This is a genomic window from Thiorhodococcus drewsii AZ1 (assembly GCF_000224065.1).
Taxonomy (GTDB): Bacteria; Pseudomonadota; Gammaproteobacteria; order Chromatiales; family Chromatiaceae; genus Imhoffiella; species Imhoffiella drewsii.
In genome coordinates this window covers 57087-163035 of the sequence record NZ_AFWT01000010.1, presented here as the reverse complement: position 1 = coordinate 163035, position 105949 = coordinate 57087, and the positions used below count along the sequence as shown (strand labels likewise).

The 105949-nt window shown below is 62.3% G+C and carries 103 protein-coding genes and 6 tRNA genes; 40 read left to right on the top strand and 69 right to left on the bottom strand.

Going from position 1 to position 105949, the window contains the following annotated elements; translation table 11 throughout:
* The first annotated feature begins 72 nt into the window (after positions 1 to 72).
* The 3 genes from THIDRDRAFT_RS09030 to THIDRDRAFT_RS09020 all read left to right on the top strand — a co-directional run bounded on the left by THIDRDRAFT_RS09030 (position 73) and on the right by THIDRDRAFT_RS09020 (position 2568).
* Positions 73 to 807, top strand: coding sequence for an ISAs1 family transposase (locus THIDRDRAFT_RS09030; protein WP_007040527.1), 735 nt, complete (start codon positions 73 to 75; stop codon positions 805 to 807).
* A gap of 159 nt (positions 808 to 966) precedes the next feature.
* Positions 967 to 1164 carry a Trm112 family protein gene (locus THIDRDRAFT_RS09025; RefSeq protein WP_040844408.1) on the top strand — a complete coding sequence of 66 codons (198 nt, stop codon included), beginning with the start codon at positions 967 to 969 and terminating at the stop codon, positions 1162 to 1164.
* A 249-nt stretch (positions 1165 to 1413) separates the two neighbouring features.
* Entirely contained in the window at positions 1414 to 2568 is a 1155-nt protein-coding gene (locus THIDRDRAFT_RS09020) for a GGDEF domain-containing protein (RefSeq protein ID WP_007040525.1), read from the top strand.
* Positions 2569 to 2890: 322 nt separating this feature from the next.
* Here the strand turns inward: THIDRDRAFT_RS09020 and THIDRDRAFT_RS09015 are convergent, their stop codons facing one another.
* From THIDRDRAFT_RS09015 to rapA, 4 genes are all read right to left on the bottom strand, one after another.
* Positions 2891 to 7747, bottom strand: coding sequence for a PKD domain-containing protein (locus tag THIDRDRAFT_RS09015; protein WP_007040524.1), 4857 nt, complete (start codon positions 7745 to 7747; stop codon positions 2891 to 2893).
* Entirely contained in the window at positions 7740 to 10064 is a 2325-nt protein-coding gene (locus tag THIDRDRAFT_RS09010; RefSeq protein WP_007040523.1) for a FecR domain-containing protein, read from the bottom strand. The genes THIDRDRAFT_RS09015 and THIDRDRAFT_RS09010 overlap by 8 nt, the downstream gene beginning before the upstream one ends.
* A gap of 32 nt (positions 10065 to 10096) precedes the next feature.
* On the bottom strand, positions 10097 to 12577 hold the full coding sequence (locus THIDRDRAFT_RS23715; protein ID WP_159105399.1) for a putative bifunctional diguanylate cyclase/phosphodiesterase: 2481 nt from the start codon (positions 12575 to 12577) through the stop codon (positions 10097 to 10099).
* 141 nt (positions 12578 to 12718) lie between these two features.
* Positions 12719 to 15499, bottom strand: a complete 2781-nt coding sequence (rapA, locus tag THIDRDRAFT_RS09000) for an RNA polymerase-associated protein RapA (RefSeq protein ID WP_007040521.1) — start codon at positions 15497 to 15499, stop codon at positions 12719 to 12721.
* Between the two features lie 120 nt (positions 15500 to 15619).
* Between rapA and polA the strand changes: the two genes are divergently transcribed.
* The 22 genes from polA (at position 15620) to THIDRDRAFT_RS08890 (ending at position 35977) form a co-directional block, all read left to right on the top strand.
* Complete coding sequence (polA, locus tag THIDRDRAFT_RS08995; RefSeq protein WP_007040520.1) at positions 15620 to 18322, top strand: DNA polymerase I; 2703 nt, start codon at positions 15620 to 15622, stop codon at positions 18320 to 18322.
* 361 nt (positions 18323 to 18683) lie between these two features.
* Complete coding sequence (locus THIDRDRAFT_RS08990) at positions 18684 to 19025, top strand: TfoX/Sxy family protein (protein ID WP_007040519.1); 342 nt, start codon at positions 18684 to 18686, stop codon at positions 19023 to 19025.
* A 25-nt stretch (positions 19026 to 19050) separates the two neighbouring features.
* On the top strand, positions 19051 to 19662 hold the full coding sequence (locus THIDRDRAFT_RS08985; protein ID WP_007040518.1) for a hypothetical protein: 612 nt from the start codon (positions 19051 to 19053) through the stop codon (positions 19660 to 19662).
* A 59-nt stretch (positions 19663 to 19721) separates the two neighbouring features.
* Positions 19722 to 20108: a hypothetical protein gene (locus THIDRDRAFT_RS08980; RefSeq protein WP_007040517.1), complete on the top strand. Its 387-nt coding sequence runs from the start codon at positions 19722 to 19724 to the stop codon at positions 20106 to 20108.
* Positions 20109 to 20420: 312 nt separating this feature from the next.
* Entirely contained in the window at positions 20421 to 22337 is a 1917-nt protein-coding gene (locus tag THIDRDRAFT_RS08975; RefSeq protein WP_007040516.1) for a methyl-accepting chemotaxis protein, read from the top strand.
* Positions 22338 to 22366: 29 nt separating this feature from the next.
* Positions 22367 to 23944, top strand: coding sequence for a chemotaxis protein CheW (locus THIDRDRAFT_RS08970; RefSeq protein ID WP_007040515.1), 1578 nt, complete (start codon positions 22367 to 22369; stop codon positions 23942 to 23944).
* A gap of 27 nt (positions 23945 to 23971) precedes the next feature.
* Positions 23972 to 25054 carry a chemotaxis-specific protein-glutamate methyltransferase CheB gene (gene cheB, locus THIDRDRAFT_RS08965; protein ID WP_007040514.1) on the top strand — a complete coding sequence of 361 codons (1083 nt, stop codon included), beginning with the start codon at positions 23972 to 23974 and terminating at the stop codon, positions 25052 to 25054.
* Between the two features lie 78 nt (positions 25055 to 25132).
* Positions 25133 to 25327: a hypothetical protein gene (locus THIDRDRAFT_RS08960; protein WP_007040513.1), complete on the top strand. Its 195-nt coding sequence runs from the start codon at positions 25133 to 25135 to the stop codon at positions 25325 to 25327.
* A 58-nt stretch (positions 25328 to 25385) separates the two neighbouring features.
* The gene (locus THIDRDRAFT_RS08955; RefSeq protein WP_007040512.1) at positions 25386 to 26009 is read left to right on the top strand and encodes a HEAT repeat domain-containing protein; all 624 of its coding nucleotides are present in this window, start codon (positions 25386 to 25388) and stop codon (positions 26007 to 26009) included.
* A gap of 7 nt (positions 26010 to 26016) precedes the next feature.
* The gene (locus THIDRDRAFT_RS08950) at positions 26017 to 26865 is read left to right on the top strand and encodes a CheR family methyltransferase (RefSeq protein WP_007040511.1); all 849 of its coding nucleotides are present in this window, start codon (positions 26017 to 26019) and stop codon (positions 26863 to 26865) included.
* Positions 26862 to 27254 (top strand): response regulator, encoded by a 393-nt coding sequence (locus THIDRDRAFT_RS08945; protein WP_007040510.1) that lies wholly within the window; start codon positions 26862 to 26864, stop codon positions 27252 to 27254. Before THIDRDRAFT_RS08950 ends, THIDRDRAFT_RS08945 begins: the two co-directional genes overlap by 4 nt.
* Entirely contained in the window at positions 27251 to 29626 is a 2376-nt protein-coding gene (locus THIDRDRAFT_RS08940) for a chemotaxis protein CheA (protein ID WP_007040509.1), read from the top strand. The genes THIDRDRAFT_RS08945 and THIDRDRAFT_RS08940 overlap by 4 nt, the downstream gene beginning before the upstream one ends.
* On the top strand, positions 29626 to 29862 hold the full coding sequence (locus THIDRDRAFT_RS08935) for a hypothetical protein (RefSeq protein ID WP_007040508.1): 237 nt from the start codon (positions 29626 to 29628) through the stop codon (positions 29860 to 29862). The genes THIDRDRAFT_RS08940 and THIDRDRAFT_RS08935 overlap by 1 nt, the downstream gene beginning before the upstream one ends.
* Before the next feature lie 10 nt (positions 29863 to 29872).
* Positions 29873 to 30247, top strand: coding sequence for a response regulator (locus tag THIDRDRAFT_RS08930; protein ID WP_007040507.1), 375 nt, complete (start codon positions 29873 to 29875; stop codon positions 30245 to 30247).
* Positions 30248 to 30258: 11 nt separating this feature from the next.
* Positions 30259 to 31515 (top strand): methyl-accepting chemotaxis protein, encoded by a 1257-nt coding sequence (locus THIDRDRAFT_RS08925; protein WP_007040506.1) that lies wholly within the window; start codon positions 30259 to 30261, stop codon positions 31513 to 31515.
* A 208-nt stretch (positions 31516 to 31723) separates the two neighbouring features.
* Entirely contained in the window at positions 31724 to 32578 is an 855-nt protein-coding gene (locus tag THIDRDRAFT_RS08920; RefSeq protein WP_040844355.1) for an STAS domain-containing protein, read from the top strand.
* A complete protein-coding gene (locus THIDRDRAFT_RS08915; RefSeq protein ID WP_007040504.1) occupies positions 32575 to 32967 on the top strand; it encodes an STAS domain-containing protein in 393 nt (130 codons plus the stop codon). Before THIDRDRAFT_RS08920 ends, THIDRDRAFT_RS08915 begins: the two co-directional genes overlap by 4 nt.
* A complete protein-coding gene (locus tag THIDRDRAFT_RS08910; RefSeq protein ID WP_007040503.1) occupies positions 32960 to 33370 on the top strand; it encodes an anti-sigma regulatory factor in 411 nt (136 codons plus the stop codon). Before THIDRDRAFT_RS08915 ends, THIDRDRAFT_RS08910 begins: the two co-directional genes overlap by 8 nt.
* Positions 33371 to 33404: 34 nt before the next feature.
* Entirely contained in the window at positions 33405 to 33881 is a 477-nt protein-coding gene (locus tag THIDRDRAFT_RS08905; protein ID WP_245535805.1) for an anti-sigma regulatory factor, read from the top strand.
* Positions 33872 to 34486 (top strand): SpoIIE family protein phosphatase, encoded by a 615-nt coding sequence (locus THIDRDRAFT_RS08900; RefSeq protein WP_007040501.1) that lies wholly within the window; start codon positions 33872 to 33874, stop codon positions 34484 to 34486. Before THIDRDRAFT_RS08905 ends, THIDRDRAFT_RS08900 begins: the two co-directional genes overlap by 10 nt.
* Positions 34479 to 35585 carry a sensor histidine kinase gene (locus tag THIDRDRAFT_RS08895; protein ID WP_007040500.1) on the top strand — a complete coding sequence of 369 codons (1107 nt, stop codon included), beginning with the start codon at positions 34479 to 34481 and terminating at the stop codon, positions 35583 to 35585. Before THIDRDRAFT_RS08900 ends, THIDRDRAFT_RS08895 begins: the two co-directional genes overlap by 8 nt.
* Positions 35582 to 35977, top strand: a complete 396-nt coding sequence (locus tag THIDRDRAFT_RS08890; RefSeq protein WP_007040499.1) for a response regulator — start codon at positions 35582 to 35584, stop codon at positions 35975 to 35977. Before THIDRDRAFT_RS08895 ends, THIDRDRAFT_RS08890 begins: the two co-directional genes overlap by 4 nt.
* Here THIDRDRAFT_RS08890 and THIDRDRAFT_RS08885 read toward each other — a convergent pair.
* The 3 genes from THIDRDRAFT_RS08885 to THIDRDRAFT_RS08875 are packed head-to-tail and all read right to left on the bottom strand — an operon-like array spanning position 35960 to position 41234.
* Positions 35960 to 37192, bottom strand: a complete 1233-nt coding sequence (locus THIDRDRAFT_RS08885; protein ID WP_007040498.1) for a multidrug effflux MFS transporter — start codon at positions 37190 to 37192, stop codon at positions 35960 to 35962. The two genes, THIDRDRAFT_RS08890 and THIDRDRAFT_RS08885, sit on opposite strands and share 18 nt — an antisense overlap.
* On the bottom strand, positions 37192 to 39756 hold the full coding sequence (locus tag THIDRDRAFT_RS08880) for a RimK family alpha-L-glutamate ligase (protein ID WP_040844399.1): 2565 nt from the start codon (positions 39754 to 39756) through the stop codon (positions 37192 to 37194). Before THIDRDRAFT_RS08880 ends, THIDRDRAFT_RS08885 begins: the two co-directional genes overlap by 1 nt.
* A 14-nt stretch (positions 39757 to 39770) precedes the next feature.
* Positions 39771 to 41234, bottom strand: coding sequence for an ATP-binding protein (locus THIDRDRAFT_RS08875; protein WP_007040496.1), 1464 nt, complete (start codon positions 41232 to 41234; stop codon positions 39771 to 39773).
* Positions 41235 to 41587: 353 nt separating this feature from the next.
* Between THIDRDRAFT_RS08875 and THIDRDRAFT_RS26145 the strand changes: the two genes are divergently transcribed.
* Positions 41588 to 41941 (top strand): PilZ domain-containing protein, encoded by a 354-nt coding sequence (locus THIDRDRAFT_RS26145; RefSeq protein ID WP_007040495.1) that lies wholly within the window; start codon positions 41588 to 41590, stop codon positions 41939 to 41941.
* 190 nt (positions 41942 to 42131) lie between these two features.
* Here THIDRDRAFT_RS26145 and THIDRDRAFT_RS08865 read toward each other — a convergent pair whose 3' ends face one another.
* Positions 42132 to 42482 carry a DUF2782 domain-containing protein gene (locus THIDRDRAFT_RS08865; protein ID WP_245535804.1) on the bottom strand — a complete coding sequence of 117 codons (351 nt, stop codon included), beginning with the start codon at positions 42480 to 42482 and terminating at the stop codon, positions 42132 to 42134.
* A gap of 145 nt (positions 42483 to 42627) precedes the next feature.
* On the opposite strand from THIDRDRAFT_RS08865, the gene THIDRDRAFT_RS08860 reads away from it, so the two are divergent.
* Together THIDRDRAFT_RS08860 and THIDRDRAFT_RS08855 are read left to right on the top strand one after the other, a co-directional pair.
* Positions 42628 to 44637 carry a UvrD-helicase domain-containing protein gene (locus THIDRDRAFT_RS08860; RefSeq protein ID WP_007040493.1) on the top strand — a complete coding sequence of 670 codons (2010 nt, stop codon included), beginning with the start codon at positions 42628 to 42630 and terminating at the stop codon, positions 44635 to 44637.
* A gap of 93 nt (positions 44638 to 44730) precedes the next feature.
* Positions 44731 to 44807: transfer RNA gene (locus THIDRDRAFT_RS08855), tRNA-Arg, on the top strand.
* A gap of 109 nt (positions 44808 to 44916) precedes the next feature.
* Here the strand turns inward: THIDRDRAFT_RS08855 and THIDRDRAFT_RS08850 are convergent.
* Genes THIDRDRAFT_RS08850 through THIDRDRAFT_RS08840 form a run of 3 tightly spaced genes read right to left on the bottom strand, consistent with a single transcriptional unit; the run spans position 44917 to position 48096 of the window.
* The gene (locus THIDRDRAFT_RS08850) at positions 44917 to 45840 is read right to left on the bottom strand and encodes a trypsin-like serine protease (RefSeq protein WP_007040492.1); all 924 of its coding nucleotides are present in this window, start codon (positions 45838 to 45840) and stop codon (positions 44917 to 44919) included.
* A 42-nt stretch (positions 45841 to 45882) separates the two neighbouring features.
* Complete coding sequence (locus THIDRDRAFT_RS08845; RefSeq protein WP_007040491.1) at positions 45883 to 46392, bottom strand: hypothetical protein; 510 nt, start codon at positions 46390 to 46392, stop codon at positions 45883 to 45885.
* Positions 46393 to 46407: 15 nt separating this feature from the next.
* Complete coding sequence (locus THIDRDRAFT_RS08840) at positions 46408 to 48096, bottom strand: ATP-binding protein (RefSeq protein ID WP_007040490.1); 1689 nt, start codon at positions 48094 to 48096, stop codon at positions 46408 to 46410.
* Between the two features lie 214 nt (positions 48097 to 48310).
* Between THIDRDRAFT_RS08840 and THIDRDRAFT_RS26370 the strand changes: the two genes are divergently transcribed.
* Positions 48311 to 48469 carry a hypothetical protein gene (locus THIDRDRAFT_RS26370; RefSeq protein WP_007040489.1) on the top strand — a complete coding sequence of 53 codons (159 nt, stop codon included), beginning with the start codon at positions 48311 to 48313 and terminating at the stop codon, positions 48467 to 48469.
* Positions 48470 to 48568: 99 nt separating this feature from the next.
* Positions 48569 to 48991 carry a nickel-responsive transcriptional regulator NikR gene (gene nikR / locus THIDRDRAFT_RS08835; protein WP_007040488.1) on the top strand — a complete coding sequence of 141 codons (423 nt, stop codon included), beginning with the start codon at positions 48569 to 48571 and terminating at the stop codon, positions 48989 to 48991.
* 23 nt (positions 48992 to 49014) lie between these two features.
* On the opposite strand, the gene THIDRDRAFT_RS08830 is transcribed toward nikR, so the two are convergent.
* From THIDRDRAFT_RS08830 to THIDRDRAFT_RS08820, 3 genes are read right to left on the bottom strand one after another with little or no spacing between them, the layout of a single operon-like run.
* Positions 49015 to 49890: a transglutaminase family protein gene (locus THIDRDRAFT_RS08830; protein WP_007040487.1), complete on the bottom strand. Its 876-nt coding sequence runs from the start codon at positions 49888 to 49890 to the stop codon at positions 49015 to 49017.
* Positions 49887 to 50852, bottom strand: a complete 966-nt coding sequence (locus tag THIDRDRAFT_RS08825; RefSeq protein ID WP_007040486.1) for an alpha-E domain-containing protein — start codon at positions 50850 to 50852, stop codon at positions 49887 to 49889. Before THIDRDRAFT_RS08825 ends, THIDRDRAFT_RS08830 begins: the two co-directional genes overlap by 4 nt.
* Entirely contained in the window at positions 50849 to 52321 is a 1473-nt protein-coding gene (locus THIDRDRAFT_RS08820; protein ID WP_007040485.1) for a circularly permuted type 2 ATP-grasp protein, read from the bottom strand. Before THIDRDRAFT_RS08820 ends, THIDRDRAFT_RS08825 begins: the two co-directional genes overlap by 4 nt.
* Positions 52322 to 52750: 429 nt before the next feature.
* Here THIDRDRAFT_RS08820 and THIDRDRAFT_RS08815 point away from each other — a divergent pair, with 429 nt between their 5' ends.
* The 4 genes from THIDRDRAFT_RS08815 to THIDRDRAFT_RS08800 all read left to right on the top strand — a co-directional run bounded on the left by THIDRDRAFT_RS08815 (position 52751) and on the right by THIDRDRAFT_RS08800 (position 54713).
* Positions 52751 to 53137 (top strand): cupin domain-containing protein, encoded by a 387-nt coding sequence (locus THIDRDRAFT_RS08815; protein WP_050984677.1) that lies wholly within the window; start codon positions 52751 to 52753, stop codon positions 53135 to 53137.
* A 157-nt stretch (positions 53138 to 53294) separates the two neighbouring features.
* Positions 53295 to 53483, top strand: coding sequence for a hemin uptake protein HemP (gene hemP / locus THIDRDRAFT_RS08810; protein WP_007040483.1), 189 nt, complete (start codon positions 53295 to 53297; stop codon positions 53481 to 53483).
* A 10-nt stretch (positions 53484 to 53493) separates the two neighbouring features.
* Positions 53494 to 54474 carry a hypothetical protein gene (locus THIDRDRAFT_RS08805; protein WP_007040482.1) on the top strand — a complete coding sequence of 327 codons (981 nt, stop codon included), beginning with the start codon at positions 53494 to 53496 and terminating at the stop codon, positions 54472 to 54474.
* Positions 54475 to 54518: 44 nt separating this feature from the next.
* Positions 54519 to 54713: a hypothetical protein gene (locus THIDRDRAFT_RS08800; RefSeq protein ID WP_007040481.1), complete on the top strand. Its 195-nt coding sequence runs from the start codon at positions 54519 to 54521 to the stop codon at positions 54711 to 54713.
* Between the two features lie 71 nt (positions 54714 to 54784).
* On the opposite strand, the gene THIDRDRAFT_RS08795 is transcribed toward THIDRDRAFT_RS08800, so the two are convergent.
* Positions 54785 to 55708 (bottom strand): LysR substrate-binding domain-containing protein, encoded by a 924-nt coding sequence (locus tag THIDRDRAFT_RS08795; RefSeq protein WP_007040480.1) that lies wholly within the window; start codon positions 55706 to 55708, stop codon positions 54785 to 54787.
* 101 nt (positions 55709 to 55809) lie between these two features.
* On the opposite strand from THIDRDRAFT_RS08795, the gene THIDRDRAFT_RS08790 reads away from it, so the two are divergent.
* Entirely contained in the window at positions 55810 to 56796 is a 987-nt protein-coding gene (locus tag THIDRDRAFT_RS08790; protein WP_007040479.1) for a DMT family transporter, read from the top strand.
* 565 nt (positions 56797 to 57361) lie between these two features.
* Positions 57362 to 58717 carry a DEAD/DEAH box helicase gene (locus THIDRDRAFT_RS08785; protein ID WP_007040478.1) on the top strand — a complete coding sequence of 452 codons (1356 nt, stop codon included), beginning with the start codon at positions 57362 to 57364 and terminating at the stop codon, positions 58715 to 58717.
* Positions 58718 to 59055: 338 nt separating this feature from the next.
* On the opposite strand, the gene THIDRDRAFT_RS08775 is transcribed toward THIDRDRAFT_RS08785, so the two are convergent.
* From THIDRDRAFT_RS08775 to THIDRDRAFT_RS08555, 46 genes are all read right to left on the bottom strand, one after another.
* Positions 59056 to 59808: an SAM hydrolase/SAM-dependent halogenase family protein gene (locus THIDRDRAFT_RS08775; RefSeq protein WP_007040477.1), complete on the bottom strand. Its 753-nt coding sequence runs from the start codon at positions 59806 to 59808 to the stop codon at positions 59056 to 59058.
* Positions 59809 to 59926: 118 nt separating this feature from the next.
* Positions 59927 to 60319, bottom strand: coding sequence for a 50S ribosomal protein L17 (gene rplQ / locus THIDRDRAFT_RS08770; RefSeq protein ID WP_007040476.1), 393 nt, complete (start codon positions 60317 to 60319; stop codon positions 59927 to 59929).
* 78 nt (positions 60320 to 60397) lie between these two features.
* Positions 60398 to 61408 carry a DNA-directed RNA polymerase subunit alpha gene (locus THIDRDRAFT_RS08765; protein WP_007040475.1) on the bottom strand — a complete coding sequence of 337 codons (1011 nt, stop codon included), beginning with the start codon at positions 61406 to 61408 and terminating at the stop codon, positions 60398 to 60400.
* A gap of 23 nt (positions 61409 to 61431) precedes the next feature.
* On the bottom strand, positions 61432 to 62052 hold the full coding sequence (gene rpsD, locus THIDRDRAFT_RS08760) for a 30S ribosomal protein S4 (RefSeq protein WP_007040474.1): 621 nt from the start codon (positions 62050 to 62052) through the stop codon (positions 61432 to 61434).
* Positions 62053 to 62078: 26 nt separating this feature from the next.
* Positions 62079 to 62468: a 30S ribosomal protein S11 gene (gene rpsK / locus THIDRDRAFT_RS08755; RefSeq protein ID WP_007040473.1), complete on the bottom strand. Its 390-nt coding sequence runs from the start codon at positions 62466 to 62468 to the stop codon at positions 62079 to 62081.
* Positions 62469 to 62504: 36 nt separating this feature from the next.
* Entirely contained in the window at positions 62505 to 62861 is a 357-nt protein-coding gene (rpsM, locus tag THIDRDRAFT_RS08750; RefSeq protein ID WP_007040472.1) for a 30S ribosomal protein S13, read from the bottom strand.
* An 85-nt stretch (positions 62862 to 62946) separates the two neighbouring features.
* On the bottom strand, positions 62947 to 63060 hold the full coding sequence (gene rpmJ / locus THIDRDRAFT_RS24495; protein ID WP_081763579.1) for a 50S ribosomal protein L36: 114 nt from the start codon (positions 63058 to 63060) through the stop codon (positions 62947 to 62949).
* 45 nt (positions 63061 to 63105) lie between these two features.
* Positions 63106 to 64458, bottom strand: coding sequence for a preprotein translocase subunit SecY (secY, locus tag THIDRDRAFT_RS08745; protein WP_007040471.1), 1353 nt, complete (start codon positions 64456 to 64458; stop codon positions 63106 to 63108).
* Positions 64459 to 64477: 19 nt separating this feature from the next.
* Positions 64478 to 64912, bottom strand: coding sequence for a 50S ribosomal protein L15 (rplO, locus tag THIDRDRAFT_RS08740; protein WP_007040470.1), 435 nt, complete (start codon positions 64910 to 64912; stop codon positions 64478 to 64480).
* Positions 64913 to 64917: 5 nt separating this feature from the next.
* A complete protein-coding gene (rpmD, locus tag THIDRDRAFT_RS08735) occupies positions 64918 to 65106 on the bottom strand; it encodes a 50S ribosomal protein L30 (RefSeq protein WP_007040469.1) in 189 nt (62 codons plus the stop codon).
* Between the two features lie 3 nt (positions 65107 to 65109).
* Entirely contained in the window at positions 65110 to 65616 is a 507-nt protein-coding gene (gene rpsE, locus THIDRDRAFT_RS08730; protein WP_007040468.1) for a 30S ribosomal protein S5, read from the bottom strand.
* A gap of 10 nt (positions 65617 to 65626) precedes the next feature.
* Positions 65627 to 65983: a 50S ribosomal protein L18 gene (gene rplR, locus THIDRDRAFT_RS08725; RefSeq protein ID WP_007040467.1), complete on the bottom strand. Its 357-nt coding sequence runs from the start codon at positions 65981 to 65983 to the stop codon at positions 65627 to 65629.
* Between the two features lie 12 nt (positions 65984 to 65995).
* Positions 65996 to 66529 carry a 50S ribosomal protein L6 gene (gene rplF, locus THIDRDRAFT_RS08720; RefSeq protein WP_007040466.1) on the bottom strand — a complete coding sequence of 178 codons (534 nt, stop codon included), beginning with the start codon at positions 66527 to 66529 and terminating at the stop codon, positions 65996 to 65998.
* Positions 66530 to 66539: 10 nt separating this feature from the next.
* Positions 66540 to 66935 carry a 30S ribosomal protein S8 gene (gene rpsH, locus THIDRDRAFT_RS08715; RefSeq protein ID WP_007040465.1) on the bottom strand — a complete coding sequence of 132 codons (396 nt, stop codon included), beginning with the start codon at positions 66933 to 66935 and terminating at the stop codon, positions 66540 to 66542.
* Between the two features lie 88 nt (positions 66936 to 67023).
* Entirely contained in the window at positions 67024 to 67329 is a 306-nt protein-coding gene (rpsN, locus tag THIDRDRAFT_RS08710; RefSeq protein WP_007040464.1) for a 30S ribosomal protein S14, read from the bottom strand.
* Positions 67330 to 67352: 23 nt separating this feature from the next.
* The gene (gene rplE, locus THIDRDRAFT_RS08705) at positions 67353 to 67892 is read right to left on the bottom strand and encodes a 50S ribosomal protein L5 (protein WP_007040463.1); all 540 of its coding nucleotides are present in this window, start codon (positions 67890 to 67892) and stop codon (positions 67353 to 67355) included.
* Positions 67893 to 67906: 14 nt separating this feature from the next.
* Entirely contained in the window at positions 67907 to 68224 is a 318-nt protein-coding gene (gene rplX / locus THIDRDRAFT_RS08700; protein ID WP_007040462.1) for a 50S ribosomal protein L24, read from the bottom strand.
* Positions 68225 to 68237: 13 nt separating this feature from the next.
* Positions 68238 to 68606 carry a 50S ribosomal protein L14 gene (rplN, locus tag THIDRDRAFT_RS08695; RefSeq protein WP_007040461.1) on the bottom strand — a complete coding sequence of 123 codons (369 nt, stop codon included), beginning with the start codon at positions 68604 to 68606 and terminating at the stop codon, positions 68238 to 68240.
* 104 nt (positions 68607 to 68710) lie between these two features.
* Complete coding sequence (gene rpsQ, locus THIDRDRAFT_RS08690) at positions 68711 to 68971, bottom strand: 30S ribosomal protein S17 (RefSeq protein WP_007040460.1); 261 nt, start codon at positions 68969 to 68971, stop codon at positions 68711 to 68713.
* Positions 68968 to 69168 (bottom strand): 50S ribosomal protein L29, encoded by a 201-nt coding sequence (gene rpmC, locus THIDRDRAFT_RS08685; RefSeq protein WP_007040459.1) that lies wholly within the window; start codon positions 69166 to 69168, stop codon positions 68968 to 68970. Before rpmC ends, rpsQ begins: the two co-directional genes overlap by 4 nt.
* Complete coding sequence (rplP, locus tag THIDRDRAFT_RS08680) at positions 69168 to 69581, bottom strand: 50S ribosomal protein L16 (RefSeq protein ID WP_007040458.1); 414 nt, start codon at positions 69579 to 69581, stop codon at positions 69168 to 69170. The genes rpmC and rplP overlap by 1 nt, the downstream gene beginning before the upstream one ends.
* Before the next feature lie 3 nt (positions 69582 to 69584).
* Positions 69585 to 70262, bottom strand: a complete 678-nt coding sequence (gene rpsC, locus THIDRDRAFT_RS08675; RefSeq protein WP_007040457.1) for a 30S ribosomal protein S3 — start codon at positions 70260 to 70262, stop codon at positions 69585 to 69587.
* A 19-nt stretch (positions 70263 to 70281) separates the two neighbouring features.
* Entirely contained in the window at positions 70282 to 70614 is a 333-nt protein-coding gene (gene rplV / locus THIDRDRAFT_RS08670; protein WP_007040456.1) for a 50S ribosomal protein L22, read from the bottom strand.
* A gap of 13 nt (positions 70615 to 70627) precedes the next feature.
* Complete coding sequence (rpsS, locus tag THIDRDRAFT_RS08665; RefSeq protein WP_007040455.1) at positions 70628 to 70906, bottom strand: 30S ribosomal protein S19; 279 nt, start codon at positions 70904 to 70906, stop codon at positions 70628 to 70630.
* Between the two features lie 19 nt (positions 70907 to 70925).
* Complete coding sequence (rplB, locus tag THIDRDRAFT_RS08660) at positions 70926 to 71753, bottom strand: 50S ribosomal protein L2 (protein WP_007040454.1); 828 nt, start codon at positions 71751 to 71753, stop codon at positions 70926 to 70928.
* A 32-nt stretch (positions 71754 to 71785) separates the two neighbouring features.
* Positions 71786 to 72085 (bottom strand): 50S ribosomal protein L23, encoded by a 300-nt coding sequence (gene rplW / locus THIDRDRAFT_RS08655; RefSeq protein WP_007040453.1) that lies wholly within the window; start codon positions 72083 to 72085, stop codon positions 71786 to 71788.
* On the bottom strand, positions 72082 to 72693 hold the full coding sequence (gene rplD / locus THIDRDRAFT_RS08650) for a 50S ribosomal protein L4 (RefSeq protein WP_007040452.1): 612 nt from the start codon (positions 72691 to 72693) through the stop codon (positions 72082 to 72084). The genes rplW and rplD overlap by 4 nt, the downstream gene beginning before the upstream one ends.
* Before the next feature lie 6 nt (positions 72694 to 72699).
* Complete coding sequence (gene rplC / locus THIDRDRAFT_RS08645; RefSeq protein ID WP_007040451.1) at positions 72700 to 73350, bottom strand: 50S ribosomal protein L3; 651 nt, start codon at positions 73348 to 73350, stop codon at positions 72700 to 72702.
* A 10-nt stretch (positions 73351 to 73360) separates the two neighbouring features.
* On the bottom strand, positions 73361 to 73672 hold the full coding sequence (gene rpsJ, locus THIDRDRAFT_RS08640; RefSeq protein WP_007040450.1) for a 30S ribosomal protein S10: 312 nt from the start codon (positions 73670 to 73672) through the stop codon (positions 73361 to 73363).
* 4 nt (positions 73673 to 73676) lie between these two features.
* On the bottom strand, positions 73677 to 74867 hold the full coding sequence (gene tuf / locus THIDRDRAFT_RS08635; protein WP_007040449.1) for an elongation factor Tu: 1191 nt from the start codon (positions 74865 to 74867) through the stop codon (positions 73677 to 73679).
* Between the two features lie 21 nt (positions 74868 to 74888).
* On the bottom strand, positions 74889 to 76985 hold the full coding sequence (fusA, locus tag THIDRDRAFT_RS08630) for an elongation factor G (protein WP_007040448.1): 2097 nt from the start codon (positions 76983 to 76985) through the stop codon (positions 74889 to 74891).
* Positions 76986 to 77039: 54 nt separating this feature from the next.
* On the bottom strand, positions 77040 to 77510 hold the full coding sequence (rpsG, locus tag THIDRDRAFT_RS08625; protein ID WP_007040447.1) for a 30S ribosomal protein S7: 471 nt from the start codon (positions 77508 to 77510) through the stop codon (positions 77040 to 77042).
* 61 nt (positions 77511 to 77571) lie between these two features.
* Complete coding sequence (gene rpsL, locus THIDRDRAFT_RS08620) at positions 77572 to 77946, bottom strand: 30S ribosomal protein S12 (protein WP_007040446.1); 375 nt, start codon at positions 77944 to 77946, stop codon at positions 77572 to 77574.
* A gap of 273 nt (positions 77947 to 78219) precedes the next feature.
* Positions 78220 to 82752, bottom strand: coding sequence for a DNA-directed RNA polymerase subunit beta' (gene rpoC, locus THIDRDRAFT_RS08615; RefSeq protein ID WP_007040445.1), 4533 nt, complete (start codon positions 82750 to 82752; stop codon positions 78220 to 78222).
* Positions 82753 to 82976: 224 nt separating this feature from the next.
* Positions 82977 to 87152 carry a DNA-directed RNA polymerase subunit beta gene (gene rpoB / locus THIDRDRAFT_RS08610; RefSeq protein ID WP_007040444.1) on the bottom strand — a complete coding sequence of 1392 codons (4176 nt, stop codon included), beginning with the start codon at positions 87150 to 87152 and terminating at the stop codon, positions 82977 to 82979.
* A 231-nt stretch (positions 87153 to 87383) separates the two neighbouring features.
* A complete protein-coding gene (rplL, locus tag THIDRDRAFT_RS08605) occupies positions 87384 to 87761 on the bottom strand; it encodes a 50S ribosomal protein L7/L12 (protein WP_007040443.1) in 378 nt (125 codons plus the stop codon).
* 59 nt (positions 87762 to 87820) lie between these two features.
* Positions 87821 to 88348 (bottom strand): 50S ribosomal protein L10, encoded by a 528-nt coding sequence (gene rplJ, locus THIDRDRAFT_RS08600; protein ID WP_007040442.1) that lies wholly within the window; start codon positions 88346 to 88348, stop codon positions 87821 to 87823.
* Between the two features lie 276 nt (positions 88349 to 88624).
* Positions 88625 to 89320 carry a 50S ribosomal protein L1 gene (rplA, locus tag THIDRDRAFT_RS08595; RefSeq protein ID WP_007040441.1) on the bottom strand — a complete coding sequence of 232 codons (696 nt, stop codon included), beginning with the start codon at positions 89318 to 89320 and terminating at the stop codon, positions 88625 to 88627.
* Complete coding sequence (gene rplK / locus THIDRDRAFT_RS08590) at positions 89320 to 89754, bottom strand: 50S ribosomal protein L11 (protein WP_007040440.1); 435 nt, start codon at positions 89752 to 89754, stop codon at positions 89320 to 89322. Before rplK ends, rplA begins: the two co-directional genes overlap by 1 nt.
* 163 nt (positions 89755 to 89917) lie before the next feature.
* A complete protein-coding gene (gene nusG, locus THIDRDRAFT_RS08585) occupies positions 89918 to 90451 on the bottom strand; it encodes a transcription termination/antitermination protein NusG (RefSeq protein WP_007040439.1) in 534 nt (177 codons plus the stop codon).
* Between the two features lie 2 nt (positions 90452 to 90453).
* Positions 90454 to 90831: a preprotein translocase subunit SecE gene (secE, locus tag THIDRDRAFT_RS08580; protein ID WP_007040438.1), complete on the bottom strand. Its 378-nt coding sequence runs from the start codon at positions 90829 to 90831 to the stop codon at positions 90454 to 90456.
* Between the two features lie 34 nt (positions 90832 to 90865).
* Positions 90866 to 90941 (bottom strand) — tRNA-Trp (locus tag THIDRDRAFT_RS08575).
* Positions 90942 to 91009: 68 nt separating this feature from the next.
* Positions 91010 to 92200, bottom strand: a complete 1191-nt coding sequence (gene tuf / locus THIDRDRAFT_RS08570; RefSeq protein ID WP_007040437.1) for an elongation factor Tu — start codon at positions 92198 to 92200, stop codon at positions 91010 to 91012.
* Positions 92201 to 92266: 66 nt separating this feature from the next.
* A tRNA-Thr gene (locus tag THIDRDRAFT_RS08565) sits at positions 92267 to 92342 on the bottom strand.
* A gap of 37 nt (positions 92343 to 92379) precedes the next feature.
* Positions 92380 to 92453 (bottom strand) — tRNA-Gly (locus THIDRDRAFT_RS08560).
* Between the two features lie 99 nt (positions 92454 to 92552).
* Positions 92553 to 92637 (bottom strand) — tRNA-Tyr (locus tag THIDRDRAFT_RS08555).
* Between the two features lie 274 nt (positions 92638 to 92911).
* Between THIDRDRAFT_RS08555 and THIDRDRAFT_RS08550 the strand changes: the two genes are divergently transcribed.
* On the top strand, positions 92912 to 94249 hold the full coding sequence (locus THIDRDRAFT_RS08550; RefSeq protein ID WP_007040436.1) for a UDP-glucose dehydrogenase family protein: 1338 nt from the start codon (positions 92912 to 92914) through the stop codon (positions 94247 to 94249).
* Positions 94250 to 94320: 71 nt separating this feature from the next.
* Here the strand turns inward: THIDRDRAFT_RS08550 and THIDRDRAFT_RS08545 are convergent, their stop codons facing one another.
* The 7 genes from THIDRDRAFT_RS08545 to THIDRDRAFT_RS08515 all read right to left on the bottom strand — a co-directional run bounded on the left by THIDRDRAFT_RS08545 (position 94321) and on the right by THIDRDRAFT_RS08515 (position 101524).
* Positions 94321 to 95802, bottom strand: coding sequence for an OmpP1/FadL family transporter (locus THIDRDRAFT_RS08545; protein ID WP_007040435.1), 1482 nt, complete (start codon positions 95800 to 95802; stop codon positions 94321 to 94323).
* A gap of 459 nt (positions 95803 to 96261) precedes the next feature.
* Positions 96262 to 96846 carry an aminoacyl-tRNA hydrolase gene (gene pth, locus THIDRDRAFT_RS08540; protein WP_007040434.1) on the bottom strand — a complete coding sequence of 195 codons (585 nt, stop codon included), beginning with the start codon at positions 96844 to 96846 and terminating at the stop codon, positions 96262 to 96264.
* Between the two features lie 105 nt (positions 96847 to 96951).
* Positions 96952 to 97572 carry a 50S ribosomal protein L25/general stress protein Ctc gene (locus tag THIDRDRAFT_RS08535; RefSeq protein WP_007040433.1) on the bottom strand — a complete coding sequence of 207 codons (621 nt, stop codon included), beginning with the start codon at positions 97570 to 97572 and terminating at the stop codon, positions 96952 to 96954.
* Positions 97573 to 97708: 136 nt separating this feature from the next.
* Positions 97709 to 98662 carry a ribose-phosphate diphosphokinase gene (locus THIDRDRAFT_RS08530; protein WP_007040432.1) on the bottom strand — a complete coding sequence of 318 codons (954 nt, stop codon included), beginning with the start codon at positions 98660 to 98662 and terminating at the stop codon, positions 97709 to 97711.
* A gap of 46 nt (positions 98663 to 98708) precedes the next feature.
* A tRNA-Gln gene (locus THIDRDRAFT_RS08525) sits at positions 98709 to 98783 on the bottom strand.
* Positions 98784 to 98838: 55 nt separating this feature from the next.
* A complete protein-coding gene (gene ispE, locus THIDRDRAFT_RS08520; RefSeq protein WP_007040431.1) occupies positions 98839 to 99732 on the bottom strand; it encodes a 4-(cytidine 5'-diphospho)-2-C-methyl-D-erythritol kinase in 894 nt (297 codons plus the stop codon).
* Positions 99733 to 99745: 13 nt separating this feature from the next.
* A complete protein-coding gene (locus THIDRDRAFT_RS08515; RefSeq protein ID WP_050984673.1) occupies positions 99746 to 101524 on the bottom strand; it encodes a tetratricopeptide repeat protein in 1779 nt (592 codons plus the stop codon).
* A 408-nt stretch (positions 101525 to 101932) separates the two neighbouring features.
* Here THIDRDRAFT_RS08515 and hemA point away from each other — a divergent pair, with 408 nt between their 5' ends.
* The 3 genes from hemA to prmC are packed head-to-tail and all read left to right on the top strand — an operon-like array spanning position 101933 to position 105146.
* On the top strand, positions 101933 to 103207 hold the full coding sequence (gene hemA, locus THIDRDRAFT_RS08510; RefSeq protein WP_007040429.1) for a glutamyl-tRNA reductase: 1275 nt from the start codon (positions 101933 to 101935) through the stop codon (positions 103205 to 103207).
* Positions 103204 to 104283: a peptide chain release factor 1 gene (gene prfA, locus THIDRDRAFT_RS08505; RefSeq protein ID WP_007040428.1), complete on the top strand. Its 1080-nt coding sequence runs from the start codon at positions 103204 to 103206 to the stop codon at positions 104281 to 104283. Before hemA ends, prfA begins: the two co-directional genes overlap by 4 nt.
* Entirely contained in the window at positions 104283 to 105146 is an 864-nt protein-coding gene (gene prmC / locus THIDRDRAFT_RS08500) for a peptide chain release factor N(5)-glutamine methyltransferase (protein ID WP_007040427.1), read from the top strand. Before prfA ends, prmC begins: the two co-directional genes overlap by 1 nt.
* On the opposite strand, the gene THIDRDRAFT_RS08495 is transcribed toward prmC, so the two are convergent.
* Entirely contained in the window at positions 105127 to 105885 is a 759-nt protein-coding gene (locus THIDRDRAFT_RS08495; RefSeq protein ID WP_007040426.1) for a lysophospholipid acyltransferase family protein, read from the bottom strand. The genes prmC and THIDRDRAFT_RS08495 overlap by 20 nt on opposite strands.
* Positions 105886 to 105949 lie beyond the last annotated feature (64 nt).

The window sequence follows — 105949 nt, the reverse complement described above, 5'->3', positions numbered from 1 at the left end:
TGAGGTGATTGCGGTGGACGGCAAGACGGCCGAGGCTCGCGCGACCGACGCCGGGAACGTGCGGCGCTGCACATGGTCAGTGCTTGGGCCGTATCGAACCGTTTGGTGCTGGGGCAAGAAGCTACGGCGGAGAAATCCAATGAGATCACGGCAATTCCCGAGTTGCTTGAACTCTTGGTGCTCAAGGGCTGTATCGTTACGATCGATGCAATGGGCTGTCAGCGCGCCATCGCCGAGCAGATCCGTTCCCAGGGCGGGGATTATGTGCTTGGGCTCAAAGGCAACCAGAGCACGCTGCAAGAGCCTGTCGAGGATGTCTTCACCACCGCCGTTGCGGGCCAATTCTCCGGTGTCGCCCATGCCTATACCGAGAAAACCGACAAAGATCACGGACGCCTGGAGATCCGCCGTTACTGGATCACGGAGGATCTGAGGACCTTGCCCAATGCTGCGCGCTGGGCGGGCTTGCGCAGCATTGGAATGGTCGAACGCACCTGCTGGCAGGACGGTGTTCAGAGCGTCGAGCAACGCGACTTCATCGCCTCCATTGGCGCCGATGCCCAGCGCTTCGCTACAGCCGTGCGGGGGCACTGGGGCGTAGAAAATCGTCTCCATTGGCGCTTGGATGTGATCTTCAACGAGGATGCTAGCCGGATTCGCAAAGCCCAGGCTCCGGCCATCATGACCGCGATTCGTCATTGCTGCGTCAACCTGCTCGAGAAGGAGGACTCCTCGCTCAGCATGGCGCACAAACGTCGCAAGGCCGCCTGGGACGACGACTATCGCGCTAAGGTCCTGGCTGCTTGATGATTAATACGCGCTCGCCCTGCACGAACGCTCGCCCTGCTCGCCACCAAGCGACGCAGGCGGTTAAACTGCGGAGCTAAAATCCGCGAGGCGCCGACGCTTGCCTCGACCATGCCACGCGCCCCATTTACCGACTCTCATCGGAGCACGCAAACCATGTTGGACAAAAAACTCCTCGACATCCTGGTCTGTCCCGTCACCAAGGGACCGCTCATCCTCGACAAGAACCGCAGCGAACTCATCTCGCTCTCGGCACAACTCGCCTACCCGATCCGCGACGATATCCCGGTGATGCTCGAGGACGAGGCCCGGCATCTCTCCCTGGAGGAGATGGACGCCTACCGCGACGCCCGCTGAACCCACGATCGCCGACGCTTCCCGTCACACCGCACCAAGCAGAGGACGGGAATGCGCAACCCACTCGACAGGCGTCGCCAAGACCGAGCGGAGCGCTCTAGAATAGGAGACATGCTCGGCGATGGCTCAATAGGCATGGACCGCTGCCGATACAGCCATATCCAGGGATAAACGTCCTCGTTCCACCGAACGATCGACGACAGGGCCGAGACAGGACTCGCACGGATGCCTCACGGTAGGCGACGCTCAATGGACATCACGTCATCAGCCGAATCTCATCGTTATGACGAGCAGGTCGCCGCCCTGCAGATCGCGCAATCCTACCGCCAACTGCCGATCGGTCTTCTCGTTACAGTTGCCAACGGACTCATCCTGACCACGGTGCTCTGGAACGCCATCGACGGCATGCGCCTGGCGATCTGGCTGACGGCACTTCTCGCGGTCACCCTCGGTCGTTTCGCCCTCGTTCTGGCCTACCACAACCGGCGCCAGCGACAGACGCATCACACCCAGAGCTGGGAGCGCTATTTCATACTCGGCTCACTGGCCTCGGGACTGACTTGGGGCTTCGCGGGCATCATCCTATTTTCCCCAAATTCCTTCCCGCACCAGGTCTTTCTCGCCTTCACGCTCGGCGGCATGATCGCTGGAGCCGTGCCCGTGCTATCCTCCTTGCCCCCAAGCTTTCACGCATTCCTCATTCCGACCCTCTCGCCGATCACGCTGCAGATGCTGATACAGGGCGATAGCATCCACACGACCATGGGGGTGATGCTCATCATCTTCGCGCTCGCCATGACCGCATCGTCCGCACGCGTCTATCGACTCTCCCGGGAAACGGCCGAGCTGCGTCTCAAGCTCTCGCAAGCGATCGAAGATCAGCTCACGCTCAATAGCATGGCCCGCCTCGATCCGCTGACCGGACTCGGAAACCGCCGGCTCTTCGACGAAACCCTGAATGACGAGTGGAAACGCGCCCTGCGCACCGGAAACAGGTTTTCGCTGATCATGGCCGACATCGACTATTTCAAACGCTACAACGACTGCCTAGGGCATCTGGCGGGGGACGCCTGCCTGACCCGTGTCGCAAAGGCAATGGCCGCGGTCGCGAAACGTCCCGGAGACAAAGTCGCCCGCATCGGCGACGAGGAATTCGCCTTCCTACTACCGAATACCCCCTCAGAGGACGCCCTGGGAATCGCCGAGCAGGTACGCCAGAGGATCGAGGCGTTGCGGATCAAGCATCCAAACTCACCCATTGCCGATCATGTGACCATCAGCCTCGGTGCGGCCGATCTGATCCCGAACCCGGGACGTGTTCCCTCCGACCTGATCGAGGCCGCCGACACAGCCCTCTACGCGGCGAAGCGCCAGGGACGCAACTGCGTAGTCCGGGCGCTCTGAGCCAGACGGAAAACGCAACGAACCCACCGTTCCCCAATTCCCACGAAGGTCATTCCAAGCCAAACCGCCCGAAGGAAGAAGCCCCGACTCAGGTAGGGCGTAATAAGCCGCCTTCAACGAGTGGCTGCTCCCCATGTCGCTGGAGATACAGTCCATGAACCGCCAGCGTTCGACCTTGGAGCGGCCGTATTGCGCCGTATGCGAGCACCGGGGTGCGACCGAAGCCTTGTCGTTGCATGCCATGCGGCGCAATACGCGTTCGCTATTGCGCCCTACGCGGGATCACAACCAGTCCACGACCGCGTAAGGCAAGAAGCAGCGTCTAGTTCGTGGACCGCGACTTCACCTCAATCTCAATCTCCGCGCTGGCAGTGGCGCACTCGCTTGCGGAATCGTCCGCGACCTCGACCCGGACCCGATAGAGTCCCGGCGCGCCGAAGGCATGCCGAACCTTGCTTCCACGCCCTTGGTGACCGTCGCCGAAGTCCCAGCGGAAACGGAGCGGATCGCCATCCGCATCGCTGGACCCGGAGGCATCGAACAGCACATCATCGTGTGCCCCGCCCAGATAGGCGACCCTGGAGTCGGCTCGCATGTCGACCCGAGGCGCGGCATTCACCCGCACCTCGGCCCGCTCCTCGGCGCTCGCGCAGTCGCTGCCCGAGTCGTCCTCGACACGCAGTACCAATGCATAACGGCCGGGGTCCGAGTAGACGTGCTCGACCTCGGCACCCTCGGCCTCGGCGCCATCGCCGAACGACCAGCGATAGGCGGCAATCCGGCCGTCGGCATCGGACGAGCCCAAGCCGGAAAAGCGAATCGACTCGCCGGGACAGCCCCGAAGCGGTCGATCCAGACGCGCGACCGGGGCCTGGTTCACCCGCACCTCACGACCGAGCGTCGCGAGCGCATTGCCGGCGCCGGAATCGTCGCTCACCTGCAAGACGACCCAATAACGCCCTGGCTCGGCATAGGCATGATGGATCTCGGCACCCTCGGCGCCTGCCCCGTCGCCCAGGTCCCACCGCCACGCTGTCAGCGCACCATCTGGATCGCTCGAACCGCTGGCATCCAGAACCAGTTCGCGGGTCGGACAGGCGATCTCGGGACGGACCTCGAATGCCGGCAACGGCGCCGCGTTGCAGCGCACGGCAAGGGTATCGCTACGAGTCGCGTTCGGCAGATCCGTATCGTCGGTGACGGTCAGCCTCACCGCATAGTCGCCCGGCTGGCGATAGACATGCGTCGTCTGGATGCCCTCGGCGCCCGCCCCGTCGCCGAAATCCCACACATAGCGACGGATGGCTCCGTCCGGATCGCGGCTCGCCGAGGCGTCGAAGAGCAGGATTTCGCCTGGAGCGGCCACCCGGTCATCGCCGGCCTGCGCAACGGGCGGTGCATTGACCTGAATCGCATGCTCGAGCGTCAGACGGCTACAGTCGCCGCCGCTTCCGTCGTCGGCGGTCATGCTTAACAGATAGCGCCCCGGCTCGCGATACGCATGCTCGACGCTGGCCCCCTCGGCCTGGGTTCCATCGCCCAGATCCCAGCTGTAGACCAGATCCGACCGCGATGCATCAAGGGTATCGTCAAGCGGATGTGCGCTCAGGACCACCGACTCGCCGAGCGCAACCTGCGCGGGGGCAGTCAGTTCCACCTGCGGGGTGTCGAGCACGACGACGCTCAACCGGTCGCTGTTGCTGTTGTCGCAGCTGCCGACCTGGTCGCCGGTGATGGTCAGGGTCACGGAATAATCGCCGGCCTGGCTGAAGAGATGGGTCGGGTTGGATCCCCCACCCTCGGTGCCATCGCCGAAGTCCCAGTGATAGCTGTTGACGACCCCATCGAAATCGCGCGAGGCCGTCCCATCGAAGGTCACAGGCGTATTGGCGCAGACCTGAAGATCCTCACCGGCCTCGGCCACCGGCGCATCGACGACACGCACCATGCGGCGATCGGTGGAGCTATCGCACTCAAGCCCCGAACCGTCCTCGACCCGCAAGGTGACCGGATAGAGTCCACCACGCGCGAACGACTTGGCCGGAGTCGCCGAATGCGAGTCGCTACCGTCGCCGAAGTCCCACGCATAGAGCAGGCGCCCCTCGTCCGGGTCCCTGGATTGAAGCCCGTTGAACAGGACCAGATCGCCCGCGCACACCAGCGCCGGCGCCTCAATGACGGCGAGCGGACGGCGATGGATCCAGACCTGGGTCGATGCGGCATGGATCGCGTTGTCGAGCCCGGTACCGTCGTCCACCGTCAGAACGACCGGATAGCGCCCGCCCTCGGCGAACCGATGCGCGACCCGAGGCCCCTGCGCATCCGCTCCATCATCGCCGAAGGACCAGCGATAGTTCAGTGAATCGCCGTCGGCATCGCTTGAGCCGCTGCCGTCGAAGGCGACCAGGGTCTCGCAGGTCTGGACCGGCTCGCCTGCGGAGGCGACCGGGCGATGGTTGACCCGAATGGAGCGCCGATCCTCGGCATGGCCGTTGGACGCACCGCTGTCGTCCGTGACCGCGAGCCTCGCCGAGTAGCTTCCTGGCTCGGCGAAGCTCAGTGCGGTCTTGTCCGTCTCGACCGCCGCCCGGCCATCGTCGAAGGTCCAGCGATAGGAGACGATGCGTCCGTCCGGATCATAGGAGCCGGAGCCATCCAGGAGAATCTCCTGGCCGGGCGCCACCAGCAGATCTGCCCCAGCCAAGGCCACCGGAGCGGCATTCACCCGAACCGACGCCTCGGCGAAGGCAATCGCCTCCGCATGTCCCGAATCATCCGCGACCCGCAACCGCACCTGATAGAGACCGGGCTCGGCATAGGCATGACTGGGGGCGACACCGGTCGCCGAGGTCCCATCACCGAAATCCCAGGCATAGTCCTGGATACGCCCGTCCGGATCAAACGACCCAGCCCCATCGAAATTCAGGGTCTCTCCCGGAGCCACCAAATGGTTTGGACCGGCATCGGCGACCGGACCGGCGTTGATCCGCACCTGCATGCTGTCCTGGCTGCTGGCCGAGGGCGTCCCCGAATCGTCGGTCACGGTCAACCGCACCGCGTAGGTCCCCGCAACCGCATAGACATGGACTGGGGTCGGCCCGACGCCCTGGGTGCCATCGCCGAAGTCCCAGTCATACGCGATGATATGGCCGTCAGCATCGCTGGATCCGCTCGCATCGAAGCGGACCTCGCTGGCCGTCACCCAGACATCCTCGCCGGCATCCGCAAGCGGCGGAGCATTGACGACGACCTCGAACGCGGTGCTGGCCGTCGCCGACCCGGTACCCGAGTCATCGCGAATGTCGAGCCTCACCGAATAGCGACCCGGCGCGGCATAGGCATGCTCGACATTCACGCCGCTCGCCGTCCCGCCGTCGCCGAAATCCCAGCGATACTCGACCAGCGCGCCGTCGGGATCGCTGGACGCGGAGGCGTCGAAGACCAGGGTCTGGCCCACCGCACCGCGATCGGGTCCCGATGCGGCGGCAAGCGGTGGATCGTTGATCCAGACCAGCAGATCGTCCTCGGCCCGGCTGTTGCCGACCCCGGCATCGTCCTCGACCGAGAGCAGGACCCGATAGCGTCCGGGCGCGGCATAGGCATGCTCGACCCGCACCCCATCCGCCGTCTGGCCGTCACCCAGGTCCCAGTTGAACGCGCGTAGCGCGCCGTCTGGATCCCCACTGGCTCCGGCATCCAGGACCAGGACCTCGCCGACCGTGGCACGGCGATCGTCACCCGCACGCGCAATGGGTTGGGCATTGACCCAGACCAGGGTCTCGGCACGGGTGTCGGTGCAGGGTCCCGGACCATCGTCCTGGACGAGGAGCCGCACCGGATAGCGTCCGGGCTGATCATAGGTGTGCGAGACGCGAACGCCACTAACCTGAGCTCCATCCCCGAAATCCCAGCGATAGTCGATGATACGGCCGTCGGTATCGCTGGATGCGGCGGCATCGAAAGAGACCGCGTCGCCAGGCGCCACCGTGCGCTTGGGACCGGGCACCGCGAGCGGCGGCCGATTCACCTTCAGTTGAGTGGTGAGACGCGCCCGGTCCATGACTCGGCCCGAATCGTCGATGACAGTAAGAGTCACCTGATAGAGACCGGGCTCGGCATATCGGTGCTCCAGACGCTCGCCCCGACCCTGCCGGCCATCGCCGAAATCCCAGATGAAAGCGGTCAACGCATCGTCACGACCATCCGAACGCCCGGCATCGAAGGAGACGCCCAGACAGTCGTCCAGAATGGCGATGTCCGCCTGCGGCTCGGGTGGGATGCTCGGCGGACGCAGACGAATCGGCAACTCAAACGCCAGCGGAGCGCCGGACTGATCGGCCGCTTCGAGCACCAGATCGTTCAACAGGGTGCGCCCGCCGCGTATCTGGATGGCGGCGCGCTCGGCACCCAGGCCGGGATCGAGCGCGATCCGCGCCTCTTCCCACCGCGCCTCGCCCGAGGCCCGTAGCGGGACGGGCGCCATGAAGGGCAGTTCCAGCTGGATCCGGACGCGATCCAGGTCGAACTGACGGATCCGTAGCGCGCTGGTCTCGGAGGGAAGCGCGAAAACCGCCTCGGCCAGCCGATCGGGACCGGGCGGAACCGAAAAGGTCGGACGATAGTCGAGCAGACGCGGCCCCTCGACCGAACGATTGGAGTCGGCATCCGAGCTGACGGCCAGGTCGTAGAGATTGCCGTCATCGCCGGCGACACCCTCGACCACGAGCCGGAAGACACGAAGCTCGCCGACCCGCTCGCCCTGATCGGGAGAGAACCGGACCAGGGTCTCCCAGCGTCCGTCGGTCGACGCATCCTCGCCGAATTCGGCCTGGCCCAGCAGATGACCGGCCGACCGCCAGACAGCGGGATCGGCCGTGGGTCCAGCCTGCCCGAAGGCCCCCTCGCCGCCGAACAGACTGAAGCGGGTACGGCCGTTCCAGAGACCGTTGGGCTCGTCCTCGGCGCCGCCCAGATCCGGGTCCCAGACCCGCAGGAAGAGCGGCGCGGGTGCCGTGTCGGGCACCTGGATATAGACCACCTCGGTGAAATCGTCGTCGCCCTTTCCAGGATGGGCCTCGGGCCCGAAGGTGACGAGCCTGACCCGATCCTCCGCCACCACGACACCGACTCCCAACAGGACGACGCAGAACAGCAGGCCACGCATGAGCGGGTTATTCAATGACCACCTCCCGTCGGTTCCCGAGATAGTCCTGCAACTGGACCGAGCGCAGACGCGGTTTGGCCTTGAGATCGGGCGGGAGCGCCACCCAATCCTCATAGCCATCCCGATCGGATCCGCGCCGAGCGATCCCCTGATGCAGGGTCTCTCCAATCTGAAGGCTGTAGGGAATGCCCGCCGTCAGACCGCTCGCGTCCTCGGCCTCAATCTCGACCCGCAGTCGACGCGGCGGCCCGTCACCCTCCTCGCGCAACCGATACGCGGTCAGCCGAGGGGGTTCGCGATCGAGCAGAAGGGACCGCTCCAGAATCGCTCGATTGCCCGCCCGATCGCGTGCGACCAGCCGAATCCGGTTCTCGCCGGGGCGAAGCGGGACACCGAACGCGAACGTGCCCTCCTCGGACAGTGCAACCGATTGTCCGTCGAGTTCGAGCGATTCACCCGCCTCGACCCGACCGCTCAGCGACAGATGCGGATCGGAGGTACGCAGAGGCGGGTCCTGGTCGAGCCGAATCCGAGGCGGGGTGCGATCCAGCACGACCTCCAGACCCGACTCGACGCACTCGCCGAGCGGACCGCTCGCGATTGCATGAAAGCGCGTCCCCTCGGTGCGCGCCGGCAGGATCAGATCGAAATGCCCATCGGCATCGGCCAGGGTCGTGACCGAGACACCCGGATCATCCTCGGAGTCGACCCGAACGCTGGCACCGGGAAGCGTCACGCCGGACAGGGCGAACCGCCGACTCGCCACCAGCAACCGACCCTGCGCGTCACGCGGCACGCCTTCCGCCATTCGTAGCGGCATCGGCGATCCGGGCGTGCGATAGAGGGTCCGTTCGAGACGACTGAGGTTGTCCGCCGGGTCCCGCGCCTCGAACACCAGGTGGTTGGATCCCTCGCTCAACGGACGATCCAGACTGAAGCGTCCATCAACATCCAGCGCGATCGACTCGCCATCGAGCCAGAGACGCGCATCCGGCTCGGTTCGACCCCGCACCGTGATCGACGCATCCGCCACCCGTTGACCGGGAACGGGATTCTCGACCACCAGATAAGGCGGCGTGTTGTCCCACGCGATCTGAAAGACCCGCCCCAGGCTCGCGGGTCCGGGCAACCCGGCAGCGTCGACGGAGGACAGCCGCCAGTAATAGATGCCCTCACCCTCGATCGGCACGTCTGTTTCGGTCCCACGGACATCCGTGTCGGTGAAAACCAGACGGCTGAACAGCGGATCGCGGGCAACCTCGATCCAATAGGCACGGGCATCCGGCACGGGGTTCCAGATCAGCTCGACGCCCTTGCCATAGCGAACCGCGCCCTGCTCGGGCGAGATCGGTCCTGGGGGCGGAAGCAGATCGATCGGCGGCACCGGCGGCCGACCGGCCTCGACCAGGGTGCCCTGATTCAGCCCGACCACCACACTCCCACCTCCGGCGGACACCCGGAACTCGCCCGCGTAGTTCGCCAGACGCGTATCCTCCGGGCTCTTCCGCAACCAATAGTGGGTCGAGTCCCCAGAGGTCTCGATGCCAGGCACCTCGACCCGGAGCGTCTGGCGACCTCCAGGAGCGATGAGCGCCCGCAGATCGCCGCCATAGAGCACCACGTCCAGGGTCTCGGAGCGGGTCAGCCGATCGCGGCGCAGACGACGAATCGCCAGCTGGGCGTTCTCGCTCATGCGTAGCGAGCTGGCATCGCGGAAACGCACCAGGGCGAAGGACCGCTCGAGCGTGCGCAGACGCGTGTGCTCGACCAGGAGCGTGCGGATCGGGATAGGGGTCCAATCGTACTCGCTCGGCAAACGCCGCTGCACCACGCCGCCCGCCGCATCCAGAACCGCCTCGGCGGCAACGTCGCGCCGGCTCAGACTCCGATCGAGCGCGCGACTGGCCTCGGCGATCCCTGAGCGCGCCAAGCGGAGCGCCGCGTTCAGATCACCCCGACGCCGGGCCTCCGTTGCGGAGGCCTGATCCGAAAGGGCGCTGGCGATGGACTGGGTTGCGAACACCTCAGCTCCAGCGGCGGTGGCGCGATAGATGAGACCCCGCAGATGGCTCAACACCAGGCCCAGATCGCGCATCGCCGCCACCGGCAGGCTCAGCGACATGCCGGGCTGGACCTGATGAGGCGAGTCGAGCCGATTGGCACGCAGAATCTCGGGCCAGGCGTTCGGATCGCCCAGATAGTCGGCTGCCAGATCGCGCAGACTCTGATCCGGCCCCAGAATCACAGCGAAGGTTTCCTCAGCCAGAACGCTCGGTCCCCAGAGCACGCCCAGGAGCAAAAGGTAGCGAAGAAACGAGACGCGAGATGTCATCCTGAATATCTCCGGGCGTCCAACGCCTCGACTCAGGCACCCAAACGCACGGGAAAAGCGGGCGTCTGAATCGGGCCGCGCTCCAAGAGCGCAACAAAATCGTCCGCCCGAAGCGGACGGGCAAAATAGTACCCCTGAATCAGATCGCAGCGCCGCTCGGAGAGATAGGCGAGCTGCCCCGCCGTCTCGACACCCTCCGCGATGATATTGAGCCCCAGGCTTTTGGATAGCGCGATGACGGCACCGACGATCATGGCATCGTGCCGATTCGTCTCGATGCCCGCGACGAACTCCTGCGCAACCTTGAGATAATCGAGCGGAAAGCGCCGCAGATAGGCGAGCGACGAATAGCCGGTTCCGAAGTCGTCGATCATCAACTGAACCCCCATTTCCTTGAGCTGTTCCATGCGACCGATCGCCAGGTCCACGTCATCCAGCAAGAGCGACTCGGTCAGCTCCAGCCCCAAGTGGCGGGCATTCAGAGCGCTGCGGTCGAGCGCCGAGCATACGCGACCGACGTAATCGCTACGCCTGAACTGGAGCGATGACACATTCACCGACACCGTGACCGGAGGTGCCCCTCGCAGCAGCCAGGCGCTGATCTGAGCGCAAACGGCCTCCATCACCCAATCGCCGAGCGGAAGGATCAGACCGGTCTCCTCGGCCAGCGGGATGAACTCGCCGGGCGAGGCGACGAAGCGGCCCTCGCCATCGGGCCAACGCAGCAACGCCTCGGCGGCCAGGATCCGGTGGCTGTCGATGTCGACCTGCGGTTGATAGTAGACCTCCAGCTCGCCCCGCTCAAAGGCACGACGCAATCGCACGTCGAGCCTGAGCTTGCGCACCGCGCACGTCTTGAGCTCGGCATCGAAGAAATGGTATTGCCCCCGCCCCAGCTCCTTGGCGCGATACATGGCCATATCCGCATTGGTGATGAGCTCGGTGACCTCAATGCCATTACAAGGCGCGACGGCAATGCCGATGCTGCTTCCCAGCTGCAGCTCGACATCGGCCAGATAGAAGGGCGCGCTGAAGGCCCCGATCAGACGCATCGCGACTCTGGAGATCGCCTCCCGGTCGGCGGCACCACGCCGAATCACCAGAAACTCATCGCCAGCCAACCGGGCCGCCCATTCATCCTCGCCCAGTTTCTCGCTCAGACGCCTCGCCGCGAGCCGCAACAGCTCGTCGCCCACACCATGCCCGAGGCTGTCATTCACCCGCTTGAAACGATCGAGATCGAGGAAAAAGACCGCAACCGAATCGGTCTCCCCGTCGAGTTCGGGGAGCACCCGTTGCAGATACTGCAGCACCGAGCGTCGATTCGGCAGTCCGGTGAGCGGATCCTGGTGGGCGAGCATATCGAGCTGCCGATGTCCCTGCTCCAGTTCCCCGATCATCCAATCGAGACGCTCGCCCAACAGTCCGATCTCGTCGTCCCGGGACACATGACCCACCCGCGCCCCGAGATCGCCGCCGCCGACCCGCTCCGCGACGACCGCCATCTCGCGGATCGGACGCCCAACACGACGCGACAGAATCAGCGCACCGACCAGCCCGACGCAGGCGGACAACACCAACCACCACAGCAGATGCTCACGCACCCGCTGAGCCAACCCATAGGCCTGGCGTTCGGGCGCACCGACCAACAGCACCCAAGGCGGAAAGTCGAGGACTGCGAAGGCGCCCAGCATGGACGTCCCGTCCGCGCCCTCGAAGGGTGTCGCGAGCAAGGTGCCAGGTCCGCTGGACTGGAGATCCGGCATGTCTCCGACGAGGAGCGGCGGACCTGTACCTGGTTCAGACCGCGACGGAAAGACGGGCGCACCCGTCTCGTCCAAGACCCAAACGCCACCGGGATGATCGAAGCCCTCGCGCCCCAACTGGCGTATCAGGTCGGTCACGTCCAGATAGGCCAGAAGGCTCGCCCGTCGCTCGTTCAAGGGCGCGCGAAATTGGATATGCAAGGGCAGCAGCCAACGATCGAGCGCCTCGATACGCAGCGGAGCCGATGTCCGGACCTGCCAGGGGGACGCTCCCGAGGCTGGGGGCTCGACCGACGCGAGCAGCGTCTCCAGGTCTGGCCGGAGGTGATCGAGACTGGCCTTGAAGGAGCGTTCGAACAAGAAAATCGGCGACTGCCCGGCGACCGAAACCCGCAGGGCGCGCACAGCGGGCAGGCCACGCAGACTTCCCTCCAGCATGGCGAGCTTGCCGTCGGGCGGAACGCGCGGGTCGTCCACCGCATCGCGCAGTAGAACGAGTGCGGTCCGGGTCGGCTCCACGACGAGCCGGATCCGGTCCATGAGACCGCGAGCGGTTGCCAGCACCCGTTCGTTGACCGCGCTCTTCAGCTCGGCCTCGGTCTCGGTCAGCGTCGAGAGCCCGAACAACAGCAGTGGAGCGATCGCCAGCGCGAGTGCAAAGAGGACGATCCGGGCGCTCAGACCCAGCCGATGCCGAAGCAAAAACGCCCGTCCCCACCCCATACCGAAGGGCCGGGGCTGGGGCACGGACGCGGATCCGTTTCGCAGCTCGCCGTTCATCCCATCCTGGCACCACTGAATCTATATCGTTATCGGTTACCTATCACTGAAGGTATCACTGTCGGTCGTGTGGCGGGTAACCCGAGCGGCCGCTTGAACCCTTGGAACTCAGGTCGTCACGATCACACGCACGGCATCGAGGCGTAGATGGGTTTTGGTGAGATAGCCTTCCAGTCGCTCGCGCCGGGCATGCAACCGTTCGATCTCATCGGAACGCACGTTGGGATTGACCTCGGCGAGCGCCGTCAGTCGATCCAGTTCCTCGCCGAGCAGGGCACGCATGCGTACCATGGCCTCGGACTCCAGACGGGCGACCTCGGCCTTCGCCAGCGACTCTCCGCGTTCCAGCATGGCCGCGAGACGCGGGACCTGCGATTTGATCACCGAGCGCGCCAGCTTGTAATTGCGGGTCAGACAGTCGCCGCGCAGATCGGCATGCTCGATCTCGCCGGCCAGATCGCGACCCTCGACATCGAGCAGCAGATGCAACAGGGTCGGCGGCAGGAAACGCCCCACCAGCAGCTCGGGCGGCGCCGGACACTCGGCGACATAGAGCATCTCCAGCAGCAGGGTCGCCCGCTTGAACTGGCTGCTGCGCAAGAGGGTCACGGACGAGGTCCCCAGATCGGAGGCCGTCAGCAACTCCATCGCATCGCGCACCATGGGATGCTCCCAGGTCAGAAATTCGCGGTCCTCGTGGGCCAATGCACCGGCACGGTCGAAGGTCGCAGTCAGCCCATCCTCGGGCAGCCTGGGAAAGGTCTCGTGCAGCATCTGCGGACCCGGACGCAGCACCACCGAACCACCGGTGCCGGGCTCGTACTCGACGCCGAAGTTATCCCAGAAACGCATCATGTAGTCGGATGCCTCGCGGCTGGCGTCCAGCTCCTCGATGCGGTCCACCAGCGGCGCCGAGAGCTCGGGCCGATGCGAATGCAGCTCCAGCAACCGGTCGCGTCCGGCCGCGAGGTCGGCGTTGATGCGCATACTGAGGTCGCGCGTATCGGCGATGAGCGGTTCCACTCGGGCCGGATCCTCCAGGGCCTCCATCAGATCGTCGCGCACCTGTTCATAGACCGCCGTCGCCGCCGGACAGGTGGCATCGAACGCGCCCAGCCCCTCGGCATACCAGCGGAACAGCACCTCACCCGGAGTACCGGTGAGATAGGGCACGTGGATACGGATGGTCTCGGTCTGACCGATGCGGTCGAGCCGACCGATGCGCTGCTCCAGCAGATCCGGTACCAGGGGCAGATCGAAAAGAATCAGATGATGCGCAAACTGGAAGTTGCGTCCCTCGCTACCGATCTCGGAGCACAGCAGCAGCTGAGTGCCATCCTCGGCGGCGGCGAAATAGGCCGCCGCACGGTCGCGCTCCACGATCTCCATGTCCTCATGGAAGATCGCGGCGAACAGCCCTGCGCGTCGCAACAACGCCTCGCGCAGCTCCAGCACGGTGCGGGCATGGGCGCAGATCAACAGCACCTTGGCCGGACGCAACTCGCGCAGTGTCTCGATCAACCAGTCGATGCGCGGATCCTCGTCCAGCCAGGACTTGTCGGCCAAACGCTCTGGCGTCAGGAGCGCCCGGGCGTCGCCATCGAGCGCGCTGTAACAGGCGGGCAGCGGCAAGGGATAGGCATGCAGCTCGCGCCCCGGAAAACCGGGAATCGCGGCGCGGGTATTGCGGAACAGCACCCGTCCGGTCCCGTGGCGATCGAGCAGTCGGGCGAGGATCTCCTCGGTCCCGAGCCGGTCCGCATCCTCGATCAGCGAACCGAGCAGCGTCCGATCCGCATCCGACAGCGGCTCGCCGTCGAGCAGACGCGCTGCCAGATCTGCCAGCGGGGCATAGCCCTCCTCCTCGGCGAGGAAGGCGGCATAGTCGTGGAAACGCGCCGGGTCGAGCAGACGCAGACGTCCGAAGTGTCCGGCGCGCCCCAGCTGCTCCGGCGTTGCGGTCAACAGCAGCACGCCTGGCGTGCGCTCGGCCAACTCGGCGATGACCTGATAGCCGGGACTCGATTCGGTCTCCGACCAGGTCAGATGATGGGCTTCGTCCACCACCAGCAGATCCCAGTCGCCCTCGATCACCGTCTCGCGAGCCCGTCCGTGGGAGGCGATCAGATCCAGACTGCAGAGCACCTGCTGGTCGTCGAGGAAGGGATTGGCGTCCGGCATCGACTCGACCCGCTCCTGGTCGAACAGGGCGAAGCGCAGATTGAAACGCCGGCGCATCTCGACCAGCCACTGATGCAGCAGCGGCTCAGGGGTGACGATCAGCACCCGGCGCGCGGCGCCGGTCAACAGCATGCGATGCAGGATCAGGCCCGCCTCGATGGTCTTGCCGAGCCCCACCTCATCGGCCAGCAGCACCCGAGGCGCGTCGCGCCCCGCTACCTCGGCGGCGATTTGAAGCTGATGCGGGATGAGAGCGACGCGCGGTCCGAGCAGACCCTGAGTCGGCGAACCAGACTCGGCCATACGTTGCATCCAGGTGCGCAGCCGCAGGGTGAACCAGGTATCGCTATCGATGCGACCGGCCAGCAGACGCTGCTGCGGACGGTTGACGCGCATGCGATCGTCGAGCTGGGCCTCGGGAAGCTCGCGGTATCGCCCGCTTTGGTCCTCGCAGAGATAGGTAATGAGCCCCTCGTCGACACGGGTTCCGGTCACCCGCAGTTCATGTCCCTTATGATCGCGGATCCGCTCGCCCGCCCCAAGCTCCACCCGCGCCAACGGCGCCTCGCGCATCGCGTAAAGACGGGTCTCTCCGGTGGCGGGAAAGGCGATGCGCACACAGCGCCCATCGGTGGAAATGACGATACCAAGGCCCAGTTCGCCCTGGGTCTCACTCAGCCAGCGTTGGCCAGGAACGAAGTCAAGCATGCTACTCACAGATTCGAGCCGTTCAGAAAAGCGGCCTATCCTACACCGGCGGCCAATGAGACCCAACGGCTGTGCTACCGTTCTGCGATCGCATTCGAATCGCTGACGACGAGATCCACCATGGCGACCCAGTACCCACTGATCCTGGTCGATGCCTCCGGGTATCTGTTCCGGGCCTACCACGCGCTGCCCAAGCTCACCAACTCCAAAGGCGAGGCCACAGGCGCTCTGATCGGCGTGCTCAACATGCTGCGCAAGCTGATCGACGCACATCGTCCGGACTACATCGGCGTAATCTTCGACGCCGCCGGCAAGAACTTCCGCAACGACCTCTATCCAGACTACAAGGCGCACCGCCCGCCGATGCCGGAGGATCTGCGCGAGCAGATCCAGCCGCTTCAGGACATCATCCGCGCCATGGGCCTGCCGCTGCTGGTGATCCCCGAGGTCGAGGCCGACGACGTCATCGGCACCCTCGCCACCCAGGCCGCCGAACAGGGCATCCAGACCCTCATCTCGACCGGCGACAAGGACATGGCCCAGCTGGTCGGCGAGCGGGTCACCCTGGTCAATACCATGACCGACACCTGGCTCGACCCCGAGGGGGTACGCGAGAAGTTCGGCGTGCCGCCCGAGCGCATCGTCGACTATCTCAGTCTCATGGGCGACAGCGCCGACAACGTGCCAGGCGTGCCCAAATGCGGCCCCAAGACCGCCGCCAAATGGATCGGGGAGTACGGCGACCTGGACGGCGTGATCACCAACGCCGAGCGGATCAAAGGAAAGGTCGGCGAGAACCTGCGCTCGGTGCTGGATCAGCTCCAGCTCGCGCGCCAGCTCACCACCATCAAGCGCGACGTCCAGCTCGACCTGGGGCCGGCCGATCTCGCCCCGACCCCGCCCGATCGCGAGACCTTGCGCACCTGGTACGCGCGCATCGAATCGCGCCGTCTGCTCGCCAGCCTGGACGACGCGTCCGAAACGCCGGAGGCATCCGACACGCCCAGTCCGCAGGACACCGACTACGATCTAGTTCTAACCCAGGCGTCGTTCGACACCTGGATGAGCCGGCTGGAGGGGGCCGAACTCTTCGCCTTCGACACCGAGACCACCGCGCTCGACTACATGGTCGCCGAGCTGGTCGGGGTCTCCTTTGCGGTCGAGCCGGGACAGGCCGCCTACGTCCCGCTCGCCCACCGCTATCTCGGCGTCCCGGATCAACTCGATCGCGATGCCGTCCTGGCCCGCCTCAAGCCGCTACTCGAAGACCCTAACCGGCTCAAGGTCGGGCAGAACCTCAAATACGACATGAGCGTCCTGGCGCGCTACGACATCCGGATGCGCGGCGTCGCCCACGACACCATGCTGGAGAGCTACGTGCTCGACAGCATCGGTCGCCACGACATGGACACCCTGGCCAAAAAATACCTGAATCGAAACACCGTCCATTTCGAGGACATCGCCGGCAAGGGTGCCAAGCAGATCACCTTCGACCAGATCCCGCTCGAACCGGCCGGACACTATGCCGCCGAGGACGCCGACGTCACGCTGCGGCTGCATCAGACCCTCTGGCCCCAGCTGGAGGCCACACCATCGCTCGCCGAACTCTACCGCGACACCGAAATGCCGCTGGTCGAGATCCTCTCGCGGATCGAGCGCACCGGGGTGCGGATCGACCGCGACCTGCTCGCCCAACAGAGCCAGGAGCTCAGCCAGCGCATCGCGGCACTGGAGGCCGAGGCGCACGAGGTCGCCGGACGCCCATTCAATATGGGCTCGCCCAAACAGATCGGCGCCATCCTGTTCGACGAACAGGGCATCAAGCCCATCGCCAAGACGCCCAAGGGCGCGCCATCCACCTCCGAGGACGTGCTGGAGCAGCTCGCCGACCAGGGGCACGCCCTGCCCCGCCTCATCCTCCAGCATCGAGGGCTGTCCAAGCTCAAGTCGACCTACACCGACAAGCTGCCCCAGATGGTCAACGCCGAGACCGGACGGGTGCACACCTCCTACCATCAGGCGGTCGCCGCCACCGGGCGGCTCTCCTCCAGCGACCCCAACCTGCAGAACATTCCCATCCGCACCGAGGAGGGCCGGCGCATCCGCCACGCCTTCGTCGCCGAGCCGGGACACCGGCTGCTCGCCGCAGACTATTCGCAGATCGAGCTGCGCATCATGGCCCACCTCTCGGGCGACGAACGCCTGCTGGCCGCCTTTTCCCGCGGACAGGACATCCATCGCGCCACCGCCGCCGAGATCCTCGACCTCGACCCCGAGCAGGTCACCGGCGAACAGCGCCGCTCGGCCAAGGCGGTCAACTTCGGGCTCATCTACGGCATGTCGGCCTTCGGACTCGCCAAACAGCTCGGAATCACGCGCGGGGCCGCGCAGGAGTATGTGGACCGCTACTTCCAACGCTATCCGGGCGTCAAGGACTTCATGGAACGCACCCGCGCCAAGGCGCACGAGGACAAATACGTCGAAACCCTGTTCGGTCGCCGGCTCTATCTCCCCGAGATCAACCACAGCAACCAGAGCCGACGCGCCGCCGCCGAGCGTACCGCCATCAACGCCCCCATGCAGGGCACCGCCGCCGACATCATCAAGCGCGCCATGATCGCCGTGGACGACTGGATCCAGCGCGAGCGCCCGCCAGCGCGCATCATCATGCAGGTGCACGACGAACTGGTGCTCGAAATCGCCGAGGATGCCATCGAGGACAGCCGCCAGCCCATCCGCGCCGCCATGGAATCGGCCGCCCAACTCGCCGTCCCGCTGATCGTGGATATCGGCATCGGGGATAATTGGGAAGAAGCACACTAACGTAGTCGGGAACTTCCGCTATACTCTTGAATCATATAGTACGAGCGAGCTGGGATCTCCCATTCCCCCCCTGGTTGGAGATCCCGGAACCCGGCATCCCCAAGCCGGGCAATGTTCCCCCGAAGCCCCTACCCCCGGACTTCGGGGGTTTCTTTATTGTGCCGCGCGAACCGGGCCGTCATCCGAGCGAAGCAACGACGGCAGATCAAGAAGCCACCCGCCCCAATCTCCGCAACGCGGTCCCTGCCCAGGCGCTTCGCCTTGCCTCTCAGAGTGCCACCAAGGCACGCCCTCGAACGACGCTTGGACACCAAGCGCACCTGGATTTAAAAGCAGACATTTCCACCGAGAGGATTGGCGTATGGCCACAGAACACAGCTTCGTCGAATACGTCTGCGATCAACTGCAATCGGCCGGAGACGTCTCATTCCGCAAGATGTTCGGCGAATACGCCCTCTATCAGGCCGGCAAGGTCGTCGCCCTGATCTGCGACAACCAGCTGTTCATCAAGCCCACGACCGCCGGACGGGCGCTCCTGGAGGCACCCCAGGAAGCCCCGCCCTACCCCGGCGCCAAGCCGCACTTCCTGGCCACCGACCTGATCGACGACGCCGACGCACTGACCGAGCTGGTGCTTGCGACCAGCCGGGAACTGCCGGAGCCCAAGCCGAGGAAGCCGCGCAAAAAACGCACGACACGCTGATTCCACGCAGATCGATTCGTCCGCAATGCCGCACCCTACCGTTGAACTCTATCGCGAGATCCTCAGCGCGACGGCGATCGCGCTCACCTGTCTGGCCTTTCTGCCCTATCTGATGGGGATTCTGCGGGGCAGTGTGCGACCGCACGTCTTCTCCTGGATCGTCTGGGGATTGACGACGTCGGTGGTCTTTCTGGCGCAGATGGCGGCGGAGGGCGGGGTCGGCGCCTGGCCGATCGGGGTCTCGGGGCTCTTCACCCTGTCGATCGCGGTCCTGGCCTGGATAAGGCGAGCGGATGTCTCGATCAGTAGCGTAGACTGGGTCCTGTTCCTGGCTGCTCTGTCCTCGCTTCCGTTCTGGTATGCGACCTCGGATCCGCTGTGGGCGGTGGTGGTTCTGACCGGAGTCGACCTGCTCGGTTTCGGGCCGACGATCAGGAAGGCGTATCAAGCGCCTCGGAGCGAATCTATCCTATTCTTTATGTTGATGGCTGTGCGCAATGGGCTCGTCGTGCTGGCGTTGGAGCATCATTCAGTCACGACAGTTCTCTTTCCGGCGACCATCGGTCTGGCCTGTTTGGCGATCATCGGAATCCTATCGGTTCAGCGCCGAGCACTTGCTCAAACCGGGCATGGGTGACCCCTTCCAATGGACACTCGGGCCTTCCAAGCCGACGTGAAACACAGGCGGCTCGCGACATGACGCACGCGCAATTCTCCATTCGCTTCGATGGCTGGTACGAGTTTCTCTCGACGCTCCTGCTGCTGCCTCCATCGACATCCTATGTGTCCATAAGCCGCGATCTGGTCGAGGTGCGCATGGGTTGGGCCTTCAGCGCCCGCTTTCCAAGAACGGCGATCGCCTCGGTCGCGTCTCTGAACCGACCTCCCGTGAGCCGAGGGGTGCATGGCTTCGCCGGTCGCTGGCTGGTGAACGGTTCGGGCCGTGGCATCCTGACGCTCGATCTGAAACCCGCACAACGCGGCTATGTCATGGGATTTCCGGTGCGTCTACGCGAGTTGCAGGTGAGCCTGGAACGCCCCGAGGACGTATCGGCCATGCTGCTCAGCCGAGCCGACACCTGATCGAGACCCTCTTTCACCTCTCACCCGAACCGAGCCGCCGCCCATCCTCGGTCGACACTCGACGATGCCTTTCGAGAGACGGTATGGCTCTCAAGGTTGTCCGATTTTCAAAAGGACCAGCAACACGAGCGGCCATCGGATTCGTGAAAGGGATCACTTTCGTCAAGCGCGCGACGCCTTAATGCCGACGAAAGTGAAGGCGATCACACACACATCGTCACTGGAGGTCGATCATGGTGTTGATGGCCCCAACGCAGCAACGCTCTGCCTGATGACAGAGCCATCCTCCATCACTTCGCGCAGGACACTGTCATGGCACTCGTCAAGAAACCCTCCTCATCCACCTCTGGCACGACCAGCGAGGCCCGCTCGAATGCCGCAACCGCTCGTGAGGCCGAGGCGCAGCGCAAGCGGGCACGCACGCTTGCGAAGCAGCAGCAGGCCGCCGAGCGGGTAGCCGCAGCAACCGCCCAGCTGTCATCGGGGATCAACGAGGCCGCCTCGGCGGCAGAGGAACTCAAGCGTGCCGCCGACCAGATCGCAACCGGTGCGGAGGAAGCATCCGGCGCGGCTCAGGAGTCGCTGTCCGCCTTCAAGATGGTCGGCACCGCGCTCGAGCGTCAGCTCGACAGCTCCAAGAGCGCCCAGGTCAAGATCGAGGCATCACAGGGCCTGATCACCAAGGTCAGCAGTGACGTGGAGGGGATGATCATCAACGTGGGCGTGGCCGCGCAGCGCCAGACGGACTCGGTCAAAACGGTGGCGGAGCTGGAGCAGCAGGCGGCGAACATCGGGGACATCGTCAAGGCGGTCGCACGCATTGCCGATCAGACCAACCTGCTCGCCTTGAACGCAGCGATCGAGGCGGCGCGCGCCGGCAAGCATGGCAAGGGGTTTGCCGTGGTGGCGGACGAGGTTCGCACCCTGGCGGAAACCTCGGAGAAAAGCGCCAAGCAGATCCAGGATCTGGTCGGCCAGATCCAGACCGAGGTCAAGACCATCTCGCATGGAATCAACACCTCGGCGACCAAGGTCCAGAGCGATGTCGAAAACGGCAAGACCATCAATGTTCAGCTCGAACAGATCCGGAACGATGCAACCGAGGTGACCGTCGGTATCCAGGAGATCGCGAGCGGCGCCCAGCAGTCCAGCTCGGCCTCGCTCCAGGCGCTCAAGGGGACCGAGGAGATCGCGGCGGCGGCCGAGGAGCAATCGGCGGCGGCCGAGGAATCGGCCAAGACGGTGGCCGAGCAGACCCAGGCGCTGGCCGAGTGCGAACAGGCCGCGCAGAACCTTTCCGAACTGGCCGAGGAACTCAAGAACTCCACGGACATCAGCAAGAGCGCAGAGGAAGTCGCCTCGGCGGCCGAGGAGTTGTCCTCCGCCGTGCAGGAGATCAATCGCTCGTCCGAGCAGGTGATGGCGGCCATCGACCAGATCCGTAAAAGCGCCCAGATCCAGGCATCCTCCACCGAGGAGTCGGCCGCAGCGATCACGCAAATCGAAAAGGGCTTGGAGATCGCCTTGCAGCGGGCGCAGATTGCGAAGGAGAAGGTCAGCGCGATCAGCGGCCTGCTGACGACCAACAAGACCAGCGTCGAGGCGCTCATTGAGGGTGTTTCCGACTCGGTCGTTTCCTCGCGCTCCAGTCTCAAACAGATCAAGGATTTGGAACTGGTCTCGCGGCGGATCGACAAGATCGTCGACGCCATCACGACCGTCTCCATCCAGACCAACATGCTGGCCGTCAACGGTTCGATCGAGGCGGCGCGCGCCGGCGAGTTCGGCAAGGGCTTCGTGGTGGTGGCGACCGACATCCGCAATCTGGCCCACGACTCGGCCGAGAACGCCGATCGCATCAAGGATCTGGTGAAGGCGGTACAAGACCAGATCGGCGTCGTCGGACGCGATCTCGAAGAGATCATCTCGGCGGCCATCACCGAGGCCGAGAAGGCCAAATCGATCAACAGCGGTCTGGAAACCATCGAGAGCGACGTCGGCGAAGTCGCCAAGGGCACCGCTGAAATCGAGGCTGCGGCCAACGAGATCGCCTCCGCGATCGCCCAGATCAAAACCGGGGTCGACCAGATCTCCGCCGCCGCGCAGGAGGCGGAACAGGCATCGACCGAGGCCGCGACGGCAGCGAAGCAGCAATCTCAAGGTGCCGAGGAGCTGGCCGCAGCGATCGAGGAAATCGCCTCGCTCGCCGACGAACTGCAGAGCGCCTGAGATCCATCGCCCTTGCGCGGGAGACAGTCATGACCAATACAGAGGCCGAAACCTCGCGACCAGCGGCTGCGGTCGGCGTAGAGGATGCCATGACGGAGCAGGAAAGCGACGTCCGTCAGTTTGTGATCTTCGTCTGCGGCAGCGAGGTGTTCGCGGTCGACATGGCGCCGGTGCAGGAGATCATCCGGGTGCCGGAGGTCGTGCGGGTGCCGCTGGCGCCGCCGACCCTGGAGGGGCTGGCCAATCTGCGCGGCAAGGTGCTGCCCATCATCAGCCTGCGCCGTCTGTTCGGGTTCGAGGAGCGCGAGAATGACGACGCCACGCGCGCCTTGGTGATCGATCTTGGCCAGCCGTTGGGCTTCGTCGTCGACCGTGTCAGCAGCGTGATCGGGGTCGAGCCCTCGCGGATCGACGATGTGGACGCCTTGAAGGCAACGGTGAAGAGCGAGCTACTCTCGGGCATGCTCAAGAACGTGAGTGGTTTCCCGATGGTGATGGTGCTCGACTTCCAGCGCCTGATCGACACCGAGTTCGCGGCCATCGCCACGCTGGCCCGCACCAGCGCGGCGGCGCTGTCCGAAATCGCGTCCAATGACGGCGAGGAAGACGAAGACAACGTGGACGAGTTGCAGCTGGTCAGTTTCGAGGTCGCCGAGCAGGAATACGCCATCCCGATCGAGCACGTGCAGGAGATCGTGCAATTCCCCGATCAGGTAGTTCAGGTGCCACGCGCCGAGCCACACGTACTGGGGCTCATGACGCTGCGCAACCGCCTGTTGCCGCTGGTATCGTTGCGCTGTCTGTTCGGCTTACCGGTGCGCGCCGCAGACGAGCGCAGTCGTATTCTGGTGGTTCAGCTCAAGGATGTCGGGGTCGGACTGGTCATGGACTGCGTCAACGAGGTACTGCGGGTGCCCAAGTCGGCGGTCGATGCCATGCCAAAGCTGCTGGCGCGACACGATGATTTGTCGGACATTGGCGAGATCTGCCAGCTCGACGAGGGCAAGCGACTGGTGTCCATCATCTCGACCGAGAACCTGTTCCGCAATTCATCCATCCAGGAGGCGCTGACCAGCGTAGAGACGATGCGGGAGAAAACGGACCTGGACGCGGGCTTCGCGGGCGACGACGAGGACGACGACGAAGAGCAACTGGTGGTGTTCCGGCTCGACAAGGAGGAGTTCGGGGTGCCGATCGAGAGCGTACAGGAAATCGTGCGCGTCCCCGAGGAACTGACCCGTGTGCCCAAGGCGCCGAGCTTCGTCGAGGGCGTCATCAATCTGCGCGGATCGGTGCTTCCGGTCATCGACCAGCGTCGCCGGCTCGGCCTGCCCACGGTCGAGCACAACGACCGCCAGCGCATCATGGTGTTTCTGCTCGACGGGGTGCGCACCGGATTCATCGTCGATTCGGTGGCCGAGGTGCTCAAGATCCCGCGCGGCGCGATCGAGCCGGCACCGCAATTGTCGCCCGAGCAGGCGGAACTGATCGCGCGGGTCGCCAATCTTGAGCGCCAGAAGCGCATGATCCAGCTCATTGATCCATCGCGCCTGATCGCCAAGGAGCAGCGCGAGGATCTGGAAGCGCTAGGTAGCCCTCAGCCCTAGCCGTCAACGATCGAAACGGGACTGACCTTGATCAAGCTGCTGATCGTCGACGACTCGGCATTGATGCGCCGTCAGCTCAATGCCATCTTTCAGGCCGAGGGCGATTTCGAGATCCGGCTCGCGCGCAATGGCCACGAGGCGGTGGAGGGAAACGCCTCCTTCGCCCCGGATGTCATCACGCTCGACATCAACATGCCGGAAATGGACGGGCTCACCGCGCTGTCGCTGCTGATGGCGGAGCGTCCGGTTCCGGTCGTGATGGTGTCCTCGCTCACCGAAAAGGGCGCCATGGCGACCCTGGAGGCGCTCAATCTGGGCGCCGTGGACTTCATTACGAAGCCGGATGGCACCATCTCATTGTCGATGGTGCAGATCGAGTCCGAGGTCATCGCCAAGGTGCGCGCGGCAGCGCGCGCCCGGATTCGTACCTCGCGCGGGCTGGCGGCGCGCATCCGAGGCAATGTCCCGAGCCGCGCCGCCCAAGCCCCGCGGCCGGAACCCGAGCGCACCATCATCCGTCGCTCGGGCGTGCGTGGCGACGGGTTGGTGTTGATCGGGGTCTCGACCGGCGGACCACGGACCCTGGAGGATATCCTGCCCAAGCTGTCGGCGGATTTTCCCTGGCCGGTGCTGGTGGCCCAGCACATGCCGTCGAGCTTCACCCGGCCCTTCGCCGAGCGCATGGACACACTCTGTCAGCTCGCCGTCTCGGAGGTCAACCGTCCGACCCCGATCGAGCCGGGCAACATCTACATCGGCCGGGGCGGCGCGGACATGATGATCGCGCGACGCGGCGGAAGATTGACGACCCTGGTACGCCCTGAGGATCCCACCCATCTCTGGCATCCATCGGTCGAGCTGCTGGGACGCTCGGCCATCGAGCATTGCGATCCGACCAACGTCATCGCGGTGATGCTGACCGGAATGGGCCACGACGGCGCCGAGGCGTTCGCCGAGCTGAAACGTCTCGGCGCGCGTACCATCGCCGAGTCCGAGGAAAGCGCGGTGGTGTTCGGCATGCCTGCGGAACTCATCCAGCGCGGCGGGGCGAATCTGGTCATGCCCGCCGAACGGATCGCGGATCAGCTTCAGATCTGGGTCGAGCGATGAAACCGGCAACGTGCGCCGGACGCTCGACACAGGGATCACTCGGCGGAATGTCCGCCCATCCATGTGGAGGCACTGACCATGTCCAAGAAAGACCTCGACACCCACCTCGAACCCGACAACTGGTGGCTGATCGCACGCGCGCGCATCCGCAAGGCCGAGCGCGCGGCACCCGTTCGGACGCGCGCCGAGCCGCGCGGTGCGGCACGGCTCTGGCGCTCAGGTCAACCGACGGACCCCGGATTGGGATCGCCACAAGGCGTCCGTCGACGCTAGCCTCCGACGGAACCACACGGCGGCGGAACAGGCAGTCACGGATTTGGAGATCGACGGCATGGCACTGAAGAAATCCCAGCAGACACCGGCCGACGCCAAAGACGAACGTCATCTGCCCCGCGACCTATCGGGTCTGCTGACCGCGCTGAACGCTGCCGAACCGATGGCACGACGCTGGGCGGCCCGCGATCTGGCTGAACACCCGGAGGCCTCGGCGGCATTGGTCGAGCGGATGCGAATCGAGACCGAACCGAGCGTGACCCAGGTCATCCTCACCAGTCTGACGCGTCTCGGCGACGAGATCGCGGTCGCCGGACTGACCGACTGTCTGCGCAGCGAGGACGCCATGCTGCGCAACGCGGCCATCGAGGCGATGAAACAATTGCCAGACGAAGTGGCCCCGATCATGGGGCAATTGCTGGAGGATCCGGATCCGGACGTGCGCATCTTCGCGGTCGACGTGCTGGAGTCGCTGCGCCATCCGCGCGTCGAGGACTGGCTGATCCGGGTCATCGCCGAAGACCCCCATGTCAATGTCTGCGCCACGGCAGTCGACCTGCTCGGCGAGATCGGCTCGGAACGCGCGGCGGCGACCTTGCGGGCACTCAAGTCGCGCTTCGCCGACGAACCCTATATCCAATTCGCCGCCGATCTGGCGCTCAAACGCATCGGCGCAGACTGAGCCCCAAATGGCCGTGCAAAAATCGATTAGCGAAGAGGATTTCCGAACCTTCAGGGAGTTCTTCTATCGCAAGACCGGCATCCTCTTCGAGGACAGCAAACGCTATTTCGTAGATAAGCGTCTGCTGGACCGCATGAACGCCACGGGCAGCGAGACGTTTCGAGGCTACTTCACCATGATGCGCTTTCAGACATCGGGGGAAGAGTTGCAGACCCTCATCAATTCCATGACGGTCAACGAGACCTACTTCTTCCGCGAGGAGTATCAGTTCCGCTGCCTGGTCGACTCCGTGCTGGAGGAATTGGTCGAGCGGCGCGCCGACGACTCGTCGCCGATCCGGATCTGGTCCGTGCCTTCCGCGTCCGGCGAAGAGGCCTATGGGATCGCCATCTATCTGCTCGAATACTGGCCACGCATCGCGGATCTGGACGTCGAGATCATCTCCTCCGATATCGATACCGACATCCTCGCCCAGGCGCGACGCGGACGTTATGGCGAACGCTCGCTACAGCAGCTCCCGCTCAGTCTGCGCAACAAGTATTTCCATCGCGATGGCGACCACTATCGGGTCGACGACGTGCTGCGCGAGGCGGTGGACTTTACCCGGGCCAACGTCACCGATGCCGCCGAGATGCGCGGCTACCGAAACTTCGATGTCATCTTCTGCCGCAACTTGCTGATCTATTTCGACGATCTGTCGCGCAAGCAGACCGCAGAGTCCTTCTATGACGCACTCAATCCAGGCGGTTTCGTCTGTCTCGGTCATTCGGAGTCCATGAGCCGCATCTCCTCGCTGTTCCGGGTGCGCAAGTTCCCCGAAGCCATCGTGTATCAGAAACCTTGGGAGGCGCGATGAAACGGATCCTCGTGATCGACGATGCCGCGACGGTCCGGCTCTATCACCGTAGCATTCTGGAATCGGCCGGGTTCGAGGTGACCGAGGCGGTCAACGGACTGGAGGCGCTGGAGCGCGTGGCCGAGGCCCCATTCGATCTCTATCTGGTCGATGTCAACATGCCCAAGCTCGACGGCTACGGCTTCCTGCGCGAGTTGCGCGGCAAGAACCAGCTGCCTCAGGCACCGGCGATCATGGTCTCGACCGAGGCCGCAGCCAACGATCAGGCCCAGGCCTTTCTGAGCGGAGCCAACCTCTATCAGGTCAAGCCGGTCCGACCCGAGCGGCTGCTCTCGCACGTACAGACCCTGCTGGGAATGACGCCGACCGATGTGGGACGGCCATCATGAATCCATTGCTCGACCAATTTCTCACCGAGGGGCGCGACGTCCTTCAATCCATCGGCGAACGCCTGCTGCAGTTGGAAGACAGCCCGAACGACGCCGCACTCATGGATGAGCTGTTCCGTCTGGTCCATACCCTCAAGGGCAACAGCGGTCTCTTCGATCTGCCGGAAATGACCCGCGTTCTGCACGCCGCCGAGGACCTGATGGACGCCGCGCGCGATGGGCGCGTGCCCTTCGATCGCGCGCTGGCCGACCGGCTGCTGGAGGCGATGGACTTCGTTGCGACCCTGATCGACGAGATCGCCGAAGCACCCGACGACACACCACCCAGCACCGCCCGGCACGCTGGCGACGCGGTCAGGCTCGGCGAGGCACTGAGATCTCTGCTACAGGATGACTCGCCACCCTTGGACGCGGACGGCACTCAAGAGATCCCACAGGACGCACCGCCCGCCCTCTATCGAACGGACGCGGGACCGGATCTGAGCGCGCTGCCCGAGCAGACGCGCCAGGATCTGAGACAACGACTCGACGCAGGCGAATCGCTCTGCTGGCTAGGCTACGAACCCGAGGAGGAATGTTTCTTCAAGGGCGAGGACCCCTTCCATCAGATGCTCCAACTCGGCGCACCCCTGTGGCACCGCCTGGAGGCGCGCGAGGATTGGCCGGCGCTGGCCGAGTTGGACGCCTATCGCTGCGTGCTGCGCTTCGAGGCCATTGTCAGCGCCTCGCCCGAGAGACTCGCCGAGCATTTCCGCTACGTCCCGGATCAGGTCGATATTCTGCCGCTGTCGGCGCTCATGCAGACCGACACGCCCCAGGCCAGCGCGACGGCGATCGGCCCCGAGGCCGCCTGGTCGTTCGATCGAGTGCTGGCGGCGCAACGCGAGATCCTGGCGCTGTCCGATACGCCTCCCTGGCTCGATGGCCGGCTGCGTGCGGTGGCGGCGAGCCTGAGCGCGGCCTTCATCAGCGTGGACCGCGCGATCGAGGTCGAAACCCTGGAGCCGGCGCTAGCGTCGGCACTCGCCGCTCGCTCGCCAGCACCCTTGCTCGCCTGGCTCGATGCGCGGCAACCGCCGACCGAGATCGGCGAGGCGGCGGATATCGATGCCGGAGCACCAACCGACAGCAGCGGCGCCAAGGCTCCCGAAGCCGAGGCGGTCCGATTCGGCCGGCGCGCCGAGGACCATCTCACCAACCCGCGCACGCTCAAGGTCGACCAGGCCAAGATCGATCGATTGATGAATCTGATCGGTGAAATGGTCGTCGCCAAGAACGCCCTGCCCTACCTGGCCGGACGCGCCGAGGATGTCTTCGGGGTGCGCGAGCTGGCGCGCGAGATCAAGACGCAATACGCGGTCATCAACCGTATTGCCGAGGAGATGCAGGACGCTATCATGCAGGTGCGCATGATGCCGGTGTCGTTCGTGTTCCAGCGTTTCCCGCGTCTGGTACGCGACATCGCACACAAGCTCGGCAAGGAGGTGCGGCTGGTGATGGAGGGCGAGTCGACCGAGGCCGACAAGAACATCATCGAGGCGCTGGCGGACCCACTGGTCCACATCGTGCGCAATAGCCTCGACCACGGCCTGGAGATGCCCGAGGAGCGCCGCGCGGCCGGCAAGCCGAGCGAAGGACGCCTGAACATCAGCGCGCGCCAGGAATCCGACCGGGTGCTGATCGAGATCGCCGATGACGGACGCGGCATCGACCCGAACCGAATACGCCGCAAGGCCTATGAGCGCGGCCTGATCGACGAGACCGCGTTGGAACGTCTGAGCGACCAGGAGGCGATCAACCTGGTGTTCGCCGCCGGCTTCTCGACCGCCGAGCAGGTCACCGACCTGTCCGGACGCGGGGTCGGCATGGACGTGGTGCGCAATGCCATCGCGCGCGTGAACGGCGCTATCGACCTACGCAGCCAACTTGGCCAAGGCACCAGCCTGAGGCTCTCGCTGCCGCTCTCGATGGCGGTCACCAATGTCATGATCATCGAATCCGCCAAACAACGCTTTGGTGTGCCAATGGACTCGGTGGCCGAGACGGTGCGGGTCGCGCGCCATGACATCCGCACCATCAAGCACCGTCGAACCACAGTGCTGCGCGGGCGCCTGGTGCCGCTGCTGTCGCTCAACGAGCTGCTGGCACTGAACGCGGAGCAGATCCCCAACGACGACGACGAGTTCGCCGTGCTGGTGGTTCGGGTCGACCAGGAATATCTCGGGATCATCGTCGATGACTGTCGCGAGACGATCGACATCATCCTAAAACCGCTGGCCGGCTTCCTCGGCGGACTCAACGGCTACGCGGGCTCGGCACTGTTGGGGGACGGTTCCGTGCTCCTGGTGTTCAACCCGAGGGAGCTGCTCTGATGGCGCTCGAATTCAAAAAGACCACGGTGATTGCCAGCGATCTGCTCGGTGTCGAGGATGCCGAAATCCTGCTCGAATGGCTGATCAAGCATCCACGCGGGCGGATCAATCTCTCCGCCTGCACCCATCTACACGCCGCAAACCTCCAAGTGCTGATGGCGGCCAAGCCAAAGGTCTCGGCTTGGCCCAGGGACGGTGTGCTCGCCGACTGGCTGCGAGCGGCATTGACTCCATGAGGATGTATTCATGTCAAAGGTGATACTGGTCGTCGACGACTCAGCGACAATGGTGATGAGTCTCAAGGCCAGCCTGGAAATGGCGGGCTTCAAGGTAGAGACGGCTGGGGACGGCGTTCAGGCTATGACCAAGTTGAAAGGCGGGGTCAAGCCGGATCTCATCCTGACCGACATCAATATGCCGAACATGAACGGCATCGACTTCATCCGCAATGCTCGCACCCTTCCGGGCATGCGCTTCACACCCATCCTGGCGCTCACCACCGAGAGCCAGCAGGCCAAGCGCGACGAAGCCAAAAAGCTCGGCGCAACCGGATGGCTGGTCAAGCCGGTGGGCGGCGCGGACCTGATCAAGGTCATCAAGCAAGTGCTGCCCGGCGCCTGAGACCGCGATCCATGCCCATTCGCAAACAACGGCAGGCGATGATCGACGCGAGCCTAGAACAGGCCAGGGGCCTGCGCCGCACCATGGCCTTGCTGACCCTGATCGGCACCCTGGTGCTCACGACCCTGCTATACGTGAGTCACAACTGGCTCGACGCCAATGCGCACGCGTTCGGGCTGAACGCCGCCCAGGCCAATGCGATACTGGTGGGCGGCGCGCTGCTCGTGACGAATTTCGTCGCTGGGCTTGTCTTCTACCGCCTCAACATCCGCACCACGGGCGCCATGGATCAAACATGGGATGCCTGCAACGATAACCTGGACCAGGTCGAAGCCCTGCACCAAGCCAATAGCCAGGCACTGAAGCTGATGAGCGTACAGGACCAGGCCTTCGGCGAACGGCTCGACGAAGCAGTCGCCGAAACCGAAACCTCCACCCTCACCGTTATCGAGCGCACGACCCAGCTCAACAGCGCCGCGACGCGTCTGCTCGACTATCTACACAGCTCGACGCTCAATGCCGCAAGCATGGAAAACGATATCGAGAACCGGGTGGACGACATCGCTCAGATCGCGCTGTTCGTTCAGGATCTGCCGACAAAGATCAAGGCCGACATGTCGGCCATCCAAGCGGTACTCGACGACATCCGTCAACTCGAAGGACTGGCGACTTCCATCAAGCAGATCAGCAAGCAAACCAATCTGCTCGCACTGAACGCAGCGATCGAGGCCGCGCGCGCAGGCGAGGCCGGGCGCGGCTTCTCGGTGGTCGCGGGCGAGGTACGGAAACTCGCCACCCATGCAGCCGAGGCGGCGGACACCATCGAGGCCGGACTCGACCGGGCGCTCGGCGCGGTGGAGCGCAATCTGAAACTCTCACTGCTCGACGGCAGTGGCGGTCAACTCGAACAGGCCAGCAGCGCGGTCGAGTCGATCAAACGACTCAAGGACAACTACGAGGATATGCGTCAGTTCTATAAGACGCTCTTCTCGGTGGTCACGCATCACAACAGCGACCTCGCCTCCGAAATCTCCGAGATTCTGGGGCTGCTGCAATACCAGGATGTCGTCGGTCAGAGACTGGGGCGCCTGCACGCGGCACTGGACCAGCGCGCCGAACTGCTCTCTTCCGAAGACGTGAACCGCCCCACACTACCCGAGCACCTGCAAGGGATATTCGACGACTATCTGCGGAACGAATCCAGCCACGCCAGCCTCAGCCAGGATGTCGAGAGCACGGAGAGCGGACCACGCATCGAGCTGTTCTGATCCGACGGAGATCCATGTCGCTATCGGTTCGAAGACCCAGGACCCACAAACGAAACGACGCTATGCGGAGCGAATAGGGTCTAGAATGGCAGTGCGCCACCCGAGGAGATGCCGATGCATGGCGTTCCCTGCACGACGCGGACCCAGCATCCTCAAGTCGCGGGGGCACACTTCGAAACAGGGGTATCACAAGGAGCCACTTCGAACGATGACGACTCCACTGAAACAGCTATTGCGCGAGCACCGTACTGAACTGCTCGACGAGTGGCTGCAACGCGCCCAGACCATTTGGAGCGACGACGGCCATTCTGAGAACCTGCCTCACGAATGGACCTTGAAGCTGCGCGCGATCTTCGACGACATCGTCGCGGCGATCGACCAGACACCAACCGACACTTTCGAACTGAATCCCGAGAGTCCACTCGCGAACCACCTGACCCAGTTCGTCACCGCCCAGGCGCGCACCGGCAACAGCGCGAACCGGATCACCAGTCTGATACTGGCACTCAAAAACCTGCTGTCGAACCGGTTGGTCACCCAGTCGCATACGGACGCACTGATCGATCTGATCTGGCTGGAGCGGGTCTTCGACAGACTGACACTGCTGACCTTCAGCGCCTTCGTCGAGGTCCGCGAGCGTTTCATCGCCCAGCAGAGTCTGTCTCTGATGGAACTCTCGACACCGGTGCTGCGGTTGTGGAACCGCATCCTGATGATGCCGCTGATCGGCGTCATCGACACGGTCCGGGCGCGCGAGATCACCGAGCAATTGCTGGAGGCCATCGCCCGTCACGAAGCGCGCGTGACCATCCTCGACCTCACCGGCGTGCCCGTGATCGACACCGGTGTCGCCCAGCATCTGATGAAAACGATCGACGCCGCCCGACTGCTCGGCACCCGCGTCATCATGACCGGCATCAGCCCCGAGGGCGCCCAAACGCTCACCAAGCTGGGAGTCCATTTCAACGACGTCATCAGCCGCGCGACCTTGCGCGCCGGTATCGCCGAGGCGCTGTTGCTGATCGGCCAGCGGATCTCTCCCATTGAGGATCGGCGGCCATGAGGATCCCGATCCTGAATCTGGGACGCATCCTGCTGGTGTCGATCCAGGTCGATCTCACCGACAGCGACGCCATGGAGTTCCAGTCGGACCTGGTCAATCGCGTGGCAGAAATCGAGGCGCTTGGGGTCGCGATCGACATCACCGCACTGGACGTAGTCGACTCCTACATGGCGCGCGTCATCAACGACACGGCCTACATGGTGCGGCTGCTGGGCGCCGAGGCCGTCATCTGCGGCGTGCAACCGTTCGTCGCCATGACCCTGATCGAGATGGGCCGCGATCTGCTCGGCGCAAATTGTGCCTTCAACCTCGAACAGGGCATGGAGATCCTCCAGGAGCGCATCGCCAAACGAGGCGATGCGTATTTAGATGAGGACGAGAATGAGTGACGCCTTCTCTAGCACTCAAATCCCCGTCCTCTCCCCGGCCGACATCGTGACCGCACGCCGCGCCACCCGCGATCTGTGCGAGCGACTCGGCTTCGGCAAGGCAGACCAGACGCGCCTCGCCACCGCCGTCTCCGAACTCGCCCGCAATGTCATTCAGTACGCCTGCGAGGGGGTCTGCATCGTCGAGGACGCCTCCGACAACCGGACTCGGCGCATCCGGGTCCAGGTCGAGGACCGCGGCCCCGGAATCACGGACATCGCCCTCGCAATGACCGACGGCTACAGCACCAGCGGCGGGCTGGGCGCGGGCCTACCGGGAACGCGCCGTCTGGTCGACGATTTCCAGATCGAATCGGCACCGGGACGCACCCGGATCAGCATCACCCTACACAAGCCACTGTGAGCTGATGCGCCCGATACGTTCAAGCGACGACGCCATGATGTGCCATCGGCATGTCACCTCGGACAGGCTCTGCGAGCATCCGACGGATGCGATCGCGCTCTCGTTCCCCGCCGCAATGCACGTATGGCTCGAAACCGAATCGGACATCATGTTCGCCTGCCGCGAGGTGCGCTCACTGGCCGAACGCCTGAACTTCAACCGCAGCTCGACCTACCAACTGGCCACGGCGGCCAGCGAGCTGGCGAGCAATCTAGTGATCCACGCCGGAGGCGGATGGCTGAGCGCCACCCCAATGACCAAGCAATGCCTGACCCCACCACAGGGAATCGAGCTGCTGTCGAAAGACGATGGCCCCGGAATCGTCGACCTCATCCTCGCCCTCACCGAGGGTTACAGCACGACGGGTAGCCTCGGCTGCGGTCTTCCGGGCGTCAAGCGCCTGATGGATACGTTCGCCATCGACTCGGAACCAGGGCGTGGAACCTGGGTCAGGGCCGTCAAATGGCATTGAACTCAGCGCCCCCCAACCTGGAACCCAGGGAACTCGGACTGGGGCAGGCGCTCAAATCCTTCCCTGGAGAATCGCTGTGCGGCGATCAATGCGGTTGGTGGCTTCAACCGAATCGTCTGCGACTGGCCTTGGCCGACGGATTGGGACATGGACCGGAGGCCCACAAGGCCGCCGAGGCGGTCATCCATCAGATCGCCACGACACCTGGACAGGGTTTGCCCGAGACCTTCGCCGATTGCGATCGAGCGCTGATCGGAACGCGAGGAGTCGCGTTGTCCGTAGTCGATGTGCCGTTCGGCACGGAGGCCATTCTGCACGCCGCCGTCGGCAATATCCGCACGCTGCTGCTCCAGGACGGGCATATCAGGCGCCTGGGTGGCGCACGCGGAATCGTCGGCGCAGGATACTCGGGGCTACACCCCGAGCGCTTCTCACTAAGGCCGGGAGACTGGCTGGTGATCTTCTCCGACGGTATCCCCGAGGACGCCGATATCGCCGCCAGCCTGATAGAGAACCGACCCTCGAACGCTCTAGCCGAACAGCTGTTGGTGCAGTGGGCCAGCGACCGGGACGATGCGGGAATACTGATCTACCAACATGAATGACTCCACCGACTCGAATGCGCCACAGGACCTTTCCGATCGCTACGCCGAATTGCTCCAGTGCGCGGTCCTCGCCAAGGACCCGCTCGCCTCGGAGGCGGCACTGGCCGAGGCGGCCGATCTAGGACGCCGCCTGGTCGCACACGAGGTGCCGCTCGAAGAGGTCGGAGAGCTGCATCACGAGGCGCTGATCCGCCTCGCCAGCGCCCATCCCGACCTGCCGTTGAGTCAGATCGCGGGACTCATCACGGCGCCGCTGATGGAGGCCTATATGGCCTACAGTCTCGCCCTGCGCGAGCAACTGGAACGGCGCGCCGAGGCCATCGTGAACGCACGCCTGGAACAGTCGCGCCGATTGGAGGCGATCGGCACCCTCGCCGCCGGTATCGCGCACGACTTCAACAACATCCTGGGCGCCATTCTGGGATTCAGCGAGCTGCTGAGCGATGAGCTACCGCCCGCCTCGGCGGGTCAACAACACCTGGAGTTCATCCAGCAGGCGAGCTTCCGGGCACGCGACCTGATCGCCCGCATGCTCACCTTCGCCCGAGAGATGGCGGACGATCCGACCGAAATCGAACTGGTCGCTCTCATCCGAGAGACGTTGGATCTGGTGCGGGTCTCGCTCCCACACGACGTCCAGCTCGACTTCGAGCCCTTGGTCTCCGAGGCCTGGGTGCTAGCCGAGCCGAGCCAGATCCAGCAGATCGTCATGAACCTCTGTATCAATGCGGGCGCCGCCATCAGCAGCACTCCTGGCCGGATCCAGGTCGGTGTCCGGCTACACACGCCAGCGGGCTTGGCCCCCTTGGTCAGACTGACGGTCGAAGACGACGGCGAAGGCATGAACCAAGAGGTCCAGGAACGAGTCTTCGACCCCTTCTTCACGACCAAGGAGCCTGGAAAGGGCAGCGGTCTCGGACTCTCCGTGGTCCACGGACTGGTCGGCAAGCTACGGGGATCGATCAGCGTGTCCAGCGAGCCCGGTTCCGGTACGCGTTTCACGATCGACCTGCCCCGCCTTCAACAGGAAGGCAAAGCGAGCGAGGATGCTCCACCGATTCGGCACACTCCACCCAGCCAGCAGGAGACACCCGAATGAGCAAGATTCTGATCGTTGACGATGACGAAATCTTCCGGACGATGATGGCCGAAATGGTCCGTCGCGAGGGCTATGAGATCGAGGCCGTCAGCAACGGACAGGAGGCGCTGGAATACATCCAGCGCGAACGTCCGCTGCTCATCATCACGGATATCCTCATGCCCGAGATGGACGGCATCGAGTTCATCATGAAGCTGAACCAAGACGGCAACAATATCCCAATCATCGCCGTCTCGGGCGGTCGGCGCTCCATCAGTCTGGAGTTCAACCTCGAATCGGCCGCCCTCATGGGCGTGCAGACGACCCTGCCCAAACCCTTCACCCGCGAGGCGCTACGCGCCGCGATCGACCAGGCGCTCGAACACTCACCTCCATCAAGCGGCCTTCGATAAGACCCGGCGACAGGCCAGACTGGATACCAGGATCAGGCAACTGGCGATGAAGGTCGCGAGACACAGCAGATCGATATCGCGCGCGCTGCGCTCCAGCATGCCGCCGACCAGACCGCTGCCGAGGGCGGTCGCCCCCAGGGTGAGACAGCCGTAGAGTGCCGACGAAGTTCCAACCCGGTCCGCAAAGACCGAGAGCCCGGCCTTCATGCCGATCGGAACCAGCGCACCGAATCCCACGCAAAACACCGCTGACGCGCCGAGTATCGCGACGACGGACATGGAATCCGTGAGCACGACCGCGAGCGAGCAGAACCCGCCGATCAGGGCCACGCCGGCCCCGGTCAGAAAGGCGCCATACTCGCCCCAGCGTTTGAGCGCCGCCATGCAGATGATCCGCCCCAGCAGCAGCCCGCCGACCAAGGCGAGACTGGTGAACCCAAACGCCAGCGGACTCATGTTCAAGACATGGATGAAGATGAAGGGCGCCGCGACCAGATAGGCTCCCTGAACGGCGAAGCAGAGCATGATGGGAATGGTCGGCAGCATGAAGCCGGGCGAGACGAGCATGTCGCCATAGGCTCGCAACGTCTCGACCAGCCTGAAGGGCGTGCGCTTGTCTGCCGGCAGAGATTCACCGACCAACCCGCGTGTCGAGAGCATCACCAGCACGGCGCCGACCGCAAGCAGATAGAAGTTGGAGTGCCACCCCAGCCACTGGGTCAGCAGGCCACCGAGCATAGGCGCCAGCACCGGGACCAGTCCGGTGATGACCCCAATCCAGCCGAGAACGCTGATCATCTGCGCGTCGCTGAAGGCGTCGCGCGACATGGCCCGCGATCCCACCTGCACGGCGGCTCCGCCCACGGACTGCAGGATGCGTCCACTGATGAGCAGCCCATAAGAGGGCGCCAGAGCGCACAGCAACGATCCCACGCCAAAGGCGATCACGCCCCCCTGGAGCAACAGTTTCCGTCCCCAATGGTCCGAGACCGGTCCGAGAAAGATCGAGGCGACCGCGAACCCGACCAGATACACGGTCATGGTCGCGGCCATGTGTTGAGCCGAGAGCCCCAAGTCGTCGGCCATCGCCGGAAGGGCCGGCAGATAGAGACTGGTGCCGAGTCGAACCAGGGCGGTGACCAGGATCAGATAGGCGCTCAGCATGAGCAGCGCGCGACCGCCCAGGTCGCGCGGCTTGAGGATGGCATCGGTCATCAGCGGGCACGCAACTCGACGTGGCGCTCGATCAGGTCGGGCAGCGGGACCTGGTCGCACACCAGCGGCAGCTTGATCTGAGCGCTGGTGACGCCTGGACGCAGATGGCCCTCGTAGAGCCGGTCGAGCCAACCCGTGCCCATCAGGATCAGTCGCGGCGCCTCGATGAGCCCCTGCTCGCGCAGCAGCTTGAAGCCATCGGCCGCCTCGGCGAGCGCGGCGTCCATGGCGGCGAGCCAGTCGGCATCAGGCACGGCATCCCCTTCCGGCTCGATGCAGAAGTCGTAGCGGTGCGCGCCGCTGTCGGCGACCACGCAAAAATGCCGCCAGCGCAGATCGCGCTCGGCCAGGGTGCGGCGCACCACGTCCGAGATCACCGCCCCGGCGAGTTTCTCGCCCGCCAGGTTGGCGATATCGCGGCTCTTGCTCAGGAACTGGATGTTGGGGTTCCCGCCGGTGAAGCCCTTGACCTTGACGATATCGTGCAGATCGTAGCGGTAGAGTCCGGAATAGCTGGTGACGATCAGACCGTATTCGGCCCCGTCCTCAAGCTCATGAGCGAGCAGCGGCTCACCACCCGCCAGCGGCTGAAACTCGAAGAAATAGCCGAAGATGGCGAGCGGCGCCTCGGGCGCGCCCGGACGCATAGGGACGTTGAACTTGCCCTCGCTGGCACCGTACCCGCAGTCGGTGAAGATCACGTTCTCGGGCAGCCACGGGATCAGTCCCTCCAGATAGCGACCGATGGTGCCACCGAGCCAGCAGGAGATCATCTTGAGCCCCGGCCAGTAGTCGCGCGGTTCCAAGCGCCCGCGTCCGGCCAGCATGCTGCGCAGCGCGGCGGCGCGCTCTGGGTCCGGGCTCAGATACCCCTCCAACTGCCGGCGCAACTCCGCGTCCAGCTCCAGATCCTGGGACAGGGTGCCGCGCTCGATGTCGGTGATGATCTCGTCGCGCCGCCGATCGGCGGCCTCCAGCAGCGCGGTCATGCGTCCCGGATTGTTGCCGACCAGCAGCCGAACCAGCGGTTGAGCCATGGCGAAACGCATGGTCAGATAATCGAGCGTGGCAGCATCGGTCGCGCCCAACACCTCGGGAGGAAAGGCCAAGCGCCGCCGGATCTCCGGCGGTGCGCCGGCGAGCGTGAGGCCGGAGGCATAGCCAAAAGGGATGCCCCCGGCGGTCTCGCCCATGACGGCGACGTTGGACAGCGGGATGAAATAGCCGTCGAGCAGATCCGGCATCATCTTCATCAGCAGCGCGGTACGGGCGCGGCTGACCAGCGATTTAGCGAGCTCGCCAGCGGCGCTTTCCGGGATGTTTTTGAAGTGTCCGGTGGTGCCGCTGGTGCTGATGAAATGGGTCGGCTGCCCAGAGAACAGCAGATCGCCCTCGCCCAGCTCCATGCGCTGGGCATAGGGCTCGAAATCGGCCCATTGGGAGACGGGGACAGCCTGTCGAAACGCATCGATCGAGTCGATCGCCTCGAAACCGTTCGCGCGACCGTACTCGGTCTGAGCCCCCTGCCGAAGGATGTCCAGCAGCACCCGCTGCTGGGTCTCCTCGACCAGCGAGCAGGCCCCGATGAAGGTCTGGACCAGCTCCAGATCCTGCTTCAGCCGCCACTCATCCAGCCCCCAGGTCTCCGAGGCCAGGGTCTGATAACGCGCAGCGATCCGCGCCTTGAATCGACGCCGGATGCTTTGGAGAATCTCGGCGGGCACATTGATGTCGCTACAGGATTCGATGCCCTGGAAACCGGGAATGGAGTTGGCCTCTCCGACGACGAAGCCGCCTCCCTTGAACAGCAGATCGATCCCGCCGATGTCGAGCCCCATGACCTCGATCACCCGCTTGGAGAGTGCGATGATCGTCTCGTTCAACGGATAGGCGTCCGCGCCGCCACCGGCCGAGACGTTCGATTTGAAGCCGTCGGCCGAACGGTTGCTGCGCAGCATGCAGGTACGCGGCTGACCGTCGATCACCAGCACGCGCAAATCGCGCCCCCGACTGTCAGCGATAAACTCCTGCGCCAGGAGCCCCGTCGGACACTGGGCCGCATCGAGCATCTCCAACAGGCTGGCGAGCTCCTGTTGGGTCTGGACCAGAGTCACGCCATGCCCCTTGGATCCATCCAGGACCTTGAGCACGACCGGCAAACCCAAACGTTCGCAGATGAACTCGGGAGAGGTGTCCGGACGCACGAGAATGGTCTTGGGAACCGGGATGCCGTGTGCCGTGAGCAATTGCAGCGTGAGCAGCTTGTCGCTGGTTCGCTTCAGGGTCTCGGCGCGGTTCACGCAGAAGACGCCCTGAGTCTCCAGTTGTTGCAAGAGGGCCAGGTTATAGTCATCCGCCTCCTCGACGAAGGCGGCGATGGCAAACATCGGGGCCGGAACGAAGTCACCCCGGAGATAGAAGCGCGCCGAGTCGTCCGGATCCAGGATCAGCTGCACCTCTTTGGGCGCCACCACCTGCAGCTCGACTCCCGCCGTCGCCGCCTCCTCGCAGGCGCGTGTCAGCTCGCGCACCTCCTTCCCGGTATAGAGAATCCATCCGTGCATCGTGACCGAACTCTTCATGAAAAAATCGCCTCTTGGTAACAGCGTTCGACATAGGTTTGGAGTTCGATCGCAACCGGATCGCACAATTGAATACGGCTGAAATCGAACCGCTGTGCATAGAGTCGCGTGTAGAGCAACCACCAGCGGTCCGGTGACTCCACCACCCAACCGCAGAAGAAGAGACGCATACGACGCACTTCATCCTCCAGCGTCTCGGGCAGCGCGAGCCAGGCGGGAAAGCGGACAAAAACGGTCTTGATACCGTCGGACTCCTGATCGAAGAGCTGTCGGCGCAGAACGCTGGCAAAATCCTCGCCCGTCACCCTGAGCGAGAGCACGGCCAGCTCCGATTCGGCATGGGTTTCGACCGCCAGATCGGTGTGCTCCGCGAGCGAAGGAGATTCGACCGGGATCTCTAGGGACAGCCCGGAATTCTCGAACAAGCGGCGGCTGATTTCGACATGGGAGGAAGGGACGAAGAGCCGAACGGGAGGCACGTCACGAGTGACGGTGACGGCATGCAACAGGGTCTCACGCTGGGCATCGTCCTCCTCGGCCAGCTTGACGAACCGCGCCCGGCCGTGCACCGAAAGTTTCAGCGCCATCGGGCTGAAGTTGAAGAGACTGCAGACCTTTTGTGATTGGGTGTGGGTGGTCACTAGATTGGCTTCACCGACCGCAACCCGATCATCGCCCCCCTTGGTCGTGCGTGCGACCGCCTTGATGAGCTGTAGGAGCCCCATGCTGCGACGGTACTCGGGCTGCACCATGAGCGCGCCGTATTCGGCCACCTCGGCATCTCCAGTGGCGCGCAGGATGGCCATCTGCCCGACCACCTTCCCTTCGGCATTGAGCGCGACGTAGGACGTAACGCGCCCATCCTCCATGGCTTCCTGCAAGCGGTCGGCGTAATAGAAGACCTCCTTGCTGTAGGAGTATCCGTAGTTGCGATAGGCCAGCTCGACGATACCGGGGACGTGCTCGACGCCCGCCAGACGGACCTGCAGCTTCTCGCGGCTGGACGCGGGGGCTTGATCCGGGCCCGCAGGTGGTGCCACCAGGACCTTGGGGTTCGAGAGCCGCTTGAGCAGCACCGTGCGCCAGCCGGCCCGCCCCTGATTGACGAACTCGAAGTGGTCGACCAGTTTCTCGATGAGAAAGAGTCCGAGACCATCGATCGTCTCCTCGGGCTGAGTCACCTCGTATTTGGGCAGGCCACCCGGGTCGACAGGCAATCCCATGTTGCTGAAGACGACGCGCAGCCCGTCCTCCAGCACCTCGCAAACCACCTCGAACTGTTCCTCGGAACCCTGATTCGGATAACGCTCGATGATGTAGGCGCCGGCCTCCTCCGAGGCCATCGACAATTCTGAGATTTCCTTTGTCGTCGCCCCCAGACAGCGAGCAATCTCGCCGACGAAGGACACGACGGCGGGAAGGAATTCCAACCGATAATAGGTCTTCAACGCGAACCGCATGCTCTTTCCGTTCCCCTGTATGCGGGCTGAGGATCGCGACGACACGACGATAACAACCCGTTCGATTCGAGCCCATGCGTCGGCGCCCAAACATTCGACGACCGAGGCGGACACGCGAAATGGTGAACCTAAATATTAGGGGATACCACCAAAGACGCGATGTGAGCCGCTGCTCCTTTCTCACTGACCTGGAGCAGCAGGAAGCCGTGCGTAACAGCGAAGCATCAACAGGATCGACACTGAAGGTTCACATTTCTGTCATATGGACTGCATCGGGCGGTCAAGATCGATGCCTACCATTAGCCGGACACCGAAAGACATCAAATGAGAGAGACCTGCAGGAGAATGCCATCATGACCGTCGAACACCGTTACAGCTCCCGCCATCCCACCGGCATTGAGGTTCACATCGAATACCGCAAGCGGCGCTTCTTCAGCGCTCAGGGACGCAATATCTCAGATCAGGGAATGTATCTGGCGGTTCGCAACCTAACCCTACCGAAAGGAACCATGGTCACGCTCGACTTTCAGGCGGGGGGCCGTGACTGGGCGGTCGATGCCATCGTGGCGCATCACGACGCCGCTGGAATCAGTGTCACCTTTCTCGACCCGCAGCCAGATCTTTTCCAACTCGTGCAACTCACCGAGCTGCCCGGCCAGCTGATGGGTCACAGCGAGGCCTATGCCGGACGGATGGCCGGAGCCTGATCAGAAGCGTCCGGCAACACGCGAGGAACCGCCGCTCCTATCAATCCAGCGGAAGATGAACCCGCCGTACCACGATCGGCAACCGGGTCGCGAGACCAGAGGCGATCAGCTCTCGACCGCAGCGGACCGATCCGGCACGGCTGTTCGGCCGAGAGGCTCCGGCGCTGGCGCGTCACGCGCCATACGCCCCTCAATCCCATTGAAAGAGAATCCATTGAGGCACGGACGTATTGCGTGGCGAGCGATCCTCGGCATCGATCTTACCGTCCCCATTGAGGTCGTAGAAATAGTAAGGCGGCCCGATCTGGGGCTGCACCTTCACCATGTAGAGCACGCCTCGCACCCGATACTCGTAGATCACCTCGTCTCCCGACTCCTTGATGGTGATATCCGGCTCGACCGGATCCCCGGTCACAGGCGAAGGCACGACGGTCGGTGCCTGCAGAAACTCGCTTTCTGCTGACTGCCTCTCCTCGTCTTGGGCATAGAGGGTCCCGAACGCGACGGACAGGACCAGGGTGATGAAAACTCGGCTGAACACAAGGGTCACCATTGCGTGGCGAAGGACAGATCCGCATGGTAGTACGAACGTCGCCGGATTGCTCGCCGAGCATCGCCATACGATCTCGGGCATAATCCAGCACCTGCGGTCACACCGCCCTTCCCACCGAAGCTCACCCCACTGGATGTCCGGACTCAATCCCCGACAGCTCGAAGCCGTTCGCTACACCGACGGTCCGCTACTGGTTCTCGCCGGCGCCGGCTCGGGCAAGACGCGCGTCATCACCCAGAAGATCGCTCACCTGATCGGACAGAAGGGGATCGCGCCGCGTCACATCTGCGCCGTCACCTTCACCAATAAGGCGGCCCGCGAGATGCGCGAGCGCGTGGGCCAACAGCTCACCGATGTCAAAACGCGCGGCCTGACCATCTCCACCTTCCACACCCTGGGACTGAACATCCTGCGCCGCGAACCCGAGCGCGTCGGCCTGCGTCAAGGCTTTTCACTACTTGATGCACAGGACTCGGAGGCATTGATCAAGGAGCACCTCCGTCACGCACAGGATGCCGATGCCATCAGCCCACCAGCGCTCCAGCACCGCATCTCGCGCTGGAAGAACGACTTTATCGATCCAACGCAGGCGCTGAGTCAGGCGGAGGACGATTTCGAGGCACGGCTCGCCGCGCTCTACGCCGATTACGAGCGGAGCCTGAAGGCCTACAACGCAGTCGATTTCGACGATCTCATCCTGACGCCTGCTCAAGTGTTCCGCACCCAACCGGATCTGCTGCAACACTGGCGCGATCGCATCCGCTACCTTTTGGTCGACGAATATCAGGATACGAACAGCGCCCAATATGAATTGGTACGTCATCTCGCGGGTCCAGAGGGCGCCTTCACCGTGGTGGGCGACGACGATCAGTCCATCTATGCCTGGCGCGGCGCGCGCCCCGAGAATCTGATCCGGCTCAAGGATGACTATCCGACCCTCAAGGTCATCATGCTGGAACAGAACTACCGCTCGACCGCGCGCATCCTCGGACTGGCCAACACACTGATCGCCAACAACCCACACGTCTTCAAGAAACGGCTCTGGAGCGAGCACGGACCGGGCGAGAAACCGCGCGTGATCCAGTGCAAGGACGAGACGCACGAAGCCGAAACGGTCGCCTCAGAGATCCTCCATCTCAAGTACGCGGAAAACATGCCATTCGGCGACATGGCCATCCTCTATCGAGGTAATCATCAGGCGCGTCAATTCGAGAAGGTTCTGCGCGAATACAACATCCCCTACTTCCTGAGCGGAGGGACATCCTTCTTCGCGCGCACAGAGATCAAGGACGTCATGGCCTATCTGCGCCTGTTGGCGAATCCGGAAGACGACGCCGCCTTCCTGCGAATCGTAAACACACCTCGCCGCGAGATCGGGCCGACCACACTGGAGCGACTGGCCGAGTACGCGCGTACAACAGAAACGAGCCTGCTGGCCGCCTGCGAGACGGCGGGACTGAACGCGCATCTCGGAGAACGTCAACGCGACCGGCTCGGCGCCTTCGTTCGCCTGACTGACACCCATCGCCAAAGCGTTACGGCAGACCCCGCTGGCGGTCTGCGTAATCTGGTCGACGCGATCGGCTATGCGGGATGGCTACGCGAGAACGCCTCCAGCCAGGCAGTCGCCGATCGCCGGTTCGAGAACGTCACCGACCTCATCGGCTGGCTCGGCAAACTGCACAAAGGGGATTTCCAGAACAAACGTCTGGCGGACATGGTCAACCACCTGACGCTGATGGACGTCTTGGACCGCCAGGACGAGGAGTCGGGCGGAGACCGTGTCCACCTCATGACACTGCATGCCGCCAAGGGGCTGGAGTTCCCCCAGGTCTTCCTGGTCGGCATGGAGGAGGAACTGCTACCCCACCGCACCAGCATCGAAGAGGACAGCATCGAGGAGGAACGCCGCCTCGCCTACGTCGGCATCACCCGAGCCCGCAAAACACTCACATTCACACTCACCCGGCGGCGCAAACGCTACGGAGAGTGGATACCGAGCGAGCCAAGCCGATTCCTCAACGAACTACCCAAGGACGCGCTCGACTGGGGCGATCGCACCCCGGACGACTCTGCCGTGGAACGCAAGGCCAGAGGACTCAGCCACCTGCACATGATGAAAGGACTCCTGAGCGACGACTGACGGCAAAAATCTCGACACCGAACCAACCATCTAAGGTATAGTTCGCAACTTGCTTTTGACGACCGCGCAGTCTGACGCGATAATTCGTCTAAGGCGCCCGTAGCTCAGCTGGATAGAGTACTGCCCTCCGAAGGCAGGGGTCACAGGTTCGAATCCTGTCGGGCGCGCCAAAATCCGCTGCTTCAAACCAAAAGGCCCCGGCATTCGCCGGGGCCTTTTGCGTGATGGCTTGCCTGTGACTGGTAAGGCAGGCCATTGTTTGAAGGTCAGCACCGCACCTCAATCAGCTGACTTAGCGGCTGAGACGGAACCGGAAGAGAGCCCGAAAAAGCGTCTGCAACCAATCCCAGAGTTACTGCCCAAGCCGCTTAGGTTGACCGACATGTTCGAGCGGGCCATATCCAGCCGGCTCAAACCGTAGACGGTTCCGTTGACCCCAACGATCCGACCGTTTCGCAGCACCGGGCCGCCCGAATCACCAGGACTCAGCGACGCGCTGCCTGGACGCATCTCACCCCCATAGCTGTAGAAATTGACCGCATCGACCCGGATCACCTGGCTGCGGCCCCGATTGCGCCGACCATAGGGTCTCATGTGGCGCGACAGCGCCATGCCTTTGAGGCTCTCATACCCATAACCCAGGATCTCAACGGAATCGCCGGCATGCAGGGGCGTGCAATCAACCTTTCCGATGGGGATCTCCGGGGTGGACTCGGCGACCAGGAGGATGGCGACATCGGGAAAACGGGGGGTGAAGTGGTTGTCGCGCTCCAGGGCGCGAATGCGACGCGTCAAATCCTCGCCCGAATAGCGCTCGCGATAGTCGCGAAGTTTCGACTCCTTATAGGCATAGAAGCGTCTCAATGCCTGCTCGTAGCTCGGATGCAAACGGATCTCGCGCACGGTGACCGCGACCAGGTCCTCGGGCACTTTCGGCTCCACGCGATTACTGATGAAGAGCCGCTGCCCGGTCCGAAAGGCATCGTCCAATCCGCCCTTGCTGGTATCGACGACGCAGTGCGCGGCGGTCAGGAAACGATCCGGACCGATCTTGGTCGCCGAGCAATGCAGGTTCGGCCCGTCCCCCAACGCGACGACCGACGGGTAACGCCCCGCGTCATCGATCCGTCCGCCGAGCAGGGCAGCAGCCGAGGACGACCAGAGCAGCAAGAAGATGGGCAGGGTTCTCAGTATGGAACGCATCGATAGGGGGCATTCAGGGCGGAATTCAGCCGGAGACCGGATTTACCGCCGGGTCTCGAAACGAAAGGGTGCGGCCATGATGCCTCGGCTGGTATGAAGCAGAACCCGCGCCTCCCAGATCATGCTCGCCCGAACGCAGACGGGCAACATGCCCTGCCCTCGATAGCGACCTTCACCGAGCGCGGTCAGCTTGACCCGATTGAAGCCCATATTCATATCGACACCGACAAAGTCCACCTCGACAGCGGTGGGTTCGACAGCCTCGATCCGCACGTCGAGCTTCAACGGGGTCATGATGGGAATAGCTCTGGGCAGAATACCGAAGGTCACGTGCGCGCCATCTAGGAAGGACGCCCGACAATCGCCTAAACGCAAATCGCAAGGGGACTCGGGCTGAGCCAGGGCAACGACCGTCGGATGCAACAGTGGCCAGAGACGCAGCACCAAAGCGACGACCAAAAGGACCGCCAAGACCCCAGAAACACCCCAGAGCAGAGGCAACCAAGACGGCTGCCCCGCCTTTCTGGCCGACCGATCGCCGCCGAAACTCAACCCGACCCTCCAGCCTCAGCGCACCTGACGCCACCAGTTGTTGACGATCTCGGAGACATTGAGGTCGTCCGGGCCATGGACCCAGCTCTCGGACAGTGGCGCATCGCGGCTGGCCGGTGCCGGGTTGGGCGGATGCACCAGGATACGCGAGGGCAGCATGGCCGCGTCACCGACCGCGAGCACCTCACCGCGACGTAGCGAAGACAACAGATCGGCCAGGTTCTTGGCACCTTCCGGCAAGAGACGCCGCACGTATTCCTGGTCGTCGGCGTTGGAGATCTTGAGGCACAAATAATTTCCGCACTGAGAGAGGACGGTCTCGGACAGTTCGGTCGGCCGCTGGCTGACGATACAGAGCGTGACGCCGTATTTGCGCCCTTCCTTGGCGATGCGCTCCATCGCCCGGCGCGTCCCGACGAACTGGGTGTCTGCTTCACGCGGGATGTATTGGTGCGCCTCCTCGCACACCAAGAGGACCGGAAACTCGTGTCGTTGCGGATTCCAGTAATTGAACTCGTAGGCGAGCCGACCGATCTGGGCCGACACGACCGGACGCAGATCGAGCGGAACCGGACTCAGATCGATCACCGTCACCTGACGCTTGGGCTCGCCCAGACCGACAAAATCGCGCAGCAAGCCCTCCAGGCTCGCGGAACTCGCGTTCTTGCGCGGACGCATGAAAAAGTCGTAGCGCGCGTCGTTGTAGAGCGACTGGAAACGCACCAGGAAGTCGTCGAAAGCGCCGTAGAGCGGCCCCTTGACCTTACCGAACTCCAGCTTCTCCTCGTTGGCCTTCTTGAACCGCTGATAGAGATCCTCGATCGAGAAATAGACCGGTGAATCCACCGAAAGCCGCTGCAAGCCCAGATGCTGGTTGGACTGTTGGCGCAGACTGAAGAGCGTTTCTCGCAGGAAGGCGATCTGGACCGTGGCGTTGGAGTCGGTGCGATCGACAAAGAGGTCCACGAACTCCGAGTAGGTCAGCAGCCAATAGGGGATCTCCAGCTCGCGGGCATCGATGTGGCGCGCGGCCTCGGGTCCAAAGATGCCATGGAAGTTGCCGTCATTCCCCTTCCAGCCATATTCGCCGTGCAGATCGAGCAGAATGATGTGCGAGTGCGGCATGGTGCTGACGACACGCTGGAGCAGGCTCGACAGCGTCCAGGATTTGCCCGCGCCCGTCTGCCCCAGAATGGCGAGATGGCGACCGAAGAGCGCCGATGGATCGAGCGTCGCCTTGAGCGATGGACGCACCGACAGACGCCCCAGTTCGAGTCCGCTGGCCTTCTCACGCGTCAGCAGTGCCGCGAGCCGGGAACTGCCGATGACATGGACCGCAGCACCGATCACCGGATAGCGACTGACACCAGGCTCGAGACGACCGTCCCGGTTGATCTCGGCCAGCGGGGTGAGCTCCAGACGGCGCTCGCGGATGGTCACGCGCCGGCTGCCACCGCTCGCAGCTGGATCCGGAACAGAGCGGGTCTCGACGGCCTCCTCCCGGATACGGCCCACCTCGGCCAAAAGATGTCCGGCGCGGTCGCGCACCTCGACGAACGACCCCAACTGACCAACCGGAAGCGTCTCCTCGCCCATGTTGACCGATGAAGGAAAACCCTCGTCGGAAGGAAAGATGCTGACGACCAAACAGCCGCTTTGGATGTCGATGACGCGCCCGATCAAACTGGAGTCTGGCGTGGACATGACGGTTTCACCCCCTGTTGCGCAAACCAGCGGACGGTCCGTTGAATGCCCGTCCTAGGCGGAATCCTAGCAGGATCGGGTCGAGCGCGGAGATTTCATGGGACCGCTGCGTGAAACCGACCGTTGATCGGAAGAACCGCATGCACCTTGATAAATTAGAGGTTGCTTATATAATTAAATTATTCAGCAACCATCCGAAGTACGGAGATGTATCATGGGTGCATTAGGTATTCTTGCAGCAGTCGTTCTACTGATCGGCGGCGTACAGTCGACGATGAACCTCGCCGATGCGGATCATTCCGGGACATCCCAATCGACCCCGGTCATTGAGGTCCAGGCAATCCAACCGGACGCGACCCAACGCGGCAACTGAAACAGCGAATCTCTCGCCCTATACATATGCCTTGGCACCTCATGCGCCAAGGCATTTTTTGTTAGCATCCAGAAAACTCAACCATCAGAACCGCCTCCGATGACCAACCCCGAAGAGACCATCCGTTTCAGCGTTTCGCTTCCCAAGCCGCTTCTCGACGAATTGGACCGGAGGGTGGTCCGAAAGGGATACGCCTCGCGCTCGGAGTTGGTCCGGGACCTGATCCGGGAACGGATCGTCGAGGAAACCTGGGAGCGCGGCGACGAAGAGGTCGCCGGTGTGCTGACGATCGTCTACGACCATCACCAGCGCGAGCTGACGCAGCACATCCTGGACATTCAGCATCGCCAGTACGTCCATGTCGTGGCATCGACCCATGTGCATATGGATCATCACAACTGCCTGGAGACCATCATCATCCGAGGCATGCCGGCCGAGATTGAACGTCTCAGCCTGGAGATCGGCGGGCTACGCGGGGTGCGCTTCGCCGAATTGACGCGCGCCTCACGCGTCAGCAACTGAGACGACGCGCCGAGATCCAGCGCTCAGGACAGACGCGAGACGCTGAGCGTCTCGTCCATCTCGGGCCGCTTGCCATCGCCGAGACAGGCATGACGTAGGGGCTGGATGTCGTCGGCATCGCGCCCGACCGCAGCGCGCACATAGGTGGCATCCGCCGCCAGTTCGAGCACGGGATCGAAACCGCGCCACCCTCCTCCCGGGATCAGTACTTCGGCCCAGTAATGGGGCCGCTGGAGACGCGTATCGCCGCCATCCAGATCGTCCAGATAGTCCGCATCCAGATAACCGGAGACGAAGCGCGCGGGAATCTTCCAGCGCCGCACCAGTGCGATCATCAGATGGGCGAGATCCGCCGCCGAGCCACGCCCGGTCGCAAACAGGCTGGAAAGATCGCCGGACGGCTCCAGCCTCGGGTCGTAACGCAAGGCCTCGCGGATCCAGCCAAAGGCCGATTGCACCTGCTCGATGATCGGCACGCCCTCACTCAAATCCGGGGTCGCCCGACCGAAGATAAGATCGGGTAAATCGGGCGTCAGCGGACTGCGATGCAGGACGAAATCCCACAACCGTGGCGCCTGGCGCAGGCTGTCGTCGATCCATGCGCGCTCACGCTCGGGCGGCACCAGATCGAAATCGAAGGGGTTCTCGCGACGGGTCTCGACTTCTGCGACCAGCGAAAAGGACAGTTCCTTGTGCGCGCCGAGCACGGAGAAATGGTGCGCCAGATTACCAAAACAGTCGTAGCCAGCGACGGGTTCGGCCTTGGGCTCGACCCGGAGTGCAACCCGCATCAGGGACTGCGTCTCGTCATCCCAGGGGGCGAGTCGAACCTGAACCTGATGCTCGCGCGCGGGCGTCGAAAAACGCATGCGACAAGCGCGCTCGATGTGGTATCTCACTGACCATCCTCCAGATAGGCGTCGAAGTAATCGGCCTGTAGCGCAGCACCGAACTCGGCCAGCCGAGCGAGGAAGGCATCCAGATACTCGTGCAGCCCCTGCTCCAGTATCTCCCCGGCGCCAATGCCGGTGAGATGACGACGCAAGGCCTGCAGCTTGATCGTGACCGGCGTCTCCGCCTTCCGCTCCACACGCTCGAGTGCTCGCTCCATACCATGGATACAGTAGATGAGCGAACGCGGGAAATCTGGGTTCAGGATCACGAATTCCACAACATCGATTGGACGGATGCCACTCTGATATTGACGGCGATAGGCATCGAATCCAGAAAGCGATTTGAGCAAGGCACGCCACTGGTAGTAATCGAGCGGCGATCCGACCATGGAGGGGTCCGGCAACAGCAGATGATAGCGCGCGTCCAGGATGCGGGTGCTCATGTCGGCACGTTCCTGCAGACTGCCGAGACTGGCGAAACCGTAGGCCTCGCCGCGCATCATGGTGCCTTGGGCGAGACCGAAGAAGGTCGCGACCTCGCGGTGGATGGAGTCATAGAACTCGGCGGCGCGCCAGGGCGGCAAGGTCGCCTGAAGATGTGCGTCGGTTTTCAGCCAGAAGTCGTTGAGCGTCTCCCACATGGCGTTCGAGATGCGGTCGCGGACCACACGGGCATTCTCGCGCGCCATGCGAAGACTGCCATGAATCGAACCTGAATTGCGGGGATCCTGGGTCAGGAGATGGATCACCCGCTGCACCGTGACCCGACCGTCAGGATAGAGAGCCTCGTATCCATCGTCGGCGCCGACGATGGTCAGCAGCGGTTTCCACTGCATTTCCTCGGTCAGTCCCTCGTCGGCCTCCAGCATATGGATCAGGTTGATGTCGAGCACGCGCGCCGTGTTGTCCGCACGCTCCAGTTGGCGTGCCATCCAATAGAGCGATTCGGCAATTCGACTCAGCATCATTCCGCCAACACCCAGGTATCCTTGCTGCCCCCGCCCTGAGAGGAATTCACCACCAGGGAGCCCTTGGTCATGGCCACGCGGGTCAGACCGCCCGGAACGACCTGGCTCTCGCGGCCGCTGATGACGAATGGACGCAGATCCAGATGGCGCGACTCCAGTTCGCCCTCCAGATAGCAGACATGCCGGGACAGTTGAATGACTGGCTGCGCGATATAATTGCGCGGATCCGCCTCGATACGCCGGGCGAAGTCGCTACGCTGGCGTGCCGTCGACGCGGGCCCCATCAGCATGCCGTAACCGCCGGATTCGGCGACCGCCTTGATCACCATGCGCTCGATGTTCTCAAGCACATAGGTGCGATCCTGATGATCCGTCATCTGGTAGGTGGGCACATTGGCCAGAATGGGCGTCTCGCCCAGATAGTAACGGATGATATCCGGGACATAGGCATAGACTGCCTTGTCGTCGGCGATGCCGGTTCCCGGGGCATTGGCCAGCGCCACGTTGCCGGCGCGCCAGGCGTTGATGAGCCCCGGGACACCGAGGATCGAGTCGGAGCGGAATACCAATGGGTCCAGGTAGGCATCGTCGATGCGCCGATAGACCACATCGATCCGCTGCAATCCCTGGGTGGTTTTGAGAAAGACCTTGTCATTCTTGCAAACGAGGTCACGTCCTTCGGCCAGTTCGACACCCATCTCCTTGGCCAGAAAGGTATGCTCGTAATAGGCCGAGTTGAAGACACCCGGCGTCAGGACCACGACCACCGCCGATTCCTCGCCGCGCGGCGAGAGCGAGCGCAGCGCCTGCAACAGCATCTCGGGATAATGCTCGACCCGGCGCACCCGGTAACGCGAGAAGAGTTCGGGCAGTATGCGGCGCTCGATGATCCGATTCTCGATCATGTAGGAAACGCCGGAGGGGGTGCGCAGATTGTCTTCGAGCACCAGATAGCGCCCATCTTCGTCGCGGATCAGATCAACCCCGGCGATATGGGTATAGATGTCGTGCGGCGGATCCACGTCCATGATCTCGCGGCAGAAGCCTTTGCCACGATAGATCAGCTCGGCCGGAACTACGCCGTCCTTGAGAATACGCTGACCGTGATAGAGGTCCTTCAGAAAGAGATTCAGCGCGCGCACGCGCTGTTTGAGTCCGGCCTCGACCTGATGCCACTCGGCTGCCGTGATGAGTCTCGGCAGGATATCGAAGGGCCAAACCCGCTCGACGCCCTCTTTCTCATCGGCATAGACCCTGAAGGTAACCCCTTCGGTGTGGAGCGCCAGGTGCGCTTCCCTGGCCTTGGCCGCCAGGGACTGCTGCCCGACGGCCTGAATATGATCCCACATGGGAAAATAGTGGTCGCGCGGGCGAAAATCGTCGTAATAAAACTCGTGGTAGGCCATTGTGGATCCCTCGGTGGGATCCCGCAGCACGCCGGTGGCACCGGATTGAAATTGCTTCAGCATGGCGAGGATACTCCTCAGTCCTGCCCTATGTTCGCAAAGCCAATGCAATAACCACGCCGTACAAACGAGACTGACCCGCACCCGACGGAGCGTGACTCTGGGAGATGCCCGACCAAACCGGAACGACCCCATGCGCACCACAAGAGTGCACCCCTGTCCCAATGCGAGGCGAGGTCATACGCCGCTTTTATACGAAAGGAGAGACGAAAAACGCACCGAATTCGCGGATGCCGGCCCAATCCACGCATCAGCTTGTCAATGCGAATTCTTCGCAGTCAAGATACTATCCAGTCCCTTGCGCCGAGCGAGCCGTGACGAACGGGTGCGCAGCCACAAAAAACCAACCGAACGTCGAGCGCCTGAGCCTCGATGTTTTTCAAAGTCCATTGCAATTTTTTGAAATCCATTCAGAACGCGGAGTCAATCAGCATGCACAATCAATCAGAAGCGAGCGGTCAGTCAACGGTCAGCGGCGCGACCGACTGGCAGGTTTTCCAACTCGAAAACCTGGTGTCCAAGGTCGAAAATGGCACGCTCTCGATGCGCGAATTCCTGCGCACCCCCTCCCTGAGCTGTTCCATCTATCACGTTCCCGCCGGGTCGAAGGACATGGCCAGCGCGCACGAAGAGGACGAGCTCTATCTCATCCTCGACGGCTGCGGCCGGCTACGCGTAGGCGACAGCGAACAACAGGTCACGAAGGGCTCCATCATGTACGTCCAGGCCGCCTGCGATCACACCTTCTTCGACGTCGAGGAGAACATCACGGCGCTGGTCTTCTTCGGCGCCCCAATACGCCATCTACGAGGACGTTAAGGCGTCGAGTGCGGAAAACGTCGTTCGATGCAGCGATGGGAGCTCGCGGACGTTGACAGAGTGGCAGTGCAGATCTAATCTAATTACGAACAATTCTTATTAACACAAAAACCCTGATGATGTACCAAGCCCAACCCGCGTTCGGAGGAGATCAGCGATGCCACCCGTAGCCTCGACCGATAGCCGTTCACAGATCAGCCCCCGTGACAGAAGCCCTGGCGCGCACCCGCGCCGGATCGACAGCAACAGCCTCATGGGAGGCGACAACCTCCTGATGATCGAGCACGCGGGGCATCAGTATTACCTGCGCATGACCCGCAACAACAAGCTGATCCTGACGAAATAGAGGCGCACACATGACCGCCGCCAACCGCCTCGCCAGCAGTCATCGACCCCAAGCGGGATCGATCGAGAACCAATCCCTCGTCGTGCTCGGGCGTCCCCGATCGGGTCCTCGTCGAGATTGGTCGGATCTCCTCCGCGATCTGACCAATCTCGATCACATGAGGATCGAAACGGCCATGCAGTGCGCCCAACTGCGCCAGTCCGTACACCTCCAGGGGATACGGGTTCAGAATGGATTTGGTCTGGCGGTCGGGCGGCACTTCAGATTGCATGCCCTGCTGGAACGCTGGCATCGACTGCGTCCGCTCGTCGACCAGCAAAGTCTAGCGGTCAGCGGAATCCGCATTGAGGACACGAACCACCGAGCACTGCTCGATCTGAGGGTCGATTCCGACGAGGATCGCTCGACACTCGCCGAATTGCTCGACCGCTATCACAGTGAACCCGCGCGTATCCTGCCGCATCAGCCGTTCGGCTGGCGCAACACACCGCCGGCCGCGCCATCGAACCTCGGCTGCATGGACTGCAAATGGCGCTCCGACTGCGGCACCCATGAGATGATCGACGTCGCGCGGGTCTGCGAATGGCCACTCGACGTCGGCATGGACCGCTCGCTCGATCGCAACACCACAGCGCTCGCTGCCGCATCGACGCTCGAACTGCTGCGTATCGTCGCCGACCAGGCCCTACCGATCCGCCTGCTGACGGGGACGCCAGGCGCCGCCCAGCGTTTCGATGGCGCGTTCCAGCGCCTCGAACACAAGGACGACGGATCGCTCGCGCTCATCGGGGATGCGGTCGAATTCCACCTGCACCCGTCGCGGATGGGCTCGGCACACATCGCCGAACATCGAACGCATAGCGGCCGACATCGCCAAGTGTGGCTGAGGACTCCGCGCGGTCGAACATGGGCCATTCTTGAAGATTTGCCTGGGTTCTGCGAAACCGAGACACCTCTCTGGCGCACGCTCATCAACTCGCTGACCGACTGATCCGAACGGATCCGGATCCCGTTCGGGGTGCAGCCGAGCGCCTCGTGCATACACTCACCTCGCTCCATGATCGGCAACGTGCCGCTCAACAGCAGGTGCGCGATCAGATCTGGACGCTCTACGCCGACCTCAAGGCCTATCAACGCGCCCCGGATCCGGCGGCCATTGCCCCACTGCGTGCGCGCTTCGAGGCGATATTCACGCAGAAGACCGCAGGGCTACCCTCGACCAAACCTTGAAGCGTCTGCATCGCCACCAGAGCGAGCTGTTGCTGGCGCTCCTGCGCCCGGACATATTGAGAAGTTACGGTCTACGCGGAAATGGTGGCTGGTGGCACACGTGTTGGCTCTACCCCTGGATCGAGCGATTCGAATCCGGTCTCTACCCGCTCCAGGATATAGTCGACGAGGGATTCCCCCGCGTGCGACAGCCCGGCTGGGGCGATCTCGAGGACCAGCTCGACGCTCGGCAAGGGCGGGAATCCCTCGGTCGTGCCCAATGTCCGGTGGCCCGGCAACAAGGCGCTGTCCGGCAGCACCGAGACCCCGAGCCCGCCCAAAACGGCGGCCTGGACCCCGACGAGACTGGGGCTGACGTAGGCCAGCCGCCAGGCACGCCCGCTCGCCGCGAGTGCGTCGATGGCATGGGCCCGATAGGCGCATCCCTCCGGGAACACCGCCAGGGGTAAGGGATCCGTCTTGATCATTTGGCACATGCGGCTGCCAACCCACTGCAGCGGTTCCCGATACAGTCCACAACCGTCCTTGGCGCCCAGATTGCGCCGGATCAACGCCAGGTCGAGCTCGCCGCTGCGCACGGATTCCTGCAGTTTCACGGAGAGGTCGCAGTAGACCTCCAACTGTACCCGGGGATGCATCGCGGCGAAGTGCGACAGCACGAGCGGGAGATACTTGCTGGCGAAGTCCTCCGGTGTCCCCAAGCGCACCTTGCCCGCGAGTCCGGACGCAGCGACGGCCTGGAGCGCATCGTCATTGATCCGCAGCATGTGACGCGCGTATCCCAGAAGGACCTCGCCTGCTTCGGTCAGACCGCACAAGCGGCCTTTGCGGCGCACGAACAGCTGGCGCTCGATCAGCTGCTCCAGACGCTTGACCTGGATGCTCACGGCGGGCTGGGTGCGATGGAGACGCTCACCCGCCTGGGTGAAGCCCTGCGCCTCGACCACCGTGACGAAGGTTCTCAGAAGCTCGACGTTGAGGCTCGGGGCACCCATAACGACTCCTTATTCCTTTTGGTCCGAAGAATTCATTTTCCCTCATGAGGGGCGGGTACGTACCCTTCTGCTCCACCCATCGAGCAAACCCAACGACGATCATGAGCAGCAGCCACACCGACGACGCGAACGTGATGGACGCCCCGCTCGGGGGACATCATGAGCCACGCGAGCGAGCGGCATCGACGAGCACGTTCTACATCCTCTGGCTCGCGCTCGTCTTCTGCATCATCTGGAGTTCCGCCTTCGTCGCCGGCAAGATCGCGCTCGAGTCCTCGCCGCCTTTGACCCTGCTGGTGATGCGCTTCGTCCTCGCCGGGGTCGTCATGTTGCTATTTGCATGGCTGCTCGGCGAGCGCTTGCGTGTCGACGGACGCACATTCATCAACCTGCTGCTACTCGGCTTCCTGAACAATACCGCCTATCTCGGGCTAAGTTTCACGGGGCTCGCCACGGTGCCGTCCGGGCTGGTCACCATTATTGCGGCCACGACCCCGCTGATGACCATGGTACTGGCCATCTTCCTGCTCGGCGAGCGCATCGCCGTTCGGCAACTGATCGGCCTGATGCTGGGGTTCGGCGGCGTGCTCTTCATCTTTCACCGCAGCGTCTCGGATGTCGCCGACATCAGCCCTCTGGGGATCGGGTATGTGGTGCTGGGAACACTGGCGCTGTCGCTCGGGACCATCCTGTTCAAGCGCATGCGGGTCGAGATGAGCCTGCTCTCGGTCAACGCCATCCAGACCCTGCTGGGCGGGTTGCTGTTGCTGCCGTTCGCCCTGGCGCTCGAGGACGTCTCATCCGTCGCGTTCGACACCAGGCTCCTGATGTCGCTGATCTATCTGGTACTCGTGGTCTCCGTCGGTGCCGTGCTGCTATGGCTCAGGATACTGAGCCTGACGAGTGCCAGTACCGCCAGTTCCTTCCATTTCATGACCCCGGTCTTCGGTCTCGTCATCGCCTGGTTGCTGCTCGCCGAACCGGTCTACTGGTTCGAGGCCGTCGGGGTCGTCCCCGTGGCGCTAGGCATCTTGCTGGTCGTGATGAGAGGCGCCGCTGCTTCGAAGCAGGATCAGGGTGCGCGGTGAGGAGATCGTCGGCCAAGGCTCGATCACCAGGGGATTCCCGAAGAGCAAGGACGAAGCGAGCCGGTGGCTGGAGAAGTCTCACCCGGTTCTCCTTCGGCGCAACACATGGGAGGGTGGCTCCTCGTCGAGCCTCTAGAGGATATCGTCGGCCTTGAGTCGGCGCCCGAACGACGTGACACCGATCAATACGCCCCTGCCTCGGGAAAGTCATTCTGCGCGTGAACTCACTCTGACCGCATGGTACATTACGAGGACGTGTGCAATGCAGTTTCGCCTGTAGTGTCACCTCACAGGTGGAATCGCCTGAAATGCTTGGGCCTAAGGGCAGGAGACACGCGTTCGTAATGCGTGGGCCAGCGGTTTGAATCTGCTCATCAGCCCTATCGCTTCCAGCAGCGTCCGCAACGGACCAATAGCGCATTCCGCTCGCCTCCTCCACCTTCGTCGACGATCCGATCAAACCGCTGGTCTCGCGCAGAATCTCTGCTCGCGAACGGGCGATTCCAATCCCCAAATGGCCAAATCCAGCGCAAGGGTCATCCCAGCCACCCAAGGTATGCCGCCCATGAACGCAGACGCCCCAACAGACGCCTTTTCCGAATTCCTCTTGCCCGACGCACTCATGCGCGGCCTCGCCAGCGCGGGCTACGAGGCCCCGACTCCGGTGCAGACGCAGGTCATTCCGTTGGCGATGGACGGCACGGACCTGCTGGTCTCGGCCGCGACCGGATCCGGCAAGACGGCTGCATTCCTGCTTCCGATCATGCAACGCATGATCGACACCCCTGTCCATGAAGGAGGCACGCGTGCCCTGATTCTGGTTCCGACCCGGGAGTTGGCCAGACAGATCCACACCCATTTCATGCGCATTGGCAGCTATACCCGGCTGCGGGCAGAGGTCATCACGGGCGGCGACTCGAAGGGCCACCAGATCTCGGACTTGCGCAAGAATCCGGAAATCCTGGTGGCGACTCCCGGCCGATTACTGGAGTTCCTCGAAACCGGCGAGGCTGATCTGAGCGATCTGGAGATCCTGATCTTAGATGAGGCCGATCGCATGCTCGACATGGGATTCGTCGAGGATGTACTCGCGATCATCCGCAGCAGCAACCCAGAGCGCCAATCCATGCTGTTCTCGGCGACACTGCACCACAAGGGGCTGAGCCGACTGACCGATTCCTTCCTGCGCGAACCCCATGTATTGGTGATCAACCCGGTGCGAGAGCAGCACCCGGACATCAGACACCAGGTCATTCTGAGCGACGACCTGGGTCACAAACAGGAGCAGCTAACCTGGCTGCTGGAACAGGAAGCGTTCGACAAGGCTGTGGTCTTTACCAATACCCGCGATAGCGCCATCGCGCTGACCAACGCCATGATGGGGCGCCAACTGCGCGTCGCCGCCCTTCACGGCGAGCTAGAGCAGCGTGAGCGCAATCGCGTCATGGGTCTGGTGCATAGCGGACGGGTGAAGATCCTGATCGCAACAGACCTGGCCGCGCGCGGACTCGATGTCCAGGGGATTCAGCGGGTCATCAATTTCGATCTGCCCCGCAGCGGAGACGATTATCTGCATCGAACCGGCCGCACCGGACGTGCGGGCGAATGCGGGGTGGCCATCTCATTGGTCAGTCCACCCGAATGGAACCGCATGGAGAGCATTTCACGCTATCTCAATCTCACCTTCGAGCCACGTATCATCGAGGGACTCAAGGCGAAATTCTCCGGCCAGACCAAGAGCACCAAAAAACCCTCGCCCGCTGCCCGCAAGAAACAGGCTTCGGCGAACAAAAAGGACGCACCCAAGGTCAAGAACCGACTGCGCGACCGCAAGAATATCGGCAATCGCCGCAAGCCCTCGGGCACCGCCGTCGAGGCAGGACACGCACCGCTCACCAAGCGCAAGCCGACACAGGAATAAGACCGCCCAAGAGATGCGGCTTGCACGCTCGCCGCATCGACAGGGATGCCTGGTTTCCGGAGATCGCCCCAGCTACAGAGGCACCCCGAGGGAGTGATGGAGATGCCGACGACCTGGGGACGCAACCCCGCCTTGGCCACGAACGCACTCAGACAGTCGCAGCGCTCGGCCTGGGTGTCGACCTCAACGGCGAGCAAGGATGCCGCGCAGATCTCGGCAGACCATTCGGGGTTGTGGACCCCATCGAGGTCGATCGGACCATCCAACTTGGCGATATAGTTCCAACATGGCCGCCAGGACCGAGAACCCGCGCCTCAAGCCGGAAACGCACTCCGATTTCAACGGGAGATAAAAGGCCCGACCTCATCCCCAGCAGCCAACCCCAGCAAGTGGTCGGCCCGCCCCTGATTGACCGCGATCTCGACCAAGCCCAGCGCGTTTTCATACCAGAAGGGTTGACCAGGATCCACTTCACAGAAGGTCCGCGCAAACGGCAAGCGCCACGAACCGGCCATCAACAGGGGGAATGAAACCGTCTTCGGCAAGCTCAAGCCCGTCATGAGGTTACCGAAATGATCCACATAGAGCACGCGGTCACACGCGGATGACCGATCGAAGCCGACCAACGACTCCGGGAGCAAGGGCGTCAGCGCTAGATCCTCGGAATGGGCGAGCCGAACCGCAACGGGCACGAACCAATCGCGTCCATGGAAGCTGGACGAGATGCGTTCCGGCCGCCAACCGATCCGCCACAGCGAAACGCTCTTCGATCGCCGAACCAACGGCACCAATAGGCCATTATCGGGGGCGATAAACCAGTTGCCGTCGATCCGGGCCGCCAGAAGCGCACGCTCGCCGCCGACCCCTGGATCTACGACGCAGATGAAGAGACTTTCCGCTGGGATGTCGCGCACAAGCCCCGGCAGAAGACGACCCGCGAGATCCGGACGAAACGGTGGGAGGTCCTGCACCAGATCGATCACGGGCAGATCGGGCGCCAACGCCGCCAAGATCGCGCGCATCTGACCGACATAGATCCCAGGACCGAAATCGGTCACCAATAGAACGCGCGCGATCTGGACCGGAGGCACGGGCAACACCTCGAATCAGAATGGGCAAGACGAAGCGACGCACCCGGAGTTTTGGGCGCACCAACAAAAAACCGGGCATATGCCCGGTTTTTTGTATCGACAACCAGCAAGGGTCATCTCAATCCTCATCGACCTCGACCGCCGAGGAGACGGCGGGACGGTCGACCAGTTCGACGTAGGCCATGGGCGCTGCGTCGCTGGCGCGATAACCGCATTTGAGGATGCGCAGATAGCCACCCGGACGGGTCTGATAACGCGGCCCAAGCTCGACGAACAGCTTGCCAACGGCGTCCTTGTCGCGCAGACGGGCGAAGGCCAGACGACGCGCGTGGACGGAATCCTCTTTCGCCAGGGTGATCAGGGGCTCGGCGATGCGACGCAGCTCCTTGGCCTTCGGCAGGGTAGTCTTGATCAGCTCGTGATGAATCAGCGAAGAGGTCATGTTGCGAAACAAGGCTTCGCGATGCGAGCTGTTACGGTTGAGTTGCCTTCCGGCTTTGCGGTGACGCATGGTCCTGATCCCGAATGTTCGTTAAATCGATCGTATTCATGAGATGACGGCTGCGGACAGCAGGGTCCGCATCGGCCGTTATCGAATGCTAAGCTCGGCGATGTTCTCTGGAGGCCAGTTCTCCAGGCGCATGCCAAGCGAAAGACCGCGGGTCGCCAGCACGTCCTTGATCTCGGTCAGGGACTTCTTGCCGAGATTCGGAGTTTTCAACAGCTCGACCTCGGTCCGCTGGATCAAATCGCCGATCAGATAGATGTTCTCGGCCTTCAGACAGTTCGCCGAGCGCACGGTCAGCTCAAGATCGTCCACCGGACGCAGCAGGATCGGATCGTAAGGCGACTCGTCACGCGCCTCCAGCACCTGATTCTCTGCGGGACCGGTTCCCTCCAGCGCGACGAAGCTCGACAGCTGATCGCGCAGAATGGTCGCCGAGCGCTGAATCGCTTCCTTGGGGTCGATAGTGCCGTTGGTCTCCAGATCGATCACCAAACGGTCAAGGTCGGTACGCTGCTCGACGCGAGCCGATTGCACCTCAATCGCAACCCGGCGCACCGGGCTGAAGGAGGCATCGATCGGCAACTTGCCGATCGGACGGTCTTCAGCGGACTCCAGTTCGCGCTGCGTCGCCGGCTCGTAACCGATACCACGACGCACCGTCAGCGTCATGCTCAGCTCGCCCTCGGTCAGGTTGGCGATGACCAGATCCGGGTTGGCGATATCGGCCGTGTGATCGATGGCGATATCGGCCGCCGTCACCGGCCCCGGACCACGCTTGCTCAGCGTGAAGGTTGCCTCGTCCTTGCCTTTCAGGGTAATGGCCAGCTGCTTGAGATTCAGAAGAATCTCAAGCACATCCTCCTGGACACCCTCAAGGGTGGTGTATTCGTGGAGAACGCCCTGAATCTCGACTTCCGTTACGGCGCAACCGTCCATCGAAGACAGCAAAATCCGCCGGAGCGCGTTCCCAAGCGTGTGCCCGAAACCGCGTTCGAGGGGTTCCAGCGAGACTTTGGCGTGACTCGAACTGTCGTTGACCAGCTCGACCTTTACGATACGCGGTTTTAAAAATTCGCCAATAGCGTCAGTCATTCTGTGCCTCTCAGAAAGCTCCCTTACTTGGAGTACAGCTCGACGATCAGCGATTCGTTGATGTCTGCTGGAAGATCGGAACGATCTGGGATGCGCTTGAACACACCCTTCAGACCTTTGGTGTCGACCTCGACCCAATCCGGGAAACCGTACTGCTCGGCCAGAGCCATTGCGTTTTGAACGCGCACCTGCTTCTTGGCCGGCTCACGGACCTCGACCTGGTCTTCCATGGTGACCTGATAGGAGGGGATGTTCACGACACGACCGTTGACCAGGATGCCCTTGTGGCTCACCAGCTGACGCGCCTCGGCACGGGTGGCACCGAAGCCCATCCGATAGACGACGTTATCGAGACGACGCTCCAAGAGCTGCAGCAGGTTCTCACCCGTCGCGCCCTTCGCTTGAGCAGCCTTCTTGTAGTAATTGCGGAACTGTTTTTCCAGCACACCATAGATACGGCGCACCTTCTGCTTCTCGCGCAGCTGACCGCCGTAGTCGGAGAGGCGGCGGCGACGATCGGTCGTCTGCCCCGGCTGCTTCTCCAGGTTGCACTTGGTATCGATTGAGCGCGCACGACTCTTGAGCGAAAGATCGGTCCCTTCGCGCCGTGCCAGCTTGCAGGTTGGGCCTGTGTAACGTGCCATGTCTCTTCCTGTTGAACTGTCAGACGTCAGACGCGCCGCTTTTTGGGCGGACGGCAGCCGTTATGGGGGATCGGCGTCACGTCGGTGATGCTTGTGATCTTGAATCCGGCGTTGTTCAGTGCACGCACAGCGGATTCACGACCCGGCCCCGGCCCCTTGACGTTGACATCCAGGTTGCGTAGCCCGTACTCCTTGGCGATCTGACCAGCCTTGTCCGCTGCGACCTGCGCGGCGAACGGAGTGCTCTTACGCGAGCCCCGGAAACCGGAACCACCAGAAGTCGCCCAAGCCAGGGCATTACCCTGCCGGTCGGTAATGGTGATGATGGTATTGTTGAAAGAAGCGTGGACGTGGGCGACTCCGTCCGCCACCTGCTTCTTAATCTTCTTTTTCGTGTTGCGAATCGGTTTAGCCATTCGAAGTAATCCAGCTCATCTGCTTGGCGTGCACGCTTAGCGCTTGATCGGACGACGCGGGCCCTTACGGGTCCGGGCGTTGGTGCGAGTCCGCTGACCACGCAGCGGCAACCCACGACGATGACGGATGCCACGATAGCAACCGAGATCCATCAAGCGCTTGATGTTCATCGACACTTCGCGGCGCAGATCACCTTCGACGGCATACTTCGCCACCTCGTTGCGCAGCTTGTCGACCTCTTCTTCCGTTAGGGTCTGGACTTTCGTGTCACGCGGAATACCCGCTGAATCGCAAATCAGACCCGCACGGGTGCGACCAATGCCATAAATCGCGGTCAACGCGATCACGGCGTGTTTCTTATCCGGGATATTGACGCCGGCGATACGGGCCATATTTACGAACCCCTTTGTCCTAAATGCTCAGCGGGTAAACCGCGTAGTATATCAAACGGTTGGCCTAGGTCAACCAAAGAACTGATCAACCCTGGCGCTGCTTGTGGCGAGGATCGGTACAAATGACCCGCACTGCCCCATTGCGACGGATGATTCTGCAGTTTCTGCACAATTTTTTAACTGATGCACGCACTTTCATTGTTGTCTCCTTAAGACTCGAGCGCCCCAGCGCTTGAAGATGGACCTAGCGCAACATGCCGGCGCCCGGCGACTTCAGGTTGGCCTTTTTCATCAGGCCTTCGTATTGATGCGACATCAAATGGGCCTGAACCTGCGCCATGAAGTCCATAACCACGACGACCACGATCAACAGCGAGGTGCCCCCAAAGTAGAAGGGCACGTTGTAACCAACGATCAAAAACTCCGGCAGCAAACACACCGCCGTGATGTAGATGGCACCAGCTGCGGTCAGCCGGGTCATGACACCGTCGATGTAGCGCGCCGTCTGCTCACCCGGACGGATGCCCGGAATGAAGGCGCCGGAGCGCTTGAGATTGTCCGCCGTCTCCTTCGCGTTAAACACCAGCGCGGTGTAGAAAAAGCAGAAGAAGATGATCGCGGCCGAATAGAGAATGACGTAAATCGGCTCGCCCGGTGCCAGCTTGGAAGTGATATCGGCGATCCAGCGGTAATTCTCGCTACTGCCGAACCACTGGCCGAGCGTCCCCGGGAACAGAATGATACTCGATGCGAAGATCGGCGGAATGACACCAGCCATGTTGAGCTTCAGCGGAAGATGCGTGCTTTGAGCCTGCATCATCCGACGCCCCTGCTGACGACGGGCATAGTTCACCGTGATCCGCCGCTGTCCACGCTCGACGAAGACGACGAACGCGGTCACCGCCAGCGCCATGGCGAAGAGCGCCAGTACCGCAAGCGAATTCATCTCACCGGTACGGGCCAACTCCAGGGTCCCGCCCAGCGCGGCCGGAAGCCCCGCGACGATACCCGAGAAGATGATCATCGAGATACCGTTGCCGATACCGCGCTCGGTAATCTGCTCGCCAAGCCACATGAGGAACATGGTCCCGGTTACCAGCGTCACGGTCGCCGTGAAGACGAAGCCCACGCCGGCATGACTCACCAGGGCCGAACCACCAGCCGTCTGACTCTGCAGGGCCATGGAGATACCCACCGCCTGAAAGGTCGCCAAGAACACGGTGCCGTAGCGCGTGTACTGGGTGATCTTGCGCCGACCCGACTCCCCTTCCTTCTTCAACTGTTCCAACTGAGGCACCACGGAGGTCATCAGCTGAACGATGATCGAGGCCGAGATGTACGGCATGACGCCGAGCGCGAATAGACTCGCCCGCTTCAGAGCACCACCCGAGAACATGTTGAACATGCCCAGGATAGAGCCTTGATTTTGGTCGAACAGGATGGCCAGTGCCTCTGGATTCACCCCGGGGACCGGGATGAAGGTACCGATCCGGTAGACTAGCAAGGCCCCAAGCAGGAACAGCAAGCGCTGCCGCAACTCTGTCAGCTGCCCCATCCCACCGAGCGCTTTCCCCATGGATCCGACGTTTTTAGCCATCCGATTCGCGCCTTCTGATTTAGTCTTCGATCTTGCCGCCGACCGATTCGATAGCGGAACGAGCGCCCTTGGTCACACAGAGACCACGGATCGTCAGCGCACGAGCCACTTCGCCGGAGGCGATGATCTTGGCCGTCTTGATGCTGCGATTCAGGATCCCAGCCGCTTTCAGGCTTTCGAGATCGACCGTATCACCGGCAACCGCGTTCAGCTCGTTCAGACGGACCTCTGCACGCGACTGTGCCTTGTGCGAGCGGAAGCCCACCTTCGGCAGACGACGCTGCAGCGGCATCTGACCGCCTTCGAAACCGACCTTGTGGAAGCCGCCGTTACGCGACTTCTGGCCCTTGTGGCCGCGTCCGCAGGTCTTGCCCAGGCCGCTACCGATACCACGACCAACGCGCTTAGCCGAAGGGCGGCTGCCTGCGTCTGGATGAAGATCATTGAGTCTCATCGTCTTCAGTCCTCCACGACCTTGACCATGTAGTAGACGGCATTGACCATGCCGCGCGTACAGGGCGTATCCTCGACCTCGACCACCTGGTGCATCCGGCGCAGACCGAGCCCGCGCACGCAAGCCTGATGCTTTTCGAGGCGACCGTTGGCGCTACGCACCAGCTTCACCTTCATCATCTTCTTGTCGGACATTGGTTACCCCAGAATCTCGTCGACCGTCTTGCCACGCTTGGCCGCAACGGTCTCAGGATCGTTCATCGCCCGCAGACCGTTGACGGTCGCGCGCACGACATTGATCGGGTTGTTGGTGCCGATACACTTGGCAAGCACGTTCTGCACGCCCAGAACCTCGAACACGGCGCGCATGGCACCGCCCGCGATGATTCCGGTACCGTCGGAGGCCGGCTGCATGAAGACCTTGGCCGCGCCGTGACGCCCCTGCAGCGGATACTGCAGCGTGGTGCCATTCAGCTTGACATCGATCATGTTCTTGCGTGCGCTTTCCATCGCCTTCTGGATCGCGATCGGCACCTCACGAGCCTTGCCGCGACCGAAGCCGACACGACCCTTGCCGTCGCCGACGACGGTCAGGGCCGCGAAGCCGAACTGACGGCCACCCTTGACTACCTTGGCAACGCGATTGACCTGGACCAGCTTTTCGAGAAGCTCGTCGCCTTCCGCTTTTGGATTGAAGTTCGCCATGATCGAGCCCTCAGAATTTCAGACCGGTCTCGCGCGCGGCATCAGCCAGCGCCTTGAGACGGCCGTGATAACGGAAGCCGGAACGGTCGAACGCGACGGAATCCACTCCAGCGGCGAGCGCGCGCTCCGCAATGGCCTTACCGATGACGGTAGCAGCCGTGACGTTCGCCTTATTGCCCTCGATTGCCTGACGCAGATCCTTGTCCAGCGTGGAGGCGCTAGCAACGACCTTGTCACCCGTCGGAGCGATGATCTGGGCATAGGTATGCCGGGGCGTGCGATGAACGCACAGACGGTAAACACCGAGTTCCCGGATCTTGGCGCGTGCGCGCGTGGCGCGGCGCAGGCGTGCCTGTTTCTTATCCATTGATGAGACCCCTTATTTCTTCTTGGCTTCCTTACGCAGGACGTTTTCGTCCGCGTAACGAACACCCTTGCCCTTGTAAGGCTCCGGAGGACGGAATCCCCGGATCTCCGAGGCGACCTGACCGACCTGCTGCTTGTCGGCGCCGGAAACGACGATTTCGGTCTGGCTCGGGGTCTCGATCGTGATGCCCTCGGGCATCGGATAATCGATCGGATGGGAGAAGCCCAGATTCAGGTTGAGCACATTGCCCTTGGCCTGCGCACGGTAACCAACGCCGACCAGGTTCAGCTTGCGGCTGAAACCCGTACCGCAACCTACAACCATGTTGTTGAGCAGCGCGCGGGTGGTACCGGCCATCGCCCAAGCGTTATTGCTGCCTTCGGCGGGAGCAACCTTGATCGCCCCCTCATCCTGGCAGACGGCAACGGTCGAATGAACGGTCCAGCCCATGGTGCCCTTAGGCCCCTTGACGGTAACGTTCTGACCAGCAATCTCGACGGTGACGCCTTTTGGCAGCGCGATCGGTGCCTTTGCAACTCGTGACATCTTCGCCTCCTTACGCGACGTAGGCGATGATTTCGCCGCCGTGGCCAGCTTGACGGGCCGCGCGGTCGGTCATCAGACCTTTCGAGGTGGAGACGATCGCAATGCCGAGACCGGCCCAAACGTTGGGCAGCTCGTTCTTATTGCGGTAGATGCGAAGACCGGGACGGGAGACGCGCTTCAGCACCTCAATGACCGGCTTGCCGCGATAGTACTTCAGCTTGATGACCAGTTCAGGCTTGGCACCATTGGCTTCGACCGTTGCGTCGGCGATATACCCTTCTTCCTTGAGCAGGTTCGCGATCGCGACCTTCTGCTTGGAGGAAGGCATCACGATGGTGATTTTACCGCGCTGCTGGCCGTTGCGGATGCGTGTCAGCATATCCGCAATCGGATCAGACATACTCATTGTGCTTCTCCTGGGTCAGTCCGCCTTTGCGACGCGATACCCGCTGTGTAATCGGGCCGATCCCGAAGGCCGGCCCAAAAGGGCGTGCTTACCAGCTCGCCTTAACGACGCCGGGGACATCCCCGCGCATCACGGCTTCACGCAATTTGATACGCGACAGCCCGAACTTGCGATAGACGGCGTGCGGACGCCCGCTGACGCGGCAGCGACGCTGTTGACGCGAAGGACTCGCGTCGCGCGGCAATTTCTGCAGCTTCTGCACGGCCTCGTCGATCTGCTCCGGGCTAGCGCTACGATCATTGATCACAGCTTTCAGGGCCGCACGCTTCGCGCTCAACCGGGCTGCGGTCTGGGTGCGCTTAAGGTCGCGCGCAATCATGCTCTTCTTCGCCATAGTGCTGTCTCAGGTCCGTGCTATTAGGTGCGGAATGGGAAGTTGAAGGCCTCGAGCAGTGCCCGCCCCTCTTCGTCCGTACGCGCCGAGGTCGTGATCGTGATATCAAGTCCACGCAAGGCATCGATCTTGTCGTAATCGATCTCCGGGAACATGATCTGCTCACGCACGCCCATCGAGTAATTGCCGCGACCGTCGAACGCCTTCGCACTCAGACCGCGGAAGTCGCGGATACGCGGGATCGAGACGCTGATCAGACGATCGAGGAACTCGTACATCCGCTCGCGACGCAGGGTCACCTTGCAACCGATCGGCCAGCCTTCACGGATCTTGAAGCCGGCGACCGACTTGCGGGCATAGGTCACGATCGGCTGCTGACCGGCGATGGCGCGCATGTCGGCGACGGCATGATCCATCACCTTCTTATCGGCGACGGCCTCGCCCACACCCATATTGAGCGTGATCTTCTCGATGCGCGGCACCTGCATGACGCTCTTATAGCTGAAGCGCTCCTTGAGCTGCCCAACGATGCGCTCTTGATACTCTGTGTGTAATCTGGACATTTCGCTTCCTTCGGTCAGACGTCGACGACTTCGCTGTTCGATTTGAACACGCGAACCTTGCGACCGTCTTCCAGGATCTTGAAGCCCACCCGATCGCCTGAACCCTTCTGAGGGTTGTAGAGCGCCACGTTGGACACATGAATTGGCATCGCCTGATCGACGATTCCACCCGGCTCGCCGACCTGAGGATTGGCTTTTTTGTGCTTGCGCGCGATGTTGATGTTCTCGACAAGAAGCTTGTTCTCGTCGACCACCCGCAGCACGGTACCGCGCTTGCCCTTGTCTTTCCCAGCGATAACGATGACGTCGTCGCCTTTTTTGATCTTCTGCATGACGTCGACTCCCTTACAGCACTTCCGGCGCCAGAGAAATGATCTTCATGAAACGCTCACCGCGAAGTTCGCGGGTCACGGGTCCGAAGATACGGGTACCGATCGGCTGAAGCTGGTTGTTCAGCAAAACGGCGGCGTTGCCGTCGAAGCGAATCAAGGAGCCGTCGGGACGACGCACGCCCTTACGGGTGCGTACCACGACAGCATTGTAGACGTCGCCTTTCTTGACCTTACCGCGCGGAATGGCATCCTTGACGGAGACCTTGATGACATCACCGATGCCCGCGTAGCGCCGATGCGACCCGCCGAGCACCTTGATGCACATCACGCTCTTGGCGCCGCTATTGTCAGCGACGCTGAGATTCGTCTGCATCTGAATCATTGTCTTATACCTAAAGCTTGTTGCTGATCCGGGGGTTGATTCCGGCTGCTCTGCGAGTGGTCGCGAGGTCGGGCGTGTGCCTGATACGCGCGACGCCTAGGCGCTCAGCGTGCCTTCTCGATGATTTCAAGTAGGCGCCAGGTCTTCGTCTTGGACAGCGGACGGCACTGCTCGACCCGGACGAGATCGCCTTCGCCACACGCATTGGACTCGTCGTGCGCATGGATCTTGGTGGACCGACGCAGGAACTTGCCGTAGAGCGGGTGCTTGACGCGGCGCTCGATCAGCACTGTCACGGTCTTGTCCATGGCGCTGCTGGTGACGCGGCCTTCCAGTGTGCGATTGATGTTGTTCTCGTCGCTCATGATTTCCCGCCCGCCGTCATTTCAGCCATCACCGTCTTGATCCGGGCGATATCCCGGCGCACGGCCTTCATCTGGGAGGGCTTGGACAACTGCCCGGTGCCCCGCTGCATGCGCAGATTGAACTGTTCGCGAAGCAGATCCATCATCTGCTTCTGCAGATCCTCGACACTGCTGTTTCTAAGTTCGTTCGCCTTCATCAGAGAATCGTCCGCTTTTCAAAGGTGGTCTGCACCGGCAATTTGGCCGCAGCCAGCTTGAATGCCTCACGGGCGAGTTCTTCGCTGACACCCTCGATCTCGTAGAGCATGCGGCCCGGCTGAATAAGGGCAACCCAGTATTCTACGTTACCCTTACCCTTACCCATACGCACTTCGAGAGGTTTTTTCGAAATGGGCTTGTCGGGGAAGACGCGAATCCACAGCTTGCCGCCACGCTTGACGCTACGGGTGATGGCACGACGCGCCGCCTCGATTTGGCGGGCGGTCAGACGTCCACGCCCGGTCGCCTTGAGACCGAACTCGCCGAAGCTCACGCGGTTTCCGCTCTGAGCCAGACCGCGATTGCGCCCCTTCTGTTGCTTTCGGAACTTGGTACGTTTCGGTTGCAGCATGTCTTAACCCTTCTTTCCGGCCGCTTTCGGCGCCGGTTCTTCGGGAAGCTGCTCGCCGAAAACCTCGCCTTTGAAGATCCAGACCTTGACACCCAGAATCCCGTAGGTCGTCTTGGCCTCGGCGAATCCGTAGTCGATGTCCGCACGCAGAGTATGCAACGGCACACGACCCTCACGAGCCCACTCGCTGCGCGCGATCTCGGCACCGTTCAGACGTCCGGCGACGTTGACCTTGATGCCCTCGGCACCCAAGCGCATGGTGTTCTGGATAGAACGCTTCATCGCGCGACGGAACATGATGCGACGTTCGAGCTGCTGGGCGATGCCCTCGGCGACGAGTTGCGCGTCCAGTTCCGGCTTGCGGATTTCCTCGATGCTGATATGCACCGGGATGCCCATCATCGCCGACACCTTGGTGCGCAGCTTGTCGATGTCCTCGCCCTTCTTGCCGATCACCACGCCCGGACGGGCGGTATGGATGGTGATGTGGGCATTCTTGGCCGGACGATTGATTTGGATACGGCTCACCGATGCCTTGGCGAGTTCCTTACGAAGGAAGTCACGCACTTGCAGGTCAGTGTTGAGCAGATCCGCATAATCTTTCGAATTGGCATACCACTTGGACGTCCAGTCTTTGACGATGCCAAGCCGAATACCATTCGGATGAACTTTTTGTCCCATGCTGGTCTCCTGGGCTACCTTAGCCTTCTGCCACAGTCAACGTAATGTGACTGGTGCGCTTCATGATGCGATTGGCGCGACCCTTGGCCCGCGCATGGATTCGCTTCATGGTCGGGCCTTCATTGACCTGAATGGCCGCGACCTTGAGCTCGTCGATATCCGCACCCGCGTTGTGCTCGGCATTGGCAATAGCGGATTCCAGGACCTGCTTGATGATCTCGGCGCCCTTCTTGGTGCTGAACGTGAGTGTATTCAAGGCCTCTTCGACATGACGGCCACGAATCAGATCCGCCACCAGTCGTGCCTTTTGGGCCGAGATGCGGGCGTATTTGAGTGTTGCTTCGGCTTGCATCCCCGATCTCCGACTAGCGCTTCTTGGCCTTTTTATCGGCAGCGTGACCGCGATAGGTGCGGGTCATCGCGAATTCGCCGAGCTTATGGCCGATCATGTTTTCATTGACGAGCACTGGCACGTGCTGACGCCCGTTGTGGACTGCAATGGTCAGACCAACCATCTCCGGCAGGATCATGGACCGACGCGACCAGGTCTTGATCGGTCGCTTACTGTTTTGGGCGACCGCCTCTTCCACCTTTTTGACCAGGTGGTGGTCCACAAAGGGTCCTTTTCGAATCGAACGTGGCACTTGCTCAACCTCGCCTTATTTACTTGCGACCGCGACGACGCACGATCATGCTGTCGGTCCGCTTGTTCTTGCGCGTCTTATGACCCTTGGTCGGTACGCCCCAAGGAGTGACCGGATGACGACCACCGGAGGTGCGGCCTTCGCCACCACCATGCGGGTGATCGACCGGGTTCATGACGACACCGCGGACGGTCGGACGCACACCACGCCAACGGGTCGCACCGGCCTTGCCCAGCTTGCGCAGGCTATGCTCGGCGTTGCCGACCTCGCCGATAACGGCGCGGCAGTCGGCGTGCACCTTGCGCATCTCGCCCGAGCGCAGACGCAGAGTCGCGGTCCCAGTGTCGCGTGCGACAAGCTGAGCCGAGGCACCAGCGGAACGCACCATCTGGGCACCCTTTCCGGGACGCATCTCGATGCAATGCACCTGAGTACCGACCGGAATATTGCGCAGCGGCATGCAGTTGCCGACAGAGATCGACGCAGCCTCACCAGCCTGCACCGTGTCACCCGCCTTCAACCCCTTCGGGGCGATAATATAGGCGCGGTCACCATCGGCATACTTGAGCAGGGCGATGTGCGCAGAGCGATTCGGATCGTATTCCAGGCGCTCGACGGTCGCCGGAACGCCCTCTTTGTTGCGCTTGAAATCGATAACGCGGTAACGCTGCTTGTGGCCACCGCCCTGATGACGCACAGAAATGCGTCCCTGATTATTACGGCCGCCGTGCTTGCTTTTCTTCTCGATCAAGGGCGCATAAGGCGCACCCTTGTGCAGGTCCGGAGTCGTCACCTTGACGACAAAGCGGCGCCCGGCAGACGTCGGTTTAGTCTTTACGATTGGCATCTTGGTCTATCCGTTGCTGTCCGCCGCCGCGCTTACGCGCCGCCGCCGAAGTCGATATCTTGACCGGCTTTCAAGCGCACATACGCCTTGCGCCAGTCCTGCCGCTTGCCCAGGCGTTGCCCGTGGCGCTTTTGCTTGCCCTTCACGTTGAGGATCTGGACGGTATCGACCTGAACCTCGAAGAGCAGCTCAACGGCACTCGCCACTTCCTGCTTGGTCGCATCGGTCGTGACGCGGAAGGCCACCTGTCCAGCGGTTTCCGCCAGACGCGAGGACTTCTCGGAGATGATTGGCGCAACCAGCACCTTCATCAGACGCTCATTGCTGCTCATGCCAGTCGCTCCTCAAGCTGCTTGATGGCCGCTTCGGTTGCGAGCACGGAATCAAAGGTCACCATGCTCACCGGATCCACTTCCTGAGCCGACATGACATCGACATTCGGAAGATTGCGCGCAGCCAGGAAGAGCTTGTCATCGAAGCCGTCGGTCAGAATGAGCACATCCCGAACGTCGTAGGTCTTCAACAGCGCGAGCAATTCCTTGGTCTTGGGTGCTTCGAGCGACAACTCCGGCGCAACGATCAGACGTTCGGCACGGACCAGCTCGGAGATGATCGAGCGCACGGCGCCACGATACATCTTGCGGTTCACCTTCTGAGAGTAATCGCGCGGCTGGGCTGCGAAGGTGACACCACCGGAGCGCCAGATCGGGCTGCGCGACGTACCGGCACGAGCACGCCCCGTTCCCTTTTGACGCCACGGCTTGGCACCGCCACCCGAGACGGCAGAACGATTCTTCTGAGCCTTGGTTCCAGCGCGCGCACCCGCGAGATAGGCGACCACGACCTGATGAACCAAACCTGGTTTATATTCGACGCCGAACACGGCGTCTGAAACCTGCACACTGGCCGAGCCAGTGTGGTTTCGAATGGCGAGTTCCATGAGTGCTTAGCCCTTGTTCTTTTGCTTCACGGACGGCAGCACGATCAATCGCCCGCCGGTCGGTCCCGGCACACCGCCACGGACCAGCAGCAGGTTACGGTCGGTATCGACCCGCACTACCTCTAGGTTCTGCTGACAACGATTGGCCGCACCCAGGTGACCAGCCATCTTCTTACCCTTCCAGACACGACCAGGGGTCTGGTTCTGACCGATGGAACCCGGCGCGCGGTGCGACAGCGAGTTACCATGGGTCCGATCCTGTCCGGCAAAGTGGTGACGGCGAATGACGCCGGCGAAACCGCGACCCTTGGTCACGCCACGCACGTCGACCTTCTGGCCAGGTTCGAAGATGGAGACCGAAATCTCCTGTCCGACCTGTAGGTCCGCACCTTCCTCGCCTTCGAGACGAAATTCTTTCAACACCTCGCCGGCCTCGACGCCGGCCTTAGCGTAGTGACCAGCCATCGGCTTGGTCACCCGAGAGGCGCGACGCGCACCGAATGCAACCTGAATGGCGCAATAGCCATCGGTCTCGGCGGACTTCACCTGGCTGATGTGATTCGGCGTCACCTCAATCACGGTGACCGGAACGCTCTCGCCGGTCTCGGTGAAGAGGCGCGTCATGCCGGCTTTGCGGCCGATAACTCCAATCGTCATCGTATCGTCCTCAGCTCAGCTTGATCTGGACGTCGACACCGGCGGCCAGATCCAGTTTCATCAGCGCGTCGACCGTCTTGTCGGTCGGGTCGACGATATCCATCAGGCGCTTGTGGGTCCGCAGCTCGTACTGGTCGCGCGCGTCCTTGTTGACGTGCGGCGACACCAGAACGGTGAAACGCTCCTTCTTCGAGGGCAGCGGGACCGGACCACGCACCTGAGCGCCAGTGCGCTTGGCGGTATCCACGATCTCGCGGGCGGACTGATCGATCAGACGATGATCGAAAGCCTTCAATCGAATACGAATTCTCTGGTTCGTCATGTCCTTACTCGATGATCTTGGAGACGACGCCGGCACCGACGGTACGGCCACCTTCACGTACCGCAAAGCGCAAACCTTCTTCCATCGCGATCGGCGCGATCAGCTTGACCGTCATCTTGACGTTATCGCCAGGCATGACCATCTCGACCCCTTCGGGCAGATCGCAAGCGCCGGTGACGTCAGTCGTCCGGAAGTAGAACTGCGGACGATAGCCGTTGAAGAAGGGGGTGTGACGTCCGCCCTCTTCCTTGCTCAGCACGTACACCTCGGCCTCGAAGTGGGTGTGCGGCGTGATGGAACCGGGCTTGGCCAACACCTGACCACGCTCGACATCCTCACGCTTGGTGCCACGCAGCAGCGCACCGATGTTGTCGCCAGCCTGACCTTGGTCGAGCAGCTTGCGGAACATCTCGACACCAGTACAGATGGTCTTGACGGTGTCCTTGATGCCAACGATGGACACTTCCTCGCCAACCTTGATGATCCCGCGCTCGACACGCCCGGTCACCACGGTGCCACGACCGGAGATCGAGAACACGTCTTCGATCGGCATCAGGAAGGCGCCGTCGACGGCACGCTCGGGCTCGGGGATGTAGCTGTCGAGCGCTTCCATCAGCTTGTCGATCGAGGGACCACCGATGTCGGAGGTATCGCCCTCGAGCGCCAGCTTGGCGGAACCGGTGACAATCGGGGTGTCGTCACCGGGGAAGTCGTAGCTGGAGAGCAGCTCACGCACTTCCATCTCGACCAGCTCCAGAAGCTCGGCATCGTCGACCATGTCGGCCTTGTTCAGGTACACGACGATGTAAGGCACACCAACCTGACGCGAGAGCAGGATATGCTCGCGGGTCTGAGGCATGGGGCCGTCGGCCGCCGAGCACACCAGGATCGCGCCGTCCATCTGCGCCGCACCCGTGATCATGTTCTTCACGTAGTCGGCGTGCCCGGGGCAGTCGACGTGCGCATAGTGACGGTTCTCGGTCTCGTACTCGACGTGAGCGGTCGCGATAGTAATGCCGCGCTCGCGCTCTTCCGGAGCATTGTCGATCTGATCGTAGCCCCGCGCTTCGCCACCGAACTTACGCGCCTGGTGCGTAGTGATCGCTGCCGTCAGCGTGGTCTTCCCGTGGTCGACGTGGCCAATGGTGCCGACGTTGACGTGGGGCTTGCTACGTTGAAATTTTTCTTTGGACATCCCGCTCTACCTATAACTGAATTACTGTTTCTTGGAGACCGCTTCGGCAATGCTGGCGGGCACCTCGTTGTACTTACTGAACTCCATGCTGTAGGTCGCGCGACCCTGGGTCGCCGACCGCAGGTCGGTCGCATATCCGAACATCTGGGACAGAGGAACCTCGGCACGAATGATCTTGCCGGAAGGCGCGTCATCCATTCCCTGAATCATGCCGCGACGACTGTTCAAGTCGCCCATGACATCACCCATGTTTTCCTCTGGCGTCACGACCTCGACCTTCATGATGGGCTCAAGCAGTACTGGCTTGGCCTTAGCTGCCGCCTCCTTGATCGCCATGGAGCCTGCGATCTTGAAGGCCATTTCGCTCGAATCGACCTCGTGATAGGAACCGTCGTAGAGCGTGACCTTAACGTCGACCATGGGGAACCCGGCGAGAATGCCGTTCTTCATGGCCTCCTGAATACCTTTATCAACAGCGGGGATATATTCCTTCGGCACGGCACCGCCAACGATCGCGTTGACGAATTCGTAACCGCCGCCCGCCTCCTGCGGCTCGACACGGATGAGAACGTGACCGTACTGACCGCGGCCACCGGACTGGCGAGCGAACTTGGTGTCCTGCTCGACGGTCGCACGAATGGTCTCACGGTAGCTGACCTGAGGCGCACCCACATTGGCCTCGACCTTGAACTCGCGACGCATGCGGTCGACGATGATCTCCAGGTGCAGCTCACCCATACCGGAGATGATGGTCTGCCCCGATTCCTCGTCGGTATGCACACGGAAGGAGGGGTCTTCCTGCGCCAGCTTCTGCAGGGCGATACCCATCTTCTCCTGGTCGCTTTTGGTCTTGGGCTCCACCGCAACCGAGATAACCGGCTCCGGGAACTCCATGCGCTCCAGGGTGATGATGTTGTTGAGATCGCACAGGGTGTCACCGGTGGTGACGTCCTTGAGGCCGACGGCGGCGGCGATATCGCCCGCGTGGACTTCCTTGAGCTCCTGACGATCGTTGGCGTGCATCTGCAGGATACGACCGACGCGCTCCTTCTTACGCTTGACCGGGTTGTAAACGGTGTCACCGGAACGGATCACACCCGAGTACACACGGAAGAAGGTCAGGGTGCCGACGAAGGGGTCGGTCGCGATCTTGAACGCGAGCGAGGCGAACGGCTCCTCATCGGAGGCGTGACGCTCACCCTCGGACTCGTCCTTGTCGTCGAGAATGCCCTTGATCGCGGGCACGTCGATCGGCGACGGCATGTAATCGATCACGGCGTCCAGCATGGCCTGAACACCCTTGTTCTTGAAGGCCGTACCGCAGAGCATGGGCACGATCTCGCTCTTGAGCGTACGAGCGCGCAGACCAAACTGGATTTCCTCCAGGGTCAGCTCGACGCCCTCGAGATACTTTTCCATCAGCTCTTCGCTGGCCTCGGCGGCTGCCTCGACCATCTTCTCGCGCCACTCTGCGCAGGTTGCGACGAGATCCTCGGGGATATCGCGCAGCTCGAACTCCATGCCGCGCGAGGCATCGTCCCAATAGACGGCCTTCATCTTCACCAGGTCGACGACGCCCTTGAAGTCTTCCTCGGCACCGATCGGAACCTGAATCGGAACGGGATTGCCGCCCAAACGGTCCTTCACCTGCCCAACGACACGGAAGAAGTTCGCACCCATGCGGTCCATCTTGTTGACGAACGCAAGACGCGGGACGCCGTACTTGTCGGCCTGACGCCAGACGGTCTCTGACTGAGGCTCAACACCGCCGACCGCGCAGAAGACCGCGCAGGCGCCGTCCAACACACGCAGCGAACGCTCAACCTCAATGGTGAAGTCGACGTGTCCGGGGGTGTCGATGATATTGATACGGTGCTCGGGACGGTCGTGGCCCATGCCCTTCCAGAAGCAGGTCGTCGCCGCAGAGGTGATGGTAATACCACGCTCCTGCTCCTGCTCCATCCAGTCCATGGTGGCAGCGCCATCGTGCACTTCGCCAATCTTGTGAGAGACACCCGTATAGAAAAGGATGCGCTCTGTAGTGGTGGTCTTCCCAGCATCGATGTGAGCCATGATGCCAAGATTGCGATACCGCTCGATGGGTGTGCTACGTGCCACGACTGAATCCGCCCTGATGAATCTTAAAGATCGTAAAGACCGCTAGAAAAAACGCTACCAGCGGTAATGCGAGAAGGCCTTGTTAGCCTCTGCCATGCGGTGCGTATCTTCCTTCTTTTTCACTGCCGAACCGCGCGAGTCGGCCGCATCCATCAGCTCGCCAGCGAGACGCTGCGCCATGGACTTCTCCGAACGCTTACGCGCCGCGTCAATGAGCCAGCGCATTGCCAGCGAATTGCGGCGCGTCGGACGCACCTCGACCGGCACCTGATAGGTCGCACCACCAACACGTCGGGACTTGACCTCGACCGCCGGACGCACGTTATCCATCGCCAGCTCGAGCAGCTCGACGGGCTTGGCGCCCTTCTTCTCGGCAACCTGATCCAGGGCGCTGTAGATAATGCGCTCGGCGACGGATTTTTTACCGTCTTCCATCATCATATTGATGAACTTGGTCAACAATTCGCTTCCGTGCTTCGGATCCGGGAGGATCTGGCGACGGGCGGCAACACGTCTTCTCGGCATGACTTAAGACTCCGACCTTGGTCGTTAACTAGTTAGCTGCTAGGGGTCGCTACAGCGACGATCACTTCTTCGGGCGCTTGGCGCCGTACTTGGAGCGACCCTGACGCCGCTTCTCGACACCGGACGTGTCCAGCGTGCCGCGCACGGTGTGATAGCGCACGCCAGGCAAGTCCTTGACGCGGCCACCGCGAATCAGGACCACCGAGTGCTCCTGAAGATTATGTCCTTCACCACCAATATAGGAAGCGACCTCGAAGCCGTTGGTCAGGCGTACGCGGGCGACCTTACGCAGAGCCGAGTTCGGCTTCTTCGGGGTCGTGGTATAGACACGCGTACAAACGCCGCGGCGCTGCGGGCATGCCTCCAACGCGGGCACGTTGGACTTGGCCACGTTGCGCCGGCGAGGCTTCCGGACGAGTTGGTTGATCGTTGCCATGCAATCAGTCTCCAGCGGCGCCCTCGCGCCATAATCACGAGAGTCAAACGAATACCTGCACGAAACCCAGCCGGCCAAACACCACCAGCTTGACGCACGAATGCAATCGATCGACTCGGGGACCGGGCGATGAGCCCAGACCAAGGAACCGGACTAAGAAAATGAGACTAGCCGGCAGATCGCCGGCTAGCTGAGACAGAGCAGTATAGGGAGCTACCCCTTACCTGTCAACATCCTATCACGGATGAATGACAGGCTCGGGCTCGCGACACCTTAACCTGCTTCCGAGGTATTGAGGGCCTTCTTCAATGCCTCTTCGAGCTCCTCGGTCGCCATCTCGACCTTGGAGGGGCCATGCCCATCCAAAATCCGCTGACGACGGCGCTCTTGATGGTACGCCAGACCCGTACCAGACGGAATCAGACGCCCAACGATGACGTTTTCCTTCAGACCCAACAGACGATCGGTCGACCCTCGCACCGCCGCCTCGGTGAGAACACGCGTGGTCTCCTGGAAGGAGGCCGCCGAGATGAAAGACTCGGTCGCCAAGGATGCCTTGGTGATACCCAGCAGCAGCGGCTCGTAGAGCGCTGGCTGCTTGTTCTCGGCCATGGCACGCTTGTTCTCGTCGAGAAGAAGCGAATACTCGACCTGCTCGCCGCGCAGCAGACGCGTGTCGCCGGTCGCGGTGATCTCGACCTTACGCAGCATCTGGCGCACGATGACCTCGATGTGCTTGTCGTTGATCTTAACGCCCTGCAGACGATAGACGTCCTGGATCTCCTTGACGAGATACTCGGCCAAGGCCGTCACACCCTTCAAACGCAGGATGTCATGCGAGGACAGCTCGCCGTCGGCGATCACCTCGCCGCGCTCCACGCGCTCGCCCTCGAAGACGTTGACGTGACGCCACTTCGGAATCAACTCCTCGACCGTCTCGCCGTCGTCCTTAGTGATAACCAGACGCTGCTTGCCCTTGGTGTCCTTACCGAAACCGATCGTACCGCTGGCTTCAGCCAACAGCGCCGGCTCCTTGGGCTTGCGCGCCTCGAAGAGGTCGGCGACGCGAGGCAGACCACCCGTGATATCGCGGGTCTTGGAGGACTCCTGCGGGATACGCGCCAGGATGTCGCCGACGCCGACCTGGGCACCATTGGCGACGCTGACGATAGCGCCCGAAGACAGCGCGTAGCGCGCCGGCAGGTCGGTACCCGCAATGTTGAGCTCCGCGCCGTCGTCGCCGAGCAGCTTCACCATCGGCCGCAGATCCTTACCGGCCGAGGGACGCTGCTTGGGATCGATGACGACCAGCGAGGTTAGACCCGTCACATCGTCGACCTGCCCCTGAACGGTGACACCCTCGATGAAGTCCTCGAACTCCAGGGTACCCGCAACCTCGGTGACCACAGGATGGGTATGCGGGTCCCAGCTGGCAACCACGTCGCCCGGCTTGACCGTATCGCCATCGGAGACGCGCAACGTCGCACCATAGGGCACCTTGTAGCGCTCTTTCTCCATACCGCGTTCGTCGACGACCGTAAGCTCGCCCGAGCGCGAAACCGCGACCAGGTTGCCCGAGTGGTGCCGCACCGTCTTGATGTTGTGCAGACGCGCCGAACCGGCGTTCTTGATATCGATACTGTTGACGGCCGCCGCCCGCGAGGCCGCACCACCGATGTGGAAGGTCCGCATGGTGAGCTGGGTACCCGGCTCGCCGATGGACTGGGCCGCGATGACACCGACCGATTCGCCCATATTGACACGATGACCACGCGCCAGGTCGCGACCGTAGCACTGGGCACAAACGCCGAGGCGCGATTCGCAGGTGATGGGCGAACGCACCCGCACCTGGTCGATACCCACCTCCTCGAAGCGCTCGACCCAGCTCTCGTCCAGCAGCGTTCCCGCCGCGCAGACCAGCTCGTCCGTGCCGGGACGATAGACGTCGATGGCACAGACGCGGCCGAGGATTCGCTCGCGCAACGGCTCGACGACGTCACCACCCTCGATGATGGGCGCCATCAGCAGACCCTGCTCGGTACCGCAATCCTCCTCAAGGACCACCATGTCCTGGGCCACGTCGACCAAACGCCGGGTCAGATACCCCGAGTTGGCGGTCTTGAGCGCCGTATCGGCCAGACCCTTACGTGCACCGTGGGTCGAGATGAAGTACTGGATAACGTTCAGACCTTCACGGAAGTTCGCCGTGATGGGGGTCTCGATGATGGAGCCGTCCGGCTTGGCCATGAGGCCGCGCATACCGGCGAGCTGACGAATCTGCTGGGCGGAACCACGCGCACCCGAGTTGGCCATCATGTAGATGGAGTTGAAGGAATCCTGTCTGCGCTCGTCGGCCACGCGATTCTTGGCATCCTTGAAGGCGGAGACGATGCGATCGCGCCGCTCCTGCCCCTTGACCTTGTCGATCTCGACATAGGCCATCACGGCCGGACGATATTCCTCCACCTGTGCGTCGAACGTCTCGCGGAAGGTCGTCAGATCCATCTCGCCGCGCGCCAATTGATCGCAGACCTCGCTCAGCTTGGTCTGCCACTCGCTGAAGATGCGCTTGGCCGCCATCCGGCTCTCGCCTTCCAGCGCATTCACCACCGCCTGACGGTATTCGGCCACCAATCGCTGCGACTCGAACCCAGGATTACCGGCAGCCTGCTCGGTACCCAGCTTACTCATCATGGCCTTGGCGACCTGATCGTTGGTGCGCGACCAGATATCCACGACCTTGTTGTAACGCTCACCGTTGGTTACCAAGCCGGAGGCGTACTGCTGCTGGATCTCCTTGACCTCGGTCTCGGCTGCCGCAAGCAGCGAGCCCTTGTCCATCTTGGCATCCACTTCGTCGCGCGGCACCTCCATGTCGTCGAGACCGATGGAGACACCCGCACGGGTCGCCATGCGGAAGCCCATATACATGACTTGGTCGGCGAAGACGACCGTGTCCTTGAGCCCGAGACGGCGGTAGCAGGTATTGATCAGCATCGAGATCTGCTTCTTGCCCATCGGACGATCGATCAGATCGAACGGCAGACCGTCGGGCACGATGGCGAAGACCAGGGCGCGACCGAGCGTCGTGGTCTTGACACTGGTCACATCGCGCAGGGTGCCGTCTTTCGACTTGATGATCTCGCGAATCCGCACACGACAGCGTGCATGCAGATCGGCCGCACCGGTCTCATAGGCGCGACGCGCCTCGTCGATGCCGGAGAAGGCACTGCCCTCGCCCTTGGCGCCGACACGCTCGCGCGTCATGTAATAGAGCCCAAGAACCACGTCCTGCGAGGGCACGATGATGGGTTCGCCGTTGGCGGGCGAGAGGATATTGTTGGAGGCCATCATGAGCGCGCGCGCCTCCAGCTGGGCCTCCAGCGAGAGCGGCACGTGCACGGCCATCTGGTCGCCGTCGAAGTCGGCGTTGAAGGCGGTACAGACCAGCGGATGGAGCTGAATGGCCTTGCCTTCGATCAACACCGGCTCGAACGCCTGGATGCCCAGACGATGCAGGGTCGGCGCACGGTTGAGCATGACCGGATGTTCGCGGATGACCTCTTCGAGGATATCCCACACCTCAGGCGTGCCGCGCTCGACCATCTTCTTGGCCGCCTTGATCGTCGCCGCCAAACCACGCAGCTGCAGCTTGCTGAAGATGAACGGCTTGAACAGCTCGAGCGCCATGCGCTTGGGCAGACCGCACTGGTGCAGCTTGAGGTAGGGGCCGACCACGATGACCGAGCGGCCGGAATAGTCGACACGCTTACCCAGCAGGTTCTGACGGAAGCGACCCTGCTTGCCCTTGATCATGTCGGCGAGCGATTTCAGCGGACGCTTATTGGTGCCGGTGATGGCGCGACCGCGACGGCCGTTGTCCAGCAAGGCGTCGACCGACTCCTGGAGCATGCGCTTCTCGTTGCGCACGATGATGTCGGGCGCGACCAGATCCAGCAGACGCTTGAGTCGGTTGTTGCGGTTGATGACGCGACGATAGAGATCGTTGAGATCCGAGGTCGCGAAACGGCCGCCGTCCAGCGGAACCAGCGGACGCAGCTCGGGCGGCAGCACCGGCAGCACGGTCAGGATCATCCACTCGGGACGGTTGCCCGAGGCGAGCAGCGACTCCATCAGCTTGAGCCGCTTGGAGAGCTTCTTGATCTTGGTCTCGGAGTTGGTGCCCTCGATCTCCTCGCGCATGCGTCGGATCTCGGCGGCCATGTCGATGGTGCGCAGCAGCTCGAAGACGGCCTCGGCGCCCATGCGGGCGTCGAATTCGTCACCGTTGGCCTCAAGCGCGTCCAGATACTGCTCATCGTTGAGCAGCTGGCCACGCTCCAGCTCCTGAACCAGACCCGGATCAATGACCACGAAGGACTCGAAATAGAGGATGCGCTCGATGTCGCGCAACGTCATATCGAGCAACAGTCCGATACGGGACGGCAGCGACTTGAGGAACCAGATGTGCGCGACCGGGCTAGCCAGGTCGATGTGGCCCATGCGCTCGCGGCGCACCTTGGCCAGGGTCACCTCGACGCCGCACTTCTCGCAAACGACGCCGCGATGCTTGAGACGCTTGTACTTACCGCAGATGCACTCGTAATCGGTGATGGGTCCGAAGATCTTGGCGCAGAAGAGACCGTCACGCTCCGGCTTGAAGGTGCGGTAATTGATGGTCTCGGGCTTCTTGACCTCGCCATAGGACCAGGAACGGATCATCTCGGGGGAGGCAAGCCCGATCTTGATGGCGTCGAACTCGAGCGCCTGGCCCTGTTGCTTGATGATTTTCAGTAGATCTTTCAAGACCTTTATCTCCTGCCTGGGATAACCGGCTAAACGCTGGCCCTAAATTCGCCTGATGTGGCTCCGGGCAACGCCACACCCAAGAAGAACGCAAACGAACAGGAGCCACGAAACGCTCCAAGGACCACCAAGACGTAAAACGCCAATCGGCAAGGTCCGATCGTTCCCGCGGAAACCTATCCATTCACGAGGTGCGCAGGAACGCGCACCTCGGAGCCTTCTCCTCAATCCTGTTGAAGCTCGATGTTGATTGCGAGCGAGCGAATCTCCTTGACGAGCACGTTGAAGGACTCAGGCATGCCAGCTTCCATCCGATGATCGCCATCGACGATGTTCTTGTACATCTTGGTACGACCATTGACGTCGTCGGACTTGACCGTGAGCATTTCCTGCAAGGTATAGGCGGCACCGTAAGCCTCCAGCGCCCACACCTCCATCTCTCCGAAACGCTGGCCACCGAACTGCGCCTTACCGCCGAGCGGCTGCTGAGTCACCAGGCTGTACGGACCGGTCGAACGGGCATGCATCTTGTCGTCGACCAAGTGATTCAGCTTGATCATATACATATAGCCGACCGTGACCGGGCGCTCGAATTGATCGCCGGAGCGGCCATCGAACAGGATGGTCTGACCGTTCGGGACACCCTGCGCCGAGTTGTCGCGTTCAGCCAGCGCGAGCATGGCGAGAATTTCCTCTTCGGTCGCACCGTCGAAGACCGGCGTCGCGAGCGGCACACCCTTGGTCAGATTACCCGCCAGGGACAAGATCTCATCGTCGGACAGCCCTTGGATGTCTTCTTGCTTGCCGCTGCTGTTGTAGACCTGATCCAAGAAGGCACGCAGCTCCTCGACCGCCGCCTGCCGCTTAAGCATGCGGTTGATGCGGTCGCCAAGACCGTTGGCCGCCCAACCGAGATGGGTCTCCAGAACCTGTCCCACGTTCATGCGCGAAGGCACGCCCAGCGGGTTCAGAACGATGTCCACCGGCTCACCGTCGGCCGAGAAGGGCATGTCCTCGATCGGCACGACCTTGGAGATGACACCCTTATTACCGTGACGACCCGCCATCTTGTCGCCCGGCTGAATGCGACGCTTCACGGCCACGTAGACCTTGACCATCTTGAGGACGCCGGGAGCCAGATCGTCGCCACTGGCGATCTTGCGTTTCTTGACCTCGTAGCGCTCGCGGAATTCCTCACGCTGCTGTTTGACCTGCGTCGAAACCGCTTCGAGCTGGGTCGCGATCTCCTCGTCCTGCATGCGGATCTCGAACCACTGATCGCGCGAACCCTTTTCGAGCAGGCCCTGCAGATAGGATTTGGTGATCTTGGAGCCCGGCTTGAGACCACCGGGACCACCATCGGCGACCTTGCCGGTCAGCATCTTCTCGACACGATGGAAGGTATCGTTCTCCATGATGCGCTGCTGGTCGGCGAAGTCCTTGCGCACCCGCTCGAGCTCCATCTCCTCGATCTGCATCGCGCGCTTGTCTTTTTCGACACCGTCGCGCGTGAAGACCTGGACGTCGACCACCGTGCCGTTCATGCCCGTAGGCAGACGCAGCGAGGTGTCCTTCACGTCCGAGGCCTTCTCGCCAAAGATGGCGCGCAGCAGCTTCTCTTCGGGAGTCAGCTGGGTCTCGCCCTTGGGCGTCACCTTGCCGACCAGGATATCGCCATCGCGCACCTCGGCACCGACATAGACGATACCGGACTCGTCGAGCTTGGACAGCGCCGACTCGCCGACATTCGGGATATCGCCAGTGATCTCTTCCGGCCCCAGCTTGGTGTCGCGGGCCAGACAGGAAAGCTCCTCGATATGGATGCTGGTGAAGCGGTCTTCCTGCACCACACGCTCAGAGATGAGGATGGAATCCTCGAAGTTGTAGCCGTTCCAGCACATGAAGGCGACGCGCAGGTTCTGCCCCAGCGCCAACTCGCCCATATCGGTCGAGGGACCGTCGGCCAACACGTCGCTACGCGCAATCAGATCGCCTGGCTTGACCAGCGGGCGCTGATTGATACAGGTGTTCTGGTTCGAGCGGGTGTATTTGGTCAGGTTGTAGATATCCACACCTGGCACGCCCGGCACCGACTCCTCGTCGTTGACGCGCACGACGATACGCGCGGCATCGACCGACTCGATCGCACCACCGCGACGCGCAACCACGCAGACACCCGAGTCCTTGGCGACCACGCGCTCCATGCCGGTACCGACCAGGGGCTTCTCGGCGCGCAGCGTCGGAACGGCCTGACGTTGCATGTTCGAGCCCATGAGCGCGCGGTTGGCATCGTCGTGCTCAAGGAAGGGAATCAGCGACGCAGCCACCGAGACGATCTGACGCGGAGAGACGTCCATGTACTGGACCTCCTCCGGGGGACGCATGGTGAACTCGTTCGCGTGACGGCAGGAGACCAGGGCGTCGGTCAGCTCGCCGTTCTCGCCCAACGTGGCGTTGGCCTGGGCGATCACGTAGTTGCCTTCCTCGATCGCCGAGAGATAGTCGATCTCCTTGGTGACCAGCCCGTTCTCCACCTTGATGTAGGGGGTTTCGAGGAAGCCGTAGGAGTTGGTCCGCGCATAGACGGCCAGCGAATTGATCAGACCGATGTTCGGACCTTCAGGGGTCTCGATCGGACAGACGCGACCATAATGCGTCGGGTGCACGTCGCGCACCTCGAAGCCGGCACGCTCGCGCGCCAGACCACCAGGGCCGAGCGCCGAAACGCGGCGCTTGTGGGTCACCTCGGACAGCGGATTGTTCTGGTCCATGAACTGCGAGAGCTGACTGGAACCGAAGAACTCCTTGATCGCCGCCGAGACCGGCTTGGCGTTGATCAGTTCCTGCGGCATCAGCCCCTCGGACTCGGCCAGCGACAGACGCTCCTTGACCGCGCGCTCGACACGGACCAGGCCGACGCGGAACTGGTTCTCCGCCATCTCGCCGACGCAACGAATGCGACGGTTGCCGAGGTGATCGATATCGTCGACCGTGCCGCGACCGTTACGCAGCTCGACCAGCACCTTGAGCGCATCGACGATATCGGAGGTGCCGTCGCCGAACTCCTCATAGAGCTTCTTGGAGAACTCGTCGGTCCGGCCAGCGAAATAACGCCCGTCATAGACGACGCCAGGCCCCTCCTCCGACTCACGCCCGAGACGTCGGTTGAACTTCATGCGACCGACCGCCGAAAGGTCGTAGCGGTCCGGGGTGAAGAAGAGGTTGTGGAACAGGTTCTGAGCGGCCTCCTTGGTCGGCGGCTCGCCCGGACGCATCATGCGATAGATCTCGACCTGCGCCTCCAGATCGTTGGTGGTTGTATCGATGCGCAGGGTTTCGGAAATATAGGGCCCCTGATCGAGATCGTTGACGAACAGGGTTTCGAGCGTCTCGACACCCTTTTGGAACAGGGTCTCCAGCAGCTCGGGGGTGATCGGCTCATTCGCCTCGGCGAACACCTCACCCGTCTCGGTATCGATCTGCGCCTGGCTCAAGATGCGGCCAAGCAGGAACTCGGCGGGCACCTCTAGGCGCTCGACACCCGCCTTCTGGAGTTCGCGGATGTGGCGCGCGGTCACGCGACGACCGGACTCGACCAGAACCTCGTCGCCGATCTTGACATCGAAACCAACGGTCTCGCCGCGCAAACGCTCGGGAACCAGGTCCAGGGTGACGGTGCGCCCCTGAATGCGGAAGGTATCGGTCTCGAAGAACCGAGCCAGGATCTCTTCCACGCTGTAACCGAGGGCGCGCAGCAGCACGGTCGCCGGCAATTTGCGACGACGATCGATACGCACAAAGACGTTGTCCTTGGGATCGAATTCGAAGTCGAGCCAGGAACCGCGATAGGGAATCACGCGCGCAGAGAAAAGCAGCTTCCCGGACGAGTGGGTCTTGCCCTTGTCGTGATCGAAGAAGACACCCGGCGAACGATGGAGCTGCGAAACGATGACGCGCTCTGTGCCGTTGATGATGAAGGTACCGGTCTCGGTCATGAGCGGTAGCTCGCCCATGTAGACCTCTTGTTCGCGGATATCCTTCACGACCTTGGAGCCCGCCGGGGCCTCCTTGTCGTAGATCACCAAACGCAACAGCACACGCAGCGGAGCGGCGAAGGTGGCACCACGCAGGTGACACTCGCGCTCGTCGAAGACCGGCTCGCCGAGCCGATACTTCACATATTCGAGGACGGCATTTCCGGAATAGCTCTCGATCGGGAAGACCGACTTGAACGCGGCATGAAGCCCCACCTCTCTGCGATCCTTGACCGCACTATCGGCTTGCAGGAACTCCTTATAGGAGCCAATCTGCGTCGCCAGGAGAAACGGCACGTCCAGAATGCTGGGACGCTTGCCGAAGTCTTTGCGGATGCGCTTTTTTTCGGTGAACGAATAGGCCATTATGCCTTCCCTCGAGGTGCTTGCTTGGGTCCCTGACGGGGCGTGAACTCTGATGCGGGTTGCAGACGGCAAGGTACGAGCATCAAACCGATAGCGTGATCAGCGCCGCGCTCGGCGACGTCCCCAAAACAGGGTACGCCGTCGGACTGTCTCGACCCAACGGGAAAAGGCCGGCGGCTTGTCGCCGCCAGCCCGAACGCTTCGTCGAAGACGTAGCGACGCAATGCGCCGTTACTTGATTTCGACGCTGGCGCCAGCCTCTTCGAGCTCCTTCTTGGCCGCTTCGGCTTCGGCCTTGGAGATGCCTTCCTTCAGGGTGGTCGGGGCGCCTTCGACGGCGTCCTTCGCTTCCTTCAGGCCGAGACCGGTGAGACCGCGAACAGCCTTGATGACGCCAACCTTGTTTGCGCCGAAGGAGGTCAGAATGACGTCGAACTCGGTCTGCTCTTCAGCAGGAGCGGCATCCGCACCCGCGCCAGGAGCGGCGACGGCGACGGCGGCAGCGGCGGTCACGCCGAACTTCTCTTCCATCGCGCTGATGAGATCGACGACCTCAAGCACGGTCATGTTGCCAATCGCTTCGAGAATATCTTCTTTCGAAACGGCCATGGGTTTCTCCTAAAGTCTAAATCGGGGTAATCGGATTGCTGATGAATTGAGGACGCCGATCAGGCGGCCTCTTTGGCATCGCGAATCGCGGCAATGGTGCGGACCAGCTTGCCCGGCACCTCGTTGATGGTCGCTGCGAGCTTCTGCACTGGAGCCTTCATGACCGACATCAGCATGCTGACAGCCTGATCGTAGGTCGGCATCTTGGCGAGAGCGCCAATATCCGATGGATCAAGCAGCTTGCCGCCCAGGGCGACCAAGCGCACCTGGAATTTGCCGTGCTCCTTCGCAAATGCCTCGACAACGCGTGCTGCGGCACCAGGATCTTCCTGCGAGAAGGCGAGAATCATCGGGCCGGTCAGCCCATCTCGCATGCAGGCGAAATCTGTGTCTTCCAGCGCGCGCCGCGCCAGGGTATTCTTAACCACACGAACATAGACGCCAGACTTGCGTGCTTCCACGCGCAGCTTGGTCAATTGCTCGACGGTCAAGCCCCGGTATTCGGCACCGATGGCCGAATAGGCGCTTTTAGCGACTTCCGCGACTTCGGCGACGATTGCTTCTTTTTGCGCAAAATTTAGCGCCACTGTCGTCACCTCTGAACTAGATAACCCGACCGAGGTCGGGCGGCGCTCCCGCGAACCGCATCCCGCGATTCCATGGCACGCCTGAAATGTGCGCCTTCATCAGCAATACAACCTGACTCGGGAGCACCGTCTGCGCAGGCGGCGGATGCATTAAGTCCCATCGACGTCACTCCGATCGGTCAACGAGACACCTGCGGTCTTTGACGGCCTCCGGCGGTTGCCGAGACCTCAAAGAAACCTAGAACGTCCCGGCACACAGGCACCGGGATCGTAAAATCACATGCTCAGGCCGGAATGATCGACCGTCAAACCAGGACCCATGGTGCTGGAAACGGTCACCCGCTGCATATAAACACCCTTCGCCGAGGTAGGCTTCGCCTTCATCAGGCTGCCCAGCAACGCCTCCAGATTCTCACGCAGCTTCTCCGGCTCGAAGTCGACCTTGCCGAGCGGGCAGTGGATGATGCCGCCCTTGTCGGTCCGATAACGAACCTGACCGGCCTTGGCATTGCGCACGGCCTCGGCGACATCCGGCGACACGGTGCCGACCTTGGGGTTAGGCATGAGACCGCGAGGACCCAGCACCTTACCCAGCTGACCGACGACACGCATCGCATCAGGCGAGGCGATGACGACATCATAATCAAGCTGACCGGCCTTCATCTCTTCGGCCAGATCTTCGAAACCGACACGATCCGCGCCAGCTTCTTTCGCTGCCTCGGCACCGGCGCCCTGAGCGAACACGGCGACCCGAACGGTCTTGCCAATGCCGTGGGGCAGCACGGTGGAACCACGCACGACCTGATCGGACTTACGCGGATCGACACCCAGATTGACCGCAACGTCGACGCTTTCGGCGAACTTGACCTGAGACAACTCCTTCAGAAGCGCGAACGCCTCCTCGGCGGGGTATGCCTTGCCCGGCTCGACCCGTTCGCGGATCGCACGAACACGCTTGGACAGACCAGCCATTAGTTCACCCCCTCGACATTGAGACCCATCGCCCGAGCACTGCCCGCGATGGTACGGACAGCGGCGTCCATATCGGCCGCGCTCAAATCCGGCATCTTGATGGTCGCGACCTGCTCGAGTTGCTCGCGAGTCACGGTACCGACCTTACTGGTGTTCGGATTCGAGCTGCCCTTCTGGATGCCCAACGTCTTCTTCAGCAGAACCGAAGCAGGCGGGGTCTTGGTAATGAAGGTGAAGCTGCGATCGGAATAGACGGTGATGACGACCGGCGTCGGCAGCCCCTTTTCCATGTCCTGCGTGCGCGCGTTAAACGCCTTGCAGAACTCCATGATGTTCACGCCATGCTGACCAAGCGCGGGGCCGACCGGAGGGCTAGGATTGGCCTCGCCCGCCTTGACCTGCAGCTTGATGTAGGCATTGATTTTCTTTGCCACGATATGTCTCCAATGGGTGCGATCGCCAGAGACGGAAGCCCTGGCTCCCCGGAAGTGCCCCACGACGGGGACAGGATATGAAGACCGAACCGGAAACCAGGCTCGGTCACGCTTCATTTAAGGATCCTGGTTTGGAGGGCACCCGAGCGGGCACCTCCGCCGATTAGCCTTTCTCGACCTGGGAGAATTCGAGATCAACCGGTGTCGAACGCCCGAAGATCAGCACGGAGACCTTGACCCGACTCTTGTCGTAATCGACATCCTCGACGACACCATTGAAATCGGTGAAGGGACCATCGACTACGCGCACCACCTCGCCAGGTTCGTAGAGCACCTTTGGACGGGGCTTCTCGCCACCCTCTTCCAGACGCTGAAGAATCACCTGAGCTTGAGAATCGGGCACGGGAGCCGGACGATCACCGGTTCCGCCAATAAAGCCCATGACCTTGGGGACGCTCTTGACCAAATGCCAAGTCTCGTCGGTCATTTCCATGTTGATCAGGACGTAACCGGGGAAGAACTTGCGTTCGCTCTTGCGCTGCTGACCGCCACGCATCTCGACGACCTCTTCGGTCGGGACGAGAATCATGCCGAACTGATCGTCAAGCCCAGCCCGTTTGATGCGATCCTCTAGCGAACGCTTGACCTGCCCCTCAAAGCCCGAGTAGGCATGGATGACGTACCAACGCATCGACATCTTCAGCCCCCTTGGCCGGTCAGGAATCGCAGAATCGTCATCAAGACCATATCGAACAGCCACAGAACGATGCCGAGAATCAGCACCATAACGACGACAACGAGCGTCGTCTGCAGCGTTTCCTGACGCGTTGGCCATACGACCTTGCGAACTTCCATCCGCGCGTCAGAGACGAATTGCCAAAGGATATGACCACGCTCGGTCCGGAAGGCGACAGCGATCGCCGCCCCACTGACTGCCAGCAGACCGACGACACGCAAGAGGGTCGACACACTCGAAAAGTAGTAAAAAGCAAAGATGCCAATTACCAACAGAAATGCGGCGACGGCCAGCTTGATCGAATCCAAGCTGGCGCCACGGGCCTCTGCACGTGAATTCATGAAAAATCGCCTGCCGCTTAAGCGATGGGTTAAATGGCAGGCCAGGAGGGACTCGAACCCCCAACCTGCGGTTTTGGAGACCGCTGCTCTGCCAATTGAGCTACTGGCCTAAAATCGATATCAACTCACGGCGCGTTTTCCGAGAACAACCCGAATCACGCGCCGGTAAAACACAAGATCATTCGATGATCTTGGAAACGACGCCGGCACCGACGGTACGACCACCTTCACGTACCGCAAAGCGCAAGCCTTCTTCCATCGCGATCGGCGCGATCAGCTTGACCGTCATCTTGACGTTATCGCCAGGCATAACCATCTCGACCCCTTCGGGCAGATCGCAAGCGCCGGTGACGTCGGTCGTCCGGAAGTAGAACTGCGGACGATAGCCGTTGAAGAAGGGGGTGTGACGTCCGCCCTCTTCCTTGCTCAGCACGTACACCTCAGCCTCGAAGTGGGTGTGCGGCGTGATGGAACCGGGCTTGGCCAACACCTGACCACGCTCGACATCCTCACGCTTGGTGCCACGCAGCAACGCACCGATGTTGTCGCCAGCCTGACCTTGGTCGAGCAGCTTGCGGAACATCTCGACACCGGTACAAATGGTCTTGACGGTGTCCTTGATGCCAACGATGGACACTTCCTCGCCAACCTTGATGATCCCGCGCTCGACACGCCCGGTCACCACGGTGCCGCGACCGGAGATCGAGAATACGTCTTCGATCGGCATCAGGAAGGCGCCGTCGACGGCACGCTCGGGCTCGGGGATGTAGCTGTCGAGCGCTTCCATCAGCTTGTCGATCGAGGGACCACCGATGTCGGAGGTATCGCCCTCAAGCGCCAACTTGGCGGAACCGGTGACAATCGGGGTGTCGTCACCGGGGAAGTCGTAGCTGGAGAGCAGCTCGCGCACTTCCATCTCGACCAGCTCCAGGAGCTCGGCATCGTCGACCATGTCGGCCTTGTTCAGGTACACGACGATGTAAGGCACACCAACCTGACGCGAGAGCAGGATATGCTCGCGGGTCTGAGGCATGGGGCCATCGGCCGCCGAGCACACCAGGATCGCGCCGTCCATCTGCGCCGCACCCGTGATCATGTTCTTCACGTAGTCGGCGTGCCCGGGGCAGTCGACGTGCGCATAGTGACGGTTCTCGGTCTCGTACTCGACGTGAGCGGTCGCGATGGTAATGCCGCGCTCGCGCTCTTCCGGAGCATTGTCGATCTGACCGTAGCCCCGCGCTTCACCACCGAACTTACGCGCCTGGTGCGTAGTGATCGCTGCCGTGAGCGTGGTCTTCCCGTGGTCGACGTGGCCGATGGTGCCGACGTTGACGTGGGGCTTGCTACGCTGGAATTTTTCTTTGGACATGAACGGCTCCCCGCATGTTTCAAATCGACAAGTCGCACCCCAGAGTACGCCAGGGTCCTCAGATAATGGAGCCCATGACCGGAGTCGAACCGGTGACCTCACCCTTACCAAGGGTGTGCTCTACCAACTGAGCTACATGGGCAAAACTACAAACCACTTCAACGTCTAACACGCAAACATGGAGCGGGTGATGGGAATCGAACCCACACCATCAGCTTGGAAGGCTGAGGTTCTACCATTGAACTACACCCGCAAGGCACGCCAACCGCAAACTCAACGATCGCAGGCGATCAAAACCTCGCAACGGCATCGTCAACAACGCACCACAGGGCCGACGCTTGGCCTTCTAACTTGGTGGAGGGGGGAGGATTCGAACCTCCGAAGGCTGAGCCGTCAGATTTACAGTCTGATCCCTTTGACCGCTCGGGAACCCCTCCAAACGAGCTGCGCAGTCTAATGACCCTTCAGCGTTTCGTCAACAGAAAAATCGCACCAATTTTTTTCAACCGTCCGACCGGCCGCAATGAGCAGGCCAGACAGGCGCCCCAAACGAACGGGAGAACGCCACCTCAATCATCCGTCGGTGACACCACACACCGGGCGCCAAACACGCCACCGACAGGCAGCGCAGAACCGTCATCATGTCATGATGAGCTGTTAACATCCACGACTCGAATCAATCACAGCTCCGCACCAGGAGAATCGAACCCGATGGATGTCACGATTTTTGGCAGCGGCTATGTTGGCCTCGTCACTGGAGTTTGCCTGGCCGAGGTCGGCAACAATGTACTCTGTATCGACATCGACCCCAAGAAGATCGACCTACTCAACAGCGGCGGCGTGCCCATCTACGAACCCGGCCTCGAAGAGCTGATCAAGAGCAACCGGGAGGCCGGCAGACTGACCTTCTCGACCGACGCAGAGGCTGGCGTCAAGCATGGGCTCTTCCAATTCATCGCCGTCGGGACCCCGCCGGACGAGGATGGCTCGGCCGACCTGCAATATGTGCTCGCCGTCGCCAAGAGCATCGCCGAGCATATGGATTCCTACCGCATCCTGGTGGACAAATCGACCGTCCCCGTCGGAACCGCCGACAAGGTTTCCGCAGTCGTGCGCGAAACACTGGCCGCACGCGGCGCGGACGTCGAGTTTGATGTCGTCTCCAACCCGGAATTTCTCAAAGAAGGCGCAGCAATCGACGATTTCATGCGCCCCGACCGCATCATCGTCGGCACGGACAACCCCCGGACCGCCGAACTGCTGCGGGCGCTATACGCACCCTTCAACCGCAGCCATGACCGCCTCATGCTGATGGACATCAAGTCCGCCGAGCTGACCAAATACGCGGCCAACGCCATGCTGGCGACCAAGATCAGCTTCATGAACGAGCTGTCGAACATCGCCGAAACCGTCGGAGCCGACATCGAGAGTGTCCGCGTCGGAATCGGCTCGGACCCACGCATCGGCTACCAGTTCATCTATCCCGGCTGCGGCTACGGCGGCTCCTGCTTCCCCAAAGACGTCCGCGCCTTGGAGCAGACCGCCCAAAGCCTGGGGTACGACGCTCAACTGCTGCACGCCGTCGAGGCGGTCAATTTCCGCCAGAAGGAAATCCTGTTCGATAAGATCAAGGCCCATTTCGACGGCGACCTCGCAGGTCGAACCTTCGCCATCTGGGGCCTGTCCTTCAAGCCCAACACAGATGACATGCGCGAGGCATCGAGTCGCGTCCTCATGGAGTCGCTCTGGAAAGCCGGCGCCAAGGTCCGCGCCTTCGATCCCGTCGCCTCGGAAGAGACCAACCGCATCTATGGGGAGCGCCCTGACCTGACCCTGACAGAGGACGCCATATCGGCCACAGAGGGCGCCGATGGACTGGTGATCGTGACCGAATGGGCTCAATTCCGAAGCCCAAATTTCCCTGCATTGAAGGCCAACCTGAAACACCCGGTCATCTTCGACGGTCGCAACGCCGTGGATGGACTCCAGGCCAACGCTGCCGGATTGACCTATGTTTCCATTGGCAGGCGCCCCCGAACCCCCTCCTGAGCCGGCCACGACCGGAGCAGCAGCCCGGTCGCGTCGCCAGACGACGGATCAACCGTCGCCTGGCGATTCAGTCAGAAGCGATGCGACCACCCCACTCCCAGCTCCAACTGCTCCATATAGAGACTGCCGGTCTGGGTCTGAGTCAGCGCCGGACTACTGCCGTCGAAGGTTTCCTTCGGCATGTAGGCGACCGAGAAGGAGAACTCATCCCGATCGTTCACGCGATAGGCAGCACCGGCGGTCAAATGCCAGCGTACGGTCGCCGGCGCCAGGATGTTGAACAGCCCCTGACGATCGGACCGAAGAAAATCCGTGTTGTAGCTGACCCCGGCCATTAAACTGAGGCGGTCGTTCGGGTCGTATTTCACACCCAGCTTGAACACATCCATGCTTTCCCAGCCAAACCCAACACCGGAGTTGGCTCCAAGACAATAGGAAGGCTTGGGCGCCCCACCTTGACAGCCAGAAACGTCGACATCGTTCGAGTTGGCGATCGAGTGACTCTCGTCATAGAAGATGTGCTGATAGTCGAATGCCAGGGTGAGATTCGGCCGAGCCTTGAAGGCCAGACCGAAATTGAACATCGCCGGGATGTCGAAGGAACCGCCATCGGCGAACAGACCCGCATAGTCGTCGAACTTGGACATCCACACGGTCGTTCGATAAGAAGCGCCGAGCGCAAGCCGGTCATTGATCTCGCCGTACCAGCCGAGATGCAGACCAACCCCGTAGCTCCAGTCGACGCCATTGTTGGTGACCTTGTCCGGCCTGACGGACAATTGCTTGAAGGGCTCCAACCCCGTTGCCTCGAAGCGCTGGATGGCAAAAACCGGCGCGATGCCGATCGATTGCTTGCCATCGCTCAGCCTGTAGGAATAGGGAACCTCAATGAACAGCTGCTCGAGATTGATCCCGGTCGGGGTCGTGGCCGAATAGACACCGTTCGGATTGCCATTGACGGTCCCCTCGATCGGATCCGTAACAGGCACCGGGCGCCCCGACGAGAAATCATAGAGCGGCCCCATGCTCCCATCAGGATAGGCGCCGATACGTTGGTTCGGATAGGCCGCGAAATTCTCAAACGGCGCACGCTGCTTGTACTTGGTGTTCATCCCGCCATTGCCGAACACACTCACGCCGATCGAGCTCCGTTCATCGAGCCGGTGGTTGTAGCCGAAGCTGGGGATCAGGAACCAATCGCCACTGCTCTCGTAGTCGCCTGGAGTCACGAAACTCCCCGCCGGCATAGTGATCGATCCACCTGGGGTCTGAACCTGCTGCGTCGCATAGTCCGAATTCGCTTCGTATCCTCGGGGCGAGGGACTGAAAAAGGCCACACCAACGTCGAAGCTGTCACCAATGAAGGCCATACCGGCCGGATTGGTCGCCGAAACCAGCGTGTCCAGGGGCAACGCCGTCGCCACTCCAGCCATCGCTTTCGACTTCACGCCCCAGCCGTGCGAGAAGTACCCGTTCGTCGCCGACACCGTAGTCGGCAACCCGACCACAACGGTGACGGCCACAGCCAGCGCACCCTTAACTCTTGATTTCATACAACACTGCCCCCTCGGATATGAGCGACCCCGTTCGAGCGCTCGAATTATGTTTTTAGCCGATCAACTCACGACCGGACCTCAAGAGGCCGGATCGCGCAAGACAGCATCAACGAGACGCATCCTTTCCGGTCGCAACGACCGAACACACGAACACGCAACGCCATCTATCAGCTGATGTTCGATGCACCAAGACATCTTGTCAAAGCGATCAAAACATCAAAATATTCGAGCTTTATTTGATACTTATATAGTTAGGGGTCGCAACGTCCCCGACCGAGCAGAAACACAACCGCAAGCAACAATAAAAAAGAGAGAGGGAGGGGAAACGAAGCGCGAGGGGTCGCGAGGAGGAATCAGCGGCCAGGAACAAGGGCCAAGCGAACAGCCCCGAAGAAGCCCGGCGACACCAAATAGGCAAAGCCGAACCGACTGTTGCCCGGGAACGGAAAACGAACGCTAACGCTGCGAATGCAGCGCGTTCATGGCGAGTTGGAACTTGCCGTCGACGAGGTCTGGAAGGCGGCGATCGGCATCGATCAGGACATCCCGAATGCTCGCGGCATCTTCACGCGACGGATGACCCAACACATAGCCGGTCACGAGCGTTCGGTCGCCAGGGTGCGCGATGCCGATCCGCAAACGCCAGAAGTCACGAGTTCCGAGCGCGGAGATGGTATCGCGCAGACCGTTGTGGCCGGCGTGCCCGCCTCCCTGCTTGAGACGCAGCGCACCAACAGGAAGATCCAGCTCGTCGTGGGCGACGAGAATCTGCTCGGGAAGGATATCGAAATAGCGCGCGACAGCCGCAATGGACTGGCCGCTGCGATTCATATAGGTCATCGGCTTGAGCAGACGGACATCCGAACCCGCTAGCGTGACCCGACAGAGATCGCCGTGAAATTTGGACTCGGTCCGAAAGGATTCGCGAAAACCCTCGGCCAGGGCGTCCACGAACCAGAAGCCCACATTATGGCGCGTCGCCTCATACTGAGCCCCAGGATTACCAAGACCCACAATGAGCCGAATCCCTACATCTGCCATCGCTTCTGAACCAATAGATCGATTAAAGACTCGGGAGAAGACCGAAACGGCAACCTCGCAAGACGCCGTTTCGATCCGCGATCAAAAAGACCGCCAAGACACGGATCAGGCAGGGCTTTCCTCACCTTCCGCTTCGCCTTCCTCCCCTTCGTCACCGCCACGCGGGCCATGGATGGCGACCACCGGCTCATCCGACTCAGGGGCGTGCGACAGCGCAACACCTTCCGGCATCACGAGTTCAGACAGATGGACGACGGCACCGATCTCGAGCTCGGCCAGATCGAGGGTGATGTACTCAGGCAGATCCTTCGGCAGACAGACGATCTCGACCTCAGTAATGTTGTGCGAGACTAGGCCGCCCGCCTTGGCACCCGCGCAAGTCTCTTCATTCAGGAAGTGCAAGGGCACGACCATCTTCAGCTTCTCGTCCTGAGAAACGCGCATGAAGTCCACATGCAGAATGAAGGGCTTCGAAGGATGGCGCTGCATGTCCTTGAGCACGACCTTGGTGGCCTTGTCGCCAACCTTAAGATCCAGGACGTGCGAGTAGAACGCCTCGTTATCAAGATGCTTCAGCAGTTCGTTGTGTGCAACGGAAAGCATCTCGGGCTCCTGATGGGCCCCGTACAGAATGACCGGCACCTGACCCGTGCGACGCAGGCGGCGGCTCGCACCCTTCCCTGCCGTCTCACGAGGTTGCGCGATAACGTCGAAATTCACGCTCATTGGCGTTCTCCACTTGAATGAAACGAAAGGCGCCGGATCCCGCGACCAGGACCCGGCGCTATAACGCGAGCGTCAGCGACGACCCGCAACAGCCTCGGCTGCTCTATCCGCGCGAAACGTCAGTCCGCGCGCAATCTCAATCCACAAACAGTGAACTGACGGACTCTTCGTTCGAAATTCGACGCATCGTCTCAGCTAACAATTCGCCGATGCTCAACTGACGAATCTTTCCGCACGCTGCCGCCGCAGGACGCAGCGGAATGGTATTGGTGACGACCAGCTCGTCGAGTTCGGAGGCCGAGATATTGTCCACCGCCGGTCCGGACAACACCGGATGGGTGCAATAGGCGACGACCCTGCGAGCGCCGTGCGCCTTGAGCGCCTCGGCCGCACGGCACAGTGTACCGGCCGTATCGACCAAATCGTCGACCAGCACGCAGGTCCGACCACTGACATCGCCAATGATGTTCATGACCTGCGCCTCGTTCGCACGCGGCCGACGCTTATCGATAATCGCCAGATCGGCATCGTCGAGACGCTTGGCCAGTGCGCGAGCGCGCACCACGCCACCCACATCGGGCGACACCACCATCAGATTTTCGTATTCCTGACGCCAGACATCGCCCAGCAGAATCGGCGAGGCATAGACGTTGTCGACCGGGATATCGAAGAAGCCCTGAATTTGGTCGGCATGCAAATCCACAGTCAGCACGCGATCCGCGCCGCACTGAGAGATCATCTTCGCGACCAGTCGCGCCGTAATCGGCACGCGCGCCGAGCGCGGACGGCGATCTTGCCGGGCATAGCCGAAATAGGGGACCACAGCCGTGATCCGCTTGGCCGAGGCCCAACGCAGGGCATCGACCATGACCAGCAACTCCATCAGGTTGTCGTTGGTCGGCGCACAGGTCGGCTGCACGATGAAGACATCGCGACCTCGAACATTGTCCTGGATCTCGGCCATCACCTCGCCATCGCTGAACTGACCGACGACGGCCTTGCCAAGCGGAAGATTAAGGTGAGAGACAATTTCTGCGGACAGCCCCGGGTTGGAGTTCCCGGAGAAAACCATCAGTTGGCTGGCGGGCACGGGCACTTTCCTGTCGACTCGACGATAAGGCGAGGTCTGGAATGATTGGCTGGGGTGCCAGGATTCGAACCTGGGAATGCCGGGATCAAAACCCGGTGCCTTACCACTTGGCGACACCCCAATATTTGATTTGGACCCACGAGAGGAGTCCGTACCAGCCGACGAGACAGGCCGCTTCATGAGTCAGCGACCAGCGACGAACTGGCGACTTCTTGATCGAGCCGATCGAGCAATGGCGATCGATTCAAACCTCGAGCGACGAACGCCTGCAGATGCGCAGGTGCCTGTCGACTGACATCCAATGCCCGCTCGCGGTCATCGAACACGGCGAAGACACAGGCACCGGTTCCAGTCAACCGACCACCACCCCAATGATCGAGCCACGCGAGCGCAGCCTCAACCGGAGGGTATCCCCGACGCACGACAGGAAGGCAATCGTTGACAGCATTCCCGCTCAAGAAGTCCTCTAGTTTGATGCAAACGGAATCCCTTGTCAATTCAGGATGACAAAAAACATCCCTGGTCGAGACCGAGCAAGGCGGAGCCAACACCAGATACCAGGGTTGAGGGAGTTCAACCGGCGAAAGGCGCTCACCGACCCCTTCCGCCCAGGCAGCGCGACCCCGCACGAAAACGGGCACATCAGCCCCAAGTGGCAAGGCGATCTCGGACAAGGCATCCTCGTCCAGCTCGGTTCCCCACAACTGATTCAAGGCGACCAGGGTCGTCGCCGCATCGGAACTTCCGCCACCGAGCCCCCCGCCCATCGGAAGCATCTTCTCGCAGCGGATATCGACCCCAAGCCCGCAACCGGTCGCTTCCTGGAGCGCGCGCGCCGCGCGCACGGTCAGATCCTCGGCCTCCGGAACCCCCGATACGCTGGTCAGACGCCTAACCCGCCCGTCATCACGGACATCGAACCAGAGACGATCGCATCGATCGATGAATTGGAAGACCGTTTGCAACTCGTGATACCCATTCGGGCGCCGGCCAACGACCCGCAGCATCAGGTTGAGCTTTGCCGGCGCGGGCCAGGGCGTGCCGAGACCGGCAGTCGATCGTTCAGTCATCTAGAGGATTCCTTCAAGGCTTCGTGTTTGCTGCGGGCGGCTCGACATCGGTCCTGGAGACACGGTGACGCCCAATCACCTCCCGCAGATATTGATGATCAGGGTGCTCCTTGGCTGCGGCGTCCCAAACCGCCCAGGCATCGGAGCGACGCCCCAAGGCCCAGAGGGTCTCGCCCAGATGCGCGGCGATCTCGCCATCGTCCATCTTGTCCAGCGCCCGACGCAGAAAATCGCGGGCCACCTCATAGTTGCCCAAACGGAAATTCACCCACCCCATACTATCGAGGATCGCGGGCTCATCCGGCTTGAGCGCGTAGGCGCGCTCGATGAAGCCCAGCGCCTCGCGATAGCGATCGGTCCGATCGGCCAGGGTATAGCCCAGCGCGTTCAATGCATCGGCATGCTCGGGATCCTCGGCGATGATGCGCCGCAGATCCCGCTCGGCGAGCGCCAGCCGGCCGAGCTTGACCGCGTAGAGCGCACGCGCGTAGCGCAGAGTGTGGTCATCGCTGCGGCTCTCGATCGCCGACGTATAGACCGACATGGCCTCGTCGCGCTGTCCCACTTCGTCAAGGATCTCCGCCTCGACCATATAGAGCGAGACCGCATCCTCGGGAGACCGATCCCGCAGCCGCTGCAGGAGTTCGCGCGCCTTGACCACGTCCCCGTCCTTAGCCAGGAGCAACGCCATGCGCACCTTGGCATCGGAAGCGTTGGCGCCGCTCACCTTGGCGTACCAGCCGAGCGCGGCCTGCGGATCGTCGGCGCGCTCCTCCGTCTGCCCGAGATAGAAGGCGGCCTCGTCCTGGCGCTCGCCGGTCTCGCGGAGACGGGTGAAATAGGTCCGCGCGCCATCCAGATCATCAAGCTGAAGCGACAACACGCCTGCAGCGAACAGGGCATCGGGCTCATTCGGACGATCACTCAATAGACGCTCGAAGACATCGCGCGCACGTGCAAACTCCTGGTCCTCGACCAGGAACTGGCCATAGAGCTTACGCAACGCCTGGTCGTCCGGACGCTGAGCGACAAAGTCCTCGAGAAGCGACCTCGCCTCATCCCTCTGCCCCTGCGACAACTTCATGCGCACCAGGAAGAGGCGCGGAACATCCCACTCGGGACGCAACGCCATCGCTCGGCGCGACGCCTTGTCCGCCGCCTCGAAATGCGAGGCGCTCGCCGCCACCATCGCCAGAGCCTGCTGGGCATCGGCACTCTCGGGAAAACGCTCGACCAGCGCCCGCATGAGCCCGACCCGTTCGCCGGGGTCAGGTACGCGCGAGACGATCGCAGCCGCCAGCGAGAATGGCGAGGCTGAGGGGTCTTTGTTCAAGGCGACCAGCCGAGACAAATGAATCAGCGCACCCTCGCGGTCCTTGGCCTTGATGCGCAGGAAGGCCGCAACCTGATTGGCCGCCACCGCATCGGGCGCGAGTTCCAGCCAGAGCGCGATCCCCTTCCCTGCCGCTTGCTCGTCATCGGCACTGATGGCGGCACGGACCGCCAACTCGGCCATCCGGGGCGAGCGGGTCAGTTGAGCGGCCTGATAATAATGAACGAAGGCGGTCGCCATATCGCCGCGTCGGCCCGCGAATTCGCCGGCCAAAACCGCGTAGACCTGATCGGGCGTCAAGCCCCGCGAGGGCGAATCGACATCGGACACGACGGAGTCGACACTCGCGCCCGTCGGCCCGCCAGCGGTGGCCGGCGAATCGCTCCGCGCCATCGCCGGCGAGACGACGAACAGGGCACAAAGAACCGCCAGACCAGGAGACGATGAAAACGAAGACATGGGTGACATGCGATGATGGATCCGTGATGAGGGTGCGTTGCGAACTCGACCTACCTAATTGGGATCGCAGTATAACCAAGCGGTTCCGTACCCCAACAGTCGTCCTATAATGGCGCCAGCAAGATCCGCTGCCAATGATAGGGGCCTCGGGCGCAGAAACCGAAAAGTGAATGCGCTACGTCAAGCCGCCGCCATTTAACGCCCGCGCCCAGAAAGCAGCCGTTAAGATATTTCACCCGAAAGCTTGTTAAAATCACCGCGTTTTGCATCTGATGAAGATGCGCGGATAGCATGGCACGCGGGTCTCCCTCGAACGCCGCCGCCGAACCCCAGCGGGGCAAAAGGTGCGTGGATGTCGCCGAAACAGCCACTCCAGGCCGTCACCAACGAAATAATCACAAAACCAACATGAAGCTGCTTGCTCTCGGACTCAACCATAAGACAGCCCCGGTCGAGATCCGCGAACGCCTGGCCTTCGGGCCGGACATCATCGCGGGCGCACTGCGCGATCTGACCGGCTGCAACACCATCTGCGAAGGTGTGATCCTTTCCACCTGCAACCGCACCGAACTCTATTGCGCCGGCCACGATGGCGCGGAAGAAGAGGTCCGCCGCTGGCTGAGCAGCTTCCACGGACTCGAGCACGAGCGGGTCGACCCCTTCCTCTACGCCTACGCCGATCAGGACGCGGTGACGCATCTGCTGCGCGTATCGAGCGGACTGGACTCACTGGTGCTCGGCGAGCCGCAGATCCTCGGCCAGGTCAAGGCCGCCCACCAAACGGCGACCGACTGCGCCTCCACCGGCAAGCTGCTGGGCCGACTCTTCCAGCACACCTTCTCGGTCGCCAAGACGGTGCGCACCGAGACCGCCATCGGCAGCAGCCCGGTCTCGGTCGCCTTTGCCGCCGTCAACCTGGCGCGCCAGATCTTCAGCGACCTCTCGCAGCAGACCGCCCTGCTGATCGGCGCCGGCGAGACGATCGAGCTGGCCGCACGCCACCTCCATCACAACGGGGTCGGGCGCATCATTGTCGCCAACCGCACGGTCGAGCGCGCGCACGATCTCGCCGCCCAGTTCGACGGCTTTGCCATTTCGCTCACCGAGATCGCCAATCATCTTCCGGACGCCGACATCGTCATCGCCTCCACCGCGAGCCCTCTGCCCGTCCTTGGCAAGGGTACGGTCGAGAGCGCGCTCAAGAAGCGCAAGCACCGCCCGATCTTCATGGTCGACATCGCGGTTCCACGCGACATCGAGACCGAGGTCGGGGAACTGAGCGACGTCTATCTCTACACCATCGACGACCTCCAGGGCGTCATCGACGAAAGCCTGCGCTCGCGCCAAGCCGCTGCCGACCAGGCGGAAGAGATCATCGCCTTCCATTCCGGCGAGTTCATGGCCTGGCTGCGTTCGCTCGACGCCGCCGGCCTGATCCAGGACTATCGTCAGCGCGCCGAGGAATTGCGCGACGAGGTGCTGGCACGCGCCAAGCGACAGCTCGACGCCGGCAAGCCCCCGGCCGAGGTGCTCAATTTCCTTGCCCACACACTAACCAACAAGCTCCTGCACGCGCCCAGTTCCAGACTGCGCCAAGCCGCCCGTGACGGCGACGCGGAAATCCTGGATGCCGCAAACGAGCTCTTCCAACTCGATCAGTCGCGGCTGAACGCCAATCCATGAATCCATCGATTCGGGGCAAGCTGGAGCGCATCTCGGAGCGCTTCGGCGAGGTCATGGCCCTGTTGGCCGAGGCGGAAACCCAAACCGACGCCAATCGTTTTCGCGACCTGAGTCGCGAATACGCCCAGCTCGAACCGCTCATGAACTGCTATGAGCGTTACCTGGCCGCAGAGGGCGACATCGCAACGGCCGAGGAGATGCTCGCCGATCCCGAAATGGCCGAGCTCGCCAAGGACGAGATCGCCTCGGCCAACGCCCGGCGCGACGCACTGGAGCCGGAGCTGCATCATCTGCTGATCCCGGCCGATCCCAACGATCAGCGCAACATCTTCCTTGAAGTCCGCGCCGGAACCGGCGGTGCCGAAGCCGCCCTGTTCGCGGGCGATCTGCTGCGCATGTACATGCGCTATGCCGAGATCCAGGGCTGGCGCACCGAGCAGATCTCAGAGAGCCCAGGCGAACTCGGCGGCTACAAGGAGGTTGCGATCCGCATCGCGGGTACCAGCGTCTATTCGCGACTCAAGTTCGAGCCTGGCGCGCACCGCGTCCAGCGCGTCCCCGAGACCGAATCCCAGGGCCGTATCCACACCTCTGCCTGCACGGTGGCCGTGCTGCCCGAGGTCGAATCGATCGATGCCATCGACATCAATCCCAGCGACCTGCGCATCGACACCTATCGCTCCTCGGGTGCCGGCGGTCAGCATGTCAACAAGACCGATTCGGCGATCCGCATCACCCACATCCCCTCTGGGATCGTGGTCGAATGCCAAGAAGAACGCTCGCAGCACAAAAACCGAGCCAAGGCGATGTCGCACCTGCACGCCAAGCTGCTCTCGGGCGCTCGTCAGACGCAGACATCGGAACAATCGGAATCGCGCAAACTTCAGGTCGGCAGCGGAGACCGCTCAGAGCGCATCCGCACCTACAACTTCCCCCAGAACCGGCTCACCGATCACCGCATCAACCTCACACTCTACAAACTCGACGAGGTCATGGCCGGCCAGCTCGACCAGGTGATCGAGCCGCTCTTGACGGAGTATCAGAGCGAGCAGCTCGCCGCGATGATGGACGGCTGATGCCGCCGTCCGCGACCGACCAGCCCAAACGGATCGATACCGCCTTGCGGATGGCGGTCGAGGCACTCGGAAACCTTCCCGAAAGCAGCCCGAGAATCGAGGCCGAGATTCTGCTCGCCCAGGCCACTGGGCGCTCCCGAACCCAGCTGCTGGCGTGGCCCGAACGCACCCTGGACGCCGAGCAGGATGCCGTGCTCGCCCAACTCCTGCAACGCCGCCTGAACGGCGAGCCCATCGCTTACATCCGAGGCTGGCAGTCCTTCTGGAGCTTCGACCTGAGGGTCACGCCAGACACGCTCATCCCGCGTCCCGAAACGGAGTTGCTGGTCGAAACGACTCTGGATCTGCTAGAAGCATCGAGCACGCCGCACATCGCGGACCTGGGGACCGGAAGCGGCGCCATCGCCGCCGCCCTGGCGCTGGAGCGCCCCAACTGGCAGCTAATCGCCACCGATCGCTCGTACGCCGCGCTGCGGGTAGCTCGGGAGAACTTCGCCGCCCTCGATCTCCAGCGGATCGAACTCGTCGAGACCGATTGGCTGAACGCCTTCGCCGACGCCAGCCTGGATGCCATCCTCAGCAACCCGCCCTATATCGCCGGGACCGATCCGCATCTCGAACGCGGCGACCTGCGCTTCGAGCCGCGTCAGGCGCTGACTCCGGAGGGCGACGGCCTGGACGCGATCCGCGTCATCGCTGCCGAAGCCGCGCGCTGCCTGCGCCCAGGCGGACTGATCGCCGTCGAGCACGGCTTCGATCAGGGAGAATCCGCGCGCGCCATCTTCACCGCCCGAGGATTGGCACGCGTCGAGACACGCCAAGATCTGGCGCGGCTCGACCGCATCACTCTGGGGTATCGCTAAATCCATCGGCCCGCAACAGGCCGGAGTTCTGGTGCATCCAGGCTTCGACGCGGGACAGTAGATCCTCTGCCCCACCCTCGCAGCACAGCGGCTCGCCGATTACCAAGCGGATGGTTCCGGGGAGGCGCAGCATCGAACGGGCGGGCCAGCAATCGCCGGCATTGTGGATCATCGGAACCACCCGCGCTCCTGCATGACAGGCCAGCCTGGCCCCGCCAGGATTGAACCGCCCCAGACACCCTGACGGCTGGCGGGTCCCCTCGGGATAGATCACCACACTGATCCCCTCGTCCAGGCGCGCCTTACCGAGCCGCAACAGGGTCTTCATGGCGTTCACCGGCTTGCCCCGATCGATCGCGATCGGTTTGAGCAGGGCCAAGGCCCAGCCGAAGAAGGGGACCTTGAGCAATTCCTGCTTCAGCACCGTGGCCTGCGGGGCCACGATCAACTGCAGATAGAAGGTCTCCCACTCGCTCTGATGATTGGCCATGACGACCACCGCTTCGTCGCGCGGCACATGCTCGCGACCAATCACCTCGATGCGCACCCCGTTCAAGTGACGCAGCAGCCACATGCAGACATGCGTCCAGAGATTGACGAATCGGTAGCGTTGCTCGAACGCCATGAGCGGCGCCAGCAGCACGCTCAGCGAGCTGTGCAGGATGCCGAGAAGGTTGTAGACAAGGAAAAACAGCAGGCTTCGCAGCCTGATACCCAGGCCGATAGGGATATCCGTCATGTCTGCATCGATCGTTGATCTGGATTGCATGATGCCCAACGCTCGCGTCGGTGGATCCAGGGTT

Coding starts and splice junctions, on each gene's coding strand:
- THIDRDRAFT_RS09030 (WP_007040527.1), top strand. CDS start 73: ATGGTCAGTGCTTGGGCCGTATCGAACCGTTTGGTGCTGGGGCAAGAA.
- THIDRDRAFT_RS09020 (WP_007040525.1), top strand. CDS start 1,414: ATGGACATCACGTCATCAGCCGAATCTCATCGTTATGACGAGCAGGTC.
- THIDRDRAFT_RS09010 (WP_007040523.1), bottom strand. CDS start 10,064: ATGACATCTCGCGTCTCGTTTCTTCGCTACCTTTTGCTCCTGGGCGTG.
- rapA (WP_007040521.1), bottom strand. CDS start 15,499: ATGCTTGACTTCGTTCCTGGCCAACGCTGGCTGAGTGAGACCCAGGGC.
- polA (WP_007040520.1), top strand. CDS start 15,620: ATGGCGACCCAGTACCCACTGATCCTGGTCGATGCCTCCGGGTATCTG.
- THIDRDRAFT_RS08990 (WP_007040519.1), top strand. CDS start 18,684: ATGGCCACAGAACACAGCTTCGTCGAATACGTCTGCGATCAACTGCAA.
- THIDRDRAFT_RS08985 (WP_007040518.1), top strand. CDS start 19,051: ATGCCGCACCCTACCGTTGAACTCTATCGCGAGATCCTCAGCGCGACG.
- THIDRDRAFT_RS08980 (WP_007040517.1), top strand. CDS start 19,722: ATGACGCACGCGCAATTCTCCATTCGCTTCGATGGCTGGTACGAGTTT.
- THIDRDRAFT_RS08975 (WP_007040516.1), top strand. CDS start 20,421: ATGGCACTCGTCAAGAAACCCTCCTCATCCACCTCTGGCACGACCAGC.
- THIDRDRAFT_RS08970 (WP_007040515.1), top strand. CDS start 22,367: ATGACCAATACAGAGGCCGAAACCTCGCGACCAGCGGCTGCGGTCGGC.
- THIDRDRAFT_RS08960 (WP_007040513.1), top strand. CDS start 25,133: ATGTCCAAGAAAGACCTCGACACCCACCTCGAACCCGACAACTGGTGG.
- THIDRDRAFT_RS08955 (WP_007040512.1), top strand. CDS start 25,386: ATGGCACTGAAGAAATCCCAGCAGACACCGGCCGACGCCAAAGACGAA.
- THIDRDRAFT_RS08950 (WP_007040511.1), top strand. CDS start 26,017: ATGGCCGTGCAAAAATCGATTAGCGAAGAGGATTTCCGAACCTTCAGG.
- THIDRDRAFT_RS08945 (WP_007040510.1), top strand. CDS start 26,862: ATGAAACGGATCCTCGTGATCGACGATGCCGCGACGGTCCGGCTCTAT.
- THIDRDRAFT_RS08940 (WP_007040509.1), top strand. CDS start 27,251: ATGAATCCATTGCTCGACCAATTTCTCACCGAGGGGCGCGACGTCCTT.
- THIDRDRAFT_RS08935 (WP_007040508.1), top strand. CDS start 29,626: ATGGCGCTCGAATTCAAAAAGACCACGGTGATTGCCAGCGATCTGCTC.
- THIDRDRAFT_RS08930 (WP_007040507.1), top strand. CDS start 29,873: ATGTCAAAGGTGATACTGGTCGTCGACGACTCAGCGACAATGGTGATG.
- THIDRDRAFT_RS08925 (WP_007040506.1), top strand. CDS start 30,259: ATGCCCATTCGCAAACAACGGCAGGCGATGATCGACGCGAGCCTAGAA.
- THIDRDRAFT_RS08920 (WP_040844355.1), top strand. CDS start 31,724: ATGACGACTCCACTGAAACAGCTATTGCGCGAGCACCGTACTGAACTG.
- THIDRDRAFT_RS08915 (WP_007040504.1), top strand. CDS start 32,575: ATGAGGATCCCGATCCTGAATCTGGGACGCATCCTGCTGGTGTCGATC.
- THIDRDRAFT_RS08910 (WP_007040503.1), top strand. CDS start 32,960: ATGAGTGACGCCTTCTCTAGCACTCAAATCCCCGTCCTCTCCCCGGCC.
- THIDRDRAFT_RS08905 (WP_245535805.1), top strand. CDS start 33,405: ATGATGTGCCATCGGCATGTCACCTCGGACAGGCTCTGCGAGCATCCG.
- THIDRDRAFT_RS08900 (WP_007040501.1), top strand. CDS start 33,872: ATGGCATTGAACTCAGCGCCCCCCAACCTGGAACCCAGGGAACTCGGA.
- THIDRDRAFT_RS08895 (WP_007040500.1), top strand. CDS start 34,479: ATGAATGACTCCACCGACTCGAATGCGCCACAGGACCTTTCCGATCGC.
- THIDRDRAFT_RS08890 (WP_007040499.1), top strand. CDS start 35,582: ATGAGCAAGATTCTGATCGTTGACGATGACGAAATCTTCCGGACGATG.
- THIDRDRAFT_RS08885 (WP_007040498.1), bottom strand. CDS start 37,192: ATGACCGATGCCATCCTCAAGCCGCGCGACCTGGGCGGTCGCGCGCTG.
- THIDRDRAFT_RS08880 (WP_040844399.1), bottom strand. CDS start 39,756: ATGCACGGATGGATTCTCTATACCGGGAAGGAGGTGCGCGAGCTGACA.
- THIDRDRAFT_RS08875 (WP_007040496.1), bottom strand. CDS start 41,234: ATGCGGTTCGCGTTGAAGACCTATTATCGGTTGGAATTCCTTCCCGCC.
- THIDRDRAFT_RS26145 (WP_007040495.1), top strand. CDS start 41,588: ATGACCGTCGAACACCGTTACAGCTCCCGCCATCCCACCGGCATTGAG.
- THIDRDRAFT_RS08860 (WP_007040493.1), top strand. CDS start 42,628: ATGTCCGGACTCAATCCCCGACAGCTCGAAGCCGTTCGCTACACCGAC.
- THIDRDRAFT_RS08850 (WP_007040492.1), bottom strand. CDS start 45,840: ATGCGTTCCATACTGAGAACCCTGCCCATCTTCTTGCTGCTCTGGTCG.
- THIDRDRAFT_RS08840 (WP_007040490.1), bottom strand. CDS start 48,096: ATGTCCACGCCAGACTCCAGTTTGATCGGGCGCGTCATCGACATCCAA.
- THIDRDRAFT_RS26370 (WP_007040489.1), top strand. CDS start 48,311: ATGGGTGCATTAGGTATTCTTGCAGCAGTCGTTCTACTGATCGGCGGC.
- nikR (WP_007040488.1), top strand. CDS start 48,569: ATGACCAACCCCGAAGAGACCATCCGTTTCAGCGTTTCGCTTCCCAAG.
- THIDRDRAFT_RS08825 (WP_007040486.1), bottom strand. CDS start 50,852: ATGATGCTGAGTCGAATTGCCGAATCGCTCTATTGGATGGCACGCCAA.
- THIDRDRAFT_RS08820 (WP_007040485.1), bottom strand. CDS start 52,321: ATGCTGAAGCAATTTCAATCCGGTGCCACCGGCGTGCTGCGGGATCCC.
- THIDRDRAFT_RS08815 (WP_050984677.1), top strand. CDS start 52,751: ATGCACAATCAATCAGAAGCGAGCGGTCAGTCAACGGTCAGCGGCGCG.
- hemP (WP_007040483.1), top strand. CDS start 53,295: ATGCCACCCGTAGCCTCGACCGATAGCCGTTCACAGATCAGCCCCCGT.
- THIDRDRAFT_RS08805 (WP_007040482.1), top strand. CDS start 53,494: ATGACCGCCGCCAACCGCCTCGCCAGCAGTCATCGACCCCAAGCGGGA.
- THIDRDRAFT_RS08795 (WP_007040480.1), bottom strand. CDS start 55,708: ATGGGTGCCCCGAGCCTCAACGTCGAGCTTCTGAGAACCTTCGTCACG.
- THIDRDRAFT_RS08790 (WP_007040479.1), top strand. CDS start 55,810: ATGAGCAGCAGCCACACCGACGACGCGAACGTGATGGACGCCCCGCTC.
- THIDRDRAFT_RS08785 (WP_007040478.1), top strand. CDS start 57,362: ATGAACGCAGACGCCCCAACAGACGCCTTTTCCGAATTCCTCTTGCCC.
- rplQ (WP_007040476.1), bottom strand. CDS start 60,319: ATGCGTCACCGCAAAGCCGGAAGGCAACTCAACCGTAACAGCTCGCAT.
- THIDRDRAFT_RS08765 (WP_007040475.1), bottom strand. CDS start 61,408: ATGACTGACGCTATTGGCGAATTTTTAAAACCGCGTATCGTAAAGGTC.
- rpsD (WP_007040474.1), bottom strand. CDS start 62,052: ATGGCACGTTACACAGGCCCAACCTGCAAGCTGGCACGGCGCGAAGGG.
- rpsK (WP_007040473.1), bottom strand. CDS start 62,468: ATGGCTAAACCGATTCGCAACACGAAAAAGAAGATTAAGAAGCAGGTG.
- rpsM (WP_007040472.1), bottom strand. CDS start 62,861: ATGGCCCGTATCGCCGGCGTCAATATCCCGGATAAGAAACACGCCGTG.
- rpmJ (WP_081763579.1), bottom strand. CDS start 63,060: ATGAAAGTGCGTGCATCAGTTAAAAAATTGTGCAGAAACTGCAGAATC.
- secY (WP_007040471.1), bottom strand. CDS start 64,458: ATGGCTAAAAACGTCGGATCCATGGGGAAAGCGCTCGGTGGGATGGGG.
- rplO (WP_007040470.1), bottom strand. CDS start 64,912: ATGAGACTCAATGATCTTCATCCAGACGCAGGCAGCCGCCCTTCGGCT.
- rpmD (WP_007040469.1), bottom strand. CDS start 65,106: ATGTCCGACAAGAAGATGATGAAGGTGAAGCTGGTGCGTAGCGCCAAC.
- rpsE (WP_007040468.1), bottom strand. CDS start 65,616: ATGGCGAACTTCAATCCAAAAGCGGAAGGCGACGAGCTTCTCGAAAAG.
- rplR (WP_007040467.1), bottom strand. CDS start 65,983: ATGGATAAGAAACAGGCACGCCTGCGCCGCGCCACGCGCGCACGCGCC.
- rplF (WP_007040466.1), bottom strand. CDS start 66,529: ATGTCACGAGTTGCAAAGGCACCGATCGCGCTGCCAAAAGGCGTCACC.
- rpsH (WP_007040465.1), bottom strand. CDS start 66,935: ATGAGTATGTCTGATCCGATTGCGGATATGCTGACACGCATCCGCAAC.
- rpsN (WP_007040464.1), bottom strand. CDS start 67,329: ATGGCGAAGAAGAGCATGATTGCGCGCGACCTTAAGCGCACCCAGACC.
- rplE (WP_007040463.1), bottom strand. CDS start 67,892: ATGTCCAGATTACACACAGAGTATCAAGAGCGCATCGTTGGGCAGCTC.
- rplX (WP_007040462.1), bottom strand. CDS start 68,224: ATGCAGAAGATCAAAAAAGGCGACGACGTCATCGTTATCGCTGGGAAA.
- rplN (WP_007040461.1), bottom strand. CDS start 68,606: ATGATTCAGATGCAGACGAATCTCAGCGTCGCTGACAATAGCGGCGCC.
- rpsQ (WP_007040460.1), bottom strand. CDS start 68,971: ATGAGCGACGAGAACAACATCAATCGCACACTGGAAGGCCGCGTCACC.
- rpmC (WP_007040459.1), bottom strand. CDS start 69,168: ATGAAGGCGAACGAACTTAGAAACAGCAGTGTCGAGGATCTGCAGAAG.
- rplP (WP_007040458.1), bottom strand. CDS start 69,581: ATGCTGCAACCGAAACGTACCAAGTTCCGAAAGCAACAGAAGGGGCGC.
- rpsC (WP_007040457.1), bottom strand. CDS start 70,262: ATGGGACAAAAAGTTCATCCGAATGGTATTCGGCTTGGCATCGTCAAA.
- rplV (WP_007040456.1), bottom strand. CDS start 70,614: ATGCAAGCCGAAGCAACACTCAAATACGCCCGCATCTCGGCCCAAAAG.
- rplB (WP_007040454.1), bottom strand. CDS start 71,753: ATGCCAATCGTAAAGACTAAACCGACGTCTGCCGGGCGCCGCTTTGTC.
- rplW (WP_007040453.1), bottom strand. CDS start 72,085: ATGAGCAGCAATGAGCGTCTGATGAAGGTGCTGGTTGCGCCAATCATC.
- rplD (WP_007040452.1), bottom strand. CDS start 72,693: ATGGAACTCGCCATTCGAAACCACACTGGCTCGGCCAGTGTGCAGGTT.
- rplC (WP_007040451.1), bottom strand. CDS start 73,350: ATGACGATTGGAGTTATCGGCCGCAAAGCCGGCATGACGCGCCTCTTC.
- rpsJ (WP_007040450.1), bottom strand. CDS start 73,672: ATGACGAACCAGAGAATTCGTATTCGATTGAAGGCTTTCGATCATCGT.
- tuf (WP_007040449.1), bottom strand. CDS start 74,867: ATGTCCAAAGAAAAATTTCAACGTAGCAAGCCCCACGTCAACGTCGGC.
- rpsG (WP_007040447.1), bottom strand. CDS start 77,510: ATGCCGAGAAGACGTGTTGCCGCCCGTCGCCAGATCCTCCCGGATCCG.
- rpsL (WP_007040446.1), bottom strand. CDS start 77,946: ATGGCAACGATCAACCAACTCGTCCGGAAGCCTCGCCGGCGCAACGTG.
- rpoB (WP_007040444.1), bottom strand. CDS start 87,152: ATGGCCTATTCGTTCACCGAAAAAAAGCGCATCCGCAAAGACTTCGGC.
- rplL (WP_007040443.1), bottom strand. CDS start 87,761: ATGGCCGTTTCGAAAGAAGATATTCTCGAAGCGATTGGCAACATGACC.
- rplA (WP_007040441.1), bottom strand. CDS start 89,320: ATGGCTGGTCTGTCCAAGCGTGTTCGTGCGATCCGCGAACGGGTCGAG.
- nusG (WP_007040439.1), bottom strand. CDS start 90,451: ATGTCGATGCGTTGGTACGTCATCCATGCCTACTCGGGCTTTGAGGGG.
- secE (WP_007040438.1), bottom strand. CDS start 90,831: ATGAATTCACGTGCAGAGGCCCGTGGCGCCAGCTTGGATTCGATCAAG.
- tuf (WP_007040437.1), bottom strand. CDS start 92,200: ATGTCCAAAGAAAAATTCCAGCGTAGCAAGCCCCACGTCAACGTCGGC.
- THIDRDRAFT_RS08550 (WP_007040436.1), top strand. CDS start 92,912: ATGGATGTCACGATTTTTGGCAGCGGCTATGTTGGCCTCGTCACTGGA.
- THIDRDRAFT_RS08545 (WP_007040435.1), bottom strand. CDS start 95,802: ATGAAATCAAGAGTTAAGGGTGCGCTGGCTGTGGCCGTCACCGTTGTG.
- pth (WP_007040434.1), bottom strand. CDS start 96,846: ATGGCAGATGTAGGGATTCGGCTCATTGTGGGTCTTGGTAATCCTGGG.
- THIDRDRAFT_RS08535 (WP_007040433.1), bottom strand. CDS start 97,572: ATGAGCGTGAATTTCGACGTTATCGCGCAACCTCGTGAGACGGCAGGG.
- ispE (WP_007040431.1), bottom strand. CDS start 99,732: ATGACTGAACGATCGACTGCCGGTCTCGGCACGCCCTGGCCCGCGCCG.
- THIDRDRAFT_RS08515 (WP_050984673.1), bottom strand. CDS start 101,524: ATGTCTTCGTTTTCATCGTCTCCTGGTCTGGCGGTTCTTTGTGCCCTG.
- hemA (WP_007040429.1), top strand. CDS start 101,933: ATGAAGCTGCTTGCTCTCGGACTCAACCATAAGACAGCCCCGGTCGAG.
- prfA (WP_007040428.1), top strand. CDS start 103,204: ATGAATCCATCGATTCGGGGCAAGCTGGAGCGCATCTCGGAGCGCTTC.
- prmC (WP_007040427.1), top strand. CDS start 104,283: ATGCCGCCGTCCGCGACCGACCAGCCCAAACGGATCGATACCGCCTTG.
- THIDRDRAFT_RS08495 (WP_007040426.1), bottom strand. CDS start 105,885: ATGACGGATATCCCTATCGGCCTGGGTATCAGGCTGCGAAGCCTGCTG.